General features: G+C 65.9%; 92 protein-coding genes, 1 tRNA gene, 1 pseudogene and 1 riboswitch (1 of these 95 only partly in view). Of the genes and pseudogenes, 38 read left to right on the top strand and 56 right to left on the bottom strand.

Annotated features, from left to right (window positions below; translation table 11 throughout):
* Positions 1–95 precede the first annotated feature (95 nt).
* From fbaA to adhP, 8 genes are all read right to left on the bottom strand, one after another.
* Positions 96–1130: a class II fructose-bisphosphate aldolase gene (gene fbaA / locus HMPREF2791_RS03850; RefSeq protein ID WP_070844441.1), complete on the bottom strand. Its 1035-nt coding sequence runs from the start codon at positions 1128–1130 to the stop codon at positions 96–98.
* Positions 1131–1178: 48 nt separating this feature from the next.
* On the bottom strand, positions 1179–2375 hold the full coding sequence (locus HMPREF2791_RS03845; protein WP_070844439.1) for a glycoside hydrolase family 76 protein: 1197 nt from the start codon (positions 2373–2375) through the stop codon (positions 1179–1181).
* 223 nt (positions 2376–2598) lie between these two features.
* Entirely contained in the window at positions 2599–3261 is a 663-nt protein-coding gene (locus tag HMPREF2791_RS03840; protein ID WP_070844437.1) for a TrmH family RNA methyltransferase, read from the bottom strand.
* Positions 3254–3781 (bottom strand): orotate phosphoribosyltransferase, encoded by a 528-nt coding sequence (gene pyrE / locus HMPREF2791_RS03835; protein WP_070474921.1) that lies wholly within the window; start codon positions 3779–3781, stop codon positions 3254–3256. The genes HMPREF2791_RS03840 and pyrE overlap by 8 nt, the downstream gene beginning before the upstream one ends.
* Before the next feature lie 4 nt (positions 3782–3785).
* Positions 3786–4694: a type III secretion system chaperone family protein gene (locus HMPREF2791_RS03830; RefSeq protein WP_083327879.1), complete on the bottom strand. Its 909-nt coding sequence runs from the start codon at positions 4692–4694 to the stop codon at positions 3786–3788.
* 29 nt (positions 4695–4723) lie between these two features.
* On the bottom strand, positions 4724–5566 hold the full coding sequence (locus tag HMPREF2791_RS03825; protein ID WP_070844436.1) for a sulfurtransferase: 843 nt from the start codon (positions 5564–5566) through the stop codon (positions 4724–4726).
* A gap of 21 nt (positions 5567–5587) precedes the next feature.
* Positions 5588–6010, bottom strand: coding sequence for a DUF4265 domain-containing protein (locus HMPREF2791_RS03820; protein WP_070844435.1), 423 nt, complete (start codon positions 6008–6010; stop codon positions 5588–5590).
* Positions 6011–6020: 10 nt separating this feature from the next.
* Positions 6021–7052, bottom strand: a complete 1032-nt coding sequence (gene adhP, locus HMPREF2791_RS03815; RefSeq protein ID WP_070844433.1) for an alcohol dehydrogenase AdhP — start codon at positions 7050–7052, stop codon at positions 6021–6023.
* A 129-nt stretch (positions 7053–7181) separates the two neighbouring features.
* Between adhP and panB the strand changes: the two genes are divergently transcribed.
* Positions 7182–8000, top strand: a complete 819-nt coding sequence (gene panB / locus HMPREF2791_RS03810) for a 3-methyl-2-oxobutanoate hydroxymethyltransferase (protein ID WP_070844431.1) — start codon at positions 7182–7184, stop codon at positions 7998–8000.
* A 180-nt stretch (positions 8001–8180) separates the two neighbouring features.
* Here panB and panC read toward each other — a convergent pair whose 3' ends face one another.
* Positions 8181–8975: a pantoate--beta-alanine ligase gene (gene panC / locus HMPREF2791_RS03805; protein ID WP_070844430.1), complete on the bottom strand. Its 795-nt coding sequence runs from the start codon at positions 8973–8975 to the stop codon at positions 8181–8183.
* A gap of 11 nt (positions 8976–8986) precedes the next feature.
* Positions 8987–11533 (bottom strand): ATP-dependent chaperone ClpB, encoded by a 2547-nt coding sequence (gene clpB, locus HMPREF2791_RS03800; RefSeq protein WP_070472096.1) that lies wholly within the window; start codon positions 11531–11533, stop codon positions 8987–8989.
* A 230-nt stretch (positions 11534–11763) separates the two neighbouring features.
* Between clpB and HMPREF2791_RS03795 the strand changes: the two genes are divergently transcribed.
* Complete coding sequence (locus HMPREF2791_RS03795) at positions 11764–12219, top strand: hypothetical protein (RefSeq protein WP_070844428.1); 456 nt, start codon at positions 11764–11766, stop codon at positions 12217–12219.
* A 10-nt stretch (positions 12220–12229) separates the two neighbouring features.
* On the opposite strand, the gene HMPREF2791_RS03790 is transcribed toward HMPREF2791_RS03795, so the two are convergent.
* Positions 12230–13558, bottom strand: a complete 1329-nt coding sequence (locus HMPREF2791_RS03790; RefSeq protein ID WP_070472145.1) for a sodium/glutamate symporter — start codon at positions 13556–13558, stop codon at positions 12230–12232.
* A gap of 80 nt (positions 13559–13638) precedes the next feature.
* Between HMPREF2791_RS03790 and HMPREF2791_RS03785 the strand changes: the two genes are divergently transcribed.
* Positions 13639–14661: a ferredoxin reductase domain-containing protein gene (locus HMPREF2791_RS03785; protein WP_070472093.1), complete on the top strand. Its 1023-nt coding sequence runs from the start codon at positions 13639–13641 to the stop codon at positions 14659–14661.
* On the opposite strand, the gene HMPREF2791_RS03780 is transcribed toward HMPREF2791_RS03785, so the two are convergent.
* Positions 14651–15481, bottom strand: coding sequence for a carbon-nitrogen hydrolase family protein (locus HMPREF2791_RS03780; RefSeq protein ID WP_070472090.1), 831 nt, complete (start codon positions 15479–15481; stop codon positions 14651–14653). The two genes, HMPREF2791_RS03785 and HMPREF2791_RS03780, sit on opposite strands and share 11 nt — an antisense overlap.
* Before the next feature lie 91 nt (positions 15482–15572).
* Between HMPREF2791_RS03780 and HMPREF2791_RS11750 the strand changes: the two genes are divergently transcribed.
* From HMPREF2791_RS11750 to HMPREF2791_RS03770, 3 genes are read left to right on the top strand one after another with little or no spacing between them, the layout of a single operon-like run.
* Positions 15573–15824, top strand: coding sequence for a hypothetical protein (locus HMPREF2791_RS11750; RefSeq protein WP_141741245.1), 252 nt, complete (start codon positions 15573–15575; stop codon positions 15822–15824).
* Positions 15821–16966, top strand: a complete 1146-nt coding sequence (locus HMPREF2791_RS03775; protein ID WP_070472088.1) for an alpha/beta hydrolase — start codon at positions 15821–15823, stop codon at positions 16964–16966. Before HMPREF2791_RS11750 ends, HMPREF2791_RS03775 begins: the two co-directional genes overlap by 4 nt.
* A gap of 58 nt (positions 16967–17024) precedes the next feature.
* On the top strand, positions 17025–18791 hold the full coding sequence (locus tag HMPREF2791_RS03770) for a pyruvate dehydrogenase (protein ID WP_070472085.1): 1767 nt from the start codon (positions 17025–17027) through the stop codon (positions 18789–18791).
* Between the two features lie 127 nt (positions 18792–18918).
* On the opposite strand, the gene HMPREF2791_RS03765 is transcribed toward HMPREF2791_RS03770, so the two are convergent.
* From HMPREF2791_RS03765 to HMPREF2791_RS03745, 5 genes are all read right to left on the bottom strand, one after another.
* Positions 18919–19329 (bottom strand): heat shock protein transcriptional repressor HspR, encoded by a 411-nt coding sequence (locus HMPREF2791_RS03765; RefSeq protein WP_070472076.1) that lies wholly within the window; start codon positions 19327–19329, stop codon positions 18919–18921.
* Positions 19330–19350: 21 nt separating this feature from the next.
* Positions 19351–20535 carry a molecular chaperone DnaJ gene (gene dnaJ / locus HMPREF2791_RS03760; RefSeq protein WP_070472074.1) on the bottom strand — a complete coding sequence of 395 codons (1185 nt, stop codon included), beginning with the start codon at positions 20533–20535 and terminating at the stop codon, positions 19351–19353.
* Between the two features lie 145 nt (positions 20536–20680).
* Entirely contained in the window at positions 20681–21376 is a 696-nt protein-coding gene (gene grpE / locus HMPREF2791_RS03755) for a nucleotide exchange factor GrpE (protein WP_070472070.1), read from the bottom strand.
* Between the two features lie 14 nt (positions 21377–21390).
* Positions 21391–23232, bottom strand: coding sequence for a molecular chaperone DnaK (dnaK, locus tag HMPREF2791_RS03750; RefSeq protein WP_070472068.1), 1842 nt, complete (start codon positions 23230–23232; stop codon positions 21391–21393).
* A gap of 244 nt (positions 23233–23476) precedes the next feature.
* Positions 23477–24997: an acetaldehyde dehydrogenase ExaC gene (locus HMPREF2791_RS03745; protein ID WP_070472066.1), complete on the bottom strand. Its 1521-nt coding sequence runs from the start codon at positions 24995–24997 to the stop codon at positions 23477–23479.
* Between the two features lie 142 nt (positions 24998–25139).
* On the opposite strand from HMPREF2791_RS03745, the gene HMPREF2791_RS03740 reads away from it, so the two are divergent.
* Positions 25140–26543 carry an AI-2E family transporter gene (locus tag HMPREF2791_RS03740; RefSeq protein ID WP_070844426.1) on the top strand — a complete coding sequence of 468 codons (1404 nt, stop codon included), beginning with the start codon at positions 25140–25142 and terminating at the stop codon, positions 26541–26543.
* Between the two features lie 45 nt (positions 26544–26588).
* The gene (locus tag HMPREF2791_RS03735; protein ID WP_070472062.1) at positions 26589–27113 is read left to right on the top strand and encodes a type 1 glutamine amidotransferase domain-containing protein; all 525 of its coding nucleotides are present in this window, start codon (positions 26589–26591) and stop codon (positions 27111–27113) included.
* Positions 27114–27421: 308 nt separating this feature from the next.
* Here the strand turns inward: HMPREF2791_RS03735 and HMPREF2791_RS03730 are convergent, their stop codons facing one another.
* From HMPREF2791_RS03730 to HMPREF2791_RS03695, 8 genes are read right to left on the bottom strand one after another with little or no spacing between them, the layout of a single operon-like run.
* On the bottom strand, positions 27422–27988 hold the full coding sequence (locus tag HMPREF2791_RS03730; RefSeq protein WP_070472060.1) for a nucleosidase: 567 nt from the start codon (positions 27986–27988) through the stop codon (positions 27422–27424).
* A gap of 6 nt (positions 27989–27994) precedes the next feature.
* Positions 27995–28918: a sulfite exporter TauE/SafE family protein gene (locus tag HMPREF2791_RS03725; protein ID WP_083290092.1), complete on the bottom strand. Its 924-nt coding sequence runs from the start codon at positions 28916–28918 to the stop codon at positions 27995–27997.
* A 10-nt stretch (positions 28919–28928) separates the two neighbouring features.
* On the bottom strand, positions 28929–29567 hold the full coding sequence (locus HMPREF2791_RS03720) for a sirohydrochlorin chelatase (protein ID WP_070844424.1): 639 nt from the start codon (positions 29565–29567) through the stop codon (positions 28929–28931).
* A gap of 10 nt (positions 29568–29577) precedes the next feature.
* On the bottom strand, positions 29578–30861 hold the full coding sequence (locus tag HMPREF2791_RS03715; RefSeq protein WP_070844423.1) for a sulfate adenylyltransferase subunit 1: 1284 nt from the start codon (positions 30859–30861) through the stop codon (positions 29578–29580).
* The gene (gene cysD, locus HMPREF2791_RS03710) at positions 30861–31775 is read right to left on the bottom strand and encodes a sulfate adenylyltransferase subunit CysD (protein ID WP_070472052.1); all 915 of its coding nucleotides are present in this window, start codon (positions 31773–31775) and stop codon (positions 30861–30863) included. Before cysD ends, HMPREF2791_RS03715 begins: the two co-directional genes overlap by 1 nt.
* A gap of 17 nt (positions 31776–31792) precedes the next feature.
* The gene (locus tag HMPREF2791_RS03705; protein ID WP_070844421.1) at positions 31793–32572 is read right to left on the bottom strand and encodes a phosphoadenylyl-sulfate reductase; all 780 of its coding nucleotides are present in this window, start codon (positions 32570–32572) and stop codon (positions 31793–31795) included.
* Positions 32569–32829 carry a hypothetical protein gene (locus HMPREF2791_RS03700; RefSeq protein ID WP_070472049.1) on the bottom strand — a complete coding sequence of 87 codons (261 nt, stop codon included), beginning with the start codon at positions 32827–32829 and terminating at the stop codon, positions 32569–32571. The genes HMPREF2791_RS03705 and HMPREF2791_RS03700 overlap by 4 nt, the downstream gene beginning before the upstream one ends.
* Positions 32826–34490 carry a nitrite/sulfite reductase gene (locus HMPREF2791_RS03695; RefSeq protein WP_070844419.1) on the bottom strand — a complete coding sequence of 555 codons (1665 nt, stop codon included), beginning with the start codon at positions 34488–34490 and terminating at the stop codon, positions 32826–32828. Before HMPREF2791_RS03695 ends, HMPREF2791_RS03700 begins: the two co-directional genes overlap by 4 nt.
* A gap of 238 nt (positions 34491–34728) precedes the next feature.
* Between HMPREF2791_RS03695 and HMPREF2791_RS03690 the strand changes: the two genes are divergently transcribed.
* The 8 genes from HMPREF2791_RS03690 to HMPREF2791_RS03655 all read left to right on the top strand — a co-directional run bounded on the left by HMPREF2791_RS03690 (position 34729) and on the right by HMPREF2791_RS03655 (position 44589).
* Positions 34729–36096: an FAD-dependent oxidoreductase gene (locus HMPREF2791_RS03690; protein ID WP_070844417.1), complete on the top strand. Its 1368-nt coding sequence runs from the start codon at positions 34729–34731 to the stop codon at positions 36094–36096.
* Positions 36097–36284: 188 nt separating this feature from the next.
* The gene (locus HMPREF2791_RS03685; protein ID WP_070844415.1) at positions 36285–37991 is read left to right on the top strand and encodes an ABC transporter ATP-binding protein; all 1707 of its coding nucleotides are present in this window, start codon (positions 36285–36287) and stop codon (positions 37989–37991) included.
* Complete coding sequence (locus tag HMPREF2791_RS03680) at positions 37988–39940, top strand: ABC transporter ATP-binding protein (RefSeq protein ID WP_070844414.1); 1953 nt, start codon at positions 37988–37990, stop codon at positions 39938–39940. Before HMPREF2791_RS03685 ends, HMPREF2791_RS03680 begins: the two co-directional genes overlap by 4 nt.
* A gap of 112 nt (positions 39941–40052) precedes the next feature.
* Positions 40053–41336, top strand: coding sequence for a Na/Pi symporter (locus HMPREF2791_RS03675; protein ID WP_083290087.1), 1284 nt, complete (start codon positions 40053–40055; stop codon positions 41334–41336).
* An 11-nt stretch (positions 41337–41347) separates the two neighbouring features.
* Entirely contained in the window at positions 41348–41719 is a 372-nt protein-coding gene (locus HMPREF2791_RS03670) for a hypothetical protein (protein WP_070472039.1), read from the top strand.
* Positions 41712–42650 carry a substrate-binding domain-containing protein gene (locus HMPREF2791_RS03665; RefSeq protein WP_070844412.1) on the top strand — a complete coding sequence of 313 codons (939 nt, stop codon included), beginning with the start codon at positions 41712–41714 and terminating at the stop codon, positions 42648–42650. The genes HMPREF2791_RS03670 and HMPREF2791_RS03665 overlap by 8 nt, the downstream gene beginning before the upstream one ends.
* 70 nt (positions 42651–42720) lie before the next feature.
* Positions 42721–43326, top strand: a complete 606-nt coding sequence (locus HMPREF2791_RS03660) for a DUF1707 SHOCT-like domain-containing protein (RefSeq protein ID WP_070472035.1) — start codon at positions 42721–42723, stop codon at positions 43324–43326.
* Between the two features lie 21 nt (positions 43327–43347).
* Positions 43348–44589, top strand: coding sequence for a pyridoxal phosphate-dependent aminotransferase (locus HMPREF2791_RS03655; protein WP_070472034.1), 1242 nt, complete (start codon positions 43348–43350; stop codon positions 44587–44589).
* Between the two features lie 9 nt (positions 44590–44598).
* On the opposite strand, the gene HMPREF2791_RS03650 is transcribed toward HMPREF2791_RS03655, so the two are convergent.
* The 3 genes from HMPREF2791_RS03650 to HMPREF2791_RS03640 all read right to left on the bottom strand — a co-directional run bounded on the left by HMPREF2791_RS03650 (position 44599) and on the right by HMPREF2791_RS03640 (position 49451).
* Positions 44599–46122, bottom strand: coding sequence for an ABC-F family ATP-binding cassette domain-containing protein (locus HMPREF2791_RS03650; RefSeq protein WP_070472139.1), 1524 nt, complete (start codon positions 46120–46122; stop codon positions 44599–44601).
* 364 nt (positions 46123–46486) lie between these two features.
* Positions 46487–48025 carry an FMN-binding glutamate synthase family protein gene (locus HMPREF2791_RS03645; protein WP_246815158.1) on the bottom strand — a complete coding sequence of 513 codons (1539 nt, stop codon included), beginning with the start codon at positions 48023–48025 and terminating at the stop codon, positions 46487–46489.
* Positions 48026–48125: 100 nt separating this feature from the next.
* Positions 48126–49451 carry a UDP-glucose dehydrogenase family protein gene (locus HMPREF2791_RS03640; protein ID WP_070844410.1) on the bottom strand — a complete coding sequence of 442 codons (1326 nt, stop codon included), beginning with the start codon at positions 49449–49451 and terminating at the stop codon, positions 48126–48128.
* Between the two features lie 157 nt (positions 49452–49608).
* Here HMPREF2791_RS03640 and HMPREF2791_RS03635 point away from each other — a divergent pair, with 157 nt between their 5' ends.
* A complete protein-coding gene (locus HMPREF2791_RS03635) occupies positions 49609–50268 on the top strand; it encodes a hypothetical protein (RefSeq protein WP_070472029.1) in 660 nt (219 codons plus the stop codon).
* A 33-nt stretch (positions 50269–50301) separates the two neighbouring features.
* On the opposite strand, the gene dcd is transcribed toward HMPREF2791_RS03635, so the two are convergent.
* The gene (dcd, locus tag HMPREF2791_RS03630; RefSeq protein ID WP_070844407.1) at positions 50302–50865 is read right to left on the bottom strand and encodes a dCTP deaminase; all 564 of its coding nucleotides are present in this window, start codon (positions 50863–50865) and stop codon (positions 50302–50304) included.
* Between the two features lie 62 nt (positions 50866–50927).
* On the opposite strand from dcd, the gene HMPREF2791_RS03625 reads away from it, so the two are divergent.
* A tRNA-Gly gene (locus HMPREF2791_RS03625) sits at positions 50928–50998 on the top strand.
* 32 nt (positions 50999–51030) lie between these two features.
* On the opposite strand, the gene HMPREF2791_RS03620 is transcribed toward HMPREF2791_RS03625, so the two are convergent.
* Positions 51031–51609 (bottom strand): hypothetical protein, encoded by a 579-nt coding sequence (locus tag HMPREF2791_RS03620; protein WP_070472027.1) that lies wholly within the window; start codon positions 51607–51609, stop codon positions 51031–51033.
* Between the two features lie 16 nt (positions 51610–51625).
* A riboswitch (SAM riboswitch) is annotated at positions 51626–51760 on the bottom strand.
* A gap of 79 nt (positions 51761–51839) precedes the next feature.
* On the opposite strand from HMPREF2791_RS03620, the gene HMPREF2791_RS03615 reads away from it, so the two are divergent.
* Positions 51840–52661, top strand: coding sequence for an esterase/lipase family protein (locus HMPREF2791_RS03615; RefSeq protein ID WP_246815157.1), 822 nt, complete (start codon positions 51840–51842; stop codon positions 52659–52661).
* 151 nt (positions 52662–52812) lie between these two features.
* The gene (locus HMPREF2791_RS03610; RefSeq protein WP_070472025.1) at positions 52813–54336 is read left to right on the top strand and encodes an HNH endonuclease signature motif containing protein; all 1524 of its coding nucleotides are present in this window, start codon (positions 52813–52815) and stop codon (positions 54334–54336) included.
* Between the two features lie 66 nt (positions 54337–54402).
* Here the strand turns inward: HMPREF2791_RS03610 and HMPREF2791_RS03605 are convergent, their stop codons facing one another.
* Entirely contained in the window at positions 54403–56058 is a 1656-nt protein-coding gene (locus HMPREF2791_RS03605) for a VanW family protein (RefSeq protein WP_070472024.1), read from the bottom strand.
* A gap of 141 nt (positions 56059–56199) precedes the next feature.
* The gene (locus HMPREF2791_RS03600) at positions 56200–57411 is read right to left on the bottom strand and encodes a glycoside hydrolase family 3 N-terminal domain-containing protein (protein ID WP_070472022.1); all 1212 of its coding nucleotides are present in this window, start codon (positions 57409–57411) and stop codon (positions 56200–56202) included.
* An 80-nt stretch (positions 57412–57491) separates the two neighbouring features.
* On the opposite strand from HMPREF2791_RS03600, the gene HMPREF2791_RS03595 reads away from it, so the two are divergent.
* Positions 57492–57701: a DUF2613 domain-containing protein gene (locus HMPREF2791_RS03595; RefSeq protein WP_070472021.1), complete on the top strand. Its 210-nt coding sequence runs from the start codon at positions 57492–57494 to the stop codon at positions 57699–57701.
* A gap of 15 nt (positions 57702–57716) precedes the next feature.
* Positions 57717–60614, top strand: coding sequence for an alpha-(1->3)-arabinofuranosyltransferase domain-containing protein (locus tag HMPREF2791_RS03590; protein ID WP_070472019.1), 2898 nt, complete (start codon positions 57717–57719; stop codon positions 60612–60614).
* Here the strand turns inward: HMPREF2791_RS03590 and HMPREF2791_RS03585 are convergent.
* Positions 60521–61573, bottom strand: coding sequence for an acyltransferase family protein (locus tag HMPREF2791_RS03585; protein ID WP_305764324.1), 1053 nt, complete (start codon positions 61571–61573; stop codon positions 60521–60523). The two genes, HMPREF2791_RS03590 and HMPREF2791_RS03585, sit on opposite strands and share 94 nt — an antisense overlap.
* Before the next feature lie 37 nt (positions 61574–61610).
* Here HMPREF2791_RS03585 and HMPREF2791_RS03580 point away from each other — a divergent pair, with 37 nt between their 5' ends.
* From HMPREF2791_RS03580 to HMPREF2791_RS03565, 4 genes are all read left to right on the top strand, one after another.
* The gene (locus tag HMPREF2791_RS03580; RefSeq protein WP_070472016.1) at positions 61611–62264 is read left to right on the top strand and encodes a porin PorA family protein; all 654 of its coding nucleotides are present in this window, start codon (positions 61611–61613) and stop codon (positions 62262–62264) included.
* Positions 62248–63672: an MmpA family trehalose lipid delivery protein gene (locus HMPREF2791_RS03575; protein ID WP_070472015.1), complete on the top strand. Its 1425-nt coding sequence runs from the start codon at positions 62248–62250 to the stop codon at positions 63670–63672. The genes HMPREF2791_RS03580 and HMPREF2791_RS03575 overlap by 17 nt, the downstream gene beginning before the upstream one ends.
* 161 nt (positions 63673–63833) lie before the next feature.
* On the top strand, positions 63834–64070 hold the full coding sequence (locus HMPREF2791_RS03570; protein WP_070472013.1) for a three-helix bundle dimerization domain-containing protein: 237 nt from the start codon (positions 63834–63836) through the stop codon (positions 64068–64070).
* 339 nt (positions 64071–64409) lie between these two features.
* Entirely contained in the window at positions 64410–64862 is a 453-nt protein-coding gene (locus tag HMPREF2791_RS03565) for a DIP1984 family protein (protein ID WP_070472011.1), read from the top strand.
* Here the strand turns inward: HMPREF2791_RS03565 and HMPREF2791_RS03560 are convergent.
* The 3 genes from HMPREF2791_RS03560 to HMPREF2791_RS03550 are packed head-to-tail and all read right to left on the bottom strand — an operon-like array spanning position 64854 to position 66584.
* On the bottom strand, positions 64854–65912 hold the full coding sequence (locus HMPREF2791_RS03560; RefSeq protein WP_070472009.1) for a glycosyltransferase family 4 protein: 1059 nt from the start codon (positions 65910–65912) through the stop codon (positions 64854–64856). The two genes, HMPREF2791_RS03565 and HMPREF2791_RS03560, sit on opposite strands and share 9 nt — an antisense overlap.
* A complete protein-coding gene (locus HMPREF2791_RS03555) occupies positions 65909–66292 on the bottom strand; it encodes a type II toxin-antitoxin system VapC family toxin (RefSeq protein WP_070472007.1) in 384 nt (127 codons plus the stop codon). The genes HMPREF2791_RS03560 and HMPREF2791_RS03555 overlap by 4 nt, the downstream gene beginning before the upstream one ends.
* Position 66293: 1 nt before the next feature.
* Complete coding sequence (locus HMPREF2791_RS03550) at positions 66294–66584, bottom strand: type II toxin-antitoxin system Phd/YefM family antitoxin (protein WP_070472005.1); 291 nt, start codon at positions 66582–66584, stop codon at positions 66294–66296.
* Between the two features lie 35 nt (positions 66585–66619).
* Between HMPREF2791_RS03550 and HMPREF2791_RS03545 the strand changes: the two genes are divergently transcribed.
* Positions 66620–67363 (top strand): class I SAM-dependent methyltransferase, encoded by a 744-nt coding sequence (locus HMPREF2791_RS03545; RefSeq protein WP_070472003.1) that lies wholly within the window; start codon positions 66620–66622, stop codon positions 67361–67363.
* On the opposite strand, the gene HMPREF2791_RS11745 is transcribed toward HMPREF2791_RS03545, so the two are convergent.
* On the bottom strand, positions 67360–68100 hold the full coding sequence (locus HMPREF2791_RS11745; protein WP_141764903.1) for a hypothetical protein: 741 nt from the start codon (positions 68098–68100) through the stop codon (positions 67360–67362). The two genes, HMPREF2791_RS03545 and HMPREF2791_RS11745, sit on opposite strands and share 4 nt — an antisense overlap.
* Before the next feature lie 173 nt (positions 68101–68273).
* Positions 68274–70100, bottom strand: a complete 1827-nt coding sequence (locus HMPREF2791_RS03540) for a phosphoenolpyruvate carboxykinase (GTP) (RefSeq protein ID WP_070472000.1) — start codon at positions 70098–70100, stop codon at positions 68274–68276.
* Between the two features lie 274 nt (positions 70101–70374).
* Here HMPREF2791_RS03540 and trmB point away from each other — a divergent pair, with 274 nt between their 5' ends.
* The 7 genes and pseudogenes from trmB to HMPREF2791_RS03505 all read left to right on the top strand — a co-directional run bounded on the left by trmB (position 70375) and on the right by HMPREF2791_RS03505 (position 78303).
* Positions 70375–71145: a tRNA (guanosine(46)-N7)-methyltransferase TrmB gene (trmB, locus tag HMPREF2791_RS03535; protein ID WP_070472133.1), complete on the top strand. Its 771-nt coding sequence runs from the start codon at positions 70375–70377 to the stop codon at positions 71143–71145.
* A 2-nt stretch (positions 71146–71147) separates the two neighbouring features.
* Complete coding sequence (locus HMPREF2791_RS03530) at positions 71148–71822, top strand: NYN domain-containing protein (RefSeq protein WP_070471998.1); 675 nt, start codon at positions 71148–71150, stop codon at positions 71820–71822.
* Positions 71823–71832: 10 nt separating this feature from the next.
* A pseudogene (locus tag HMPREF2791_RS03525) lies at positions 71833–74147 on the top strand (MMPL family transporter).
* Positions 74137–75132, top strand: a complete 996-nt coding sequence (locus HMPREF2791_RS03520) for a lysylphosphatidylglycerol synthase transmembrane domain-containing protein (protein WP_070844405.1) — start codon at positions 74137–74139, stop codon at positions 75130–75132. Before HMPREF2791_RS03525 ends, HMPREF2791_RS03520 begins: the two are co-directional and overlap by 11 nt.
* Before the next feature lie 58 nt (positions 75133–75190).
* Entirely contained in the window at positions 75191–76639 is a 1449-nt protein-coding gene (locus HMPREF2791_RS03515) for an FAD-binding oxidoreductase (RefSeq protein WP_141764902.1), read from the top strand.
* 16 nt (positions 76640–76655) lie between these two features.
* Positions 76656–77942, top strand: a complete 1287-nt coding sequence (locus HMPREF2791_RS03510) for an SAM-dependent methyltransferase (RefSeq protein WP_070844467.1) — start codon at positions 76656–76658, stop codon at positions 77940–77942.
* 10 nt (positions 77943–77952) lie between these two features.
* Positions 77953–78303 (top strand): DUF3054 domain-containing protein, encoded by a 351-nt coding sequence (locus HMPREF2791_RS03505; protein WP_246825410.1) that lies wholly within the window; start codon positions 77953–77955, stop codon positions 78301–78303.
* Positions 78304–78472: 169 nt separating this feature from the next.
* On the opposite strand, the gene HMPREF2791_RS03500 is transcribed toward HMPREF2791_RS03505, so the two are convergent.
* From HMPREF2791_RS03500 to HMPREF2791_RS03445, 12 genes are all read right to left on the bottom strand, one after another.
* Complete coding sequence (locus HMPREF2791_RS03500; RefSeq protein WP_070844402.1) at positions 78473–80014, bottom strand: acyl-CoA carboxylase subunit beta; 1542 nt, start codon at positions 80012–80014, stop codon at positions 78473–78475.
* Entirely contained in the window at positions 80011–84720 is a 4710-nt protein-coding gene (gene pks13, locus HMPREF2791_RS03495) for a polyketide synthase Pks13 (protein WP_070844401.1), read from the bottom strand. The genes HMPREF2791_RS03500 and pks13 overlap by 4 nt, the downstream gene beginning before the upstream one ends.
* 35 nt (positions 84721–84755) lie before the next feature.
* Complete coding sequence (locus HMPREF2791_RS03490; protein WP_070844399.1) at positions 84756–86573, bottom strand: FadD32-like long-chain-fatty-acid--AMP ligase; 1818 nt, start codon at positions 86571–86573, stop codon at positions 84756–84758.
* A 36-nt stretch (positions 86574–86609) separates the two neighbouring features.
* Entirely contained in the window at positions 86610–87566 is a 957-nt protein-coding gene (locus HMPREF2791_RS03485) for a cutinase family protein (protein WP_070471985.1), read from the bottom strand.
* A 24-nt stretch (positions 87567–87590) separates the two neighbouring features.
* Positions 87591–88088, bottom strand: a complete 498-nt coding sequence (locus HMPREF2791_RS03480; RefSeq protein ID WP_070471983.1) for a DUF732 domain-containing protein — start codon at positions 88086–88088, stop codon at positions 87591–87593.
* Positions 88088–90049 carry an alpha/beta hydrolase-fold protein gene (locus HMPREF2791_RS03475; RefSeq protein WP_070471981.1) on the bottom strand — a complete coding sequence of 654 codons (1962 nt, stop codon included), beginning with the start codon at positions 90047–90049 and terminating at the stop codon, positions 88088–88090. Before HMPREF2791_RS03475 ends, HMPREF2791_RS03480 begins: the two co-directional genes overlap by 1 nt.
* 249 nt (positions 90050–90298) lie before the next feature.
* Positions 90299–91312, bottom strand: a complete 1014-nt coding sequence (locus HMPREF2791_RS03470) for an alpha/beta hydrolase (RefSeq protein ID WP_070471980.1) — start codon at positions 91310–91312, stop codon at positions 90299–90301.
* Positions 91313–91378: 66 nt separating this feature from the next.
* A complete protein-coding gene (locus tag HMPREF2791_RS03465; protein ID WP_070844397.1) occupies positions 91379–93190 on the bottom strand; it encodes an arabinofuranosyltransferase AftB family protein in 1812 nt (603 codons plus the stop codon).
* A 25-nt stretch (positions 93191–93215) separates the two neighbouring features.
* The gene (locus HMPREF2791_RS03460) at positions 93216–94211 is read right to left on the bottom strand and encodes a decaprenyl-phosphate phosphoribosyltransferase (protein WP_070844396.1); all 996 of its coding nucleotides are present in this window, start codon (positions 94209–94211) and stop codon (positions 93216–93218) included.
* Positions 94211–94711: a phosphatase PAP2 family protein gene (locus HMPREF2791_RS03455; protein WP_070844395.1), complete on the bottom strand. Its 501-nt coding sequence runs from the start codon at positions 94709–94711 to the stop codon at positions 94211–94213. Before HMPREF2791_RS03455 ends, HMPREF2791_RS03460 begins: the two co-directional genes overlap by 1 nt.
* Entirely contained in the window at positions 94701–96650 is a 1950-nt protein-coding gene (locus HMPREF2791_RS03450) for a glycosyltransferase (protein ID WP_141764901.1), read from the bottom strand. Before HMPREF2791_RS03450 ends, HMPREF2791_RS03455 begins: the two co-directional genes overlap by 11 nt.
* An 88-nt stretch (positions 96651–96738) precedes the next feature.
* A complete protein-coding gene (locus tag HMPREF2791_RS03445; protein ID WP_070844394.1) occupies positions 96739–97311 on the bottom strand; it encodes a TetR/AcrR family transcriptional regulator in 573 nt (190 codons plus the stop codon).
* 73 nt (positions 97312–97384) lie between these two features.
* Between HMPREF2791_RS03445 and HMPREF2791_RS03440 the strand changes: the two genes are divergently transcribed.
* The 4 genes from HMPREF2791_RS03440 to HMPREF2791_RS03425 all read left to right on the top strand — a co-directional run bounded on the left by HMPREF2791_RS03440 (position 97385) and on the right by HMPREF2791_RS03425 (position 101160).
* Entirely contained in the window at positions 97385–98074 is a 690-nt protein-coding gene (locus HMPREF2791_RS03440) for a GAP family protein (protein WP_070844461.1), read from the top strand.
* 124 nt (positions 98075–98198) lie between these two features.
* On the top strand, positions 98199–99737 hold the full coding sequence (locus HMPREF2791_RS03435; RefSeq protein WP_246825409.1) for a SulP family inorganic anion transporter: 1539 nt from the start codon (positions 98199–98201) through the stop codon (positions 99735–99737).
* Between the two features lie 27 nt (positions 99738–99764).
* Entirely contained in the window at positions 99765–100100 is a 336-nt protein-coding gene (locus HMPREF2791_RS03430; RefSeq protein ID WP_070844392.1) for a hypothetical protein, read from the top strand.
* A 112-nt stretch (positions 100101–100212) separates the two neighbouring features.
* Entirely contained in the window at positions 100213–101160 is a 948-nt protein-coding gene (locus HMPREF2791_RS03425) for an ABC transporter substrate-binding protein (protein WP_070471965.1), read from the top strand.
* Positions 101161–101166: 6 nt separating this feature from the next.
* On the opposite strand, the gene HMPREF2791_RS03420 is transcribed toward HMPREF2791_RS03425, so the two are convergent.
* From HMPREF2791_RS03420 to HMPREF2791_RS03395, 6 genes are all read right to left on the bottom strand, one after another.
* Positions 101167–101934 carry an ABC transporter ATP-binding protein gene (locus tag HMPREF2791_RS03420; RefSeq protein ID WP_070471963.1) on the bottom strand — a complete coding sequence of 256 codons (768 nt, stop codon included), beginning with the start codon at positions 101932–101934 and terminating at the stop codon, positions 101167–101169.
* Positions 101934–102932 carry a FecCD family ABC transporter permease gene (locus tag HMPREF2791_RS03415; RefSeq protein ID WP_083290084.1) on the bottom strand — a complete coding sequence of 333 codons (999 nt, stop codon included), beginning with the start codon at positions 102930–102932 and terminating at the stop codon, positions 101934–101936. Before HMPREF2791_RS03415 ends, HMPREF2791_RS03420 begins: the two co-directional genes overlap by 1 nt.
* Positions 102929–103948 carry a FecCD family ABC transporter permease gene (locus HMPREF2791_RS03410; protein WP_070844391.1) on the bottom strand — a complete coding sequence of 340 codons (1020 nt, stop codon included), beginning with the start codon at positions 103946–103948 and terminating at the stop codon, positions 102929–102931. The genes HMPREF2791_RS03415 and HMPREF2791_RS03410 overlap by 4 nt, the downstream gene beginning before the upstream one ends.
* A 6-nt stretch (positions 103949–103954) precedes the next feature.
* Positions 103955–104857, bottom strand: a complete 903-nt coding sequence (locus HMPREF2791_RS03405; RefSeq protein ID WP_070844390.1) for a siderophore-interacting protein — start codon at positions 104855–104857, stop codon at positions 103955–103957.
* Positions 104858–104931: 74 nt separating this feature from the next.
* Positions 104932–106152: an ATP-binding protein gene (locus tag HMPREF2791_RS03400; protein ID WP_070471957.1), complete on the bottom strand. Its 1221-nt coding sequence runs from the start codon at positions 106150–106152 to the stop codon at positions 104932–104934.
* A gap of 154 nt (positions 106153–106306) precedes the next feature.
* A protein-coding gene (locus HMPREF2791_RS03395; protein WP_070844389.1) for a cation:proton antiporter crosses the window boundary here: on the bottom strand, positions 106307–106993 show its 3' portion. It continues 903 nt past the right edge of the window; 687 of the gene's 1590 nt are visible here — the last part of the coding sequence; the start codon falls outside the window, past its right edge; the stop codon is at positions 106307–106309.

Genomic DNA, 106993 nt, shown 5'->3' with positions numbered 1-106993 from the left:
GGCTCGCACCAGGGGGTGGCTCGCACCAGGCCGAAACAAGGCAAAAGGAAAACCTCCGGGGAGGGCCGGAGGTTTCGTCGATAAGCAAGGAGTGCTTACTTGGACACGGACTTCCCCACGGAGTGGAGGTCCTGGCACGCCTCGATGACGCGCTCGGACATGGCCTGCTCAGCCTTCTTCAGGTAGGAGCGCGGGTCGTAGGTCTTCTTGTTGCCCACCTCGCCGTCGATCTTGAGCACACCGTCGTAGTTGGAGAACATGTGGGCCGCGACAGGGCGGGTGAACGCGTACTGGGTGTCGGTGTCCACGTTCATCTTGATCACGCCGTAGCGCAGGGACTCCTCGATCTTCTCCTTCTCGGAGCCGGAGCCGCCGTGGAAGACGAAGTCGAACGGCTGGGCGCCCTCGTCCAGGCCGAGCTTGCGGGCGGCGACCTTCTGGCCCATGTCCAGGACCTCCGGGCGCAGCTTCACGTTGCCCGGCTTGTACACGCCGTGGACGTTGCCGAAGGTGGCGGCCAGCAGGTAGCGGCCGTTTTCGCCGGTGCCCAGGGCGTCGACGGTCTTCTCAAAGTCGGCCTCGTTGGTGTACAGGTTCGCGCCGGCCTTCGCCTCAACGCCGTCCTCCTCGCCGCCGACGACGCCGATTTCCACCTCGAGGATGATGTTCGCCGCGTGGGCCTTGGCCAGAAGCTCCTGGGCGATCTCGAGGTTCTCGTCGATCGGCACCGCGGAGCCGTCCCACATGTGGGACTGGAACAGCGGCAGCTCGCCGCGGTCCACGCGCTCCTGGGAGATGGCGATGAGCGGACGGACGTAGTCGTCCAGCACTTCCTTCTGGCAGTGGTCGGTGTGCAGGGCGATGTTGACGTCGTAGTGCTGCGCCACCTCGTGCGCGAACGCCGCCAGCGCCTTCGCGCCCGCAACCTTGTTCTTCACGCCCAGGCCCGAGCCGAACTCGGCACCGCCGATGGAGAACTGGATGATGCCGTCAGATTCCGCCTCCGCGAAACCCTTGATCGCCGCGTTGATGGTCTCCGACGAGGTGCAGTTAATCGCCGGGAACGCGAAGCCGCCCTTCTTGGCGGTGTCCAGCATCTGGTTGTAAACCTCGGGGGTTGCGATAGGCATGGAAATCCTCCTGCTAGGGGTTGCAGTTACGCCCCTAGTATGCCCGTTTTACGCCTGCGCTGCAGCCACCCTCGCCGCCGCCTCCAGCAGCATCCAGCCGGACAGTTGGACGGACAGGTCGCGCTCGTCGATACGCACGAGCCCCACCGCCTCGCTTATCGACGAAGGCCCGAGCCCGTAGTTGTGCGGCAACTTCGCATCCTGCGTCCACTCCGCGGCGAACACCGGCAGGCCGTCGACCTCCAAGCGGTGCGACCAGAGGGACTCCGCCGACTGCATAACCAGCCGTGCCGCGATCTTGCGGGTGGCGATGTTCTCCTTCGAATCCTCCGGCAACCGCAGCGCAACCTCCGCCAGGTAGCGCGCGAGGATGCCCTTGAACAGGCCGCCGTCGCCTTCGCCCGACTCCTCCGGCGGGCTGAGCAGCACGCCCTGCGGGGTGGCCAGGTGCAGGGCAACCGCTTGCACAATCGCGCGGATGTGGGTGATGTAGAACATCGACGCGTCCGCACGCTCCGAGTAGACGAAGGAATCGATCTGCTCGTCGTGCGCCAGGCCCACGTCCTCGCGCAGCGCGAGTGCGATCTCCAGGCTCGCTCCGAGCGCTGTGCCCTGGTTGTAGGTGTAGATCTTATCGACGACCTCCGGTCCGCTCATGCGCATCCGGATGCCGTCGTCGAGCAGGCCGTCCTCACGCACCAGATTGTCGAAGATCCAGTCCACGATCTCGCGCGCCTTATCCAGGCGGCCCGTGCGGGCGAACAGCAGCGCCGCGGTGGCGTTCGACGGCACGTTGTAGAACGTCTCACCGCCCCGCCAGGGCAGGACACCCGTGACCGGGTCAATGCCCGCGAGCAGGTCGAACTCCAGGTCGTCCAAGTGGCGGTTGCGCTTGATCCCGCCGATGTGGGTCGCACGGTTCCATGCCAATGCCAACCACGCCTTGTCGTCGTAGTGGACGTTGGTGAGCAGCTTGCCCCGGTTGCGGCGCTGCACCCCGCGCAGCGTGTCCGCGATCCGGCGGCGGCGGGCCTTGGTCTCCCGGCGGGTGGCGGCATCAACCTGGCAGTCCAGATACTGCGCCTGCCACCAGTAATGCCAATGCCAAAAGAAGCGGTCCTTGGGGCCCGGCGGCCACGTCACCACGGCAAGGTTGGTTTTGGGCAGGCCCCAGAGTTTGTGAGCGTGGCGCTCATTTACGGCAGATTCAGCCAGGTCGGCGCGGTGCGCCCACGTTTCCGGCACAGGGGGACTCCTCGGGTTCTAACGGTTCGTACCTATATTGCCAGACACGTTGGTTTCGCTTCACCGGTTCTGGCGGGTTTTTGGGGTTGTGGGTGGCGGCGCCTAAACGAAACGTGCAAAAGTTGACAATTGGGACGGTCGTCCACTTTTTAACGTGCAGGTCAAAAGATTATAAGTTTTGACGCATGTAAAGTTTTGCGAAACTCGGGCGGACGGGGCGCGGCTACCAGGCCTGGGAGAGGTCCGCGTGCTGGCGGACCCAGGCGTGCATCGCGATGCCGGCGGCCACGCCCGCGTTGATGGACCGGGTGGAGCCAAACTGGGCAATCGAGCAGGTCATCACCGACGCCTCTTGGGCAGCCTCGGTCACGCCCGGGCCTTCCTGCCCGAACAGCAGGACGCACTCGCGGGGCAGCTCCGCGGTCTCCAGCGGCACGGAGCCGGGGGTGTTGTCGATGGCGACCACCGGGATGCCCTCCGCGGCGGCCCACTCCATGAGGTCCGCGACCGTTTCGTGGTGGCGGATGTGCTGGTAGCGGTCCGTGACCATCGCGCCGCGCCGGTTCCACCGCTTGCGCCCCACAATGTGCACCTCGCGGGCTAAAAACGCGTTGGCGGTGCGCACCACGGTGCCGATGTTCATGTCGTTCTCGAAGTTCTCGATGGCCACGTGGAACGGATGCCGGCGCTGGTCAAGGTCCTCCACCACGGCGTCCAGCGACCAGTAACGGTACGCGTCGACGACGTTGCGGCGGTCGCCGTCGCGGAGAAACTCCGGGTCCAGGCGGGGGTCATCGGGCCACTCCCCTTCCCAGGGGCCGACGCCGTGGCGGCCTTCGTTCCACTCGGTGGGTCCGCGGAGCTCCCCGTCAGACGAGCTAGGCAAGGCCCAGGTCTTCGAGTCCGAGGAGGAAACGGTACTCCAGGCCGGCGTCGCGGAGCACCTGGTCGGCGCCGGTCGCACGGTCGACGACGGTGGCCACGGCGACCACCTCGGCGCCCTCCTCGCGGCAAGCCTCGACGGCGGTTAGCGGCGAGTTGCCGGTGGTGGTGGTGTCCTCGACCACCAGCACACGCTTGCCCTTAATGGACGGGCCTTCGATGCGGCGCTGCATGCCGTGCTTCTTCGCCTCCTTGCGCACCACAAACGAGTCGATCGGGCGGCCGGGGGCGTGCATGACGGCGGTGGCCACCGGGTCGGCGCCCAGGGTGAGGCCGCCGACGGCGTCGAAGTCCAGATCCTCGGTGAGCTCGCGCAGCAGCTGGCCGATCAGCGGGCTGGCCTCATGGTGCAGCGTCGCGCGGCGCAGATCCACGTAGTAGTCCGCCTCCTTGCCCGAAGACAGAGTCACCTTGCCGTGCACCACTGCCAGCTCTTTGACCAGCTCAGCGAGTTTTTCCTTCATCGTTTTACTCCTTGTCGTCGAAAATTGAGCTCGGGCCCTGCATGCGGCGTACCCGGGTCAGGTCCACCACGCGGCGCTCGTCGCCCGCGATGGCTTCCACGTCGTCGCCGCCGATGGTGTGGTCTGCCACCTCACCGCGCTCGCCGCCGGTGGTGCGCGTCGGCAGCTCCACGGGATCCTCCGGGCGCTGCATCACCGGCTCGTCCTCCGCCTCAGGTACTGCCGCGGGGGCGTGTCCTGGGATTTCGCGGGTGGGGAATGGGAGGTTCAGCGGGGTGTCGTCGATAGGCGGCAGCGTCCGGGCCGCGTCCGCGAGCAGCGCCAGGGGCGCGAGGGTGGCGTCCCAATCTTGCGGGGTAGCGTCGCGGCCCAGCTGGGCAATCGCCCACGCGCCCTCGAACCAGACTGCCTGCACGGCGGCGGGAAGTTGTTCGAGGGCGGTGAGCACTCGCTTATCGACGAACCTACGGCCCGCCCCCGCCTGCGTCGCAAAACACGTGAACCCATGGTGCGTGTCCAGCTCCACCAGGTCGTCGGAGCCTTCCGCCGCGAAATCCGTGCGGCGGAAATCCACCACCGCGCTGGTCTCGGCGCCGGTGCCCATGGCGATGACGGTGGCCTCACCCAGGTCCGCCACATGCGCGTCGTGCCCGTAGGCGGCGCCGGTGGCAACGTTTCGGGCGGGCGCTCCCCCGGCGGCGGCGCCGCGCGACCACTCGCTCGCCAACATGTCGTCGCTGGAAGCAAAGGCATAGCCGTGTTCGCGGGCCCAGGCGCGGCGGGCGCGCTTGCTGGGCTTGGCGGGTTTGGCGGGCTTTTCGGAGTGTGTGCTGCGCTCACGGGAGTCCGACGCGAACAGCGCCACGGCGGCGAGCAGCGCCACGAGTGCGAGAACGAACAGCAGGATGACCATCGCGGACTATGCTACCGCGCGGCCCGACACTAAATGTCCGTCGCCACCGGGTTGTCGCGGTTCGCGCTCCACTGGGACCAGCCGCCCACGTAGTGCGTCAAAAGCGGCAGGCCGGCGTGCTCCATCGCGGCCAGCAGCAGCGCGGAGTGGTTACCGGAGCCGGAGTAGGTAATCACGCCGGCCGGGTCCGTGTTCTGGGTGACCCCCAGCTGGGAGAAGCGGTCGCGGATCGTGTCGGTGTCCTTCACCTTGTGGCTCTCCGGATCGAACAGGTCGTTCACCGGCAAGTTCCGCGCACCCGGGATGTGCCCGGCGCGCAGGTCCAGGATTTCGCGGAGGCCTTGGAAACGGCGGGCACCTCTGGCGTCGATAAGCAATCCCTCAAATGCTCTGACGTCTGCCATCGTGGCGGACGGCAGGTTGCCCTCGGTGAGCTCGACGCCGCGCGGGACGACGATGCCTCCCGGGCCCGCGACCGTGGGGAAGCCTTCGCCGTCCCAGGTGGCGAAGCCGCCGTCGAGAATATGCACGTCCTGCACACCCGCCCAGCGCAAAATCCACCATGCGCGGGCGGCGAACAGGCCATTGCCGCCGTCGTAGATGTACACCGGGCGGCCTTCCTCGATGCCCCAGCTCGCGGCTGCTTTCCTGACAACGTCGAGGCCAGGCATCGGGTTACGGCCCACCGCGCGGCCGGGCAAGCCGGCAAGCTGCACCGACGGGTCGCAGTACAGCGCCGTCGGGATGTGCTCAGATTGGAATTTGGACCACGCTTTGCCGTCTTTCGGCTCCCACAGCGCGGCGATAATGGTCTGTTTTTGGCCAGTCTGGATTCGCTCGTTGAGTTCAGCGGCGGAGACAAACACGCTCATGGCCGCAAGTGTAACGGTGTTTTACGCCATGTACCCGGGAGCGAGCTGGATCGTGCCCTGCTCTTCCAGACCGCTGAGCCACTCGGTGATCCCCTCACGCGGACAGTCCGCGCCGATGCTGGCCGCGAGCATGCCGCCCGGGCCGAGCTCCACCCGGCAACCGAACGCCAGCAGGGTGCCGGCGATATCACCCGGGTCCAGTCCCTCCGGATCCTCCGGCAGCACGCGCACCGTCGACGCGCCGCCGCGCACCACCACGCGGTCCACATGGAACGCCCCGCCCACCGTCACGCACTCAACGATGTCGCCCATCGCGAGCGTCGTATCCACGAACGGAACGCTCGCCACCACAAAATGATTCTGCCCAATCTGGTGCGCCTGCAGCTGCTCGCTCTCAACGCCCGGGATTGCAACGCGGGTGAGGATAGTGGTGGATGCCTGCATGCAGGGCAGTCTAGTACTTGATCGACATACGGCCAGCAATCTTGCCGTTGCGCATGTTCTCAAACACCTCGTTGACATCATCCAGCTCACAAGCGGTCACGTGCGGCTTAACCTCGCCGCGCGCGTAGAAGTCCAGCGCTTCCGCCATATCCTGGCGGGTGCCCACCAGGGAGCCGCGGATGGTGATGCCGCGCAGGACAATGTCGAAAATCGGCGCCGGGAACTCCCCCGGCGGCAGGCCGTTGAAGACGATGGCGCCGTTGGAGCGGCACATCGCAATCGCCTGCCCGAACGCGTCCGGGTGCACTGCGGTGACCAGCACGCCGTGAGCGCCACCGTCGGTGTACTCCTGCACCGCCTCGCCTGGATCCGTGGTCTTTGCGTTCACTGTGAACTCGGCGCCCAGCTGCTTGGCCAGCTCAAGCTTGTCGTCCGCAATATCTACAGCGATGACGCGCATGCCCATGGCCACGCCGTACTGCACCGCAACGTGGCCGAGTCCGCCAACACCGGAGATCACCATGAACTGCCCAGGCTTGGTGTCCGCTTCTTTCAAGCCCTTGTACACAGTCACGCCCGCGCACAGGATCGGAGCAACCTCAACCGGGTCCGCCCCTTCAGGGATGCGCGGCGCGTAGCGGGTGTCCACCAGCATGTATTCACCAAACGAGCCGTTCTGGGTGTATCCGCCGTATTCCGCCTGCTTGCAGTACGTTTCACGCCCCGTGCGACAGAACTCGCACTCACCGCACGCGGACCACAGCCAGGCATTGCCAACCATGTCGCCCACCTTCACCGAATGCTCTCCTGGCCCGAGCTCCACAATTTCGCCCACGCCCTCGTGCCCCGGCACGAATGGCGGCTGCGGTTTGACGGGCCAATCCCCTTCAACCGCGTGGAGGTCGGTGTGACAGATCCCGGAAGCGTGAAGCTTCACCAGTGCTTGAAACGGGCCCGGCTTAGGCAAATCGATCTCTTTGACATTGACGCTGGGACCGAACTGTTCGGCCACTGCCGCGCGCATTGCTGTTGGGGTGGACATGGGAACTCCTTTCCGACAAAAATACAGTTACAAATCATATGGTACAGATCACGTCGAACTGCGAATGGAGCCGCAGATAACATTTTGGTATTTGGCCGGGCTATAGCAGTGTCGGCCTAGACTGCATGCGTGACTGGATACCTTGCCCCCACCAAAAAAGTGCGCGTCGCTGATTTCGCGCGCAAGAAAGCCGACGGCGAGAAGTGGGCGATGCTCACCGCGTACGACTACGCCACCGCGAGGGTGCTTTCCCAGGCCGGCATCGAATGCCTCCTGGTCGGCGACTCCGCGGCCAACGTGGTCTACGGCTACAACACCACCAACCAGGTCTCCGTGGACGAGATGGCGTTCCTCGGCGCGGCCGTCGTGCGCGGCGCAGGCAATGCGCTGGTGATCATGGACCTGCCGTTCGGGAGCTACGAGGCTAGCGACGAGCAATGCGTCCGCACCGCCACCGACCTCGTGCGCCGCACCGGCGCCCACATGGTGAAACTGGAGGGTGGCGTGCGGATCGCCCCGCGCATCCGGGCACTGAAAAACGCAGGTCTAGCGGTATGCGCCCACGTGGGCTTCACCCCGCAGTCCGTGGACAACTTGAGCGGGTTCAAGGTCCAGGGCCGCGACGCCGGGGCCGATCAGCTGCGTGACGATGTCAACGCGGTCGTCGAGGCCGGCGCCGACATGGTGGTCTTCGAAATGGTCCCCGCGGACTTAGCGGCGGAACTGACCGCCTCGTGCCCCGTCCCGACCGTCGGCATCGGCGCAGGTGCAGACACCGATGCCCAGGTGCTGGTCTGGCACGACATGGCGGATATCCCCGCCGGCGACCACCGCGCGAAATTCGTCCGGAAGTTCGGCTCGGTGGGCGCGGATCTGGCCGCCGCGGCCGCCGACTACAAGCGCGCCGTGCACACCGGGGAGTTCCCGGGGCCGGAGCACGCGTTCTAGGCGGGTGCGGGGGTGGTCGGCGCTACTTTGCGTAGACCCTGGGAGCCAAACCCTGGGTTCGCGCAAAAATCGGCCATTCCCAGGCTAAAGTTCCCAGGGTTTGCGAATCGGGGCGGGCGGAAGTGGCGTGAGGCATGCAGCGGTGATGCAGCGGTGATGCAGCGGGAACGCGCCGCCGCGCTAGAGCTCGATCGGGGCGTTGTCCAGCAGCCTCGTCGATCCGACCTTCGCCGCCACGAGCAGGCGCGCCGGCCCCGTGTACCCCTCTGGCAGATCTGACATGTCGGGGGCGGTGGCAACGAGGTAGTCGAGGTGGAGTCCTTCGGTGGCGTCGAGAAGCAATTGTGCTTCCGAGAGGCTGCCGGTGGCCAGCGCCCGCGGGATGGCCAGGGCGGTGGCGCGCTCCTCGGCGGAGAGGTAACGGTTGCGCGAAGAAAGCGCGAGGCCGTCGGTGTCGCGCACGATCGGGCAACCGTGGATACGCACGGGAAGGTGCAGGTCATCGACCATCTGCCGAATCAGCGCTAACTGCTGGTAATCCTTCTCGCCGAAAAACGCGTCCGCGGCGCCGGTCAGGGCGAACAGCTTCGCCACCACCGTGAGCACACCCGCGAAATGCGTCGGCCGGGTCGCGCCCTCCAGCACCGTGCCGAGCGGACCGGGCTGGATCGTCGTGCGCGGGCCATGCGGGTACATCGTCTCAGCGGAAGGCGCGAAGACAGCGTCGACGCCTTCCGCTTCAAGCTTTGCGACGTCCTCGGCCAGCGTCCGCGGATACGCCTCCAAATCCTCGCCCGGCGCGAACTGCAGCGGGTTGACAAAGATGCTCACCACCACGGGATTGCCCAGCGCTTTAGCGGCGCGGACGAGGGCGAGGTGGCCGCTATGAAGCGCGCCCATGGTGGGCACGAGGGAGATGGGGCCGGCCGGAAGCGCCGTAACCAGCGCTTCCGGAGTGTGCACGAGTTGGGTCATGCACCCATTATCTACCTCGCGGCAACGTCCAGGCCCTCGCCTCCGTCGGCGACGTCCACGTGGACGGTGTCGCCGTCGACGATCTCACCTGCCAGCAGCTTCTTGGCCAGGCGGTCGCCGATTGCCTGCTGGATCAGGCGGCGCAGCGGGCGGGCACCGTAGGCCGGGTCGTAGCCGCGCTCGGCCAGCCAGGACTTCGCGGAATCCGACACGGCCAGTATCAGGCGGCGGGCAGCGAGGCGCTCGGCCAGACCCTCAAGCTGGATGTCCACGATGCCGACAAGCTGGTCCTGGCTCAGCGGGTCGAAGACCACCACGTCGTCGAGGCGGTTGATGAACTCCGGCTTGAAGTGGTGCTTCACCGCCTCCATGATCTGCTCGCGGTTGCCGCCAGCGCCCAGGTTGGAGGTGAGGATGACCACGGTGTTGCGGAAATCCACCGTCCTGCCCTGGCCGTCGGTGAGGCGCCCTTCGTCCAGGACCTGTAGGAGCACGTCGAAGACGTCCGGGTGCGCTTTCTCGACCTCGTCGAAAAGCACGAGCGAGTACGGGCGACGCCGCACGGCCTCGGTGAGCTGGCCGCCGGCATCGAAGCCGACGTATCCCGGAGGGGCACCGACCAGGCGGGCGACGGAGTGCTTCTCGCCGTACTCGGACATGTCGATGCGGATCATGGCCGCCTCGTCGTCGAAGAGGAACTCCGAGAGCGACTTGGCCAGCTCCGTCTTACCCACGCCGGTGGGGCCGAGGAAGAGGAAGGAGCCGATCGGGCGGTTCGGGTCCGCCACGCCCGCGCGGGAGCGGCGCACCGCGTCGGAGACCGCGACCACGGCTTCTTTCTGGCCCACGACGCGCTCGCCGAGCACGGACTCCATGTTCAGCAGCTTCTCGGTCTCACCCTGCATCATCTTGCCGGCCGGGATGCCGGTCCAGGAGGACACGACGTCCGCGATGATGTCCGGGGTGACCTCCTCTTCCAGCATGGTCTTGTTGCTGGCCTCGGATTCCACCTTGGCTACCTCTGCCTCGAGTTCCGGGATGCGGCCGTAGCGCAGCTCGGAGACCTTGGCGTAGTCGCCCTCGCGCTCCGCGATCTCGGACTCGTTGCGCAGGCGCTCGAGCTCCTCCTTCGCGGACTGGACCTTATTCACCTCCGCCTTCTCGTTCTCCCAGCGCGCCTTCATCTCGCCGAGGCGCTCGCGCTGGTCCGCGAGTTCCTCACGCAGGTGCTCCAGGCGCTGCGCGGAGGCGGCGTCGGATTCCTTCTGCAGGGCAATCTCCTCGATCTCCAGGCGGCGCACGATGCGCTCGAGCTCGTCGATCTCCTGCGGGGAGGAATCGATCTGCATGCGCAGGCGCGAACCAGCCTCGTCGACCAGGTCGATGGCCTTGTCCGGCAGGAACCGGTTGGTGATGTAGCGGTTGGACAGCTCCGACGCCGACACCAGCGCGGAGTCCTGGATGCGCACGCCGTGGTGCACCTCGTAGCGTTCCTTCAACCCGCGCAGGATGCCGATGGTGTCCTCCACCGTCGGCTCGCCCACGTACACCTGTTGGAAGCGGCGCTCCAGGGCGGCGTCCTTCTCGATGTACTGGCGGTACTCGTCCAGCGTGGTCGCGCCGACCAGGCGCAGCTCACCGCGGGCGAGCAGCGGCTTGATCATGTTGCCGGCATCCATCGCGGAATCGCCGGACGCACCGGCACCGACGATGGTGTGCAGCTCGTCGATGAACGTGATGATCTGCCCGTTGGACTCCTTAATCTCATCCAGCACGGCCTTCAGGCGTTCCTCGAACTCGCCACGGAACTTCGCGCCCGCGACCATGGAGCCCAGATCCAGCGAGATCAGCGTCTTGCCCTTGAGTGACTCCGGCACGTCGCCGGCCACGATGCGGCGGGCCAGCCCCTCCACGATCGCGGTCTTGCCCACGCCCGGCTCGCCGATGAGCACCGGGTTATTCTTCGTGCGACGGGAAAGCACTTGCACCACGCGGCGGATCTCCGAATCGCGCCCGATCACCGGGTCGATCTTGCCCTCGCGCGCACGTGCGGTCAGGTCGGTGGAGTACTTCGCCAGCGCCTGGAACTGGTCCTCCGGGTTCTCGGAAGTAACCTTCTTGCCGCCGCGCACGGAGGAGAAGGCCTCCTTCAGCGCCTCGAAGGTGGCGCCACGCTTGGTCAAAAGCTCAGCGGCGTCGTCGTTGCCCTTTGCAATGCCGGCGAGGAGCACGTCGGCGGAAACGAACTCGTCTCCAAGCTCGCCCGCGAGATCCTGCGCCGTGCTCAGCGCGACCTGCAGGTCCCGGTTGATGCCCGGGTTGGCCATGTTTTGTCCCTGCGCGCTGGGGTAGCCGCTAATCAGCTCGCCGGCCTCGCGCGCGACCGTCTCCGGGTCCACGCCGGTGGCCTTGAGCACCGGGGCGGCAATGCCGTCCTCCTGCTTCAAAAGCGCCTCGAGCACGTGTGCCGGGCGCATCTCCGGGTTGCCGGCGGCGGAGGCGCGCATCTGCGCCTGCTGCAGGGCCTCCTGTGTCTTCTGCGTGTACTTGTTCGCCATGATGCCATGGTCCTTTCTTGCCTAATGTTTGTTCTGCACTAGGTGTAACGCACACGAAGTTGAGTCTGTTCCTGTCAACGGCAAAAAAGTTGCGCGGGGTTAGCTCACCTTGAGTAGAATTTTCCGTAGCACAAGCTCAACAAGGGGATGGGGTCCAAAAAGTGAATGTGGCAAATATTTGCCACATTCCAAAAACACCACACCTGCCCCGAAAAACTTCAGGGGGAACCATGCACACGCCACCAGCTCTTCGGGGGTTAAAGCTCATCGAACTCATGCAATGGGGCCAGCGCTTCGCCGGCTGGGAGCTCTCGGAGCTCACCGGCATCAAACCGCGCACCCTCCGCAACTACTTCACCCAGCTCAAATCCGCCGGATACTGCATCGAAAGCACGCCAGGCGCCGACGGTGAATATTGGTTAGACCCCGGGCACTACGTGTACCCGCTGCGCTTCACCAACGAGGAAGCGCGAACCATCGTCATCGCGCTGGACGTTCTCAGAACCGTCGCCCCGCCCGATAGCCCGCTGATGCAAGACGCGAAAATCCTCCACTACCTCATCGGCCGGCTCCTCCCGGGCGCCGCGTTGGACGAAGTGCATCAGATGGGAAAGGAGGTGACGCGGGGGCTCATCAAGATGCGGGCGGTGTATGCGGTTTGGGAGGAAACCGAAGGACGTCGATAAGCATCAAGCTTTACGACGGTCTCTTGACCGGTATCCACTTCATCACGTAAGCCAGCACGACCACCCCGACCGCGATCGCGAACGCGATCCAGCCGAAGATCGCGGTAAAGCCGGCGATCACCGCGATCGGCGCGATGATGGTCGTGCCGATTTCGAACGGGGCGAAGCCGACGTAGGCCACGCCGTACTCGTTGAGCGTGCCGGACTTCAGTTTCGGGTCCACCATCTTCAGCAGCGCGATGCCGGTGGCCACGGCGGCGGTGGCCCAGCCCCAGCCGAACAGGCCGCGCTCGAGCCACTGCTCGCCGAAGAATGTCGGGCCGGCCCAGAACATCCACACCACGCAGAACAGGGTGCCCAGCACGAAGATGAGCACGAGCGCTTGCCAATAGCCCGCCAGTGCTGCGGGCACGATGGAGGCGATGCCGAAGGCGATCATGTAGTCCGTGGCGGCGCCGGAAACGGAGTTGATGGTGGAGCCGTCCAGGTAGTTCGGGCGGCCGACGAGCTTGAGCACCAGGCGGCCGATGAGCCCGATAACGAATGCCATGGCGAACAGCGGGATGGACACGTTGGACCACTGGTCCTTGATCACGCTGTTGACCATGTACGCGATGAGCACGGTGAACGCGATGAAGCCGGCGTGCAGCGCCAGCGGCTCAATAGACGAGGGGTTGGTGGTGGCCTTACCGATGGAGGGGCGCTCCGCTTCGTTGCGGATGTAGCCGGTGCGCAGGTCGTCAGGCAGGGTGCCAGCGAGCTGGGACGACTTGCCCTTGCGGATGCCCCAGTTGGCCATGATCACGCCGCCGACGATGGCCACCAGGGTGCCCACGGTGGCGGAGGTGAACCCGATGGAGGACGCGCCCTCCACGCCGATTTCTTCGAGTGCGGAGCCCACGGCCGCCGCGGTGCCGAAGCCGCCGACGAAGCCGACCGGCAGCATCATGCCGAACCACGGCTCGGTGCCGAACACCGGCGCAAACACGTACAGGCCGAGCAGGATGAACAGACCCCATTGGCCCATGAACATGGCGGTGGAATAGCCCCACATGTTGCGGGCGCCGGAGGCGACGGAGCCGCCGAGCTCCATCGAGTACGCCATGGAGGCGAACACCACCGCGATCAACAGCGTGGTGTACGTGCCCACCTGGTCAGACCAGTGGATCACGCCCAGCACCTCGTCGCCCAGCAGCAGGCCGAGCAGGCCTGCGGTGATCGGGGCAGGCAGCAGCAGCGCCTGCAGCACCTTCAGCCGATTGCGCAGAATGTTGCCGACGATGAGCAGGACCGAGATCCAGCCAATGTCCGTGAGCAGCGTATACGGGGTGAATTCCACCACAGCACCTCTTTTCTATCCACTTATCACATTTCAACCGGGTGCAACTTTAGCCCACAGCCGCTAGGTAACCTGTTTTTATGCCTTCCGTCCCCTTTTCGCAGACGTTGCGCACCCACGGCCCGCAGGTCAGCCGCGCGTGGCGCGCCCGCTTCTCCGAGGCGTACCCGCAGGCGGAAATGATGCTGCCACCTAGCCGCGAGATGCCGCCGCTGCTTTTACGCGCCGCCCTCGCCGTGCTCGAACGCCCCGCCGAGGAAGTCCGCGACGAGCTGAAGGCGCTGGCGCTGGATCTGCGCCGCACGGGGTTTCCGGCTGAGGAGTACCCCAACGCTGTGCAGATGCTTATCGACGAAGGCGCTGACGCCGAAGCCGACCGCACCGCACTATCCGACGCGGCCGAGCTCATGCGCGATACCGCCTCACAGGCCGACTACGCAGGTGTGCCCGCCGCCACCGCCGCCCAGGTGACCAGCGTGGCGCCCCACGGCGAGGTGCAGGTGGTGCGCCTGGAGGCAGGCACGCCGGTTCCGTATTCTCCCGGCCAGGTCATTCCTGTGATGTCGCCGAAGCGTCCGGGCGAGTGGACCGGCTTGGTCCCTGCGATGCCGTCCAACCCGCTCGGGCAGCTGGAGTTCCACGTACCCGGCGACATTCCGTTGGAGCCGGGCGACTGGCTGACGTTGGGGGCGGCGCGCGGTGGGCTGCGCGGGGCCGTCGACAAGCAATTGCTCCTTGTCGCCGCCGAGGGCGGTTTCGCTGCGGCGAAAGCGCTGGTGTTCCACTGCCTGGAGCAGCCCGATCCGCCGGGGGTACACCTGGTCGTCGGCGCGCGCGAGCCCGGCGAGTGGTACGACACCGCTGCGCTGGAGGCGCTGGCCAAGGCCCAAAACTGGCTGGATATTACGTGGGTTGCGCAGTCGCGTGTGGGCGCGTCGCTGGAGCAGGTGGCCTCTGGCGCCGGCATGTGGTGGGGCCGCGAGGTGATCGTGTGCGCGCAGCAGGAGCGGGCGGTGAGCCTGGCCACTGCATTGGAGGTCGCCGGGGCGCAAGACGTGCAGACCGTCGCCCCCGATGCGGCGCCGGAGTGGTTCAGCGAATAACGCTGTGCTCCCGAATCTCCGCCAGCGGCAGCTCCTTGCGCGCCTCGGTGGCGTCCGCCGGGTCGATGTCCACCACTAGTGTCTCTGGCCCGTAGCCGGCCTCCGCAAGCCGCTGGCCCGTCGGCCCCACCACCACAGAGTGGCCCGCGCCAGTGGGCCCTGAAGGCTCCCCGGCCTTGGTCTCGAAGTCCGGGCGGGCCTGGTCAGCGGCCGCGATGAACACCCCGGCGTCCAGCGCACGCGCGACGGTGAGGGTGCGCCACTGCTCCACCTTGCCCGGCCCGTCCGCCCAGCTCGTGGGCACCACAACCACTTTCGCGCCACGTTGAGCGAGCGCCTGGAACTGCTCCGGGAAGCGGATGTCAAAGCAGGTTGCCACCCCCACAGTCACGCCGTCGTGTTCGAACGTGACCAGCTGGTCGCCGGGACGCACCGTGTCCGATTCCTTGTAGTTGAAGGCGTCGTACGTGTGGATCTTGTCGTATCCCTCATGCACCCCGCCGCCGGTGATCAGCGCGGTGTTGTAGACGCGGTTGTACTCCTTGCCGTCCACGGTGTTCGTGTCCGCGGGGCGGAACATGCCGGCGACGATGGTGACGCGGAGCTCGTCGCTGAGCTTTTTGAGCCCTGTGGCGAACGGGCCGTCCAGCTCCTCTGCCTGCGTATCTAGCCGCCCCTGCCCGAACGCCTGGCTGGCGGCCTCTGGCAAAACGATCAGCGTGGCGCCTTTGGCGGCGGCGTCGCGGATCAGCGGTTCGATGGCGGCCAAATTTTCCATCTTGTCGCCGCCGGCGGCAATTTGCAATAGCGCGATCTTCATGTGGATAACTCTAGGTGCGTTTTGGGGGAGTTATCCACAGATTCGGATTGGGGTATTGCGTCGACTGTTGCGTTCGCGGATGGTTCGTTGCATGACATTTCTTCAACTGACCACAGACACCGCACCCGCCGCTCGCAGCTGCATTCGCAGCTTCACCACCCTTCCCACCGCCCATTTGAGCCCCTCGCGCTCCGCGTCCGCGCTCACATCGTTGCAGGAAGTTGAGCATTTGCTTGTCGACGATGTCACGTCCCGCCTGGACACCCACCTCCACGACGTCGCCGCATTTGCGTCCAAAGTGGAGCAGACGGACGCCCGATTCGGCAAGGAGCTCACGCCGTGACGTACAAACCAGCACTGTCCACATCCGAATTGTTCGCCGCGGCAGCCGCCACCAAATCGGCGGCAGCGGGTGCACACGAGCGCGCGGAACACGCGCCGTTTTCAGCCACCGTCATTGCGGATTCCGGGTTCCGCGGACCCGCGTTCGAAGCGTCTGCTGCAAGGCTGGCCAGCTACAACACGGCGCTTGCCGCCAGTGCTGTGCGGCTGGAGCAGGCGTCGGTGGCCTTGCTCGCCGCCGCCGGTTTGCAGCAGCAGTTGGACGAGGCCGCCGAGTTCATCGGTGTCTTCGCCCATTCACGAGTCGTGCTGTGGCTCAACGGAATGTCCATGATGCTGGATCTGAGGCTGTCACGGACCCTGTTGGGCGCAGCCGGCAAGGAGCAGGACTACGACCCGCTGTTCGACCACCCGGACGAGTCCTTCGAATCGCTCCACGCCCGGCACGCACAAACGGTGCCGGCGTCCACGATGGCGGCAGTAGACGACGCAGGCGGCGTGATCCTCGAGGCCGGTCCGACTGCGACCACGGTGCTAGTCGGCGACGCGGCGGACCCCTCGCGAGTGATCACCATGGTCGCGGGCGCGACCACCGGCACACCCTCGAAGCTGCCGGGCGAGCTGGAGAAAGCCCAGATGCTGTCAGAAAAGACCGGGGCCGCGGTGGTGGTATGGCAGGGCTACGCCCCTCCCCCGCTGCTCACGGACGCAGCCTCGCCCCACCGCGCCCACGCCGGTGCGGACGACCTTGCAATGTTCCAGGCCGCGTTGGAGGAGCGTTTCCCCAACGCGCAGAAGACCGTGATCTCCCACAGCTACGGCACGCTCTTGGCCACGAAGGCAGCGCACCAGCACGGGTTGCTTGCAGACGATCTGTGGATCCTGGGCAGCGCAGGTGTTTCGGGCGAACACGTCTCGGAGCTGACCCTGGCTGGGCCCGAAGCGACGGTGCACGTGGTCGATTCCCCCGAAGACCCGATCCTTATGTTGCGCTCCGGACCGACGGCGGCGATCGGCTCGTCGCCGTCGTACATCGGGTGGGGCGGCGAGCGTGTGCTGGGAGTGAAGGGCGGGCACACCGATTACTTCACAGACCCCGCGTTTCTGTCTGCCTTGCAACAGCGCGCCGACCCAACTGCGTAAATGTCGTTACCATGGCGCACGTTGAATGAAACGACTAATCAGGAGATATAGGTAGACAATGCCCAATTTCGCAGAACAAGTAGTCAAGCGCCTAGAGGATCAGGGTATTAAGCGCATTTACGGCCTCGTGGGCGATTCGCTCAACCCGCTTTCCGACGCCGTGCGTCAAAGCGACATCGAGTGGGTGCACGTACGCAATGAGGAGGCCGCCGCGTTCGCCGCCGGTGCCGATTCCCTGGCCGCCGACGAGCTCGCCGTGTGCGGCGCTTCCTGTGGCCCGGGCAACACCCACTTCGTGCAGGGCCTGTACGAGTCCCACCGCAACGGCGCGAAGGTGCTGGCCATTGCGTCGCACATCCCCACCATGGAGATCGGCTCCTCCTTCTTCCAGGAGACCCACCCGGAGCTACTGTTCCAGGAGTGCTCCTCCTACTGCGAGGTAGTCCACGAGGCGGACCAGGGCATGCGCGTGCTCCACAACGCCCTGCAGAACACCCTGGCCGGCAACGGCGTGTCCGTGATGGTCGTGCCTGGCGACGTCTTCGCCGCCGACACCGCCGAGGGCCCGCACACCGCCGATTCCGTGTACGCCACCGGCGCCAACAAGCGCGTCTACCCGGACCCGCACGAGGCTGCCCGCCTGGTGGAGGCGATTAACAAGGCCGACAAGATCACCCTGTTCTGCGGCTACGGCGCACGCGACGCCCGCGACGAGGTCTTCGCCCTGGCGGAGAAGATCAAGTCCCCCATCGGCCACTCCTTCCGCGGCAAGATGTACTTCGAGTACGACAACCCGTACGACGTCGGCATGTCCGGCCTGCTCGGCTACGGCGCTTGCCTGGACGCGATGGAAGAGTCCGACCTGTTCATCATGGTGGGCACCGACTTCCCGTACACCGACTGGCTGCCGGACGAGAACGTCGCGCAGATCGACATCGACGGCACCCACATCGGCCGCCGCACCAAGGTGGACTATCCGGTTGTCGGCGACGTCAAGAGCGTCATCGAGAACATCCTCCCGCACATCGAGGAGAAGTCCGACCGCAAGTTCCTGGACAAGATGCTCAAGCGCCACTACCAGCTGCTGGACCACGTGGTGAAGAGCTACACCTCCAAGGCCTTCGAGTCCAAGAAGCCGATCCACCCGGAGCTCGCCGCATCCGTGCTTGACAAGCTCGCGGACGACGACGCGTACTTCACCGTCGACACCGGCATGTGCAACGTGTGGTCCTCGCGTTACCTCACCCCGAACGGCAAGCGCGACGAGGCCGCATCGTTCCTCCACGGCACCATGGCGAATGCGCTGCCGATGGCAATCGGCGTGCAGGCCGCGTTCCCGGACCGCCAGGTCATCTCCTGGTCCGGCGACGGCGGACTGGGCATGCTCATGGGCGAGCTGCTCACCATCAAGCTGCACCAGCTGCCGGTGAAGGTGATCTGCTTCAACAACTCCTCGCTGGGCATGGTGAAGCTGGAGATGATGGTGGCCGGCATGCCGTACTTCGGCACCGACCACGAGCAGGCCAACTACGCCGAGATTGCCAAGGGCGTGGGCATTAAGTCCTTCCGCATCGAGGACCCGGACGACCTCGAGCCGGTGCTCAAGGAAGCCCTGGCCTACGACGGCCCGGTGCTCGTGGACATCGTCACCGACCCGGAGGCGCTCTCCCTGCCGCCGGGAATCACCTGGGACATGATGAAGGGCTTCACCAAGTCCGGCGCCCGCACCGCGTTCCTTGAAGGTGGCGTCGGCCGTCTGTTCAACCTGGCCAAGTCCAACCTCCGCCACATCGGCGGCGCCGCGGCCATCGAGTTCGGCGGTTAAGTCCGCGCGCTCACCGTGTTCTACGCGCGGGCGTTGTGCGCGTGCACGAGGTTCAAAGGTCGAGTCCGGGAGGTCGAGTTCGCCCCTTAACACGGGCCTACTCGACCTCCCGGACTCGACCTTTGCGTTACCGCGCGCTGCGCCGGCGGCGTCGAGAAGCAGCTGGCTCCCACGTGACCACCGCGGTGGAGCGTGGCACGTGCACGAGCTCGCCACCCCGGCGCCCGCCGGACTGCAGCTTCTGGCGCAGCTCCTCGTTGTGGCCGCGCTGGGTTTCCAGTTCGTCCTGGAGGTCCTCGATCTGCTGGGAGAGCTCGATGATCGTCTTAATGCCGGCGAGGTTGACGCCCTCCTCCTGGGAGAGGTGCTGGATGCGGCGCAGCATGGAGATGTCGCGCCGCGAGTAGCGGCGGCCGCCACCCTTGGTGCGCATCGGCGTGACCAGGCCGAGCCGGTCGTAGGTGCGCAGCGTCTGCGCGTGCATGCCGGTCAGCTCAGCGGCGACGGAGATGACAAAGTACTCCTGTTTTTCATCCATCGTCTACACCTCCTTCCTGGGCTAGAGACCGGCCCACCCGGCGCGCGGGTCGAAGCCGGAGTCTTTCTCAGCCTGGGCGTAGGCGCGCAGCGCGGAGGTGGCGGACGGATCCAGGTCCTTGGGCACCTTCACCTCAACGGTGACCATCAGGTCGCCGGCGGCGCCGGAGCGCTTCGGGATGCCGCGACCCTTCACACGCAGGGTGCGCCCGTTCGGAGTGCCAGCCGGAACCTTCACCTTCACCGGGTTGTCCAGGGTGGGCACCGTGATGGTTGCGCCGAGGGCGACCTCGGAAAACGCGACCGGGACAGTGACCTCAAGGTCGTCTCCTGAGCGGGTGAACACCTCGTCGTTGCGCACGTGCACGGTGACGAACAGGTCGCCGGCGGGCGTGCCGTTCGGCCCCGCCTCGCCCTGGCCCGCCAGGCGCACCTTCTGCCCGTCGATCACGCCGGCGGGGATGCGCACGGTGATCGACCGGGTGCGCCGCACAGTGCCGGTGCCGCCGCAGGTGGTGCAGGGGTCCTCGATGACCTCGCCGGTGCCGCCGCAGTTCGTGCAGGGCCGTGCCATGCCGAACGCGCCGGAGTTCTCGCGGATGTAGCCGGAGCCGGAGCACGTCTGGCAGGTGTGGGTCTTGCCGTCCTTGGAGCCGGAGCCATGGCAGGTGGTGCACGGCGCATCGCCGGTGAGCTCGACCGGGATGGTCGTGCCCTTGGCTGCCTCGCGGAAGTCGAGGGTTATTTCCGTTTCGACGTCGGCCCCCCGCGACGGCCGAGCGTTCCTGCCAGCACCGCCGCGGCCGCCAAAGAAGCCACCGAAGATATCACCAAGGCCGCTGTCTCCAGCTTGTCCACCAGCGGCTGATCCGAAGATGTCGGAGAGGTCGAATTCCGCTTCCGTGCCGCGAAACCCGCCCGGAAAGCCGGACCCTCCTCCCCGCCCGAAGCGGCCGAAGCCGCCCGAGCTGATCATGGATTTCAGCTGGTCGTATTCCTTGCGTTTCTGCTCGTCGCCGACAACGTCGTACGCCTCGGCCACCCGCTTGAACTTCTCCTCCGCTTTCTTGTCGCCGGGGTTCGAGTCGGGGTGGTTTTCGCGTGCGAGCTTGCGGTATGCCTTCTTAATATCGGCAGCGCTTGCCGACGAGCTCACGCCCAAGTCGCCGTAATAGTCCTTATCGGCCCATTCTTGCTGCATGGCCATCTCGCACCCTCCTTTCTCCTACAAAGAGTATTGAGTCTGTCTCGCTAAAGTTTGTTCACTAATGTATCTAAGTACAAGGGCCGGGGACGAGGCCGCGTGGGTCCGCGCTACCTCATTCCCCGGCCCTGACATCCGAGCGTGGTATCTACTCGGCGGTGTCGGCGTCTGGCTCGCCGGCCGACTCGGCGGGATCGGCAGGATCCGCAATGATCACCATGGCGTTTCGCACCAGGCGGTCCCCGATCATGTAGCCCTTGCGCAGCACCGTGCCCACGGCCTTGGTGTCGCCCTGGGACAGGTCCTGCACTGCCTCGTGGATCTCCGGGTTGAACGCGTCGCCCTCGGCACCGAACTCCTTGATGCCCTGGCCGGCAACGATCGTGCGGAACTTGTCGGCGAAAGCCTTCAGTGGGCCCTGCTCCAAGTCGCCGTGCTGCTCGGCCAGATCCAAGTCGTCCAGAAGCGGCAGCAGCTGGGTGGCAAACTTCGCCTTCGCGGTGTTGGCCAGCTCGCCGCGCTCACGCTCGGTGCGGCGGCGGTAGTTCGCGTACTCCGCGCTGACTCGCTGGAGCGACTCGGTGCGCTCCGCTAGCTGCAGCTCGATGTCGCTGACTGCGCCGTCGCCGTCCGCGTCCGGGTCGATCTCGTTCTCCGCGATCTTCGCGGCGTCCTCGAGCTCGGCGTCCGCGGCTAAGAGGGGGTCTTCGTCCGTGGCAAGCGCCTCGGACTCAGCGGCCTCGTCGGCGAGCGTTTCCGCCTGGTCGGGGGACACGTACTCGGGGTCCGTGGCCTCCGGAGCGCCCGGGTTGTCCGGCATCTGCTCGTTCTGCGGATTCGTCATCAGACGTCGCCTCCTTACTTGTTGTCGGAATCGGTTGCGTCGTCGTCCTCGACAACCTCGGCGTCGACCACGTTGTCGTCGCCTGCGGCGGCGTCAGCCTGGGTTGCGCCCTCGTTCGCCTGAGCCTCATAGAGCGCGGTGCCCATTGCCTGGGACTCGGTGTTGAGCTTCTCCACGGCGGACTTGATGGCATCCAGGTCCTCGCCCTTGAGCGCCTCGTCCACAGCGTCAGCAGCCTCGGTCACGCGGCCCTTGATGTCCTCCGGCAGCTTCTCGCCGTTTTCATCCATGAACTTGCGGGTCTGGTAGGCCATGGTCTCCGCGTTGTTGCGGGTCTCCTGCTCCTCGCGGCGCTTCCTGTCCTCGTCGGCGTGAGCCTCGGCGTCCTTGATCATGCGATCGATCTCTTCGTCGGACAGACCGGAGCCGTCCTGGATCTTGATCGTGTTCTCCTTGCCGGTGGCCTTGTCCTTCGCGGACACGGACACGATGCCGTTGGCGTCGATGTCGAAGGTGACCTCGATCTGCGGCACACCGCGCGGAGCCGGTGCGATGCCTGCCAGCTCGAAGGAGCCGAGCAGCTTGTTCGCGGACGCGATCTCGCGCTCACCCTGGAAGACCTGGATCTGCACGGACGGCTGGTTGTCCTCAGCCGTGGTGAAGGTCTCCGAACGCTTCGTCGGGATGGTGGTGTTGCGCTCGATGAGCTTGGTCATCACGCCACCCTTGGTCTCGATACCGAGGGAAAGCGGAGTGACGTCGAGAAGCAGCACGTCCTTGACGTCGCCGCGCAGCACACCAGCCTGCAGAGCAGCACCCAGCGCAACAACCTCGTCCGGGTTGACGGACTTGTTCGGCTCCTTGCCGGTCAGCTCCTTGACCAGCTCGGACACGGCCGGCATACGGGTGGAGCCGCCGACCAGGACCACGTGGTCGATGTCGCCGACGGACATGCCAGCGTCCTTGACCACCTGGTTGAACGGGCTCTTGGTGCGGTCCAGCAGGTCGGAGGTGATCTTCTGGAACTCGGTGCGGGTCAGCGTCTCATCCAGGAACAGCGGGTTCTTCTCGGAGTCAACGGTGATGTACGGCAGGTTGATGGAGGCCTGCTGCGCGGAAGACAGCTCAATCTTGGCCTTCTCCGCAGCCTCGCGCAGACGCTGCATAGCCATCTTGTCCTTGGACAGGTCGACGCCGTTCTGGGACTTGAACTTGTCCACGAGCCACTCGACGATGCGGTTATCCCAGTCGTCGCCGCCGAGCTCGTTGTCGCCGGCGGTGGCCAGCACCTCGACGACGCCGTCGCCGATCTCGAGCAGGGACACGTCGAAGGTGCCGCCGCCAAGGTCGAAGACCAGGATGGTCTCTTCCTTCTCGTTCTTGTCCAGGCCGTACGCCAGGGCAGCCGCGGTCGGCTCGTTCACAATACGAAGCACATCGAGGCCCGCGATCTGGCCGGCCTCCTTGGTGGCCTGACGCTGAGCGTCCTCGAAGTACGCAGGGACGGTAATAACAGCCTCGGTGACTTCCTCACCGAGGTACGCCTCAGCGTCGCGCTTCAGCTTCTGCAGGGTGCGGGCGGAGATCTCCTGCGGGGTGTACTTCTTGTCGTCGATCTCCACGGTCCAGTCCTCGCCCATGTGGCGCTTGACGGAGCGGATGGTGCGGTCGACGTTGGTCACCGCCTGGTTCTTCGCGGACTGGCCAACCAGGACCTCGCCGTTCTTCGCGAAAGCGACGACAGACGGGGTGGTGCGGGAGCCCTCCGCGTTAGCGATCACAACCGGCTCGCCGCCCTCGAGGACGGAGACGACCGAGTTCGTGGTGCCAAGGTCAATACCAACTGCACGTGCCATAAGAGTTATTCCTCCTGTTGAGAAGTGGTTTATCAGTAAGTTGATGTGCTTCGACTCAACTTGACGGCCACCACTATAACACCGGCGGCGACGTTCTTGAGTCTGTCGCACTCATAGGTAACAACGGCACGTGCGGCAAAGTTGTTCCCACTCGACGCAACTTTCTTTGTTTCTGCAGTTCAACGCGAAGAAAAACCTCCGGTTGCGAGGGCAACCGGAGGCGCAATCGTCGACAAGCAACTGCTTAGAACAGGCCCGTCTCCTGCTCCGAGTAGGACACCAGGAGGTTCTTGGTCTGCTGGTAGTGGTCCAGCATCATCAGGTGCGTCTCGCGGCCGATGCCGGACTGCTTGTAGCCGCCGAACGCCGCGTGGGCCGGGTAGGTGTGGTACTGGTTCACCCACACGCGACCAGCCTGAATGGCGCGGCCCGCCTTGTAAGCCGTGGTGCCGGAGCGCGCCCACACACCCGCGCCCAGACCGTAGATGGTGTCGTTGGCGATGGAGATGGCCTCGTCAAAATCCTTGAAGGTGGTCACGGACATCACCGGACCGAAAATCTCCTCCTGGAAGATGCGCATGTCGTTGGTGCCCTTGAACACGGTCGGCTCGATGTAGAGGCCGTTTTCCAGGCCGTCGATCTTGTTCACGCCGCCGCCGGTGAGCACCTCAGCACCCTCCTGCGGGCCGAGCTCCAGGTAGGACTGAATCTTGTTCATCTGCTCGGTGGAGGCCTGCGCACCCATCATGGTCTCGGTGTCCAGCGGATTACCGGTCTTGATCTGCTTGACGCGCTGCACGCCCAGCTCCAGGAACTCGTCCGCGATGGACTCGTGCACCAGCGCACGCGACGGACAGGTGCACACCTCACCCTGGTTCAGCGCGAACATGGCGAAGCCCTCGACGGCCTTCTTCTTGAAGTCGTCGTCCTTTTCAAAGATGTCCTCGAAGAACAGCGCCGGGGACTTGCCGCCGAGCTCGAGGGTGACCGGAATGATCTTGTCCGCAGCAGCCTTGTTGATGATCTTGCCCACCTCGGTGGAGCCGGTGAACGCGATCTTGGCGATGCGGTCGGAGCCCGACAGCGCAGCACCCGCCTCGTCGCCCATGCCGTTGACAATGTTGAGCACGCCCGCGGGAATGAGATCACCGACGAGATCCATCAGGTACAGGATCGACGCCGGAGTCTGCTCCGCCGGTTTGAGCACGATCGCGTTGCCCGCAGCCAGCGCCGGGGCGAGCTTCCACGCGGCCATGAGCAGCGGGAAGTTCCACGGAATGATCTGGCCGACCACGCCAAGCGGCTCGTTGAAGTGGTAGGCGACGGTGTCTTCGTCGATCTGGCTCAGGCGCCCCTCCTGCGCGCGCAGCGCACCCGCGTAGTAGCGGAAGTGGTCGATGGCCAGCGGGATGTCGGCGGCGAGCGTCTCGCGCACAGCTTTGCCATTTTCCCAGGTCTCAGCCACCGCGATCTCTTCGAGGTGCTCTTCCATCCGGTCCGCGATCTTCAACAGCACCATCGCGCGCTCCGCCGGAGAGGTCTTGCCCCAGGCGGGCGCGGCCTTATGCGCGGCGTCGAGAGCGAGGTTGATGTCGGCTTCCTTGCCACGCGCGACCTGGCAGAACACTTCGCCGGTGACGGGGGTGATGTTGTCGAAGTACTCGCCGTCCACCGGGGCGACCCAGTCGCCGCCGATGTAGTTGTCGTAGCGCTCGCGGTACTTGACGTTCGAGCCTTCAGTTCCAGGGTTCGGGTAAACGGTCATGTCTAGGCCTTTCTGACATCAGGATCAGGTTGTGGCCCACGCTACACTCATCTCTGCTTGTGGTCTAGAGCATTTTGCCTTGCGACGCCCCTCCGTCTCCCACGACATATGCATCAACCAGCATCTCTGGCACAATGAGCGCGTGACTAAACACGAAAACAACGACTACGTCGGCGCGCTCGACACCGCCGTCGACGATGTCCGCATGCTGCCCACCCCGGCAGACGCGGCCCAGGAACTCTCCAAGGAACCTGTGGACCGCGGCGACATCATCGCCTCCGACGGCCGCACCGCCGCCGCCTGGGCGCTGCGCTTCATCATCATCGTCGCCGCCACCGCGATCCTGCTCTACCTGCTCAAATGGGTCTGGATGGGTCTACTTCCCATCCTGCTCGCCCTGATCCTGGCCACCGTGCTGTGGCCGCCGGTGCGCTGGATGCGAAACCACAAGGTGCCTGCGGCCCTCGCCGTGTTCATCACCTTGATCGGCACCTTCGGCATCCTCGGCGGCATCATCGCCGCGATGGCGCCGACCGTGAAATCGCAGGGCACCGAGCTCGGCCACCAGGCGGAACAGGGCATCAACCAGATCATCGCCTGGCTGAAAGAACAGAACTTCACCTTCCTCGAGCCGGAACGCATCCAGCAGACGGTGGATCAGGCCACCGCGTTTGTGAAGGGCCAGGCGTCGAACATCGCCTCCGGGGTGTTCTCCGGCATCGGCGCGATTACGTCGATAGGCACGACGCTCGCATTGACGTTCGTGCTGCTGTTCTTCTTCCTCAAAGACGGCGACCGCTTCCTGCCCTGGGTACGCAAGTACACCGGCGTGCGCGCCGGCTGGCACCTCACCGAGGTGTGCATGCGCTCCTGGAACACCCTGTCCGGCTTCATCCGCACCCAGGCCATCGTGTCCATGGTGGACGCGATCTTCATCGGCCTCGGCCTGCTCTTCCTCGGCGTTCCGCTGTGGCCCGTGCTGGCTGTGGTGACCTTCTTCGCCGGCTTCATCCCCATCGTCGGTGCGATCTCCGCAGGTGCGCTGGCCGTGATCATCGCGCTGGTGTCCAACGGGTTCATGAACGCTGTGTTCGTGCTCATCCTCATCATCGCCGTGCAGCAGCTCGAGGGCAACGTCCTCTCCCCGATCCTGCAGTCCCAGGCCATGGGCCTGCACGCCGCGGTGGTCCTGCTCGCTGTTGCGGTGGGCGGCACCCTGTTCGGCATCGTCGGCGCATTCCTCGCCGTGCCGGTCGCCGCCGTCGCCGCGGTGTGGCTGCGCTACTGGGCCGAGATGGTCTCGCTGCGTTCCGGTGAAATCACGGCCGACGAGATAGCCATGGCCACACAACAGACGCAGACCATGGACTCGAAGACGTCCTTCCTCGCCGTGCGCGACCACATGATGAGCATGGCAAAACGCGACAAGTCCAACACCAAGGTCCCCGTCAAGGAAGGCCTCGGTTCCACCCGCGTGCCCCTGGGCGAGGCTAAGGAAGAGCCCGACGTCCCGGGCCGCACCCACGCCATCGAAAACGAAGAATAGGTACGGTGGGCGCCGTACTTACTCATCGACGAAAGGACGTAGACAATGGCCGACCTCAACGGCAAGAACATCGCGATCATCGCCACCGACGGCTTCGAGGATTCGGAGCTGACCTCCCCGAAGGAGGCCGTAGAGACCGCCGGTGCGGCCACCAAGGTCATCTCCACCGAGACCGGTGAGATCGAGGGCAAGAAGGGCGCAAAGGTAGCTGTCGACGCCAAGACGGCCGACGCCTCCGTCGACGAGTTCGACGCGCTTATCCTGCCTGGCGGCACCATTAACGCCGACACCATCCGCACCGACGCCGACGCCGTTGCGCTGGTCAAGGCGTTCAAGGATGCCGGCAAGCCGATCGGTGTGATCTGCCACGGCGGCTGGATCCTCGCCGACGCCGACGTGCTCAAGGGCGTCAAGCTCACCTCCGTGGCCAACGTCAAGACCGACCTGGCCAACGCCGGTGCCAACTGGGTCGACGAGGAAGTTGTGGTCGACTCCGGCTTCATCTCCTCGCGCACCCCGGACGACCTGCCGGCGTTCAACGCCACGATCGTGGAGGAGTTTGCGAAGTAGGGCTCTGCTCCCTCCACCAGACCCCCAGTACGAAACCCCTATTAAGCGCCATTTTCGCGCTTAATAGGGGTTTCGTTCTCTGGGCTTGTGGTGCCTCCGCATCGCCTGCGGGCTGATCTGCTAGTTGTCCAGAAACGCTCCTAGCAGATGAGCTTCTTACTGACACCCACTTCCAACATCACCTGGAACAACAGAAAGTTGGACACTTGATCTGCTAGTTGGGTGTGCGGGACAACTAGCAGATTCGCAAACTGAGGGGGCGGGACGCAGGAGCGGTCGCAGGGAGCGGCCCCCGGGAGCCGCGCGGATTACCGCAGGTGGTCGCGCAGCGCCTGCTCCAGCTCGACGCGGGCGCGCTCGAGTGCGGCCTCCCATACCTCGGAGGCGGACTCGTCGGCAGAATCGGAGACCTGCTTGAGCAGGGTCAGCGGCACGCCGAACGTGGAGCACACCGCGGCCAGTGCGTAGCCCTCCATGTCCACGAGCTGGCACTCGCGGGCGAGCTCATCGCGCAGGTCGGAGCGGTTCACAAATGCGTCGCCGGTGGCGAGCTTGGCCTTGGGCAGCTCGGTAAGCGGGTCGAAGGAGAACCAGCGCGGGTAGACAAAGTCGGTGATCTCGGAGGTGCCGCCGACTTTGAAGTCGTGCTTGACGGCGTCGGAAACTTCGTAGACGCCAGGCTCCAAGTCCACCAGCGCGCCGGCGGTGCCGACGTTGATCACGCGCGACGGCAACGGCCTGGAAGACAAGCGGCGGGTCAGCGCGATCGCGGCGGGCAGGGTGCCAATGCCGGTGATGAGCACCTCGTGGTCGCCGCCGGACATGATGTCCGCGGCCTCTTCCTTCATGGCTGCGACGATAAGCAAGTCAGACATGGTTATTTATCGTAGGCGGGCAGGCTCCGGGTCGACCACCGTCGCGCCCTCGCGCTCCCCCGCCGCCTTGGAATTCTCGCGCGCCTTGAGCACGCCGCGCACAGACAGCGCCGCGCCGAGGATCAGGACCGCAACGCGCACGACCCACAGGCCGGAGTCCATGCCGAGGAATTTCAACACCACCGGCAGGTTCAAGAACACGATCAGGGTGCCCACCACCCCGCCGAGGGCGATGGGGTTCATGCGGGTGACCACCCATGCGCCGATCGGTGCTGCCACCACCCCGCCCAGCAGCAGCGCGAGCACACCGGCGAGGTTGGCCATCAGGTCGTTCCACATCCCCACCGCAAACCCCAGGGTGGCCGCCAGGGTGACCAGGAACTCTGCGGTGTTGACGGTGCCGACGATGCGGCGCGGCTCGGCACGTCCGGCGGACAGCAGCGTCGAGGTGGTCACGGGCCCCCATCCCCCGCCGCCGGTGGCGTCCACGAACCCGCCGAACAGGCCCAGCCCGGCCAAGAACCCGCGCGAGTGCGGCTTCTCTGCCAGCTTGCGCTGGGTCAGCCCGCGGGCGAAGCGCAGCATGAGGTTCAGCCCGATCAGCGCCAGGATCAGCGACATCACCGGCCGCGCCGCTTCAGTGGACAGGCGCACCAACACGGTCGCACCGAGGAATGCGCCGATTGCGCCGGGGATGCCGATGGCGAACGCGGTGCGCCAGTCCACGTTGCCGAAGCGGGTGTGCGCCACGCCGGAGGCCAGCGTTGTGCCCAGCTCGGCGGTGTGCACGACGGCGGACGCGGCCGCCGGGGTGAGGCCTGCCAGCGCGATGAGCATGGTGGATGAGGTGGCGCCGAAGCCCATGCCGAGGCCGCCGTCGACAAGTTGGGCGGCCAGGCCGGCCACGGCGATGAGCAGCAGCGTCTCAATCTTGTACATTTCAGGCGTCCTTTTCGGCGGCGCGGTACCGGTTGGCAACAACGTCCGCGAGGTCTGTGGTTAACGGCCCGGAGGCCGACAGGTGCTCCGGGATCCGGTCCAGAAGTGTTCCGTGGGTGACAAACAGCGGCAGCACATGCGTGTGCTTATCGACGAACCCCCGGTCGCCCCTCGTCGCCTGCACCACCGACACCTCAATCCCGGCCAAACGTGCCAGGTCATCCGCCAGGCGGGTGTAGTTTGCCGCCTGCTCGGGGTCCGATGTGCCGACGGGGAAAAGGGTGGCGTGGGGGGCCGAAGGTGCGTCGATAAGCAAGCGCTCGTGCAGGACGGCTGCGATGTCGGCGCCGGTGCCCAGTGGCTCGGCGAGGGTGAGGTCGCAGTGGCGGCGCGCCTCGGCCAGGTGCGCCGGCACGTCCACCTTCGCGTGGAACGCGCGGGTGAACAGCAGCGGAACGACGATGGCGCGCGGTGAAGACAGCGCGGCGGCCGCCTCGGCGAGGGTGGGGCGGTCGAAGTCGAGGTGAGCATCGGCCCACTCCACGCCCAGTTTTTCCGCCGCTGCCTGCGTGAGCGCGCGGATGCCCTCTTTGGCGCGCGGGTGGCGCGAGCCGTGGGAGAGGGTGATCAGCGCGGTCATGGTGGTGCTCCTAGCGCAGGCGCTTTCCGACGAGGCCCGCGGCCAGCGTGTTGCCGGAAGACTGGTCCACGAGCAGGAAGTTGCCCACCGCGCCGCGGGCGGCGTAGGGCTCGACCGGCAGCTCGTCGGCGGTCTGGATGGTCACGTGCGCGATTTCGTTGAGCGCGACGGCCTCGGGCGAGGTGTTGTCGCCCGCGGCGCCGTCAATGTCCAGGACGCGGTCCACGCTGGCCACGCGGGCGCGCACGAACGCGGTGCCGATGCGCAGCTTGACGGCCTGCCCGGCGCGCAGCTCCTTTTCGGTGAGCCCCACGACGGTGGCGGCGAACTCGCGCACGTCCTCCGGTCGAGATTGCGAGGCCAGAAGGTCGCCGCGGGTCAGGTCGATCTCGTCCGCCAAACGCAGGGCGACCGAGTCGCCGGCGTGGGCGGTGTCCACCGGGCCGTCGGTGGAGTCGATGCCGGCCACGGTGGTTTTCCGGCCGTAGGGGGCGAGGATCTCGTCGCCGACGGCAACGGAACCGGCATTGACGCGGCCGGCGTAGGCGCGGTAGTCGCTGGCGTGCTCGCGCAGCACGTACTGGATGTTGAAGCGGAAGTCCAGGTCGTCGGCGCGGCCGTGGTGGACCGGGATGGTCTCCAGCAGCTCCAGCACTGTCGGACCGGTGTACCACGGGGTCTCCGCGGACAGCTCCGCAACGTTGTCGCCCTTGAGCGCGGAGATCGGAACCACGTGCGGGTCCTCGATGCCCAGCTCGGCGGCCTTGGCGTCGAAGTCGGCCTTGATCTCGTTGAAGGTCTCTTCCGAGTAGCCGACCAGGTCGATCTTGTTCACCGCCAGGATCACGGTGCGCACGCCCAGCAGCTTGGCCACGGTGAGGTGGCGGATGGTCTGCTCCACCACGCCGTTGCGGGCGTCCACCAGCAGCACGACCACCTGGGAGGTGGACATGCCGGTCACGGTGTTGCGCGTGTACTGCACGTGGCCCGGAGTGTCGGCGAGGATGAAGGTGCGCTTGTCGGTGGCGAAGTAACGGTATGCCACGTCGATGGTGATGCCCTGCTCGCGTTCGGCGCGAAGCCCGTCGACAAGCAAGGAAAGGTCGAGCCCTTCGAAGCCGCGGTCGGCGGAGGTGCGCTCCACGGAGGCAAGCTGGTCGGCGAGGACGGACTTGGTGTCGTGCAGGAGGCGGCCGACGAAGGTGGACTTGCCGTCGTCGACGGAGCCGGCGGTGCACAGGCGCAGCGTTTCGCGGTCTGCCAAAGCGGCCGCGGCGGAGGTGGGAGTAGTCATCAGAAGTAGCCTTCCTTCTTGCGGTCTTCCATGGCGGATTCGCTCAGGCGGTCGTCGGCGCGCGTCGCGCCGCGCTCGGTCAGGGTGGAGTTGGCGATCTCGACGAGCACCTCGTCGATCGTGGACGCGTCCGAATCAACCGCGCCCGTGCAGGACATGTCGCCCACAGTGCGGTAACGCACGCGGCGGGTCTCAAGCTGCTCACCCTCGCGCGGGCCGCCCCACTCGCCCGGGGTCAGCCACATGCCGTCGCGGCCGAACACCTCGCGGTCGTGCGCGAAGTAGATCGACGGCAGAGCGATCCCGCGCGCGCCGATGTACTCCCACACGTCCGCCTCGGTCCAGTTGGAGATGGGGAACACGCGCACGTTCTCGCCCGGCAGCGTCGCGCCGTTGTACAGGTCCCACAGCTCCGGGCGCTGGCGGCGCGGGTCCCAGCCGCCGAAGGAGTCGCGCACGGAAAACACGCGCTCCTTGGCGCGGGCGCGCTCCTCGTCGCGGCGCGCGCCGCCAAGCACTGCGTTGTAGCCGACCTCCGCGATGGTCTCCACCAGCGGCACGGTCTGCAGCGGGTTTCGGGTGCCGTCGGGGCGTTCCTGCAGGTCGCCGCGGTCAATCCAGTCCTGCACCTCGGCCACGCGCAGGCGCAGGCCATGCTTTTCCACGAGCTCGTCGCGGAACTGGATCACCTCCGGGAAGTTGTGCCCGGTGTCCACGTGCAGCAGCTCAATCGGCATCGCCGCCGGTGCGAAGGCCCGGCGCGCCAGCTCGAGCACCACGCACGAGTCCTTGCCGCCGGAAAACAGCAGGCCGATCTTGTCGAATTGCCCGGCCACCTCGCGGATGATGTGGATGGACTCGTTTTCCAAGTCCTTCAGGTGCGGCGACAGCTCAGTTGTCGTTGCTTGCGTCATCTTCTCTCATGCTCCTTTTATTCGTGCAGGCCGCACTCGGTCTTGGATGCGAACGCCCAGCGCCCGGCGCGCGGGTCCTCCCCCTCGGCCACCGGCATGGTGCAGGTGGCGCAGCCGATGGAGGGGTAGCCCTGGCGGGTCAGCGGGTGGATGATCAGGTCGTTGTCTTCCTCGAAGGCCTCCGTGTCCTCCAGCGACCAGGTCACCAGCGGGGAGATCTTCAGCCGGCCGGTGTTGTCCAGGCTCAGCGCGGGCGCTTCGGCGCGGGTGGGTCCATCGGCGCGGCGCAGGCCGGTGATCCAGCCGGCGTACGGGCTCATGTGCACCGCCAGCGGCTCCACCTTGCGCATGCGGCAGCACGCGCCGGGGTTGCGCAGGTACAGGTTCGGTCCGTAGACCTTGTCCTGCTCCGGGCGGGAAAGCTGCGCCTTCGCGCGCACGAGCGTGTGCGAGGGGTAGCGGGCCTCTACCGCGTCGCCCACCTCGAGGGTCTCCGGGAAGTGGTACTCAGTGTCCAAGAAGAGGAAGTCCGCCTCCGGCAGGTGGCGCTCGGCCAGCTCTGCCAGCACGGTGTTTTCCATGGACAGTGTCACCACCAGCTTGCCGGGCGCATGCTCGTGGGCCCAGCCGAGGATGTCGGCGGCGGATGCGTCGTAAAGCTTGGGTGCCCACTCCTCGACTAACTGGGCGTTTTGCCTCGCGACGTCCTCCGGCAACGCCGCCGTCTCCTTCGGCCCCTCCGGGCTGATCTCGGGGTCGCGGAAGTTTCCTCCCGGCTGGTTGAGCAGGTTGGTCATCGCTTCTCTTCCTTCACTACTGCGGTGTGCCCGTGCCGTGCCAGGGAGGCCTGCAGCGCCTCCTCCGTCGACGGCGCGGGGGCGTGCGGGGTGTCCGGATCGTCCTGGCCGTGGTACTTCACCTCGAAGATGCGCAGGCATTCCCCGCACTTCCAGGCAAAGTCCGTCTCCTCGTTCGGCCAGAGGTCCTCGCCGCCACAATAGGGGCAAAACGAGGGGAAATTACGGTTCGGATTCGGGGCCCGGCGAAAGCTCATCGCAGGTCGTCCTCGTCCGCGCGGGCGACCCATTGACGGAATGTTTCGCCGTCCTCGCGCTTGTCCACGTAATGCTGCACCACGCGCGTGACGTAATCCGTCAGCTCAGTGGACAGCACCTTGTGCCCGCGCAGCTTGCGGCCGAAGTTCGCGCCCTCGCCGATGGTGCCGCCGAGGTGCACCTGGAAGCCCTCGACCTTCTCACCGGCATCGTTGGCCACCATCTGCCCCTTCAGGCCGATGTCGGAGACCTGGTGGCGCGCGCACGCGTTCGGGCAGCCGTTGAGCGAGATCGTGATCGAGGAATCCAGGTCGCCGAAGCGCTCCTCCAGCTCATCCGCCAGCTCAATCGCGCGGGACTTGGTGGTCACGTGCGCGAGCTTGCAGTACTCCAAGCCGGTGCAGCTAAGCAGGCCGCGGCGGAACTCGGAGGGCTTCGAGTACAGCCCCATTTCATCCAAATCAGCCTGCAGCTTCTCGACGTCCTCCGGTGCGACCCCGAGCAGCAGCACCTCCTTAAACGGAGTGAAGCGCAGGTCGGTCACGCCGTATTTCTCCGCCAGGTCCGCGAGCGCAATGAGCTGCTCGCCGGACATGTGGCCCAGCGTGGGCTTCACGCCGATGTAGACGTTGCCGTCCTTCTGCTCGTGCACGCCGATGTGGTCGCGGTCGACCAGGTTGTTGGGGGCCTTTGGTCCGTCCGCAAGCGCATAGCCCAAGTAATCCTCTTCGAGGATCTGGCGGAACTTCTCCACGCCCCACTCCTTGACCAGGAACTTCAGGCGCGCGCGGTTGCGCAGGCGGCGGTAGCCGTAGTCGCGGAAGATGCGCACCACGTTCGCCCACACGTCGGGGACCTGCTCGAGGGTGACGAAGGCGCCGATCGACTGCGCGAGCATCGGGTTGGTGGACAGGCCGCCGCCGACATAGCACTCGAAACCGGGGCCGAGCTCGGGGTGTGTGATGCCGATGAAGGCGAGGTCGTTGATCTCGTGGACGACGTCCTGGCGGGCGTTGCCGGAGATCGCGGACTTGAACTTGCGCGGGAGGTTCTGGAACTCCTCGTCGGTGACAATCTGCTGGATCTTGCGGATCGCAGGGGTGGCGTCGATGATCTCGTCCTTGGCGATACCGGCCACCGGGGAGCCCAAGATCACGCGCGGCACGTCGCCGCAGGCGTCCCAGGTATTCAGACCGTTGGCCTCGAGCTTCTCCCAGATCGCGGGGACGTCCTCGATGCGCACCCAGTGGAACTGGATATTCTGGCGGTCCGTGAGATCCACGGTGGAGCGGGCGTAGTCGCGGGAGAGCTCGCCGACGGCGCGGGCCTGCGCGGTGGAGCAGATGCCGCCGTCGAAGCGGATGCGCATCATGAAGTACTTGTCTTCCAGCACGCTGTTGTCCTCGCCGGTGAACTCGCCGCCCAGGTTCTGCTTGCGCTGGGTGTACAGGCCGAGCCACTTGAAGCGCGGGTAGAGGTCCTCGCGGTCGATGGAGTCGAAGCCGCCCTTGGAGTAGACGTCGATCACGCGCTGCTTGACGTCCAGGACCGGGGACTCCTGCTTGATCTCCTCGTCGTGGTTCAGCGGCGCGGAGCCGTCGATAAGCCACTGCCCCTCCGGTTTTTTGGCGCGTGTCCTGGGCTTCGTGGGTGCGCTCATCTGCTCTCCCTAACTAGACAACTCTGTACGCATCCGGGTGGACCGGAGCTGTTGCTGGCCAATAGTGCCGGACTACTCGGTCTAAGACAACCAGACCGATGAAAGTGCCGGTTAACACAGTGAATGTAAAGAGTTTGCCAGTGCCGAGAATGAAATTACGGATAGGTTTAAGACCACTCGGTCTATACGCTATAGTGTCCAACATCAACAGACCCTTTTGCGAAAGGACTATGAACTTATGAGCCTGCGCGTCGCCGTAGTTGGAGCCGGCCCAGCCGGCATTTACGCCTCCGACCTGCTAATCCGCAACGAAGAGCACGACATCCACGTCGACCTCTTCGAGCAGATGCCCGCCCCCTTCGGCCTGATCCGTTACGGCGTGGCACCCGACCACCCGCGAATCAAAGGCATTGTGAAGTCCCTGCACAACGTGCTGGACAAGGACAACCTGCGCCTGATCGCCAACGTCACCGTCGGCCGCGACATCACCATCGACGACCTGCGCGACTACTACGACGCCGTCGTTATCTCCACCGGCGCCGTGCGCGACCGTGAGCTGCTCATCCCGGGCGGCGACAAGTCCATCGGCGCCGGCGAGTTCGTCGGCTTCTACGACGGCAACCCCCGCTTCGAGCGCAACTGGAACCTCGAAGCCAAGGAAGTCGCCGTCGTCGGCGTGGGCAACGTCGCCCTCGACGTCTCCCGCATCCTGGCCAAGACCGGCGACGAGCTCACCGTCACCGAAATCCCGGACAACGTCTACGAATCCCTGAAGAACAACAAGGCCGAAACCGTGCACATGTTCGGCCGCCGCGGCCCCGCCCAGGCGAAGTTCACGCCGAAGGAGCTGCGCGAGCTCGACGAGTCCGACACTATCCAGGTGCTCGTAGACCCGGAGGACATCGACTACGACGAACTGTCCGAGCAGGTCCGCCGCTCCGACAAGTCCATCGACCTGAACTGCCAGGTGCTGGAGCAGTACGCCATGCGCGAGCCGGACGACGCGCCGCACAAGATCCACATCCACTTCTTCGAGGAGCCGGTGGAGGTGCTCACCGAAGGTGACGCGATTGTGGGCATCCGCACCGAGCGCCAGGAACTCGACGGCAACGGCGGCATCCGCGGCACCGGCAAGTTCACCGACTGGCCGGTCCAGCAGGTCTACCACGCCGTGGGCTACCGCTCCGAGCCGGTCGAGGGCGTGCCGTTCGACCTCGAGCGCCACGTCATCCCCAACGACGGCGGCCGCGTCCTGGTCACCGCCGAGGAAGGCGCCGCGCCGGAGGACAAGCTCTACGTCACCGGCTGGATCAAGCGCGGACCCGTGGGCCTGATCGGCAACACCAAGTCCGACGCCAAGGAAACCACCGACATGCTCATCGCCGACGCGGACGCCGGCAAACTCGCCGCGCCAACCCACACCGGCGCCGACGACATCTTCGACCTGCTCCGCGAGCGCGGCGTGGACTACGCCACCTGGGAAGGCTGGTACAAGCTCGACGAGGCCGAGCGCGCGCTCGGGGCCGCCGACGCCAACTTCCCGCGCGAGCGCAAGAAGATCGTGGAGTGGGAGGACATGCTCGGCCACTCCCGCTTCCAGGGCTAGGCGCTGGCGTCCGCTGCGCGGCCTGCCCGTAAACGCCGATATCGGCATCTAGCCTGACCGCCTATCCGCGACCTGGGCTTTTGCAGCGGCGCGCCCTGTAAACGCCGATATCGGCGTTTAGGCAGCAGCGGTATCGCAGCTGAGGCCCCACAGGTCTAAGATTGCCCCGATAAAAGAGAGGGGCACTCATGGATCTCATCCGCCTCACCGCGCACTTTGGCAAGCGGTACAGCGGCAAGATCGCGCTAGTTGTCGTGCTGCAGCTGATCACCACCCTGGCCACGCTGTATCTACCGGACTTGAACGCGGATATCATCAACAACGGCGTCGCCAACGCCGACGTGCCGTATATCTGGCGCGTCGGCGGGATCATGCTCGTCGTCGCGCTTGTGCAGCTTGCGGCGGCTGTATGCGCGTTCTGGTTCGCCTCGCAGGTGGCCATGAACACGGGCCGCGACATCCGCAAGGCGGTCTACGACCGGGTCTCCAGCTTCGACAGCGAGGACATGGGCCACTTCGGCACCGCCACCCTGATCACGCGCGGGACGAACGACGTCCAGCAGGTGCAGATGACGTTCCTGCTGTTCCTCAACTTCATGGTCGCAGCACCGATTATGGCCATCGGCGGCATCATCATGGCGCTGCGCCAGGACGCGGGCATGTCGTGGCTGGTGGTCACGGCGGTGCTGGTCCTCACCATCGTCGTGGGCATCATCGCCGCCATCCTGATGCCGCTGTTCAAGCAGATGCAGGCGAAGCTGGACGCGATCAACGGCTTACTGCGTGAGCAGATCGCCGGCATCCGCGTGGTCCGCGCGTTCGGCCGCGAGGGCTACGAGGCGGACCGTTTCCACGGCGCAAACACGGACTTGAGCAAGCTCAGCCTGAACATCGGCCGCGTGTTCGTGACCATGTTCCCGGTGATCATGCTCATCATGAACCTCGCCACCGCCGCGGTGCTGTGGTTCGGCGGCCACCGAGTGGACGAGGGCCTGGTGGAGGTCGGTTCGCTCACCGCGTTCATGCAGTACCTGATGCAGATTCTCATGGCGGTGATGATGGGTGTGTTCATGCTCATGATGCTGCCGCGCGCGATCGTCTGTGCGGACCGCGTGGACGAGGTGCTCGGGTATGAGGCGGGTGCGGGGGCGACCGGAGGGGCGTCGATAGGCGAAGGTGTCGTGCGCTTCGAAAATGTCTCCTACACGTACCCCGGTGCGGAGCAGCCGGTGCTGGAAGAGATCTCGTTTGAAGCGCGCCCGGGAACCACGACCGCGATCATTGGCTCAACGGGCGCCGGCAAGACCACGCTGGTGGGGCTGCTGCCAAGGCTGTACTCCCCCACGTCGGGGCGCGTGCTTATCGACGGCCATCCGGTCACCGACCTCGACCGCGCGAGCCTGGTCACGGCTGCCGGCATGGTCCCGCAGAAACCGTGGCTGTTCTCGGGCACCGTGGCGACGAACCTGCGGATGGGCAACCCCGACGCGACCGACGATGAGCTGTGGGCGGCGCTGCGAGTCGCGCAGGCCGGGTTCGTTGACGACCTGGATATGCCGATCGCCCAGGGAGGCACCAACGTCTCCGGTGGGCAGCGCCAGCGCCTGTGCATCGCGCGCATGCTGGTGGCGGACCCGAAGGTGTACATCTTCGACGACTCGTTCAGCGCACTCGACGCGACCACCGAGGCGAACCTCAACGCCGCGATGCGCGATGTGGTGAAGAACCGCACCGTAATCGTGGTGGCGCAGAAGGTGTCCTCGATCCGGCACGCGGACCAGATTCTGGTGATGGAGGCCGGGCGCATCGTCGCGCGCGGCACGCACGACGAGCTGCTGGAAACCAGCAACACCTACCGGGAAATTGAACGCAGCCAGGCAGAGGTCGACGCATGAGCAACCAGCACGGAGCCGAGCTGACAGACGACCAGCTCGCCGAATACGAAGAGAAGATGGCCGGCGACGACTACTCCAACAAGGCACCGCGCAAGGCCAAACAGTTTTGGCCGTCCGCGAAGCGCCTGCTGGGGTTGCTCGCGCCGTACAAGATGGCGCTCACGGCGGTGTTTGTCATGAACGCCGTCTCCGTGGTGCTAGCCGTGTACGCCCCGCGCGTGATGGGCCGGGCCATGGACGTGATCTTCTCCGGCGTGATGTCCAGGCACATGCCCGCCGGGATGAGCAAGGAGCAGGCGATCGAGGGCATGCGCGCCGCCGGCCAGGACCGGTTCGCGGACATGGCCTCGGCGATGGACCTGACCCCCGGCAGCGGCATCGACTTCGACCGCCTGCGCGAACTGATCGTCGCAGTGCTTGCGCTGTACGTGGTGTCGGCGCTGCTCATGTGGGCCCAGGGCGCCATCTTGAACAAGCTGTCCATCCGGGCGGTGTTCGACCTGCGCGAGCGGGTGGAGGCGAAGCTCAACCGCCTGCCGCTGAGCTACTTCGACACCCGGCAGCGCGGCGACGTGATGAGCCGCACCACCAACGACGTGGACAACGTGCAGCAGGCCCTGCAGCAGTCCCTGTCCTCGCTGTTCAACGCGGTGATCACCATCGTGGGCATCCTGGTGATGATGTTCGCCATCTCCTGGCAGCTGGCACTGGTCGCGCTGCTGGCCCTGCCGCTGACCGGCCTGGTCATGGGCCTGGTGGGCACGCGCAGCCAAAAGCAGTTCATCACCCAGTGGAAGGCTACCGGCGACGTCAACGGGCACGTGGAGGAATCCTTCTCCGGCCACGACGTCGCGGTCATCTTCGGCCGCACCGAGGCGTTGCGCCGCACCTTCGACGAGCGCAACGAGGAGCTTGCGGGTGCGGCGCAGAAGGCGCAGTTCTTGGCCAACTCGATGCACCCGATCATGCAGTTCATCTCCTACCTGTCCTACGTGGCCATCGCGGTCCTCGGCGGGGTGAAGGTGGCCTCGGGCAGGCTCACGCTCGGCGACGCCACCGCGTTTATCCAGTACTCCCGCCAGTTCAACCAGCCGCTGGGCGAGATCGCCGGCATGATGCAGATGCTGCAGTCCGGCGTGGCGTCCGCGGAGCGCGTCTTCGAGCTTCTCGACGCTGAAGAGGAACCCGAATACCAGCCCCAAGCCCGCATGGACGGCCGTGCCGAAGGCCTGGTGGAGTTCCGCGATGTGTCCTTCTCCTACACCGACGAGCCTTTGATTCAGGACCTGAACCTGCGGGTGGAGCCGGGCCAGACCGCCGCGATCGTCGGCCCCACCGGCGCCGGCAAGACCACGCTGGTGAACCTGATCATGCGCTTCTACGACGTCGAATCCGGCGCGATCACCCTCGACGGCACGGACATCCGGGATCTTTCCCGCGAGGACCTGCGCAGCCAGATCGGCATGGTGCTGCAAGACGCAGTGCTGTTCAAGGGCACGATCATGGACAACATCCGCTACGGCCGCCTGGACGCCACCGACGAGGAGGTCATTGAGGCGGCGAAGGCCACCTACGTGGACCGCTTCGTGCGCTCGCTGCCGGACGGCTACGACACGGAAGTCGACCAGGACGGCGGATCCGTATCCGCGGGCGAGCGCCAGCTAATCACCATAGCGCGCGCGTTCCTGTCGCAGCCGTCGCTGTTGATCCTGGACGAGGCGACCTCGTCTGTGGACACCCGCACCGAGGTGCTGGTCCAAGACGCGATGAACGCGCTGCGGTCCAACCGCACCTCTTTTGTCATCGCGCACCGCCTGTCCACCATCCGGGACGCGGACGTGATTGTGGTGATGGAAGACGGCAGAATTGTGGAGCAAGGTTCGCATGCGGAGCTCGTCGCAAAGCAAGGTGCGTACTGGCGCCTGCACCAATCCCAATTCAGCGACTAGCTGACAGTAAATTCACACGTTTCCCAAATGTTCACCTCGTGGACACCGTTCCATTAACGCGGTGTCCATACGGTGTCGGGCACACCTGTGTCAGCTACCTGATTGGGAAACGATGAAACGCGAAGAAACCGGCGGATCTTCCGTCGCCGTGGCCGACAACACCGGCCGCACCGCAGAAGACGAGAACACGAACCTCGACGACCTCGATGTGGACGACGACAACGAGCGCAAGGACCCGCTCGGCTTCCTCCCCCTCGACGGCAAGGCCAAGCAGATTGCCAACTGGATCGCCGTGATCATCGGCGTCTGGGTCCTGCTCAACGGCGTGGGCATGATCGGCGACGGCTTCAAAGGCATCGCCGGCGACCGCGCCGAGGAACTGTTCTCCTTCGCCGAGAACCCGTTCGTGGGCCTGGCCATCGGCATCGTCGCCACCGCGATCATCCAGTCCTCCTCCACCACCACCTCGATCGTGGTTGGCATGATCGCCGGCGGCCTGCCGCTGAACATCGCGATCCCGATGCTCTTCGGCGCCAACATGGGCACCTCCGTGACCTCCACACTGGTCGCCCTTGGCTTGGCCGGCAACAAGAAGCAGTTCCAGCAGGGTTTCTCGATGGCCACCGTGCACGACTTCTTCAACCTCATCGCCATCCTGATCTTCTTCCCGCTGGAAATGTTCACCGGCTTTTTGGGCAAGACTGCGACCGCGATTGCGCCGTCGCTGTCCGGCTCCGGAGAGGGCGTGCTGGCCGGCATCTTCGAGTCCATCGGCGACTTCATCGACGCCATCACCGAGCCGCTGGTCGGTCTGGCAGGCAGCCTGGTCGAGCCGCTCGGCGACGTCTGGGGCGGCGTAGTCCTGGCCGTGCTGGGCATTGCGCTGATCCTGTTTTCCATCCAGTTCATCGGCAACATCCTCAACGCGCTTCTGGTGGGCAAGGCCCAGAACATCCTCTACGCAGCGCTGGGCAAGAACGCGTTCATGGGCGTGCTCTCCGGTGCCGCCATCACCACCCTGGTGCAGTCCTCCTCCACCACCACCGCGCTGACGGTGCCGCTGGCCGCCTCCGGCAAGTTCAAGGTGCGCACCCTGTTCCCGTTCGTGGTCGGCGCCAACATCGGCACCACCGTCACCGGCCTGATCGCCGCGTTCTCCGCCTCCGGCGCCGAAGCCGAAGCCGCGATGGCCGGTGCCCTGGTGCACACGCTTTTCAACACCTTCGCCGCGATCCTGATCCTGGGTGTGCCGTTCCTGCGCAAGCTCCCGCCGGCAGGCTCCGACTGGCTCGCAGCCCTGGCGACGAAGAACAAGCTCTACGTCTTCGCGTGGATCGGCGGCGTGTTCTTCATCATCCCGATCCTGGCCGTGTTCATCTCCAACGCACTCTCCTAAGGAGCCCCTCAATGACCACTCCCGAGAACCCGACCAACGCTGAAAACACCCCTGGCGAGACCCCCGACCTGTCCCCACTGGCGAAGGACCTGATTAACCGCGAAGCCCCCGACGCCGAGCTGTACGCGCTGCTGCACGAGCTGGAAGAAACCGCAGATGAGCTGCGCAGCGAGCTGCAGGCACGCCTGGGCAACCGCGCCAAGCTGGAAGGCGAGCAGGCCCGCGCCCACCGCAAGATCAACCCGAACGTCACCCCGGAGCAGGAGGAAGAGCTGAAGCACTTCCCCGAGTACTGGGCAAACTCCAAGGGCTCCTGGAGCAACCTGTTCAAACTGCTGCGCGAACTGCGCATCGAGATGCGGGAGGGCAAGGGTAATGCGTAAACGACTCACCGCCACCGTCGCTTTGGCCGCCGTCGCCGCACTGGCCGTCGGCTGCGGCAACGACACCACCCCGGGCGATAACGCCATCAAGGTCACCGGCTCCTCCACCGTCGAGCCGATCACCAACTACATGGCCAACCGCTACGACTTCGACGTGGACATCGACGCAGTCGGCTCCACCGACGGCTTCGAAGCGTTCTGCGCGGGCGAGGCCGACATCAACGACGCCTCCGTGGCCATTCCCGGCGACGGCGCTGACGTGGACTACCAGAAACAGTGCGCCGACGCCGGCGTGAACTTCATCGAGCTGCCCATCGCGCTCGACGCCATCACGCTGGTCAAGCACCGCGACAACGACTGGGCCGAGGACCTGACCATCCAGCAGCTGCACGACATCTGGGCGAAAGACTCCGCGGTGACCAAGTGGTCGGATATCGACCCGTCCTGGCCCGACGAGGAAATCACCCTTTACGGCCGCCCGGACGGCTCCGGCACCCTGGGCGTGTTCGAGCAGCTCGTGCTGGATGGCGACGAGATCCGCGAGGACTACCAGGCCATCGACGACATCCAGGAGCTGTCTAAGTGGGTCTCCGAGGACGTCAACGGCTTGAGCTTCATGGGCATCGGCAACTACCTGGCCACCGAGGACCCGACGCGCAACCGCATCGATAACGTGCTTGTCGACGGCGTCGCCCCGACCGCCGATGAGGCAAAGAGCGGTAACTACCCGCTGGCGCGCCCGCTGTTCATCTACGTCAACGAGGACTCCGCCAAGCGCGACGACGTCAACGAGTTCGTCACCACTTACCTGGACAAGGTCGAAGCCGTGCTGCCGCGCGTGTACTTCTACCAGCTGCAGGAAGACGAGTACGACAAGTCGAAGCAGCGCTACGAGGACCGCGAAACCGGCGCTGACGAGCGCTGGCAGTAAGCCACCTTCACTGCTTTCCACCGCGCCCCGGACATGCACGACAGCCGTCCGGGGCGTTACTATATGCGGCGTGAGCACCCCCTACGGCAACTTCAGAATCGGTGACCAGGAGCGCATGGACGCCATGGACACCCTCGGCCGCGCACTCGGCGAGGGCCGGCTCAATATGGGCGAGTTCGACGACCGCTGCCGCCGCGTCGCCGAGGCACAGGTCCACTCAGATCTCGAGCCGATTTTGGGGGATCTGCCGCCGCAGCCGACCGGAGGTGCCGTCGAGAGGCAAGAAGTGCACTCGGGCGATGTGTTTTACAGCGGCCGCGAAATCATGCAGGCGCGCCGCTCCGGCAAGCGCATGCGCGCAGGCACCTTCTGGCTGGGCACCGTGGGCGCGTTCGGGCTGACCGCTGTGCACCCGGTCTTCCTGCTGATCATCCCCACCCTGTTCATCCTGCTGTACATCATGAAAGTCGGCCCCGACTCCTGGTACACCCCCAGCCTGCGGCAGCTGGAGCAGCAGCGCCGCCAAGAGATCAAGCGCCGCCAGCTGGAGATCGAATCCGCCAAGGCACACCAGCAGGCCATGATGCGGGTGCAGCGCAAGGATCAGTTCAACCAGCTGACCTCCGATGCGCTCGATGTCGCGCAAAACACGATAAACCGCTTCCGCAAGAACTAAAGAGGCCTACAGTGGAGTGGCATGAGTGAGCCACTGCAAAAGCACCGCCATTTCGACCAAGCGGACAAGCTGAAAAACGTCTTCTACGACATCCGCGGGCCCGTGACCGCCACCGCGGAGAAGATGGAGCGCGACGGCCACACCATCTTGAAGCTCAACACGGGCAACCCGGCCGTCTTCGGCTTTGAGGCGCCGGACGTGATCATGCGCGACATGATTGCCAACCTGCCCACCTCCCAGGGCTACACCACCTCCAAGGGCATCACCTCGGCACGCCGCGCGGTGGTCACGCGCTACGAGATGATCGACGGCTTCCCGCCCTTCGACATCGACGATGTCTACCTGGGCAACGGCGTGTCCGAGCTGATCAGCATGACCACCCAGGCGCTGCTCAACGACGGCGACGAAATCCTCATCCCCGCCCCCGACTATCCGCTGTGGACCGCCGCGTCCACGCTCGCAGGCGGCAAAGTCGTGCACTACATGTGCGACGAGGAGGACGACTGGAACCCGTCGCTCGAGGACATCCGGGAGAAAGTCACCGACCGCACCAAGGCGATCGTGGTGATCAACCCCAACAATCCCACCGGCGCCGTGTACTCGCGCGAAGTGCTCGAAGGCATCGCCGACATCGCCCGCGAGCACGAGCTCATGGTGCTCTCCGACGAGATCTACGATCGCGTACTTTACGACGGAGCTTCGCACATCTCCATGGCAGAAGTCGCCCCCGACCTTTTGTGCATCACCTTCAACGGGCTGTCCAAGGCCTACCGGGTGTGCGGCTACCGCGCCGGCTGGATGGTTGTCACCGGTCCCCGTCGCAGAGCTCAAGGCTTCATCGAAGGCCTGGACCTTTTGAGCGGCACGCGGTTGTGCGCGAACGTGCCTGGCCAGCACGCCATCCAGGTGGCCCTTGGCGGGCGGCAGTCCATCTACGAGCTCACCGCCGAGGGCGGACGCCTGCACAAGCAGCGCAACGTGGCAGTGCGGAAGCTCCGCGAGATCCCCGGTGTGTCCGTGGTGGAGCCAAAGGGTGCGCTGTACTGCTTCCCCAAGATCGACGCGGAGATGTACAACATCCACGACGACGAGAAGTTCATGCTGGACCTGCTCAAATCCGAGAAGATCCTGATGGTCCAGGGCACCGGCTTCAACTACCCCACCCCGGACCACTTCCGCGTGGTCACCCTGCCGTGGGCATCGCAGCTGGAAAACGCCATCGAGCGCCTGGGCAACTTCCTGGCGGACTACCACCAGCACTAGGGGTTCGTCCTACGGCAAGGTCTCGATGGCGACTTCGCGGGTGAGACCTATTCGCGCACAGAAATCCTCGTCATGGCTGACCAGGACGATCGCACCGGCGTAGCTGTCCAGTGCGGAGACGAGCCAGTCCACTGTGGAAATGTCGATATTGTTGGTGGGCTCGTCGAGAAGCAATAGCTTCGGGGCTGGGTGAGAAAGCAGGATACGGGCGAGCTCAACGCGGAATCGCTCCCCGCCGGACAGCGTGCCAACGGGGGCGTGCACGGTGTCGTTCTGAAACAGCAGCTGCGCAAGTTGGTCGCGGATATACTGCGGCTCTGCCTCGAGGTTGGTTTGCGTCACCAGCTCCAGCACCGTCAGCTCTGGGTTGAGCGTAATGCGCTGGCGAAGGTAACCCACGTCGTCAATGACGTAGCCTGCCTGCCCACTCGCGATGGAGTTGAGCAGCGTAGTCTTGCCGCTTCCGTTAGGACCGGTAATGCGCACCCGCTCGGAACCTACGACTGTCAGTCCGGGAATGTCCAAGACCCGGGTACCATTGGGCAGCTCGGTGCCGGGCAAATCGATAAAGACAGCTTGATCATCGCGGACTTTTTCCTGGGCTTTGTTGTAGGCGGCGAGCGCGCCCTCCACCGCCCCTGCGTGGGCCGACCCCCGTCTCGCCGCAGTCTTTTCAGACCTGTCCTTGTCCAATCCCATCGCCATGCCGGGCTTGCGCTTCGAGGCGGCGAACTTCTTTCCACGGCGCGCATCCCGATCGATGCGTGTCTGCATCGCTTCCCGCTCCTTGACCTGCTTGCGGTGGTTCGCTTTTGCGTCCCTCACCCCGCGTATCGCTGATTCCTGCTCCTGTGCGAGCGTCTCCTTGTATGCGGAAAAGTTGCCGGAGAACATTCGCAGCCGGCCGTCGTGCAGCTCAGCAATTTCGGTGGCGCTCTGCAGCAAGTCGCGGTCATGACTAGCGACGAGCACAGGTACCGACGCCGCCTCCAGCTCCCGTATGAGCTGCTCTTTCGCGTGGTGGTCGAGGTTGTTGGTTGGCTCATCCAAGACGACGAAGTCGGGGTTGCCGGAGAACAACGCGGCCAACGCTACCCGGACTGTTTCACCGCCGGAAAGCGTATCCAGGGTTCTATCCAAAGGTAGGTCGAGTCCGTGCGCGGACAGGGTGGCGGTGATCTCTGCGGCGATATCCCACCGGTCACCGATGGTTTCAAACAGCTGGGGATCGAACTCCCCGGCCTCCACCGATGCAATTGCGTTGAGGATTTCAGTGGCCTCAAAAACATCAGCCACGGTGTCGTCCGCCCGCAGCGTGAGGTCCTGCGGTAAGTACGCGATGTTCGCGGGGCGTTCCACCGAACCGCCCGTCGGTTCGAGCTGACCGAGGATGACCTTGATCAGAGAGGATTTACCGGATCCATTATCACCGATTAACCCGGTAAGCCGACTATCAAATACGGCGTTCAGGCCTTCAAGGCACGTGGTTCCATTGGGCCACTCGAGGGAAATGTTGTTCAGGGAAATAGGCATGCTCATCTGTCTTTCTGGTTCGTGTTATGCGGAAACACGGAACGTGAGCACTGCCTACTCCTTCCCTCGGGGACGCGGTCTGTTCAGAAACTACGGTGAACCAGTGTGCGTGTCAAGCACTTTGCGTCCAATAAGTGACCAGACATGACGCTGATCTGCTAGTTCGACTGCGAATGCCTCGCGAGCGAACTAGCAGATCAAGTGTCCAACTTTATGTTTTCCCAGGTGATATTGAAACACAGTGTCAATAGCAGGGCGATCTGCTAACTACCCTGCGAACCCTTAAATGGCCAACTAGCAGATCCGCGGGCCGGGAGAGCCGACTGGGTACGGGTGGGCCGCCGCGAGAGCAGCCCCATACGCACTACGCCACGGGGCGGAACGTATCCGGGGAGGCGGCTTTCCAGTCGGGGGCCCAGGCCGAGGGGGCGTCTTCAAGCAATTGCCCCGGGCGGAGCCACTCGTAGATGGAGGCGTAGGAGCGCGACTCCGTCGGCGAGACGCTGCGGCGCAGCATGTCGGGGCGCAGCTCCGACGGATCCGAGACGCCCATGGAGGCCATGAGGCGCACGGCGGTGCTGACGGTGGTCTTGTGGAAGTTGTAGACCGCCTTCGATTTGTCCTCCACCACGATGGCGCGGTTGCGTCGCGGGTCCTGGGTGGCCACGCCCGTCGGGCATTCGCCGGTGTGGCAGCGCTGCGCCTGGATGCAGCCGGTGGCCATCATCATGGCGCGGGCGGAGTTGGTGTAGTCCGCGCCCTGAATCATGCGCATGACAATGTCGGAGCCACCGGCGACTTTGCCGGAGGCGCCGATCTTGATCTGGTCGCGCAATCCGGTGCCCACAAGCGCGTTGTGCATCAGCATCAGGCCGTGGGTCAGGGGCATGCCCATGTGGTCCTCGAAGTCGATGGGTGCGGCACCGGTGCCGCCCTCGGAGCCGTCCACGACGATGAAGTCGGGTGCGGTGCCGACCTCGCGGATGGCCTTGCAGATGGCGAGCACTTCTCTGCGGCTGCTGACGCACATCTTGAACCCCGCCGGCTTGCCGCCGGAAAGCTCGCGCATCTGCGCGATGAACTCGATGAGCTCGACCGGGGTGCTGAACACGCGGTGGCCGGCCGGGCTGATGCAGTCCACGCCCATGGGCACGCCGCGGATCTCCGAGACTTCCTTGGTGATCTTGTCCGCCGGCAGCACGCCGCCGATGCCCGGCTTGGCGCCCTGGCTGAGCTTCAGCTCCACCATCTTGACCTGGTCGTCCTGGGCCTTGTCGCGGAACTTGGCGGGGTCGAAGCCGCCGTCTTCGGTGCGGGCGCCGAAGTAGCCGGTGCCCATCTGCCAGATCAGGTCACCGCCGTTTTCCTTGTGGTACGGAGAGATACCGCCCTCGCCGGTGTTGTGGGCGAACCCGCCCATGGCCGCGCCCTTGTTCAGGGAGCGCACCGCGTTTTTGGACAGCGAGCCGAAACTCATCGAGGACACGTTCAGCATGGAGATGGAGTACGGCTGGGTGCAGTCCTTGCCGCCGACGAGTGCGCGCGGCGGCTCGGCCGGCTCCTCCACCGGCGCGATGGAGTGCACGAGGTGCTCGTGGTTGGCGTCGTAGACATCCTGGACGGTGCCGAACGACGTCTCGCTCTGCTTGCCCTTCGCGCGCTCGTAGATGGCGTTGCGCTGGTCGCGGTTGAAGGGGCGGCCGTCCCAGTCACGTTCGATGAAGTACTGGCGCAGCTCCGGACCGATGTCCGTGAGCAGGTAGCGCATGTGTCCCAACACTGGGTAGTTGCGCAGGATCGGGTATCTGGTTTGCGTGAGGTCGTGAATGGCGACGCCACCCAGCGCCGCCGCGGCAGCGCCCAGGGCGCCCTTGGCAAATGTTCCTCGCTTCTCCTTGGACATGCGGACCATCATGCCCTACCCGACCAGAAATACTAAGACGGGCACACCCTGCAGGTATGCCCGAATTAGGTACTACGAAACTACTGCTTGGAGCTGCCCCTTACAGGCTCCGACCGAGGGCACGGATCTGCCAGCCGGCGTTCTGCCAGTCGGTGACGTTGAGGACGTTTCGCCCGTCGATGAGCAGTTGCTTGTCGACGTGCTCCGCCGCCCACCGCGGGTCCATCTCCTTGAACTCCTGCCACTCGGTGGCGAGGATGACCAGCTCCGCACCGCGAAGTGCGTCCTCGAGGCTGGTGGCGTAGTCGAGGGTGGGGAACACCTTGCGGGCGTTGTCCATGCCCTGCGGGTCGTAGACACGCACGGACGCGCCGGCGAGCGAAAGCTGGCCCGCCACAGCAAGTGCGGGCGAGTCGCGCACGTCGTCCGAGTTCGGCTTGAACGCCGCGCCGAGCACGGTGATGTTGCGGCCGATGACGCTGCCGAGCTCCTCGCGCGCTAAGTCGATCACGCGCTGGCGGCGGCGCATGTTGATCGCGTCGACCTCGCGCAGGAAGGTCAGGGCCTGATCCGCGCCGACCTCGCCGGCGCGCGCCATGAACGCGCGGATGTCCTTGGGCAGGCACCCTCCGCCGAAACCGAGACCTGCGCCGAGGAACTTCCGCCCGATGCGGTCGTCGTAGCCGATCGCATCGGCCAGCTGGGTCACGTCCGCGCCGACGTTCTCGCAGACCTCGGACACGGCGTTGATAAACGAGATCTTCGTGGCGAGGAACGCGTTGGCGGAGACTTTCACCAGCTCCGCGGTCTGCAAATCCGTCACGATGAACGGGGTGTCATTTTCCAGCGGGGTGGCGTAGACCTCGCGGGCGATCTCCTCCGCGCGGGAGTTCTCGGCGCGGTGGCCCAACACGATGCGGTCCGGCTCGATGGTGTCTTTGACTGCGTAACCCTCGCGGAGGAACTCCGGGTTCCAGGCGATCTCCACGGTCGCTTTGTTGCCGTTGGCGGCGAGAGCGTCGGCGCGCTCCTGCAGCGCGGCGGCGGTGCCGACCGGCACGGTGGACTTGCCCAAAATCAGGTGCTCGCCTTCCAGCTGGGGCACCAGGTCGTCGATCACGGCCTCGACGTAGCGGGTATCGGCAGCGTAGGAGCCGCGCTGCTGCGGGGTGCCAACCCCGATGAAGTGCACGCGGCCGAAGGCGGCGGCTTCGGCGTAGTCCGTCGTAAAGCTCAGGCGCCCCGCCTCGATGTTGCGCTCCAGAACCTCGGGCAGGCCCGGCTCGTAAAACGGCACCTTGGAGTTCTTCAGCGCCTCGATCTTGGTTTCGTCAACGTCTACGCCCAGCACCTCGTGGCCGAGTTCAGCCATGCACGCCGCATGCGTCGCGCCAAGGTAACCAGTGCCAATCACAGTCATCCGCATAAGTGGCCATTATGCCGTGGAGCGGCGAGGTCGGCAGGGTGAAGAACGGGAAGGCAAGCACACAGCTTATTCCCATTTATTTGCCAGGCGATAACACGGTGTCGAGCGTGACAACGGTAACTTAGTCACGTCCCTACAACAGGTTCAAGGAGTCTCTATGAGGAAGCTAGCTTCTGCGGTTCTTGTAACCGCACTCGGTTTCACCCAACTGATCGCACCAGCCCACGGACAAGAAAACGCCGTGACGGTCGCAGAGGCCAGTCCGACAGCGGAATTCGTGGCTGCCCCAACTAACACCCCGGACCCCAGTTTCACCGAAACGGTTGTCGGACCGTCACGGAAACCTGTGAAGGCAAGCGACGTGAAGTACAAACCCTCCGATATCAATCTCGTAATCAAGGGTGATACGTGCTTTATCGACACCCACAAAGTGGAGAGCTTCTTCGAAGACGTATACGGCCGGACATACCACAACGAGTTCTGGTCACCCCTGGAAGCAGAACACATGATCCCATACTTCGAAGAATTCCGGAAGGAGCAGGAGCAGGAGGGCATTTGGAGCAACTGGGAGCAGAAACGCACCCCGTTTAAGGAATACTTCTCGGACTTTGAAATCCAGATGGCAGAAGCCGAGATGAAGGCGCTTAAGGAGTGCGCGGCTTACACGGCACCAACCCCCACAACGACCGTGCTTAAGCCCGAGCCCGCGAAACAGAACAACACGCTTGCCATCATCGCGATCATCGTGTCTGCAATTAGCGCCGCCCTATCCGCGGTCAGCCTGGCCTTGCCCTTTTTCCCACAGTTGAAGCGCTAAACGCCTGGAAGGCTCGTCGATAGGCAAAAGCCCCTACTGGAAGTTCAGGTACGCCTTCGACGGGGTGGGGCCGCGCTGGCCCTGGTACTTCGAGCCGAGCTTGCCGGAGCCGTACGGGGTGTCCGCGGGCGAGGTCATGTTAAACAGCGCAAGCTGGCCGACCTTCATGCCCGGCCACAACACGATGGGCAGGTTGGCCACGTTAGACAGCTCCAAGGTGATGTGGCCGGAAAAGCCCGGGTCAATGAAACCCGCGGTGGAGTGCGTGAGCAGGCCCAAGCGGCCCAACGAGGACTTGCCCTCGAGGCGGCCGGCCAAGTCCGCGGGAAGAGTGAAGCACTCCAGGGTGGAGGCGAGCACGAACTCGCCGGGGTGCAGGACAAACGCGTCGCCGTCCGGCACCTCAACAAGCGTGGTCAGATTCGGCATCTCCTGCTTCGGGTCGATGTGCGTGTACTTCGAGTTGTTGAAAACGCGGAAGAACTTGTCAATGCGCACATCGATCGAACTCGGCTGGATGAGCTCGGCATCGAACGGGTCGATACCGAGGTGGCCGGAGTTAATGGCATCGCGGATGTCGTGATCTGAAAGCAACACGAATCTAGAGTGTACTTCCCTGTTTTGGGCCGCGAATCCGTGGTGCTAAAGTTGGCAGAGCTGCCGGCGTAGTTTAGTGGTAGAACATCAGCTTCCCAAGCTGAGAGTGCGAGTTCGATTCTCGTCGCCGGCTCTCTTTTCTTTTTTTGGGGGGCTTCCTCGGATCTAGCTTTCTGTGGTGCACGGTGTCAGCGGCTTCTTGCTCAGCAATACCGCGCGGTACCTCCCATTCTCTGTTTTGAAGCGGAGGATGTTCCAATCCGGGTTGTACTCCTCCGCCAGCGCAAGTTCCTCGGGGTCGTGGTTGTAGCCGGTGACGTTCTCCTCCCCCACTGCACTGCGGAAACGGAAGGTGAGCTTCGTGCCGTCCTGCTCCGCCGCCTCGACGGGGAACCAGGAGTGCTTCAGGTTCATGGCGCGAAGCACCGGGATGTAGTGGTTTTTGTGGCCTTCGGCCTGCCTGTCGCACTCTTTGTAAGTGCATTCACGGCGTGCGGCCGGCTGCTTGGGCAGCGGGACAACGGCATCACCGACGCGGATCGCGCCCGCTTTTGGCGAGTAGTCGAACTTCGGGCCAGTGTTACCCACGAAACGGGCCGCTTCCATCGGGCTGTCGAACTTTGCGACGACACTTTCGCCCGTCTCATCGAGCGTGAACGCGAACGCAGTTCCGCTCATGTGGGCCAGGGTGGCAGGGGTCCAGTCGGTGGGCATGTTGGACATGTCGTTCAAGTCGGAAGACATGGTTAATCTCCTTTGAGAATCGCACTTCCGGCGCGGCGGTTGCACGTGCCGGCGGATCTTCCCCCGGGGGCACCGTGCGCGATATGCGCGGTTGCCAGCCGACGAGCCGGGAGGCTTTTCCCTTGTGCAGGGTGCGTCGGACTTCGTGATCCAAACCAGGACAATAACAGACCGCTTGGTCTACTGCAAGTGGGGGCCGGAGGGCGTCGATAAGCAATATGCTCAAAGGGATGAAACTCAGCAGCGCGATGATGACACTGGCGGTCGGCTACGGGGCGGTGCGCGGGCTGCAAAACCGCCCGCCGATGCCGTTCAACGACCGAAATTTTAAGCCCACACACCCCACGCCGGTGATGTACGTGCACGGGATCAACTCGCGCACCGCGGCGTTTGAGTCGAACGCCCAAAGGCTGAAAGAACAGGGGTTTTGGGTCTGGGGCTACGACTACGGCGACATGATCGCGCCCGGATTCTTCGGCGCGGGCGACCTGAATTCGATCGTGGGCGACGTGGAGGAGCACGTGGACCGTGTGCTGCGAAAAACCGGCGCGGAGCAGGTGGACATTGTGGCGCACTCGCAGGGCGCGCTGATGACCAAGCTGTTCATTTCGCGCGGGGGCGCGGAGAAGGTGCGGCGCGTGGTGGCGATGGGCGGCAACTTCCACGGCACCGACTTCCGGGGGCTGGCCGGACAGATGGGCGCGTTCGCCGCAAACCACCCGCACTTCACCGCCCTATTCGCCCCGGGGGCAGCACAGCAGCTCGCCGGTTCCGCCTGGTTACGCGAGTTTTTGAGCGGCCCGGACACCGTGCCGGGAATCACGTACACCTCCATCTACTCACCGGCAGACACGGTGGTTACGCCCGCCTCCGCGTCGATGCTGGAGGCGGTCCCGGGCGCGGACGTGGCGAACATCGACTCCGGGCAGTGGTACGACGGCTACGCGCCCTACCACGCGCTCATGCCACGCGACCCGCTGTACGCGGACCTCACCGTGTGGGGGTTGCTGCGCGAGATGGGCGACCATGTGCCACCTTCACAATTTGAGTGAGCACCTTTTGCTTATCGACGTGCTAAAGTCGCTGGCCGTTTAGGGATACTCGAACATGTGTTTGGCTTTGCGGCGGTCGTGTCGGAGGCGTGTCGTAGCGTATGCATTGTTCATTCGTTGACAGCGCGTACCTGAAGGGAGGGATCCGCCCATGACCACGGTAATTGACCACCACGTGGACCAGCTCGTCGATAGTCTGAAGGCGCTCGAGGCGCTCATGATGCAGCCCGAATCCCTCCACCTTTTATCCACGCACCAGGCCATGGAGCGGCTGCACGCGGCGCTGCCGCTGCTGTCCAACGCGAACATCGCGTTTGCTCACCTGTGCGAGCGCGACGGGGCGGGCCGGCTGGTCGGCGCGAACCACCCGGTGGAGTACCTGACCAAGCAGCTCGGGCTCCCACGCGCCGACGCCTTTAGCCTGCTCAACCAGGCGAAGACGATGTTCGGCGAGGTCGAGGTGCCCACCCCACCCTCGGACCCGCTGATGGACGAAGAAGAGCGCGAGAAGCAGGCCGAGGAAGAAGAGCGCCGCAAAGAGGAAGCGCGCAAGGCCAAGGAGCGCGCGCGGAAGGCGGCGGCGAAGGCCAACGCGGAGAAGAAGCGCATCATTGAGCGGGCACTAATGCAGCTCAACGAACACTCGGACCCGGGCCGCGACGAGATCTACGCGCAGGCGCTCGAGGCGGCGGAGACGATGTCCGCGGAAGAGCTGCGGAAGCACGTGAACACACTGGTCAAACGCGCCAACCGCAAGGGCAGGGACTACGAGGGCAACAAGGACCCGCTCGCCGCGTTTAAGAAGCGCACCATGATCTTCGGCGAGGAGGACAGCGACGGCGGTTCCTGGGGACAGATCTACTTCGACAAAGCCAGCCGCGCCGCGTTCGAGGCCGCGCTGGCCGCCGGCGAGTCGCCCGGGGCGAACCTGCCGCCCGGCGCCGAGGACAAGCGCACCCGCGGGCAGCGGCGGTTCGACCAACTCATGGACATTGTCGGCAACCACGCGAACTCCTCCACCGCGGCGCGCAAGGGCATCGGAACCGTGGTGATGACGCTGACGCTGGAAGACCTCATGGGGGCGGACGCGTACACCGAGTTCGCCACCAACACCTCGGTGTCGTTGACCGCGTTGGACATAGTCCGGCTCGGGCTGGCAGGAGACTCCTTCGCCCTGCAGCTGGACTCGTGCACCGGGGTCCCGCTATCCCTCGGGCGGGCGCGGTTGGCCAGCGTGGAGCAGAAGCTGGTGCTTTTGGCCATGCAGCAGGTGTGCGCCTGGACCGGGTGCACCAAGCCAGGCGTGGAACTGGAAGCCCACCACATCCAGTCGTACCTGCACGGTGGGCTCACAGACCTGGAAAACCTCGTCCTCCTGTGCCGCGAGCACCACATGTGCAACAACGACAACAGGGACGGCGCCGGTGGCAAGGGTCACTTCGAGAAAGATCCCACCACCTGGGACGTCACCCACCACCCCGCCGACGGCGGGCCACCAACACCAACCACGACACGTCAGTACCAAGACTCTCCTGGTCAGAGGACTATCAGGCGGGTGCGGAAGAAATACCCCGCGTTCGACGACCCACCGAACCAGACAACCACCGACCCGCCGTTATTCGACATCGGCGATGGGTCCAGGGCCGGCCCCGACCGGGGCGGCAACATAGCGTGAGAGTTGGACGCGCGGCGGTTTGGTGCCGCGCGGGTGTGGGGTGCGTGACGGTTCGTACGCTAACCGCTAACCGCAGCGCACGATCGGCTGCGGGTCGTACACCGTGGTCTGGGTTTCCCGGCTGAGCTCGTTTCCGGCGAGGTCGTAGATGATGCGGGTGTCGGAGGTAGTGAAACCAGGCGCGCCCGAAGACGGCGCACAGTTCGAGCCGGAGACGTTCACCGGCTGCGGCTGCGTCTGCGCCCACCGGCCACCGTTGACAGACTCGACGGTCACGGTCTTGACGCCCATCAGGCTCACCGTGACCTCCCCGCCGCCGACGCTGGTGGAGATGCGCACCGGGTGCGGACTGTCGTTGCGGAACTGCAGGTCGATAGCGCCCTCATACACGGTCGCCTCGCGGCCGGCTGGGTAGCGGGAGATGTAATAGGAGTGCGGCATGTGCGCCACATCCGTCATGCCGGCGAAGTAGGAGGCGTTGTACAAGGTGGTGGCGAACTGGGAGATGCCGCCGCCGACCGCGGTGTCCGCGCGCCCGTTGAGGATGATGCCGGACTCCACGTACCCCTGAGCGGGGCCGCGCGGGCCGGTGTAGCCGTTCAGGGAGAAGGTCTCGCCCGGGTTCACGATCGCACCGTTGACGGTCTGGGCCACCAGCGCAATGTTGGTGCCGGACGCACCCGAGTAGCCACTGGTGGTGAACGAGCCGACCACGTCGTTGAAGGTCGCGTTTTGCGCCTGTTCAGTGGTGAACTGCGCGGGCACGTCCTTGTACACCGCGTCCCAGGCGCGGGGCTCGTCGCCGGTCAAGCGTTTTTCAAAGCCCGCCAGGGTGGCGTCCCAGTCCACCACGGAGCCGTCGACGGACGGTTCGACGCCGCCTCCGGCCAGGACGCGGGCGTTTTTGCCCTCCACCTCGGTCTCCGCGAGCTGGTCACCCAGGATGGTGCGCGTGGCATCCAGGTTCACGTCGGGTGTGATGCGGCCTTCCACCGCGGGGAACTGCACGATTTCGCCGATACGGTCCTGCGGCACGGCGGCGGCGACGCCGTCCTTGCCGGTGACCGTGACCGGGCCGTCCAGGGCGGCGCGCACGGGGCCGCCGAGCGCGGCCTTCATGGCGTCGTCGTTGATGGCGGGCTGCGTCTGCGACGGCTCCACTTCGACACCGTCCGGGTTGAGCCAGCCGGTGGTCACCTCGTCGCGCAGCGTGGCGCGGTCCACGTCCTGGCCGAGCTTCGGGTCGGTGGTTTCGGCCTTGCCGCCCTGCACACGGATAGTGCCGTCGACGGGGTCCACGTGCAGCTCGTCGGTCATGCGGTCGAGCTGGCTCCCCAGCGTTTTGTCGTCGACGGTCGGCACGACGTCCACCTCGCGGGTGGTGAACAGCCCGCGGAGGCGCTCGACGGGGTTCGCGGTCTCGATGCCGGCGTTGTCCACCGTGGCGTCGAAATCGATGCCCAGTCCGGCCTTGGCGGGGATGAACTCGGTTGCCTTCTCCCCCGCCTTGACTGGAACAGCCTTGGCTGCGACGCCGCCGAGTTCCGCCTGGAGCTTTTCGCGCGCCTCGTCCGGCGCCATCGCACCGATGTCCACGCCGCCAACCTGGGTGCCCCGTGGGACGTTGCCCCGGTGGGTGGCCAAGTCCGCCAGGTAGATCGCGAGCGCCACGGCGAGGATGCCCAAGAGCACGCCTAGCGTGATTTTGGCGCCGCGGCCCATCACTCCCTGCCCGCCCTTGGCGGTGCCTGCGCGTCCTTTCCTGTGCGAGGTCGCCTTTACCGTAGTCACGCGCCCCACAATAATGCAGATCTTTGATCTCTCATAGCCGGGGAAGCGCTACAAACCCACCTACAAGCCCGCCTACAACCCCACGTCGATGAGCTGCTGCTGCACCCTGGTTGCGGCCTCGTCCACTCGAGTTTCAGGGATATAGCCGTTGTGCACACACCACACGATGTGGTCGACGATGCCGGGCAGGTCCGCGCCGGAGGACCACAGCGCTTGGTCCGCCCCGGAGCCGATTGCCCTGGCCACGGCATCGCGGGTGGGAGCGTAGTCCAGGATGCCGCGCATGCCGGACAGGTCGTCGGTGACCACCGCACCTTCGAAGGGCACCCCACCTGGGTAGTCGCCGGTGCGCAGCAGCCGGTAGGTGTCCGGGTTCATGGAGCTGGGCACGCCGTCGGGGCCTAGGCCCGGCACGATCATGTGGCCCATCATCACGCTGGCGCGGGGGAACTGTTCCAGCAGCGGACCGTAGGGGCGCAGGTCAAGCTCGCGCATCTGGTCCAGCGGCGGGGTGACGGCCAGGTGGTGGTGCGTGTCCCCGGAGGCGCGCCCGTGGCCGGGAAAATGTTTGAACGTCGGGGTCACCCCGGCGTCGATAAGCCCCTGCGAGAACAGCCCGGCTACGCGCACGACCTCGTCGGGGTTGCCGTGGAAGGAACGGTCCCCCACGATGTCCAGGTTGGTCACGTCCAAGTCCAGCAGCGGTGCGTAGTCCACGTTGATGCCGTGGGCCCGCAGGGAGCGGCCGATGTCGTAGCCGGTGCCTCGGATCACCTCGGGCGGCTGCCCGGCGAGCGCGCGCGGCGGCATGAACTCGCCGAGCACCTGCGTGTGGCGCTGCACGCGGCCGCCCTCGAAGTCGATGGCCACGCTGAACGGGCGGTGATACTCGGCGCGCAGGGCGTTGATGTCGCGGCCCGCCTCAGTGAGCAGCGCCGGATCCGCCCAGCTGGGGATAATCAGCCCGCCGACACCCTGGTCCAGCGCGAACCGCGCCTGGTCGTAGTTGGCCACGCCGACCACCATGAGCGAGGCGACCTTTTGCCGCAGGTCGTCCGGCACGCGCTGCTGCGCCGGCGACAAGGGCGCGGGCGCGGCCGGGGGTGCGGAAGGCGGCGCCACCTCAGGGGCTTCTTGCTTGTCGACGTCCTCCCGGCCCGCCTCCGCAGTCTCCAAAACGGCCGACTCAGCAGCGTTGTCTTCGGGCTGTTCGGCGCATCCGGCGAAGCTGAACGCCGATAGGCACGCAAGTGCGAGCAACGCCGCACCTGTCCGAGCCCGCATGTACCTGTCCCCTTGTCAGCTGTTTCAAACCCTGTTTCAAACCACAGCCACTGTACCCGCTGCTGGTAGGCTTCTCCGACATGTCCCATCGCGTATTTGCCCTGCCGGCGTCGCTTGCCCGGCGCGCCACCGCGCCCGTTTTGGCCAGCACTGTCGTTGGTGTGGTGCTCGGTGCGGTGGGGGTGCTTGGCATCGCGTCCGTGTCCGGGCAATCGACGGTGCCGCAGGGTACTGCGGTGCCGGCGGATGAGGCGGTGCTGGGCGGGCCGGAGTACGGCTCGAGGAAGTAGGCGCTGGTGCGGGGGATGCGCGCGCACCTCGCAGGTTGGCTGGTCCTGCTTGCTGTTGTGCTTGCACAGCCGCCGGGGCAGGTCGCGGCGGACACCAAGTTCGACCTGGTTGCCGCCCCGGGGCGGTTTTTGCGCCGCGCTACCCACGCGTACACCGACGAGTTTCCGCTGGGCCAGGTGCAGAACCAGGCGTACGGCTACCTGTTCCCGCAGGGGCCGTTCTTCTTGGCGGGGGATCTGCTACATGTGCCGGATTGGTTGATCCAGCGCGCGTGGTGGTGGCTGTTGTTGTGCTTGGCATACTCCGGCACGCTCACGCTGGCGCGAAGAATAGGCGTCAAGGGCACCCTCCCGCAGGTCCTCGCGGCGGGGCTCTACGCGCTGAGCCCGCGCATCCTGACCACGCTCACCGCGATTTCTTCGGAGGCGTGGCCGGTGGCGCTCGTGCCGTGGACGCTGATCCCGCTGACGCGGCGCACCCCGCGGGTGGCGCCGGCGGTAGTGGCGGTTGCGTGCATGGGCGCGGTCAACGCCACCGCCACCATCGCCGCGTGCCTGCCAGCGTTCGTGCTGCTTATCGCGCGGCGCGCCTACGCAGCGGCCAGCAAGTTCGCCCTCGGGGCGGCGGCGGTGTCCGCGTGGTGGGTCGGGCCGCTTTTGGTGCTGGGCCGCTACTCCCCGCCGTTCACGGACTTCATCGAGTCCGCCGGTGTGACCACCGCGTGGCTCAATCCGGTGGAGATCCTGCGAGGCACCACGAGCTGGACGCCGTTCGTGGACACGGAGCGCGCCGCCGGTCACCTCTTGGTGGCGGAGCCGACGTTCGTCATCGCCACCTGCCTCGTCGCCGCGTTCGGGCTCGCGGGCTTGGCGCGCCGCGACATGCCGTGGCGCGGGCCGCTGCTTGCGGTGTTCGCGGTGGGGTTCTGGGTGCTCGGCTCGGCGCACATGAGCACCTCGCTTTACGACGGTGCTCTCGCCCCCTTCCGCAACCTGCACAAATTCGACCCGCTGGTCCACCTGCCGCTCGCGCTGGGCGCCGGGCATCTGGCCGCGAAGGTGAACCGTCCCAAGGCTGTCGGCATCACCCTTGCCGCCGTAGTGGCTGTGGCGCCGGCCTGGTCGTTGCGCCTGCTGCCGGAGGGCACCTGGAACGAGGTGTCGGAGGACTGGGTTGCCGCGGGCCAGTGGCTGGACGAGCACGCCGCGGGTACCCGCACGCTTGTGGTCCCGGCGGCGTCGTTTGCTCGCCAGACGTGGGGGTGGACGCGCGACGAGCCGATTCAGGCGCTGACCCAGGCGCGTTTCGCGTTCCGCGACGCGGTGCCGCTGGTGGACCCGGAGGCGATTCGGGGGTTGGAGGGGCAGGCGGAGCTCGTCGATAGGCAGGCGCTGCGTTCTGTAGGCGTGGGTGCCGTGGTGGTGCGCCGCGACCTGGAGCGGCAGCCGCGCACGCCGAATTTGGGTGAGCCGGACGCAAGCTTCGGCGAGGTGGATATCTTCCTGCTGGACCCGCACGCGGACGTGATGGCCACGGACCGCGAGCCGGTTGCTGTGGACGGCGGCGGCGAGGTGTTGCCGCTTATATGGCGCGAGCTCGGCTATTTCCCGGCGCGCCTGACCAGCGGGGACGCCGATGTGGTCACCGATACCCCGGCGCTTGCGGTGCGCAACTACGGCACAATCGACGGTCAGTCCGGCCGCCTCGCCGCCGAGTGGGAGGACGCCACGGTGCGCAACCGGGTGAAGGACTACCCGTCTGCCGGCACCCGCACCGCGGTGGCGGCCGACGGCTTCGCCCGAGCATCGTCCTCGGCCGCGGACGCCGGCGCGTTCGGCGGGCCCGACGCGTCGAAGTCGCTCACCTCCGCCTTCGACGGCCTCAACGAAACTGCCTGGTGGCCCGCCCCCGGCGACCGCGACGCCTGGATCGAGTTCCAAACCCAGCAGGAGCACGTCACGGTTACCGCCACCGCGGACACCACCGTCCAGCTGTGCGACGGGCACAGCAACTGCCGCAACGTCACCCTGGTCAAAGACCAGCCGCGCAGGCTCACCCGCGGCGACGCGACAATCCTGCGGCTGGCCGAACCCGTGGGCATCCGCGAGCTCGACGTGGGCGTCACGCGCATCGTCGAAGTGGAGGGCACCGCGGACCGCTACTTCTTCCAGCGCCACTTCCCCGAGCACAAGGTGATCCAGCGCCGCTTCACCACCGCTGAGGACGCCACGTGGCAGCTCAGCAAACCCGCCACCATCGACGGCGAGCGCCGCGTGGGCAGCGTGTTCCTCAAAGCCGGCTCCCACGAGCTGTTCACCCGCGCCGACACGGTCATGCTCTCCCGCGCGCCGCTGCCCGACCAGACCGGCGACCGGTTGATCCTGACCACCCGCGCGTTCAACGACGGGCTCCGCGCCGCCCTCGGCGGCACCGAGCTGGAGCCTATGCGTATCGACGCCGGCGCCCAAGCCTTCCGCATCCCTCCAGGAGCCGACGGCGAGTTCGAGATGCACTTCGCTGGCGAAGGTGCCTACCGCTACTCGCTGCTCTTCGGCGGCACGTTCAGCCTGCTCGTACTCGCCTACTGCCTGTGGGTGCCGTGGCGCCGCGAGGACGACACCCCGTACGGGCCGGACACCAACGCCAACTGGGCGCCGACCGTGGCCGTGATCGCCGCGTTCCCGTTCCAGGGCCTGGCAGCGACGGCACTCGCGTGGGTGGTGCGCCGCTTCACTGTCCTGCCGATGCACCGCGTCACGGCCGCCGCCATGGCCATCTGCGGGTTGGTGCTGGCGCGCGCCCCATGGCCGGCCGCCAACTACGCCGGTTCGTCCACTTTCTTGGTCGTGGCCGGCCTGTTCGCCGTGGCGTGTCTGACCAACCGCGCGCCGGGCACCTCCACCAACTCGTAGGAGATGTAAGCCACCGCGGTACTCGCCAGCGCGGTGGCCGCGTAGACCAGAACAAACCCGCCGGAGAACATCGGCACCCCGAGCACGGGGAAGACGAAGTACAACACCGCCATGTGCCACAAAAACACCGAGTAGGACCAGTGGCCCAAGGTGCGCATGACTTTCGACGACAGCACCGTGCCGCGCTGCCGCTGCCCCAGCGCGAACGGCGCCACGATAAGCGCCGCAAACACCGCACCGAGCAGCACCCGCACGTTGAACTCAGCCGGCGTCGGGTGCTCCAGCCCCCGCGGGCCAACCACCCCGCCGACCCAGGCCACCGGCAGCGCCAGCGCCGCCACCGGCCAGCGCGGCCCGGCGTAGCGCACGCCGGCGCGCTCCAGCTCCGCCAGCACGAGGCCCACCGCGAACCAGGGGGCGTACGACGGCGGCCAGATTTGCATGTTCACCACCGCCGGATCCGTCACCCCGGCCACTGCCCACGGCCACACCAGGCCCAGCACCACCGACCCCGCCAACGCCGCGTACCTTCCCCGCGATCCGAGGCGCAAATACAACGGCAGGACCAGGTAGAAGGCGGCTTCGACGCAGAGCGACCACATCTGGGTCAACCCGTCGATAAGCGAATGCGGGACGTAAATCTGCGCAAGCAGCACATTCGCCGCGACCTGGCTGGCAGTGACCCCTGCAAGCGGCGGTAGGGCGAGCAGCACCACGCCCACGCACACGAGGTACGCGGGCACAAGGCGCGCCACCCGCCGCGAGTAGTAGCCCTCGCGGGCCCCGCCGCGCGCCAGCAGGAACGCCGAAAGCGCGAAGAACACGGCCACGAAGTAGTCGAAGCGCTCCAGCACCGCAGATCCGGTGGCGGTTTGGAATGCGACGTGCGTGGCCACGATGCCGTAGGCGGCCACGGCGCGCAGGCCGTCGAGCTCGGGCAAAATGGCGGGTCTGTTCACGATGGCGCAAGTCTAGCCACCCGGTAGGGTGACACGGGTGAACCTGCGACGCCGACTTGCCGCCTGCCTAGGCATCATCGTCGCCTGCGGCGCGCTCAACCTCGCCTCCCCCGTCGTGATCGCGCAACAGCGCACCCTTGATCCGGGCGTGTACACCATGCTTTTCGACGGCACTTCGCCCCGCACCCGCACCATCGAGCTTTCCAAAGCCCCGAAACGCCTGGACGCGGTGGTCACGCTGGACGGTGAAGAGGTGGACGCGTTTCCCATCGATCCCTCCACCGCCTTTCCCGCGAAGGGGCGCGCCGGGCTGGGGCCGCTGTTGCCGTACCGCCCGGAGCGGCGCACCTACCCGCTGTTCGACTCCACCTCCGGGGAGGATGTCGGTCTGGACTATTTGGGCCCCGGTTCGGTGCGGGGGTTGGACACGTACAAGTACTCGGCTGCGCTGTCGGATGGCTGCGTGCGCACCGTTGATGCGGAGCGGCGCACCGGCCGCATCCTCGACGAGGTGTGGGACTGTGGGCCCGACCAGTGGGTGCTGGCCGAAGAGACGAAGGCGGCGCAGGTGGACGCTGCGGCGCGCGACGTGGCGTGGCTGCGCGGGTTGCAGGTGATGGCGGTGATCACCCGTGTGGTCGCCGCCGCGGCGTTTGTGGCGGGCCTGGTGCTGTATGCGCGCCGCCGTTAGCCGCTGGTGGGCGCCGGTGTACGGCGCGCTACTGGTGTTGGGGTTGACCTGGCCGTTTTTGGTGCCCGGCGAGGCGTTCGCGCTGCGCGACATGATGGTGTTTGACCAGATGGCGCTCACCAGGGCTTCGCTGGGCTGGGGCGATCTGGCCGCGCGCAACGTGCCACAGGACGCGCTGTTGGGGATCTTGCCGTGGCCGGTGGCGTTCGTGCGGGTGTTCATGGTCGCCGCCGCCGGGTGCGCAGCGTGGGCGGGGTACCGGTTCGGGCGCACCCCGTTCGGGCAGGCGGCGGCGATGACGGTGGCGGTGTGGAATCCGTTTGTGGTGGAGCGGCTGCTGCAGGGGCAGTGGTCGCTGGCCGCGGCGGCGTGGCTGCTGCCGCTGGTGGCGTTGGGGCTTGTGCCGGCATCAGGGCTGGCGCACTGGTTGGCGTCGTTGACCCCCACAGGTGCCCTGGCGGCGGCGTGTTTTGCCCGCGGCTGGCGCGGGGTGGCGGTCAGCGTGTGCACCTGTCTGCCGTGGGTGGCGGCGGGCGTGTTCGCCGGGGTGCCCGGCACGTCTTCGGCCGCGTCCGCTGCGGCGTTTGCCCCGCGGGCGGAAGCGCACGCGGGCACCCTCGGATCTTTGCTGGGCTTGGGCGGGATCTGGAACGGCCAGGCGGTGCCGGCCTCGCGCGAGCTCGGGTTCGCGCTTTTCGGGGTGGCGCTGTGTGCCCTGCTCGCGCTGTCCTGGCGGGCGGTGCCCCGCCGTTTCCTCCTGCTGGCAGCGCTGGGGTTCGCGGTTGCGCTGGCCTCCTGGGCGGGGCTCACTGCACCACTGGTCCAGCATCTGCCCGGCGGCGGCCTGCTCCGCGACGGCCAAAAGTGGCTCATCCTCGCCATCCCCGCCTTCGTCGCCGCTGCCGGCGCGCTTGATCCCCGGCGCGCGCTCGCCGCCGCAGCGTTCGCACTGCTGCAGGTCCCGGACGCGCCAGTCGCCCTCGCCGCGCTCACCCCCACCACCGTCGAGGTCCCCGCCGTCGACCACCGCGGCCGCGACGTCCTCTTCGAGTCCCGCCCGGCGCTTGTGCCTATCGACGGCCACCCGGCCGTCGACCCCGCCCCCAAAGCCATGAACGTTGTCGAATCCGGCGCGCTGACGGTGGACGGGGTGGCGGTGGACCCGCCGTCGCTGCGGTGGACGGCGGCGCAGGCTGCCTTAGACGACCAGGAACGCCTGCGCGAGCTGGGCGTCGGTGTGGTGGTGCGCGCCGACGGTTCCGTGGCCGAGACTGGTGAGCCCGCGCGCCCTCTGCCGCCTGCCGGTGTGGCGTTGTTTGTCTTGTGGTGCATGGTGCCATTGCTACAGTGTGTCCAAAATCACACATCCCCTCAAAAGAACCCCTACCAGCGCTTTTCTAAGAATTAGTTGGCTTAGACCAATTAATGTGGACTTCCAATCATTGATCCTCTTGCACTGTTCGCCCCGCCCGTCCTAAAGTGAACTCAAAGTTAACAACAGGTTACGTACATGCGTAACCCTGAGCCTAGAGAAGGAGCAGATACCGCTTCTGCAAGGAGGAACACACCATGGCTAACACAATTGACTTCAGCATCATCCGCGAGCGCGCGCTGCGCAACATCCGCGAGGACCTGCTCGCCGAGTTCGCCGGCCAGTTCGACACACTCGAGATCAACGACGCATTCGATGCTGTCCTGCGCACCCATCGCAACTCCGCCGTGATCGAGGACTTTATCCCTGTCCTCGTCGAGGCCGAGATGCGCGACCGTCTCCGCGACGGCGAGCTGTTCCCCTCCGCGGCATAACACCGCATAACCCTCAACGCCCAGCCCTTCCCAGCGGCTGGGCGTTTTGCTATGTTCGAACGAAACTGTCGGTAGCGGAAAAGCTCGCCGGCACCCAGCGAACGTCAACCCTCCGTGCCCGGGGTAAGGGGCACCTTGCATGGCGCCTTGTGGCCGTATCAGGGCTGAAGCGGTTCGATTCCGCTCACACGCACATCGCATGCGGCCTGCACGACGCACACGGGCACGACCCCCACCACAGGGTTGCACCGAGCACTGTTTACTACCGCGACGTTGGGGGTGCCTCGGACGCATCCGCGAGGGTTGGGAACGGGGACAGAAACGTACAAGGAGGCACACATGCTGCTCGCAGAGGCACTGGCGCGCCGCGCCGAGGCGCAGGACCGTCTAAACAAGCTGCAGGAACGCCTGGTGCAGGGCGCGATGATCCAGGAGGGCGACGCGCCCGTCGAGGACCCGGCGGCCATGCTCGAGGAAGCCGCCGCCCTCCTCCAGGAAATTGAGACACTGGTGCGCCGCATCAACCACACCAATGCGCAGACAGCGTTCGAGGGCGCCACACTCACCGACGCCATCGCACGCCGCGACGCGCTGCTGCGCTCCCGCCGCCTCTACGCCGCCGTCGCCGACGCAGGCACCATGACCGGCTCCCGCTACTCGCGCTCCGAGGTCCGCTTCGTCCCCGCCGTGGACGTGAAATCCCTGCGTGACATGGCCGACAGCGCCGCGAAGGCCTACCGCGAGCTGGACACGAAGATCCAGCAGCTCAACTGGACAACTGAGCTAATTTAGAGCTCCAATAATCTTCGCGAACCTTCGGCCGGTCTCCTCCCAGGAGAACCGCGCCGCCCACTCGCGCGCCGCGGGAGCCATTGCTTCTCGACGCCCAAGGGTCTCCCCCACAACCTGCTCAAACTCCTCGCCGGGCTGCACCAGCCGACCAGTCTCGCCGTCGCGGATAGAGTCCGCCACCCCGCCGGCAGACGCGTACGCCACGGTGGGCACCCCGTGCTGCGCCGCCTCAATCACCGCGATCCCCCAACCCTCTTTCCGCGAAGGCAGCAGGTGCAGCTCCGCCCGCTCAAGCAGCGCATGCTTGTACGGCTCGGACACGTGCCCGTGGAAGACCACCTTGTCGCCGTAGGGGGCGGCGTACTCGCGCAGCTGGTCCTCCCACCAGCCGGAACCGATCACATCCAGCACGGCGCCATGCATACCCGCCACCGCGTCGATCGCCTCCTCGATGCGCTTGTGCGGAACCAGGCGCGAAAGGGTGACCAGGTGCAACCTTTGGTCGTCGTGAAGCACAGGCGTGTGCGCCGGCACCGGGTCCACGCCGTTTTCCACGATCTCAATGTCGCCCTCACGCACCCCGAGCGCCACCAAGTCGTGCTTCGAAGCTTGCGACACCGTCACGTACTGCGCGCCCCTGTACACGCGAGGCGCGACGCGCGACTCCAAAAACCACCCCAAGCGGCGGATCAGCGGGCCCGCCACCGGCCACTGCTCCTTGTGGCAGTGGTGCGTCAGCAGCACCACGGGCTTTCTCGTGAACAGCCGCGCGAAAAACGGGATGCCGTTTTGCGTGTCCACCACCACGTCCGGACGGTTGCGCCAGATAGATAGCGGCGCCGCAAGGTACACGCCGAACTTTCCCCCGGCGCGCTCGTAGCGCACCCCGTTGCGCCGCGAGCGCCTTGGTGCGTCCGTGTGCGTCGCGCTGCGGTAAATCACCTCGTGGCCCTGCGCCGCGAGGTACTCGCCAACGCGCTCGAGGTAGCGCTCCGACCCGCCGCCTTGCGGGTGGGTGGAGTCGCGCCAGCACAGAAGCAGAATCTTCATGGTGCGATGACCTCGAGTCCAACTTCACGCGAGGCATCCGCGAGGCGGTCGTCGTAGGTGAGCATCGCATCGGCCTCCAAATCCAGCGCGGCCTGCAGGTGGATCGCATCCAGCGTTCGCAGGTACGGCATGGGCAGCATGCTCGCGCTTCGCAGCGTCGCCCGGTTGAGTTCCGCAAGCGAAATTCCGCGCAAGATGAGCGTGACTTCCCCCTGGGGCCTGCCCAAACGCACCGCTAGCCGCCGCATCTCAATTTCGAGCAGGTCCGACGACACCACCTCACACTCCCCTGCCTCGAGCCAGAGCCGCATCGCGTGCGTGTGCGGCTCCGCTTTCAGCAGGCAGGCGATAGCCGATGTATCCGCATACACCCGCCGCATCCTAGAAGCGGTCCTCGCGCATATCATCGAGCATCTCGGCCAACGGTTCGCCTTCCGTCGGCTCCACCGGAAGGTCCAGCCAGCCGCCGACACGGGTGGCGGGGCGTGTGATGGCCAGCCGCGGTTTCGGCTCGTCAAGAGGCACAAGTCGCCCCACTGGTTCGCCGTTGTTGGTGACCACGAAGCTGTGCCCCGCCCGCACCGCGCGCAGGATCCGCGCGGAATCGTTGCGTAGTTCGCGCTGCGATATCCTGCGTTCAACCAGCGATTCGTCGTATTCCGGCGTGGCCATGCACTGCACTGTAGCACGGTTGCTACGGTATGCCTATGCACCGTACCCGCCGGATGGCCACACTTTCCCGCTCGCTCCGGCTGTTGCGCGCGTTTTCCTACGAGCAGTTCCGCCCGCGCATCTTCTACTCCATGCTCGCCCGCGACACGCGTTCGCTTCTCGACGCCCTCTCGCACGACCTCCTTGACACCCCCGTCACCGGCGCATCCGTGTTAGACGTCGGCGGCGGGCCCGGCTACTTCGCCGACGCCTTCTCGGACTGCTTCTACGTGGGCCTAGAGCCGGACGCCTCTGAAATGTCCGCCGCAGGGATCTCCGGCTTCGGTTCCGTGCGCGGCGACGGTGCGGCCCTACCCTTCGCCGACGACTCCTTCGACGTGGTGTACGCCTCCAACGTCGCCGAGCACATCCCGAACTGGCAAGCCATGGGCGACGAGATGCTGCGCGTGGCCAAACCCGGCGGGCTGGTGGTGCTCAGCTACACGGTGTGGCTCGGGCCGTTCGGCGGGCACGAGACAGGCCTGTGGCAGCACTACGTAGGCGGGGAGTACGCGCGCCGTCGATACGCAAAGGTGCACGGCCGCGACCCGAAGAACATCTTCGGCGAGTCCCTGTTTGCCGTCTCCGCGCGCGAGGGCCTCGCCTGGGCGGAGGCCACCGGCCAGCTCGCGGCCACATTCCCCCGTTACCACCCGTGGTGGGCGTGGTGGGTCACCCGCGTGCCCGTGCTGCGCGAGTTCGCGGTGTCGAACCTCGTGCTCGTGCTGCGCAAGGGTTAAAAACGCGGCCGCAGCAGCAAATTACGTTGCACCCGATCCATTTTCTTCATCACCCCGAGTGTCTGGGGAGACATCGCATGAACCAACGCGTACATATCAGCCAATCGTTCTTGATGGTCAACGTTGAGTATTTGTTCCTGATGGCTCACACGGTTTCTCAACCGACGTAGCTGCTCGAGCGCTACCGCGACGGCGTACCCGCTCTCCACCTGAACTGGAACAAGAGGATGAATGCTTGATCGGTGCGCGCTTACGAATTTTTCAGTCAATCCCGGAAACCCACCGGAGAGAGCATGTATCCACAGGTTCTCCTTCGCTGAGAACCCACTGGCGAAATTCGAGCGGCTACGCGGGGCCTGCAAGGGGAATAGTGAGCTGATATTGCCGAATGAAAGCTGCGAAATTCGGTCATCCAAGGTTATCGGAGCACTAAACCGCGGATGATTTCGCGGTCTGCGACGCGCGCTGCTCTCTGCGGCGTTCCTCGCGTCTGAAGCCATTCGGCTGACCGCTTTCTTTAGCGGCTGAGCTGGATCCTCCAACCAGTCCTCGCTATTGCCTTGAGCTTGATTCCATTTTCTGAGTTCGCAATCAATACGGTTGCGCAGTACGGGCTCAAAAATCGAGAGAGCCTCGTACCAAGCCGATGCCACCGCGCTTTGCCACAGGTACAAGGACTGAACGGAGCGGTCAGAAACAGAGTTCGCGCTACGGCCTGTCTCCCCCACAATGGCCATGCGGTATGAGTGCACCCGTGCACTGCTAAGCCCCCGAAGCATCCCACCATTCATGCAGGTAACGGTAACAAAAAACCCGCCTTTCGGCGGGTTTTCTGCAAAATTAACAACAGATCCTGTCTGAAGTTTTCCAACAGCAATGATACAACATCACTGCTGTGCTACTCAAGCGCTTACTTCGCTGCAGCCTGGATGCGCTCGTCCAGCTTCTTCAGCTGGTCGAAGATCTCCTGCGGCACGCGGGAACCGAGGCCCTCGAGGTAGCGACGGGAGTCCGCGACGTCTTCCTTCCACAGCTCCGGGTCTGCGGTGAGCGCCTCGCGCACGTCCTCGATCGGGGTGTCCAGGCCGGTCAGGTCCAGGTCTTCAGCGCGGGCGGTGTAGCCGACCACGGTCTCGTCGGCGTCGACCTTGCCCTCGATGCGATCGATGACCCACTTGAGCACGCGGGAGTTGTCGCCGAAGCCCGGCCACAGGAAGCGGTCGTCGTCGCCGCGGCGGAACCAGTTGACCAGGAAGATCTCTGGCATGCGGTCGCCGCCCTTTTCGCCCATGTCCAGCCAGTGCTGGAAGTAGTCGCCCACGTTGTAGCCCATGAACGGCAGCATGGCCATCGGGTCGTGGCGCAGGGATCCGACCTTCGCTTCCGCGGAGGCGGCGGTCTGGCCAGAGGAGAGCATCGCGCCGATCATGGTGCCGTGCTCCCAGTTGTGGGCCTGGGTGACCAGCGGCACGGTGTCCGGGCGACGACCGCCGAAGAGGATGGCGTCGATCTTCACACCCTGCCAGTCGTTGAACTCCGGTGCGGCGGCCGGGCACTGCTCGATGGCCACGCAGTAGCGAGAGTTCGGGTGGGCGGCCTTGGAGGAGGACTCCGGTGTCCAGTCCTCGCCGCGCCAGTCGATGAGGTGGGCGGGCGCCTCGCCGTCCATGCCTTCCCACCAGACGTCGCCGTCGTCGGTGAGCGCGACGTTGGTGAACAGGATGTTGCCCGGCTCCATGCTCTTCATAGCAATCGGGTTGGAGGCGTAGTTGGTGCCCGGCGCGACGCCGAAGAAGCCGTTCTCCGGGTTCACGGCATACAGGCCGTCCTCGCGCAGGTGCATCCAGGCGATGTCGTCGCCGACCACCTCGGCCTTCCAGCCGTCCAGCGTCGGGGTGATCATGGCCAGGTTGGTCTTGCCGCACGCAGACGGGAAGGCGGCGGCGACGTGGTAGGCCTTGCCCTCAGGCGAGGTGAGCTTGAGAATGAGCATGTGCTCGGCCATCCAGCCCTCTTCCTTCGCCATCACGGATGCGATGCGCAGTGCGTAGCACTTCTTGGCCAGGATGGCGTTGCCGCCGTAGCCGGAGCCGTAGGACCAGATCTCCTTGGTCTCCGGGAACTGGGAGATGTACTTGGTGTCGTTGCACGGCCACGCCACGTCCTCCTGGCCCGGCTCAAGCGGGGCGCCGACGGAGTGGAGGCAGTGCACGAAGTTCTCACCCTGGATCTTCTCCAGCGCTTGGGCGCCCATGCGGGTCATGATGCGCATGGAGAGCACGACGTAGGCCGAGTCGGTCAGCTGCACGCCGAGCTTCGGGTCCGGGTCGGAGATGGGGCCCATGCAGAACGGCACGACGTACATGGTGCGGCCGCGCATGGAGCCTGTGAAGTGCTCCAGCATCTCTTCCTTGAGTGCTGCCGGCTTCATCCAGTTGTTGGTCGGGCCTGCGTCTTCCTCGTTCTCGGTGGAGATGAAGGTGCGGGATTCCACGCGTGCGACGTCGGACGGGTTGGAGCGGGCGAGGAAGGAGTTGGGGCGCTTTTCCTCGTTGAGCTTGATCAGGGTGCCTGCGTCGACGAGTTCGGCGGTGAGGCGGTCCCATTCTTCCTGGGAGCCGTCGACGAAGACGACCTTGTCAGGTTGGAAAAGTTCGACCGCCTCGTTGATCCAAGCGATAAGCTTTTCGTTGTCGGTGGGGTTGTTCCCCTCCAGGCGCTTGATTTCGGCGGTCATTTAGGTACTCCTTGTGTAACTGGTTATGGCCAGTGCGCGTGCGAAATTCATCGTTGTTGCGCCCCAAGAGTATCGAAACGGGCGTTCATCTGGCCAAAAGTTCCGACCAATTTGCGCACGCTGGATATAACCAGCTTGCCCGAGCACGACCTTTGCAAGAAACGGGGGTGGCACCCTACCCCCCGTCGCCCGTTCTTGAGCCTTTGCTTTACGACGCCTCCGGGGGTGCCTCACGGAGCTTGCGTTTGCCCTGTTCATGTGGACAATAAACGTGATGAATAATACTGAAAATTTCCGCCCCGGAACGGGCGAATTGCCAGCGGGCCGCCCGCTGCAAACCGAGTTCGACACCGGCCTGGATTACCCGCGCCTGGGTTCCGTGACCTTCCGCCGCGGCACCCTCACCGAGAATCAGGAGGCCCTGTTCGACGAACACTGGCCGCGCCTGGGCCGCGTGCTGGCGGAAGGGTCGGACGAACGCATCGACGTCGACGAGTGGTTCGGCCGCTCCGGCCACCCCACGATCCTGGAGATCGGCTCCGGGACCGGCACCTCCACCGCCGCGATGGCGCCGCTGGAGGCGGACACGAACGTCATCGCCGTGGAGCTGTACAAGCCGGGCCTGGCCAAGTTGCTCGGCTCGGTGGTGCGCGGCGGCATCGACAACATCCGCATGGTGCGCGGCGACGGCGTGGAGGTGCTGGCCCGCATGTTCGGCGAGGAGTCCCTCGACGGCGTGCGCATCTTCTTCCCGGACCCGTGGCCGAAGGCGCGCCACCACAAACGCCGCATCATCCAGTCCGGCACCCTGAACCTGATCGCCACGCGCTTGAAGCCGGGCGGCGTGCTGCACGTGGCCACGGACCACGCAGATTACGCCGAGTGGATCGACGAGCTGGTGAACGTGGAACCGATGCTGGAGTACAAGGGCTGGCCATGGGCGGAAGCGCCGCTGCTCACGGACCGGCAGGTGATCACTAAGTTCGAAGGCAAAGGTCTGGACAAGGATCACGTGATCCGCGAGTACCTGTGGGAGAAGAAGTAGCCATGGATCTGCAAGCGCTGTCGCACCCGTACACCCCTGGCGCGCCCGCCGGCCCGGAGAGTCTGCTGCTGGTGTGGGACGCGCCGAACCTGGACATGGGCCTCGGCGCGATCTTAGGCGGGCGCCCGACTGCGGCGCACCGTCCCCGCTTCGACGCGATTGGGCGCTGGCTTATCAGCGAAGCCGAAGCCCGCGCCGACGACCTCGGCCGCGACATTGAGCCGGAGGCGACGGTGTTCACCAATGTCTCGGCCGGCGGCGCGGATTCCATCCGCCCGTGGGTGGAAGCGCTGCGCAACGTCGGTTTCGCGGTGTTTGCCAAGCCGAAGAGCGACGAGGATTCGGACGTGGACCAGGACATGCTGGCCCACATCGACCGCCGCCGCGACGAGGGCGTGCTGCAGGGCGTCGTGGTTGCCTCGGCGGACGGACAGAATTTCCAGGAGCCGCTGCTCGAGCTCGTCGACGCCGACATCCCCGTGACCGTCCTCGGCTTCCACGAGCACGCCTCCTGGGCGGTGAACTCCCCGGATGTGGATTTCGTGGACCTGGAGGACATCCCGGGCGTGTTCCAGAACCCGCTGCCGCGGGTGAACCTGGACCGGCTGCCGGACGGCGGCGCGTGGCTGCAGCCGTTCCGCCCGCTGCGCTCCCTGCTGCACAACACCCGCGACTAGGAGGCCGGAGATGTTTTACAAGTGGGGCCGTTTCGCGTTCCGCCACCGCCGGATCATCCCGCTGGTGGTCATCGTGCTCATCCTGGCCATGCAGGTGCTGTTCGGCTCGAAGCTGGGCGAGCGCCTGTCCCAGGAGGGCTGGGAGGACCCGGGCGCGGACTCGACCACCGCCGCCGCGATCGAGCAGGAGACGTTCGGCCGCGACAACTCGGGCGATGTGATTGTGCTGGTGAGCTCTCCGGAGGGCGTCGACAGGCAAGAGCTTCTCGGCGAAGCCAACGCCCAGCTGAACTCCCTGCGCGAGCAACATCCCGACGAAATCGCCCACGTCACCAGCTATTTCGAGCGCCCCAACCCGCAGCTGGTCAACGCCGAGCACACGAAGGCGTTCGCGGCGATCGGGCTCAAGGGCGACGGCGAGCAGACGCTGAAGGACTTCCGCACCATCAAGCCCGCGCTCGAGGCGATGGAGCTGCCGGGCGCGACCGTGCAGGTCGCCGGCGCGACCGCGGTGGCCGACGCGCTGGACGAGGGCATGGCCGCCGACATCGCCCGCGCTGAGAAGATCGGCCTGGTGTTCGTGGCCGTCATCCTGCTGTTCGTTTTCGGCGGCGTGGTCGCTGCGGCGATGCCGCTGATCGTGGGCATATTGTCCATCATCGGCTCACTGTCGCTGCTGTCGGTGCTGGCGCAGTACCAGCAGGTGAACATCTTCTCGCAGTCCATCATCACGCTGCTGGGCCTGGGCCTGGCCATCGACTACGGCCTGTTCATGGTTTCGCGCTTCCGCGAGGAGCTGGACCGCGGCGCGGACGTGAGGAGGCGGTGGCGGTGACCACAAACACCGCCGGCAAGACGGTGTTCTTCTCCGCGCTGATGGTGGGCGTGGCCCTGTCCGGGCTGCTGATGTTCCCGCAGGCCTTCCTCAAATCCGTGGCCTACGGCGCGATGAGCGCGGTGCTGCTCGCCGCCGTGATCTCCGTGGCGGTGCTGCCGGCGCTGTTCGGCATGCTTGGCCCCAAGATCGACATGTGGTCGGTGCGTCGTCGCTCTTCCCGCAGCGGCGACGAAGGAGCCGTTGCGGACACCGTGTGGTACAAGATTCCGGCGTGGGCGATGCGCCACGCCAAGGCCGTCGTGGTCGGCTGTGCGGCCCTGTTGCTCCTGCTCACCGTGCCGATCGTGGGCATCACCTTCGGCGGCATCAACGAGACGTACCTGCCGCCGAGCCAGGCCACCCGCCAGGCCCAGGACGAGTTCAACGAGGAGTTCCCCGCCTTCCGCACCGACCCGGTCAAGCTCGTGGTCACCGGCGCGGACAACCAGCAGCTCGTGGACATCGTGATGCAGACCCGCCAGGTCGAGGGCCTGGCCGCGCCGCTCAAACCCGCGCACGCCACGCAGGACGGCACCACGGTGCTTTCCGCCCCGTTGGCGGATAGGGCCGGGGGCGCGAACGTCGTGAAGCAATTGCGAAACATCGACACCCCCGAGGGCGTCGAGACCTACGTCGCAGGCACCCCGGCGATGGAAACCGAGTCCATCGAGGCGCTGCTGAAACGCCTGCCGTGGATGGCGCTGTACATGGTCATCGCCACGTTCCTGCTGATGGCGCTAGTGTTCGGCTCCGTGATCCTGCCGGCGAAGGCCGTGATCATGAACGTGCTCGGTATCGGCGCCACGCTCGGCTTCCTCACCGCCGTGTTCGTCGACGGCCTCGGCGCCGGCGCGCTGAACTTCACCCCGGGTCCGCTAATGAGCCCGATCCTGGTGCTGATCATCTCCATCCTCTACGGCCTGTCCACGGACTACGAGGTCTTCCTGGTCTCGCGCATGGTCGAGGCGCGCCAGGACGGCGAAAGCACCGACGAGGCGATCAAGCGCGGCACCGCGCACACCGGCGGCATCATCACCGCCGCGGCGCTCATCATGATCGTCGTCGCCGCCGCCTTCGCGCTCAGCGAGATTGTGATGATGAAGTACATCGCCTACGGCATGATCTTCTCGCTCGCGCTCGACGCCACCCTGATCCGCCTGCTGTTCGTGCCCGCGGTGATGCACTTGCTGCGCGAGGACAGCTGGTGGGCGCCGCGCTGGGTCAAGCGCCTGGCCGGCGCGTTCGGGGAGGGCTCAAGCCTATCGACGCCACCGCGCACCGAAACCCCCATCACCGAAATGGTGCCCGACACTCAACCCGGCCGCGCGGGAGTGTCGGTGTCCGAGGACGCAAACCTTGTGCCGTTTACCCAGCTCATGCGCGACCTGGAGGAGCGCCGCGCACGCCAGGCGCTGGAGCAGCTGAAGAAGAAGGAACTTGAGCGCTAACACATGGCGGCAGTGGCTGCGCTGGCTCGCGCCCGTGGCCATCTTGGTGGTCGTGCTGGTGGTGCTGCGCGACCAGATGCCGTTTTTCGGGGAGGCGTGGCGGGCCGTCGGCGCGGCGTCGGCAGGCCCGCTGCTGGCTGCCGTGGCCACGGCGGTGCTGTCGCTGGCGGCGATGTCCGGGGTGATGCAGATCCTGCTCAACGTGGAAGGCCGCATCACGGGGGTGGCGCGCACGAACGCGATCGTGTTCGCCTCCAACGCCTGGTCCACCACGGTGCCGGGCGGGCCGGCACTGTCGGCGTGGCTGACGTTCCGGGTGCACCGGTCCTGGGGCGCGTCGGTGGGGCTGTGCAGCTGGTTCTTCGTGGTCTCAGGCGCGCTGTCGACGGTGTGGATGGTGCTCATCGGCGTCGTCGCCGTGGCGCTTTTGGGCGCGGAGCTGTCCGTGTGGTCGCTGGTGGCGTCGCTGGCAGTGGCGCTGGCGACGATCGGCACGGTGTTCTGGGCGACCCTCCACCCTGCAGTGCTGAAGCGCTGGGTGCGGTTTCTGCCGGAGAAGGTGCGCGGGCGGGTCGTGGACGTGATCGACCAGGTCTCCGCGATCCGCATTTCCGCACCGGCGTTTTTCGCAGCGGCGGGGCTCTCGCTCGCGAACCGGCTTTTGGACCTGGCCACGATGGTCTTCGCCGTGTGGGCCGTGGCCGGCCGGGGCGCGCCACTTGCCGGGGTGTGCCTGGCGTTCATCATGACCAAACTCGCCGGCTCCGCCCAGGTCACCCCCGGCGGACTCGGAACGGTCGAGCCCGTGGCGGTGGGCATGCTCGTTGCCGGCGGGCTTCCGCTCGCAACCGCCACCGCGGCGACAGTGGCGTACCGCGCGGTGTCGTTTGCGCTCATCACCGCAATCGGGTGGGTCATCTACGCCGCGGTGTACGCCGGGCGCGGGTTCATGGCCGGGCGCCCAGCCGCTGGCGAAGCCGTTTGAGCTTGCGTTACGTTTTATCTTGCGCACGGCGCGCAACTTGGGTCTATGGTGGCACTACATGAGCGTTTCCAGGATGTTTTACGGACGCAGCGTGGATTTTGAACGCGTCGTGCCCATCGGCTGGCACGCGCACGAGGAGGGGGTTGCTGCACTCCTGGATAGCTTCCGGCGGGTGCCAGACAACCAGCGGGTGCGCCTGGCCAAGAAGACGTCGAACCTTTTCCGTTCCCGCGACGCGGGGAGCGCCGGACTCAACGTGGAGGGCCTGCGCGGCGTCATCGCCGTCGACCCGGTGACGAAAACCGCCGACGTGCAGGGCATGTGCACCTACGAAGACCTAGTCGACGCGACCCTGCCATACGGCCTCGCGCCACTTGTGGTGCCGCAGCTGAAAACCATCACGCTCGGCGGCGCCGTCTCCGGCATGGGCGTGGAGTCCACCTCCTTCCGCAACGGCCTGCCGCACGAATCCGTGCTCGAGATGGACGTGCTGGTGGGCACCGGCGAAATCGTCACCTGCTCGCGCGAGAACAACGTTGCACTCTTCCGCGCGTTCCCGAACTCGTACGGCTCACTCGGCTACGCGGTACGCCTCACCATCGAGCTCGAGGAGGTCGCGCCGTTCATCGAGCTCCAGCATGTGCGTTACAACGACCTGACGGCCTTCCAGGACGCTCTGGCCGACGCCGCCGCAGGTGAGTGGGGCGGGCGCGCCCTGCACGGCCTCGACGCCGTCGCGTTCTCTCCCACCGAGCAGTACCTCGTCTGCGCGTTCCAGGCGGGCGAGGCGCCAGAGACCTCCGACTACACGCGCGACGCCGTGTACTACCGCTCGCTGCAGCACCCGTCGGGCGTGCACCACGACTTCCTCGCTATCCGCGATTACATCTGGCGTTGGGACACCGACTGGTTCTGGTGCTCCCGCGCCTTCGGCACCCAGAACCCCAAGGTGCGCAAGTTCTGGCCGCGCGAACTGCGTCGCAGCGCGTTCTATTGGAAGCTCGTGGGCCTGGATAAGAAGTACGACCTGGAGTACCGGTTCCTAAAGAAGCCGAAGGGCCTGCCGCGCACCGAGCGCGTCGTGCAAGACATCGAGGTGCGCGACACGCAGGTCGCCGAGTTCCTCGACTGGTTCTTCAAGGCCAGCGATATCCAGCCGGTTTGGCTGTGTCCGATCCGGCTGCGGGACGGCGTCGATACGCTCGCTGGCGTCGGACTCGACGATGAGGCGCCGTGGCCGCTCTACCCCCTCGAGCCTGCGGCGACGTGGGTGAACGTCGGCTTCTGGTCCGGTGTCCCGGAGGTGGAGCCGGGGGCCTTCAACAAGGTCATCGAGCGGAAGGTCTCAGACCTCGGCGGGCACAAGTCGCTGTACTCCGAGGCGTTCTACGACCGCACCGAGTTCGAGCGCCTCTACGGCGGGGACCTGCCGGAGCGGATGAAAGCCCAGTACGACCCGGACCGGCGCTTCCCGGGCCTCTACGAAAAGACAGTGGAAAACGCGTAGGAGAACGACAATGCAGATGACCGTGGCGGATATCGTCGACACCCTCTTCCCCTCTGGCACCCCGTTCAGGTGGGAAGCTTTCGACGGCTCATCAACGGGACCGGCGGACGCCAAGCACACCGTGAAGGTGAACAGCCCCGGGGGCCTGTCCTACATAGTCACCCACCCCGGCGACGTCGGCCTCGCCCGCGCCTGGGTCACCGATGGCCTGGCGGTTGAAGGCGCGCACCTCGCGCACCCCTACGACGTCTTTGATGACATGCGCACCCTCTACAACAACTACAAGCGCCCAAACCCGCGCGAGTTCGTCCGCATCGCACGCTCCCTGCGCACCATGGGCGCACTGCAGATCCAGCCAATCCCGGAGGCGGAGCAAGCGTCCTGGCTCGAGCGCACCATCCGCCAGGGCCTCGCCCCGCACTCGAAGGAACGCGACGCCCAGGTTATTTCGACCCACTACGACGTGGGCAACGACTTCTACGAACTGTTCCTCGGCGACTCCATGGCCTACACCTGCGCTTACTACCCCACCCCGGACGCCACGCTCGACGAGGCGCAGGAAAACAAGTTCCGCCTCGTCTTTGAGAAGATGAACCTTAAACCCGGCGACAAGCACCTCGACGTCGGCTGCGGCTGGGGCTCCATGGTGCGTTACGCAGCCCGCCAGGGCGTGAAGTCCCTCGGCGTCACCCTCTCGAAGGAGCAGGCCGAGTGGGCGCAGGCGAAGATCATAGAGGAGGGCCTCGAGGACCTCGCGGAGGTGCGCTTCCTGGACTACCGCGACGTCACCGAGACCGGCTTCGACGGCATCTCCTCGATCGGTCTGCTGGAACACATCGGGGTGAAGAATTTCGCCTCGTACTTTGAATTTCTCGCCGACAAGCTGCGCCCGGGTGGCGTGATGGTCAACCACTGCATCACCTACCCGGACAACCACAAGACGCCGCAGGGCGACTTCATCAACCGCTACATCTTCCCGGACGGCGAGCTCACCGGCTCCGGCACGATCATCTACGAGATGCAGGACCACGGCTTCGAAGTCTTCCACGAGGAGAACATCCGCTTCGACTACATGCGCACGCTGCACGACTGGTGTGAGAACCTCAAGGCCAATTGGGACGAGGCAGTCGCGCTCGTCGGCGAGAACACCGCCAAGCTGTGGGGCATGTACATGGCGGGCTCCGAATGGGGTTTCGAGCACGACGTCGTGGAGCTGCACCAGGTCGTGGGCATCAAGCTTGCTAGCGACGGCTCCCGCGCCGGCGCACCTGAGCGCCGGTGGTGGAACGACTCGGTGTTCTAGAGTGGCTGGCATGAGCAACACCATCTCCAAGCCCTACGCCATCGCCGCCGACTATGTCGCCATCGCCGCCTTCGCCCTCTTGGCGCGCGCGGCGCACCAGTCCGACGACATGCCCTTCAACTTCTCCGGCTGGCTGTCCACCCTGTGGCCGTTCGCCCTCGGCGTGACGCTCGGCTGGCTGATCGCCCGTGAGAACAAGGGTGGGCTCATCTGGATCATCACCGTGGTCACCGGGCTCGTGATCTGGGGCATCCGCAACGGCGACGTCCCCCATTGGTCTTTCATCGTCGTCGCCACCACCATGAGTGCGCTGCTCATGCTCGGCTGGCGCGGTATAGCCAAGCTCGTGCGCAAAAACTAAAACGCACCCGCCGGAAAGGCGGGTGCGCGGGGCTTCGGCGCGGATTAGAAGCCGATGCCGAAGTTCCAGGCCGGGTTTCCGGTCTGGATGCCATTGATAAACCAGATCAGCATGCTGATCAGGTCGCCGAAGATGTCAAGAGTAGAAGAAAGCATGGGGTGAAACCTTACTAGAGGGGACTAATGGTGTGTTTCTTAGGCAGGTCGAATTCCTGCTTGGAGGCTAGCTGCCGCAGGGCTCGTCGTAAAGCGATGCGGGTCTGCGAAGGCTCAATCATCTGGTCAATGTAGCCGCGCTCCGCAGCGACGTACGGCGAAGTCATTTCCTGGTCGTAGAATTCCATGAACATTTTCTTCATGGCCTCGCGCTGCGCCGGATCCTCGATGGCGGCGAGCTGCTTGCCCTGCAGCATCACCACCGCCGCCGCGGAACCCATCACCGCGATCTGGGCGGTGGGCCACGCCAGGTTGATGTCGCCGTTGAGGTTCTTCGACCCCATCACCGCGTACGCGCCGCCGTAGGCCTTGCGCACGACCAGGGTGACCTTCGGCACGGTGGCCTCCACGCCGGCGAACGCGAACTTCGCGCCGCGGTGGATCAGGCCCTCGCGCTCCTGCTCCACGCCGGGCAGGTAGCCGGGGGTGTCCACGACGTAGACGATGGGGATGTTGTACGCGTCGCAGGTGCGGATGAAGCGCGCGCCCTTGTCGGCGGCGTCCGCGTCGATGCAGCCGGCGGCGTACATGGGGTTGTTGGCGACGAAGCCGACGGCGCGGCCGTCGATACGCCCGAATGCGCAGATGAGGTTCTCGGCGTACCCGGACTGGACCTCGACGAGGTCCTCGTCGTCGCCGAGTTGCACGAGCAGATCCATCATGTCGTAGCCGGCGTTGGTATCGTCGGGCATGAAGGTGTCTAGCGCGGTGTCGTCGAGCTCCTCGTCGGGCTGCGCGGCGACGACGGGCGCGGCGTCGAACGTGGACGTCGGCAGGTGCGCGAGCAGGTCCTTGACGTAGTCGAAGGCGTCCTCCTCCGTCGCCACAACCGCCTGGATGTTGCCGGCGGCCTCCTGCACGCGCGCCCCGCCGAGCTCGGCGGAGGTGATGTCCTCCCCGGTGACCTCGCGGATCACGTTCGGGCCGGTGACGTACATCTCGGACTCGCCGTCCACCGCCACCACGAAGTCCGTGGTCACAGGCGCGTACACGGCGCCGCCGGCGGACTTGCCCAACATGATGGAGATCTGCGGCACGCGCCCGCTCAGAGGCAGCTGGCGCTTGGCAATCTCGGAGTACATGGCCAGGGATGTCACCGCATCCTGGATGCGCGCGCCGCCGGAGTCCTGGATGCCGATCACCGGGCAGGAGATCTTGATGGCGAACTCCATGACCTCGGTGACCTTGCGCCCGAACGTCACGCCGACGGACCCGCCGTAGACGGTCTTGTCGTGGGCGTACACGGCGACGGGGCGGCCGTCGATGCGCCCGTAGCCGGTGACCACGCCGTCGGAGTAGACGGCGTCCGGGTCGCCGGGGGTGCGGGCGAGTGCGCCGATTTCGACGAAGGAGCCTTCGTCCAGCAGTGCGTCGATGCGCTGGCGCGGGGTGGTGCGCCCGGCGTCGTCGCGGCGCTTCCGGGAACGCTCGGAGCCCGGGTCCTGCGCCTTGTCCAGGCGCTCGCGCAGGTCGGCGAGTTTGTCTGCAGTACTCATCGCTTCCCCTCAATCCATGCGTTCATATGCTTGCCGACGATCCCCACCGCCGGCTCGTCCACCACCGCGAGGTGGTCGCCGGGCAGGTGGACGATGGTCAGGTCGTCCACGATAGCGCCCCAGCCGCCGTCCTCGTCGATGTGCGCGTAGTTCGGCTCGAGCTGGATCGCGCCGTCGTGCATGCGCTCGGCGCGGAACAGCAGCACCGGCACCTGCACATCCGCCCAGCGGGTGAAGTCGAGGTGGTTGAGAATCTGGTTGTCCACGAAGCTCGCTCGCTGGTGCTCGAGCACACCGGCGGCCAGGCCGTGCTCGGAGGCGTCGGTGGTGGCCAGGAACTCGGTGAGCATCTGCAGCAGCGCGTCCTCGCCGGCGGTCTCCAGCAGCTCGTACGGCACGTCGAATTCGAGGCCGTACGTTTCCTTGGCAAACGCGGCGTAGCGGCCCCAGCGCGCCTTCGTCTCCTCCAGCGTGTCGGGGATCGGCTCGGACGGCTGGGTGGTGTCCAAAAGCGCGATGTAGTCGATCTTGTCGTTGCCCAGCTGGTGCGCAACCTCATAGGCCAGCGCGCCGCCGAACGACCAGCCGGCGAGCACGACCTTGCGCCCGTCGGCGATGCGCTCGATGTCCTTGACGTACTCCGCCGCGCGCTCCTCCAGGGAGCCTTCCAGGCGCTCGACGCCGTAGACGGGCACGTCGTCGCCAAGCCTCCGCGCGAGCGGCGCGTACACCGACGACGACCCGCCCGCCGGGTGGAACACGAACACCGGGGAAACCTCGGCGTCGCCGTCGCGGAAGACGCGGATGTTGCCGTCCACAGGTGTTTCCAGCCCCTCGCGCACGAGGTTCGCCAGCGGCTCGAGCGTCTCGGCGCCGAGCACGTCGTCCGCGGTGACGTCGATGCCGGAGCGCTCGGTCAGGTGCGCGGCGATCTCGGCCGCCTGCTCCTTGCTAATCGACGGCAACTCCGACGTCACACCGGCCGCCGCCGCACCCGCGTACTTGGCCCAGGCGCCGAAGACCATGCGCTCGGAGGCGTCACGCGGGGCCACGCCCACACCCTGGGTCTTCTCGGCCGCCGCGGCCGGGTCGCGCGCCTCGTCGTTGTAGGCCATCGGCTGCGGCGCGTCCGTCTTGCCGGCGACGGCGTCTTCGACGATGCGGATCACGTCGGCGACGGAGGCGTCGCGAAGCGTCTGCACCTGCAGCGGCGGGATCTGGAAGTCGTTCTCCACGCGGTTTTTGATGCGCATGCCCATCAGGGAGTCGAGGCCGAGATCGATCAGCGGCAGCTCGTCGGGCAGGTCCGCAGCGTCGTAGCCCATGGACTCGGAGACGATGTCGCGCAGGCGGTCCGCCACCGACTCGCCGGAGTTGGGGTCCCAACGCACGGCATCTGTCTCGGTTTCTTCCTCGGGGGCGTTGTCCACCGAAGGCCCGTCGTCAAGCGGTTGCTCCATGACACCTTGCACCGGCGCGCGGTCGATGGTGGAGGCGAAGCCCTCCGCGAGCAGTGTCGCGCCGTCGAAGACCTTGATGGACACCCCGCCGAGCGAGGAGGCGACGATGGTGGTCACCTCGCCGTCCGCGGGCAGGTAGCCGTGCTCCTCGGTGGCCACCACGCGGGCCTCGGGCGAGACCTCGGCGGCGGCGGACTCGATGAGCTGGTGCGGGCTGAAGATCTGGTCGGCGGCGGTGGAAAACGCCACTTCGCCGCCCGGCAGGCGCACCCGTGAGCCCAGCAGCGACGCACGCGAGGACGACGGGCGCGCCGGCGTCCAGTGGTCCACCTGCTTGAACACGGTCTTCGGCGCCTGCACCACGTCGCCCGCACCGTAGAAGGCGCCGAAGTCCACGCCCATGCCGTTCACGTACAGCTTCGCGGCCAAATCCAGCAGCGATTCCAGCTCGTCCACCTTGCGCTTGGTGGTGTAGAGCAGCTGCGCGTCGGGCTTGCCAGCGGCGAACGCGGTGTTCATCATGCCCATCAGCGCCACCGGATTCGGGGTGATTTCCACGAGCGTGGTGTGGCCGGCGGTAAACGCGGCTTCGGTGGCGTCCTGGAAGTACACCGGCTGGCGGGTCATGCGCAGGAAGTACTTATCGTCATGGACGGTCTGGCCGGGCTGGTACACCTCGCCGCGGTCCACGGAGGAAAACAGCGGCACCCGCAACGGGCGCGCGTCCAAGCCTGCGATTTCGCCGGCGAGGTCGCCCATGATCGGGTCGAGTGCGCTGGTGTGGCCGGCGCCGCGCACGTTGAGCTTGCGCGCGAACTTCTCCTCGGCTTCGAGCGCAACCACGACGTAGTCGACGGCCTTGCCCGGCCCGCCGACGGTGGTCATGCCGGGCCCCGCGTACACGGCGGGTTCCACGCCACGAGCCTGCTCATGCTTCTCGACGAACTCCGCCAACTCCTCGCGCGAGAGCTCCACCACCGCCATCGCACCTTCCTGCTCGGTGCCGGCGATCATGGCCTCGCCCTCGCCCATGAGGCGGGCACGCGCAGTGGCGACGAGGATGCACTCCTCGGCGCTCAAGCCACCTGCGCCGTAGGCCGCGGCGATTTCGCCCATGGACATGCCCATCGTGGCGGCCGGGGTGATGCCGGCGGCGGCCAGCAGGTCGGTCTGGGCGATCTGGATGGCGGTGATGGTGACCTGGCCGTTTTCGGTGTCGTAGGTCAGCTCGTCGTTTTCGATGATCTCGAGCATGGACCAGCCGGCTTGGAACTGCACCATCTCGTCCAGCTCGCGCATGCGGCGCGCGAACAGCGGGGAGCGGCTGATCAGCTCTTTGGCCATCTTGCGGTGCTGGGAGCCGAAGCCGGAGTAGACGAAGACCGGGCCCATCGGGGTGGGTGCGTCGGCGGCGGCGATGCCGGGGCCGATCTTGCCGTCGGCGACCTGGCGCAGGCGGCGCGCGGCCTCCTCGACGCCGGTCGCCTGCACGACGGCGGCGGAACGGCCGTGGTTGCGCTTGGCCAGCGAGCGCGCGACCGGTATCAGGTCGGCGTCGGCGCGGCCCTCGAGGAAGTCCGCGAGCACACCGGCGGCTTCCTTGCGTCGCGACGGCAACAGCCCCGACACCGGCAGCGCCGCCACGGAAACGCCCTCGAACGCGGGCTCATCCTCAACCACGTCGAAGTCGTAGTCGGCCGGGTCGAAGTCGGCCACGACCACGTGCGCGTTGGTGCCGCCGAAGCCGAAGCCGGAGACGCCGGCGACGCGGCGGCCGGAGTAGCGCGGCCACTCGCGCGGGTCCTGCACGACCTCGATGCGCTCGGCGTCGAAGTCCACGTAGTGGTTCGGGCCGGCGAAGTTGATGGACTCCGGGATGGTGTCGTGCTTGAGCGCCTCGAGCACCTTGATCAGCGCCACCACGCCGGCGGCGGATTCGGAGTGGCCGATGTTGGACTTCGCCGAGCCCAGCAGCAGCGGCTGGGAAGCCTCGCGCCCGCGGCCGAGCACCTCGCCGAGGGCGGTGGCCTCGATCGGGTCGCCGAGGATGGTGCCGGTGCCGTGGGCCTCCACCAGGTCCACCTGGTGCGGGTCCACGCCGGCGTCGGTATAGGCGCGGCGCAGCACGTCCACTTGCGCCTCCGGGTTCGGGGCGGTCAGGCCGTTGGAGTGGCCGTCGGAGTTCGTCGCGGAGCCCTTAATCACGGCTAACACGTTGTCGCCGTCGCGCACGGCGTCCTCGACGCGCTTGAGCACCACGAAGCCCGCGGCGTCGGCGCGCACGATGCCGTCGGCGTCGTCTGAGAACGCGTGGATGCGTCCGGTCGGCGAGATCACGCCGAGCTCCGAAAACGCCAGTGACGCGAAGGGGTTGGCCAGGATGTTCACACCGCCGGCCAGGGCGACGTCGGCCTCGCCGTCGCGAAGCGCGCGCACCGCGTGGTGCACCGACACGAGCGACGACGAGCACGCGGTGTCCACGTTCATCGACGGGCCCCGGAAGTCGAACGCGTACGAGATGCGGTTCGGGATCACGGCGGAGGACGCGCCGGTCAGCGCGTACGGGTGCGCCTCGTTCGGGTCGGCGGCGATGAGCATGCCGTAGTCGTTGTTGGACGAGCCCACGAACACGCCCACGGGCTCGCCGCGCAGCTCGCTGGGCGCCAGGCCGGCGTCCTCGAGCGCTTCCCACGCCACCTCGAGCATGATGCGCTGCTGCGGGTCCATGTTCTGCGCCTCGAGCGGGGAGATGCCGAAGAACTCGTGGTCGAAGGACGCGATGCCGTCCATGTACCCGCCGTCGGTGTTCTCCTCGGCCATCTTGGTGCGCACCACCGGGTCGCCCAGGTACTCGTCCCAGCGGAGCGGGGGAAGCGGGCCGGTGGCGGAGCGGCCGTCGATAAGCATCTGCCAGAACTCGTCGTTGTTCTTCGCGCCCGGGAAGCGGCCGGCGGAACCCACAATCGCGATGTCGTGGGAGCTCGTTGCTTCTCGACGTTCAACCTTCGGCGCTTCCTGCCTCTGCGCGAGAAGCGCCTGTGCCAGCGCCGTGATGGTCGGGTACTGGTAGGCGACGGTGGGGTCGACCCGGCGGCCGAGCAGCTTTTCCAGCTCGCCGGAGAGGATCACCGCATCGCGGGATGCGAGGCCGTAGGTTTCGAGCGGCGTGGTCGGGTCCACCGAGTCGACGCCGGTGGCGCCCTCGACCCAACTGGTGAGCCACTGGATCAGTTGATGCTCGTTCATAACAGTTCAGAGTATCGGCCCGTCCGGGCTTTTCGTTACTCCGCTGCAGCGTGTTCGCGCTCGGTGAACTGCTTCGCGTTGACGCGGCGGGCGATCTTGCCTGCGGTGGAGCGGGCCACACCGCCCGGCGCGCGGAACTCCACAACCTCCGGCGAGATGCCGTGATTGGTGGTGATGGCGGAACGGATGGCGTCCTCGGCTGCGGCGTCGCCTTCCTCGGTTGCGCCGTCTGCGCGCTCGGCGAGGATGATCAGGCGCTCCACGTCGTCGCCCGGCACGGCGAACGCGGCGACGGAGTCCTTGCGCACGTGGTCGGAGGCCTCCATCGCGGTGGCCTCGATGTCCTGCGGGTAGTGGTTGCGGCCCGCCACGACGACGAGGTCTTTCACGCGGCCGGTGATGTAGAGGTGGTTGTCCAGCACGGTGCCCAAATCGCCGGTGGCGCACCAGTTGTCCTTGGGCAGGCCGTCCTGGAGCGTGGCGCCGATGGTGTTGCGGAAGGTCGCCTCGGTTTCCTCCGGGCGGTCCAGGTAGCCGGCGGCGACGTTGTTGCCGTTGACCCAGATCTCGCCGATCTCGCCTTCGGGCAGCTCGTTTTTGGTCTCGGTGTCCACGATGGCGAAGTGCATCCACTTCACCGGCTGGCCGTTGGACGCCATGGGCACGCCGCCCTCGGCGGGTACGGCCTTGCCCTCGGCAAGTGCTTCGCGGTCGAACTCCACGAACTTCGGGCGCTCCTCTGTGCGGTCCGTGGACACCAGCAGGGTGGTCTCCGCCAGGCCGTAGGAGGGGCGCAGCACGGTGCGGTCCAGGCCAGACTCGCCGAACGCGCCGACGAAGGCCTCAACGCCCGGCTTGGTCACGGACTCGGAGCCGATGATGATGCAGTGCACGGCGGTAAAGTCGTACTGGTCCGGACTTTCCGGTGCCGCGTAGCGGGCCGCGAGGTCGAGCGCAAAGTTGGGGATGCAGGAGTAGATGTGCACGTCGGCCGGGTCGTCGTCGCGCCGCGAAAGCATGTCCACCCAGCGCTTCGGGTTCTGCAGGAAGTCGCGCGGGCTCATGATCTCCAGCACCTGGCCCAGCACGAGGCTGACCACGGCGACGATGACGCCCATGTCGTGGTGCTGCGGCAGCCAGGTGGGCACGCGCATGGGGGCTTCGAAGCGCAGCGCCTCGTTGATCTGGAGTACGTCGGTGACCAGCGCTTCGTTGGTGATCATCACGCCGGCCGGATTGCGGGTGGAGCCGGAGGTGTACTGCAAAAAGCAGATGGCGTCCGCGGTGTTCTCGTCCTCAACGGGGGCGACGGGCTGCCAGGAATCGGCGAGCGTGTCGGGCAGGGAGTCCGCGGCGATAATGCGGGGGCGCTCCGCGGCCGGACGGTCGGCGAAGTAGGCGCGCACGGCAGGGGCGCCGGCGGAGTTGGTCACCACGAGCCGCGCGTTGGCGTCGTCGAGCACGGCGCGCAGGTGGGCCTCATGGCCGGGCTCGTTCGGGTCGTACAGCGGCACCGGAGCCAGGCCTGCGTACAGCGCGCCCATGAAGGCGAAGAGGTACTCGGCGGAGTTCGGGGCCATAATCGCCACGCGTTCCCCCGGCTCGCCTACCTGGGCGAGGCGCGCGGCGACGGCCTTGATGCGTGTGTTGACCTGCGTGCGGGTGAACTCGCGCGCCTCGCCTTCCGGGTTGGAGGTGAAGTCCCAGTCACGGATGTTCACCGCGTCGCCGCCGCCGGTGGCCAGGTGGGCCTGGTAGATCGTCTCGCTCAGGCTCGGGAGGGTGAAGTGCTCCGGGAGCGCGATTTGGCCGTCATCGTCGAAAAATTGCGCGATGAGCTGCTGAAGATCCATACCCGTAACTCCTTTTCAGGACAAAATGATTTTGGACTACAAACTGTCTACCACGTTCTGGACCCAACCTACAGTCCATTCCGGCGTGGTGGTCCCGGGGATGACGGCCGGATTGGTCGCGTACATGGCGTGATTGCCGTTCGCTGCGATCAGCGCGTGGGCCCGGTCGATGGCGTTGCCCACGCCCTTGGGCGCGTCGCAGACCGTGTCGTCCGGCGCGCAGATCTCAAAGGCGCGGTCCTCAACCAGGCCGAAGCCGCCAGGGCGCGGACCGGTCATGGTCGCGCCCGGGGTGACCCGGTCCACCAGCCCCTGCAGCGGCTGCATGACAATCTCCGCGCCCACGCCGCCGACCTCCGCGCCGGGGTTGACGCCCACGCCGTTTTCGCGCCGGCCGTCCGCGATCATCACCGCACCCAGCAGCCGCTCCGGGTCGATCGGGCCCGCGCTGTTGCCGATCTTCGACGCCACGTCGCCCACGATCACCGCTCCCTGGGAGAACCCGGCGATGATGAACTTCGTCGACGGGCACGTCTCCGCCACAAACCGCAGCTCGCCGGACAGCTTGGCGGTGCCCTCGGCGCGCGAGTCGTCGTAGGTCATCTCGGCGCGCCCGTGCGCCGTCTGGATGTTCCGGAACTGCGCGGTATACGGCACCGTGAACACGCGCACGTGGTTGATGTCGTACATCTGCTGCAGCGGCTGGGTGATCGAGAGCATGAAGCTCGCCGGGTTGGCCGCAGGGGCGAACGGGTCGTCGTCCGCCGCGGACTCCCAGGTGCCGGGCACGGAAACGAATTCGACCGCGGGACACCAGTCGGGCTCCGCCGCCTGCGGCTCCGAGGGCTCCTCTGGAGCCTCGGAGGTTGCCAGCGGCCCGTCCGCCGACGGCAGCCCGGTCTCGCCCGAGCGCCACTGGTAGATCCCCAGCCCAATCAAGGACAGCACCACAATCACTGCGGCGACGACAAATACGTTGCGCGATCTGCGCATGAGCCCAGGCTCCCTTCTGTACTGCTAGGAGCAGAGGTTGGCGCGTGCGGAGTCGCTGATCAGCGCCGCCACGCCCGCCGCATCCATGTCGGTGCGGCGTTGCTCCACAAGCTGGCCTGCCACCGCGTCGCGGGTGATCAGGTTGTCCGCGCACACGGTAGCGCCGGTGGCTGTGAGCTGGTCTTCAATCCCGTCGACGTTGACTCCGCTTTCCCTTAAGGTGGCCAGGTAGGCCTCCTCCTGCGGAGAGAAGGCGCTGGCCTGCTGCGGCACGTCGGTCACCTCGCGGGCCGGCTGGTCGTCGGCGCGTTTGCCTTGCGACGGCGCTGCCGACGACGACGGCGCAGCCGACGATGATGCAGTTTCAGACGCTTCCGTGGTCGCGGACTCGGATTCGGTTTCAGCCTCGGAGGCAACCGTCGGGGTGTCCGTCACGTCATCGGAGTCCACGGTGGCGCCTCCGCAGGCGGCCACGGCGACGGCGGTAGCGGCCGTCGCAAAGCAGAATGCAACCTTGCGCACTACTTCTTCCTCACGTTGACGTTGCCGTTGACCTGCTCAATGGTGCCGTGCTGGAAGTCGATGGTCAGGCCGCCGGCCTGGATCTTCTCCATGTCCTTGACCGGCCAGCCCAGCTCGCCCTGCTCGTAGCCGCGCTTGCCCCACTCGTCGAAGATGTCGCCGGTGAGGATGGTGTGCGCGCCCGTGGCCGCGGACCAGTAGATGTTGCCGTGCTCGAACGGCTGGAAGAACCCGCCCTTGACCGCAATCTCGTTGCCGGTCGGGTACCCCAACTCAGAGGTGGCGGTGCCGATCTCGCCGTACTTCTCCGCGATCGCGCCGTGGACGACGAAGTGCTTGCCGTCCGGGTTGCGGGTGAGGAAGCCGCCCTGGAACTTCTGCACGTAACCCTCGCCCACCTGGTTCGCCTCGGCCACCGGGTACTTCAGGTCGCCGCCCTCGTAGCCGTTTTCGCCCCATGCCCGGAACATGTCGCCCGGGATGGCGTACGCGCCGGTCTGCGGGGTCCAGTAGACGGAGCCGTGCTGGAAGTGCACGAAGCGGCCCACGCCGTCCGGCGCCGGCGTCTCGCCCGTGACCGGGAAGCCCAACCAGCCGGCAGGGCCGCCGAGCGCGTTGTACTTGGCCAGGATCGCGCCGAACAGCGCGTGCGCGCCGGTGTCCGGGGACCAGAAGGCGGTGCCGCCGCGGAAGTCCTGGGCCTTGCCCTTGGTGTCCTTGCCCGCGTCGTACTCGTCGTTGACGCAGGAGCCGATCGTGCCGGACTTGGTGGCCTCCGCAATCGCGCCGACCGGGGTGCACTTGGAGCCGCGATCCGCCTCCGGCACCTCCAGCGCGTTGGCCATGTACGGCCAGGCCTGCGCCATCTCAAACTGCCAGTACTCCCAGGAGTGCACACCCGACGGGCGGAAGCGCACGATCGGCTTGACCGGGGTGCGCGACGCGTAGTCCACGAACGTCTGGGTGGACAGGCGCGAGAGCACCTCCAGGCCAATGCCGGCCGGGTTGGCCTGGCCCTTGGCCACTGACTCCGGGTTGCCAAAGTCGTCGCGGCCCGAACCGGCGGAGACGTAGACCGTCATGTCCTTCAGGTTCTCGATGCCCAGCTTCGGGTCGTGGTCGATCCAGTCCTGCGAGCCCAGCGGGCCCCACATCGCCTCGGCGTTGTAGCCGCCGGCGTCCATCTGCGCCGCCTTGATGGCGGTGGGCATTCCGGTGGTGGTGGTGTCCAGGTAGCCGGAGAAGGAGCCGACGAACTTGAACAGGTGCGGGTTGCGCTCAGCCAGGTTGACGGCGGCGGTGCCGCCCATGGACAGGCCCACCACGGCGCGGGAGCCGTTGGAACGGAACTCGTTGTTCAGCACCGGGATGAGCTCCTTGGTCAGGAACGTCTCCCACATGTAGTGCTTGCCGTTGTTCTCGCGCTGCCAGTCGGAGTAGAAGGAGGACTCGCCGCCGACCGGCAGGATCACGTTGACGTTCTTGTCGGCGTAGAACTGCTCGATGTTCGTCTCGATGGTCCAGCCGTTCTCGTCGTCACGCGCGCGCAGGCCGTCGAGCGCCCACACCTCGGGGAACTTCGCGGTCGGGTTGGAGTGCCAGTCGCGCGCCAGCAGGATCTGCACCTGGATCGGGTGGTCCGGCATAGACGGTGAGTTGATGAACACCGCCACGCGACGGTTGGTGATCCACTCGATGCGGTCCACCTTCACGCCGTCCGGCAGGCCCGGGATCTGCGGGTCCTTCTCCACCTCGATCGGGGTGCGCTTCGGCGGGTCGTGCGGGCGCAGGCCGTCGGAGATGCCGCGGTTGGAGGACATCTGCGAGGACAGGTCGCCCGGCAGGCTCGACTGCGCGCTGGCGGCGGGCGCGGTGGCCACTGCGGGTGCCAGCGAAAGCGCAAGAGCGGCGGGCAGCAGCGCGGCGGCGATCCGCGTTGGGGTGGTTCGGTTGTCTCGCATGAGTCTCCTACCTCGTCTGGCTACTGGTGTCACAAGAGTATCGACCAAAAGCTTAAGTTTCACTTGAAGGTTTAGTCGTGTACGACACGCGCAGCGTTACGGCGAGCCCCTCCCCCGCCCCAGCCCCTGATCCACACAGACGACGAAAACCGGCTACCTACATCCGGCTATGTGCTGGAAAATCAGCGGGTAGCCGTTTGTAGGTAGCCGGTTTCGGCAGGATATGCCCGGCGGTCCGGGCTAGACCCCCTACCAGGCGTTCATCACGTTCAGGATGCGCGGCTTGGTGGCCTCGAGCTGGCTACCAAACTGGTCCCAGTTGTGCAGGCCAGTCGGGGTGAACACGGCGGTGTGCTTCACGCCGGTCGCGGTCGCCTTCGCAGACCAGGCGCGGGTGGTCACGCTGGCCACCTGCTCCAACGCGATGCCGGCGGCGCGGTGCTGCGGCAGGTACTTCTGGTCGGCCGGGCCCGGCACGCCGGAACCGGCGGAGACGTAGACGTCGCGGCCGCGGAGGTTGCCCATGTTCAAGAACGGGTCGTTCTCAAAACGGCGGGGATTCAGCGAGGAGCCCCACATGGCGTTGACGTTGTACAGGCCGCCGTCGAGAAGCGCGGCTCGCAGTGCGGTCTGGCCGCCCGGCACCGTGGTGGTCAGGTATCCGGAGTAGGACAACACCTGGCGGAACTGGTTCGGGTGCAGCGCGGCGAGGTTGATCGCGGCGGTGCCGCCCATGGACAGGCCGAGGATGGAGTTGTTCGTCGGCGAAACACCGAAGTGGCGCTGCAGGTAGGGCGGCAGCTCCTTGGTCAGGAAGGTGTCCCACTTGTACGTCACCGGGTGGTTGAAGTCGTAGGTCGCCGGTGCGTTCCAGTCGGTGTAGAAGGAGGACTGGCCGCCGACGGGCATCACCAGGGTGATGTTGTTGTCCTTGAACGTTCGGGCGGCGTTGACGTCGTTGACCCAAGCATTGGTGATCTCGGTGGCACGCAGGCCGTCGAGCATGTACAAGCCAGCGTTGCCGCCGCGCTGCGCGGGCTGAATCTGGACAGTGATGTGGCGGTTCATCGCGGGGGACCACACCGTGCAGCGCTGCACCCAGAACCCGACGCGGTCCCACTCGCAGTGGCCGGTGGAATCGGGTCGCAGCCAGTCACGGTGCGCCGCCGACGCCTGCGGGGCGCCGATCACCGCTGCCAGGCCGGTAACCAGGGCCATCAGCAGCGCAGTGAGCTTGCGGCGCACGGAATTTTTGGAGTTCATAGATCCCCTCAAAACGTGTTTTCAGGCAAAAGACACGTTTACGTTACCAATTCGAAACGTGCCCCGCTATTCCCCGGTGTGCGCCTGCACTGGCCAGGCAATCTGTGTGCCGTCCATTCCGGGGTTCGCCCCATGGCGGATTGCGCGGCGGGTATCGGCGTCGAGGTAGAGGCCCGGGTCGCTGGAAAGCTGCAGCGTGCGGCCGTCGGTAAGCGAATAGCGCACGTTTTTCCAGAACCGCTCCCAGCTCATGGGTTCGCGCGAGGTGGCCAGCAGTTCGGCGATTTCGGGGCTACGCAGCGCCGCCCGCGCCTGCTTCGCGCGCATGGAGCTGATGAACGGCGGCAGCCCGTCCAGGTAGGTGTCGGTGTCGGCGGCTTGCCAGGCGGGGTCGAGGAATTTGTCGTGGCCGACGCGGCCTTCCGGGTCGCGCGGCATGCGCGCGGCGATGGGGGTTGCCAGGCCGACGGTGTCCAGGATGCGCACGTCGAGCGGCGCGTTCATGCTGGTCATGCCCAGGTTGATCAGGTACGCGGTCAGCGGCACGTTGCTCAGGTCCGACTCCGTGTCTTCGCGGTCGCGGTAGTACCAGCTGTAGATCTCCGGGTCGGCGGAGACGTATGCGAGGTTGAGCTGCGCGGCGTCGGCGGCGATGCCCTTGTCCAGCGCCTCTTCCCAGTTCTGCATGAGCTTGGAGCCGAGGAAGTCCTCGGCGTAGCGCGGCGGGTCGGTCAGTTCGCGGCCGACGGCAAGGGTCCAGAACTCGCGCTCGTCCACGATGCCGAGTTCTTTTTCTCCGGTCTGGTAGGCCTCCCAGTCGATGGGGTGGGCGCGCACGATGGTCACGCCGGCCCACACCGCCACAGCGGTGGCGAGTGCGACGCTGACGCGCGTGAGCGGCACCGCCATCGCGGGCAGGAGCAGCGCGAACAGCGGCAGCAGCCACATGCGCCCGTGCATGAAGTCGCCGCCGACGCGCAGCACGTAGAGGATGTGGACGAACGCGCAGCCGGTGACAAGAAGCACAATTGCTAATCGACGTCCTCCGGTCCCCCGCATCATCCACCCCACCAACGCGGCCGTTGCCAGCACGGGCAGCCAGAGCCAGTAGTAGCCCACGAAGTCGGCAAAGTACTCGAATCCGCGCGCCCATTCGGAGTCGGAGGCGGACTTGGCCACGGCGGTGTGCGGGGTAAGCAGGCCGTAGTAGCCCATGCGGAAGATTTGGTAGGCGGCCGGCACGGGCAGCGCCGCGGCGAGGATGCCGGGGGTCTTGCGCGGGGAAAACGCGATGAGAAGGATGCCGGTCACACCGCCGTAGAGCGCGAGCTCGGGGCGCACCAGCCAGGACATACCGCACCAGAAAGCCAGGAAGTACCCTGCCTCCGGCGCGCGGCGGCGCAGTGGCTCGGCCCACGCGACCAGCGCGGCCCACCACCCGGCGATCCACAGCAGCGACAGGCCCCACTCCAACCCGGAGGTGGCGAAGTCGCGCGCTGGCGGCAGCGCCAGGTAGATCACGATGCCAAGGGGCACGACGGGGCCCACTTTGCTCCAGAACCGGCCCGCGGCGAAGGTGGCCAGCGCGGCCGCCGCCACGGTGCACAGGAGCGCGAGCCACATGGCGACGTCCTCAAGCCGGGCGCCGGTGACCCAGCCGACTGCAGTGATCAGGTACTGCCACAGGGTTGAGGTGTTTGCCTCCACGCGCTCGCCGGCGTTGAACACGGGCCCGTTGCCGGCGAGCAAGTTGCGCACGGTGCGCAGGACAATCAGGCCGTCGTCGGACATCCAGCGGCGGGTCCATCCGCCCCAGAACGCGAAGATGCCCGCGACTGCGGCTGCGGCGAGCGCGGAGAGGCGGGCATGTTTGGTCATTGCGACGATGTTAGTGGGTGAAGCGCTACCAGCCTAAGTTCGGCACAACGTAGACGGCCATGGCGATGCAGAACAGCCACGCCGCGGCGAGCAGCTGCAAGACACGGTCCTCCAGCGCGATCTCGTCGGGCGCGCCGCCCTGACCGCCGTCCACCACGGACGCGTAGCGCAGGATCGCGATGACGAACGGCACCATGGACACCTGGTACCAGATGGCGGCGGTGCCCTCGACGGAGTTGGAGAGCTGGAAGCCCCACAGCGCGTAGGACATGACCACCGCGGTGGCGGACAGGGTCCACACGAACCGCAGGTAGGTCTCGGTGTAGCCCTGGAGCGAGCGGCGGATCTCCGCGCCGGTTTCCTTGACCAGCAGCAGCTCGGCGTAGCGTTTGCCGGACGCCATGAACAGGGAGCCGAAGGCGGCCACCAGCAGGAACCACTGGGACAGGTCGATGCCCGCGGCCACGCCGCCGGCCATGGTGCGCAGCATGAAGCCGGAGGACACCAGTGCGATGTCGATCACCGGGATGTGCTTCCAGCCGAAGCAGTAGCCCAGCTGCAGCGCGATGTAGATGCCGATGACCCAGGCCAGCGACGTGCCGTCGGTAGCCAGCAGCGACAGCCCGAGTGAAAGCGCCACCAGCACCGCAGCCATGACGTACGCCAGGCGGATCGGCAGCATGCCGGAGGCGATCGGGCGGAACCGCTTGGTGGGGTGGCGGCGGTCGGATTCGACGTCGCGCGCGTCGTTGATCAGGTAGATCGAGGACGCGCCGAAGCAGAACACCACAAACGCCAGGAGGATGTCCACGGCGGTGCGGGAGTTAAATGCGTCCGCGCCGGCGGCCAGGGGCGCGGCCAGCACGAGGACGTTTTTCACCCACTGCTTCGGCCGCAGGCCCTTGAGCATCGCGTCCGCGAGGTTCTTCGGCGGCGTTTTCTTCATCACCTGGTCAACGCCGGAGGTGTGCGGCTCCGACTTGATCAGGGGCTCGTCCACGGGTTCACGGGTGTTTGCCACTAGATCCTCTTCTCAGCCTCGATTGCCACCTTCGCCGTCGCCGCGCCCAAGGCGGCACCTGCGAGGGTGTCGGTTGGGTAATGCACGCCGAGCACGTTACGCGACAGCATCATCACCGGCACGAGCAGCCACGGCCACTTCCTTCCGGTGATGTCCGCCAGGTGCACGGCCGCGGCGCCGGTGTTCGCGGCGTGCGAGGAGGGAAACGACAGCTGCGAGGGCGTTTTCACGCCGATTTTCACGCGCGGGTCGTTCGGCCGCGGGCGGCGCACGATGCGCTTGAGCACTACGGTCGCGGCGTGCGCGGCGAAGGTGCCGACGCCGAGCGCGAGCCATTTGGAGCGATTTTGCTTATCGACGGCTCCGCCAAGCCCCGCCACCGCCAGCCAACCGAGGTCGTGCTCGCCGAAGTGGCTGAGCGCGCGGGCGGCTTTCGCGGTTTCCGGGGTGTACAGCTCGTCCTGGATGGCGACGAGCAGGTCTACCTCGTTATTGCGCATCGAAGATCTTCCCCCAGTTCTCGTGGCTGGTCAGCTCGCCACGCGCGTCGCGGTAAGTGCGCTTGAGCTCCGGCCAGCGTTCCTTAATCTGGGCGCGCAGTTCTTTCTGCTCTGCCACGAGGTCGTCGGCAAGCTTCTTGTCGCGCTTGCGGAAGGCCACGCCGGTGCCGCCGGCGGTGGACACGGTCGCCGAATCCACACGGGCGAGCGTGTACCAGCGCGCCTCGTCGGCGGTGAGATTGAGCTGCGGCGCGTCCCAGTGCGCGCGGTCTTCGTCCTTGCGCAGGTGCATCAGCGCCTTGACGGCCCACGGGATTTTCTTGATCTTGGCCAGACGCCCGCCGACCTTGTTGGTGGGCACGCCCGGCGCGCCGGTGGGCGCGGGCAGGTCGGTCGCGGACGGCAGCACCTGCGCGTCCGAGTACTCCTTGCGGATACCCTGAATCCGCGGCAGCGAGGACTCGAGGATGCCGAAGAGCTGGTCCGGGCCCGCGAGGAAGTCGCGCATCGCCTCGTTCTGGATGGCGATGGTGGAGTACTCCATGCAGAAGTAGTGCTTCGCGGTGGATTTCTGCATGTTCTTCAGCATCGCCTCCGGGTTGTCCGGGCCGTAGATGCTGGCCACGATGAGGCGGTTGCGCATGTGGAAGTACGCCTGCCAGTCAATCGCGTCGTCCTTGTCCGCCCACGCCATGTGCCAGATGGCCACGCCGGGCCAGGTGACTGTGGGGAAGCCCGCTTCTTTGGCACGCAGCGCGTACTCGTTGTCGTCCCACTTGATAAACAGCGGCAGCGGCAGGCCCATCTTCTCCGCCACTACGCGCGGGAAGAGGTTCATCCACCAGCCGTTGTAGTCCACGTCGATGCGGCGGTGCAGCGGGCGCGAGGTGGTCTTTTTCGGATCCAGGTCCTCCTCGTCCGTGCCCACGTAGCCGAGCGGGTACTTGGCAAAGTCGTGGTCGTAGACGGCGTGCTTGGCGGCGGAGAACATGAAGATCTCCGGGTCCACCGTTTCACCCGTGGTGCGCAGCTGGCTCCGGTCCTGCAGGTTGAGCATCTGCCCGCCCACCAGGATCGGCTGTGCCGCGTAGCGCGCGGCCTGCACGGCGCGGACGATGGAGTCCGGCTCGATGGCGATGTCGTCGTCCATGTACAGGATGAACGGCGCGTCGGTGCGGTTCAGCGCCTCGTACATGATGCGGGAGTAGCCGCCGGAGCCGCCTAGGTTGCCCTGCTGGAAAATTTCCAGCTTCCCGTTCAGGTTCTTCTCGGCCTCGGCGAAATCCGGCTCGTCCGCCGGGTGCTGGTCGCCCTGGTCCGGCATGAGCACGTTGCTGATGCAGGCCTCCACGTACGGGTCCTCCGCCAGCGCGTGCAGCGCGTTGACGGCGTCGCGGGGGCGGTTGAACGTGGGGATGCCCACGGCCACCTGTTTGGGCTGGGGCGGGACCACGGTGCCGTCGTCAAGCACCTGCTCCTTGGGCTCCTGCGGGGAGCACCACGCGGCGTCCGCGATGCGCGTGTCGTCCTCGGCGGTGATGTCGAACCACAGCCAGCCGCCGTCCTCGAAGTTGCTCAAGCGCAGCGGGATTTCAGTGCGGCCGGTGGCCTCGACGTTGGTGACGCTCACGCGCGTGCCGTCGTGCTTGGACCGGTAGACGGAGATGGTTGCGCGGCCTTCGACCTCCATGGCCAGGACCACGGTGTCCAGCTGCGACCAGCGGCGCCAGTAGCTCGCCGGGAACGCGTTGAAATACGTCTCGAAGCTGACCTCGTTGCCCGCGGGGACCTCGAAGCTCGTACGGTCGGACCAGCGCAGACGCTGCTTGTTGTGATCCTGCTCGATCAGGTACAGCATGCGCACGTCGTGCGGCTCGCCCTTCTTCGGCATCAGGACGCGCTGCAGCGTGTCCACGGCGAGGGTCTTGCTCGTCTCCACAGCTCTCACTTTCTGTTGTGGGCAGTTGGAGCCAAGCGTAATCGCTCCAATGGTGATTCCTTGGTGTGGCTCGCGGTTCGGTGCGGTGCTAGCTGGAGAAGAGGAGGCGCAGACCTTCGCGGAGGTCTGACACGATGCGGTCGGCCTCCGATTCGGGAACCCGCAGGTTATCCAGAGCGAGACCGTTGATTAGCGCGGTAACTAGGCGCGCTTTGGGCTTTGCACCCTCCCCACCGCCGAGCGCAGCGACAACGCTGCCCTGAAAGTCTTCAAGCACCTCGGTGTAGAGCTTCGCAATCCAGCCCCGGGTTGCAGAGGCGGAGCCGTACGTGACCCAGATCGCGGCATCTTCCGAACGCACCCCTCCGGTCGGGAGGAGCTCGGCAAGCCTCGCCACCCAGGTTTCGAGCTCGCCTTCCCTTTCAGGCACCGCCGCCACCCGCTCGCTCTGGCGCTGGATGGAGCGGATGAACGCGTGCGCTAGCAGGGCGTCCCTGTTCGGAGCGTGGTACTGCACCGAGCCGGCGGCGAACCCGGATTCCTTCGCCACCTCCCTCACGCTCACGGCATCAAGGCCGCGCGTCGCAATGATGCGGATGGTCGCGTCGGCAATGGTCGCGGCCGATTCTGAAAACTGATGGTCCAGGGAAAAGTCATTCATGGTTGCGCACCAGCCTACTTTCTCGTACGTTTGTAAGACAAAATACGTTCGTACGAGAGAATCGGAGCGTCGCATGGGTTCAGTCATCGCCGTTGTTGGCTTGGCGCTGCTCGACAGCCTGAGCTTGGGCACCCTTGTCATCCCCCTTGCGCTGATAGTCCACTGGCGCGCCGTCCGCGTTCCAGCGCTGACCGCGTACTTGATCACCGTCGCGGCGGTCTACTTCCTCCTCGGGCTCGGGATACTCCTCGGATTCGCAGGACTGGGGTCGGTCGCCGAACGGGTCATGCAGACCGATGTCTTCCCCTGGATCACGTTGACGCTGGGCGCGGCCCTCGCGCTTTTCGGCATCTTCGGCCCCAACCCCAAGAAGCCCGAACCCGGGCAGCTGCCGAAACGCGCAGCCGGAGCCACAAGCAGCGTGCCGAGCATGGTCGCCCTCGGCCTCGGCGCATCTCTCACCGAGGCGGCGACGATGCTGCCGTACATCGCAGCGATGGGCATCATCGGCAGCTGGGGAATCCCGTCCGTGGCCAAGGCCGGGGCCGTGGGTGTCTACTGTCTCGTCATGATTGTGCCGACAGTCATCCTCGCCACCTTGGCGCTGCTCTTCGGCCAGAAGTTCTTCCCGCGGCTCGAACGCCTCATCCCCCGCCTCGAGTACGAGGCGAAAGTGACGCTTCTCTGGATCGCCGCCATCGTCGGCATCTACATGGTGGCGTACAGCTTTGCGACGATCCGCGGCGACCTCCCCGCCTCGTGACCAAGACCGTTTTCGCGCGGCGGCTGCATTGGCGCTCACAGCGCGGGACCGATACGGTAGCTACGATTTCGTACCCTCACCTGCCCGAGGGGACATCATCTTACGCATTGAAAACGGTATGACTATGGCTGCCCCTCACACCGAGACCACTCGCGAACCGCTCGCCCCGACGGGCGTTGTGGAATCCTTCCGCTACGCATTTTCGTCCCCCGCCCGCCTGCGCAAGGAGGTGCTGGCGGGCCTGACCGTCGGGCTGGCGCTCATCCCCGAAGCCCTCGCCTTTTCCATCCTCGCCGGGGTTGATCCGTCGCTCGGGTTGTTCGCCTCCGTGGTCATGGCCATCACCATCGCGTTCACCGGCGGGCGCCCCGCGATGATCTCGGCCGCCACGGGTGCGGTCGCCCTGGTCATCGCCCCGGTGGCCCGCGAGTACGGGGTGGACTACTTCATCGCAACCGTCTTGCTGGCGGGCGTGCTGCAGATCGTGCTCGCGGCGCTCGGGGTGGCCAAGCTGCAGCGCTTCATCCCCCGGTCGGTGATGACCGGGTTCGTCAACGCGCTGGGCATTTTGATCTTCACCGCGCAGCTGGAGCATCTTATCGACGTACCAAAGGTCGTCTACGTCCTCGTCGCAGCTGGCATCGCGATCATGATCGGGTGGCCGAAACTTACGGGCGCCATCCCCGCCCCGTTGATCACCATCATCGTCATCAGCGCCGTTGTGGGGTTTGCCGGATTCCGCGTCCCCACTGTGTCGGATATGGGGCAGCTGCCGGATTCCCTGCCGCGCCTGTTCGTCCCGGATGTGCCGATGACGCTAGAGACGCTGCAGATTATTGCGCCGTATTCCCTGGCTATGGCAATCGTGGGCCTGCTGGAGTCGTTGATGACGGCCAAGCTTGTAGACGACATCACCGACACCCACTCCGACAAAACCCGCGAATCCTGGGGCCAAGGCGTGGCGAACATCGCCTCCGGCATCTTCGGCGGCATGGGCGGCTGCGCCATGATCGGGCAGACCATGATCAACGTCCGCGAATCTGGGGCGCGCACCCGCCTGTCTACGCTGCTGGCCGGCGTATTCCTCCTCGCCTTCATCCTGCTGCTCGGCGACGTGGTGGGCCAGATCCCGATGGCGGCACTCGTGGCCATCATGATCATGGTGTCTGTGGGCACCATCGACTGGCACTCGGTGCACCCGCGCACCCTGAAATTCATGCCGCTGTCGGAGACCGTGGTGATGCTGGTGACCGTCGTAGCAACGCTTGCCACCAGCAACCTCGCCGTCGGCGTCGTGCTCGGCGTGATCACCGCGATGATCACTTTCGCCCGCCGCGTCGCACACCTTGCCTCCGTCGAGCAGGTTTCCGCCGAGGACACCACCAACGATGGGCAGGTGGACACCCGCACCTACCGCATCCACGGCCAGCTGTTCTGGGCCTCCAGCAACGACCTGGTCTACGCGTTCGACTACACCGACCCGGCAGAAAACATCGTCCTCGACTTGAGCGCAGCCGAGGTGTGGGACGCCTCCACCGTGGCCACGTTGGACTCCGTCACCCGCAAGTTCGAGGAACGAGGCAAGACCGTCACCATCGTCGGCCTCGACGGGCCGAGCAAGGACCGCCTGGACCGCCTGTCCGGAAAACTCAACAGCCAATAACAGCATGTCTCCCGTAGGCTGCGAATCATGCAGTTCAAGGGATACAACGACGACGGGCTCCCCCACGACCCCGCAGGTGGACAACGCAACAGCTCCGGTTCGCCGGCGCGCAACTACGCCATCGGCGCAGCCTGCATCGTGGTGGCCGTGCTCTCGTTCGCGTTCCTCACCGGCTCCACCGCCGTGTTCATCGGCATCGCGGGCGCGGTGACCGGTGCGGTGTTTCTGGTGATGGGGATCCAGGGCAGCGGCGACCAGCAGCCGGACACCTTTGAGCAGGGAAACTTCGGCACCCAGGACCCGGGCGCGGACTACGACTGGGACGGCAACTTCCGCCGCGAGTTCGGCGACGGTCACCGCTAAAGCCCGGGCCACCTAGGTGTTGCCCGGTGGCGACGGCATACCCTAAAATAATCACGTTAGCTTAGGCACACCTAACCCAGGGTGCTTTTGTTCCCGACCGAAAGGGCGAACCTTGAAACGCACTTCCCCACTGTCACTTCAGCGGCTGACCGCTACCTTCGCTACAGCTGCGCTGCTGCTCACCGGCTGTTCCAGCGAGTCCGCCGACTCCGGCCAGCACACCGACGCGGCTGGGTCGAACGACCGCATTGTCACGCTGGGGCTTGGCGACGTGGACACCGTCCTCGCATTAGGGGAGCAACCGGTCGGCTACGCCACGTGGGAGGCAGAGGGCACGGGCGATCCGTCCGGCCTCGGACCGTGGGCGAAAGACAAGCTCACCGCCGAGGCGAACCCGATCCGCAACACCACCACCGAATTCAGCACCGACACCGCTGAGCAGGTCGCAGCGCTCGACCCGACCAAGATCATCGCCGTTAACAGCGGTTTCGACAGCGACAAGCAGGCACTGTTGCAGCAGATTGCGCCGGCGACCTTCCATTCCGACCAACACGAAGACTGGCAGGTGCCGTGGGACGAGCAGATTAAGGAGATCGCGGCGGCGTTGGGGCAGGAAGCGGAGGGCGACAAGCTCATCGCGGAATCCGAGCAGGCTTTCGCGGACTTCCGGCAGGCGCATCCGGAGCTGCAGGGCAAGACCGCGGTCATCGGGATGCCTTACGACGGCAAGCTCGGCGTGTACACGGCAAGCGACGGCCGCGGCTCCTTCATTGAAAAGCTCGGGTTCACCATTCCGGACAAGTTCAACGGTGACGGATCCAGCTTCTTCATCGATTGGTCCCCAGAGAACTACTCCGATCTCAACGACGTGGACTACGTGTTCATCCTGGACTACTACGGCGCGATCGACGCGCTGAAAAACGATGCCTCGTTTGCGAACCTCGACGTCAACACGCGCGGGGGCGTGCACTGGCTCGACACCGACACCGCCAACGCGATGAGCATGCCCAACCCGCTGACCATCCCGTACGCGATCACACAGATTGGCCAGGAGCTCTAGAGCGCGCTAGCGGGGCACGATCAGCGGCCCTCCTGCCACCGGGTCCTCGGCAACCACGGCGGGCAGCGAGAATACGTCTGCAAGCAACTGTTCCGACACCACCTCGGCGGGCGTGCCCGCCGCTTGGACCTCGCCGCTTTTCATCACGACCAACTGGTCGGAAAAACGCGCCGCGAGGTTCAAATCGTGCAGCACCATGACCACGGTGCGCCCCATGTCATCGGCGAGACGGCGAATAAGCGCAAGTAACTCGACGGAGTGGGAAAGGTCTAGATACGTGGTCGGCTCGTCCAAAAGCACGAGCGGGGTGTCTTGGGCGAGCACCATCGCGATCCACGCGCGCTGCCGCTGCCCGCCCGAGAGCCGCTCGAGCGGGCGCTCCGCGAACTCGGACACCTGAGTCAGCTCCATCACCTCGTCCACCATCGCGCTGTCTTTCTCCGAGGCCTGGCGCAGCCACGTCTGATGCGGGTGGCGCCCGCGCCCGACCAGGTCACGCACCGTCAGCCCGTCCGGCGCTACGGGGGTTTGCGGCAGCACAGCGAGCGTGCGGGCGATCTCTCGGCGTTTCATCTCCGCGGTGTTTCGGCCGTCCAGGACAACCTCGCCGCGCTCACGCGGAATCAGGCCAGCAACCGCGCGCAATAACGTTGATTTACCGCAGCCGTTCGGCCCGACGATGGTTGTGACGCCGCCGCGTGGGACATCGAGGGCGAGCCCGTCGATAATCGTTGCCGCACCGTAGCTGACGGTGAGATCACGCACGTGAAGCATTACAAGGTCACCTTTCTGGTCGCGCGCATCAGCGCGTAGAGCAAAGCCGCCCCGCCGAACGCTGACGTGGCCACGCCTACCGGCAAGTCTCCCGGCACGACGGTGCGCACCGCGAGGTCCGCACCGGCGACGATCAGCGCGCCGGCAATCATCGCGGTGCCGAGTGGGGGCGTGGGGGCATGCGCTAATCGACGGCCCACGTGCGGCGCCACAAACGCCACAAAAGCAATCGGGCCTGAAGCCGCCACCGCCGTCGATGTCAACGCCACGGCAAGCACCATGAGCGCAAGCTGGGTGCGCCGCGGGTCGACGCCCAGCCCCGCAGCCGTGTCGTCCCCGAGAGAGAGGGCTTCGAGCTGGAACGCCGCCCAGCGCAGCAGCGGCACAACCAGCGCAAGCGCCACCAACACAGCTGCGGCGTCACCCCAACCTGAGGATCCGACAGAGCCGGTCACCCACGCCTGGGCTTTGCCCACATCGCGGTAGTCGGCGCGGACGAGGAGGAAGGAGTTGTACGCCACCGCCAGGGCGTTGAGGATAATGCCGGCGAAGATGAGCTGGAACGATCCCAGACCGCCCCCGCGGCTGAGCCACCACATCGCCAAGGAGACCGCTATCCCGCCGACAAACGCGCTCAGCGGCACTCCGAGCGCGCTGAGCAGCGCCCCGGTACCGCCACCCGCGAGGAGCGCCGTGAGTGCGAACGACGACGCACCTGAAACAACGCCCAGGATGTCTGGGCTGGCCAGCGGGTTACGAGTGATCGTCTGAAAGATCGCGCCCGCAAATCCGAGCGCGGCCCCCACCGCCAGTGCCGTGGCAACACGCGGCAGGCGCCACTCAACGACCACGGTGCGGGCCATGCCGGTGGACTGTCCGGTAAGGGCGGCGAGGACGTCGTGAAGCCCAAGCCCGAATTCCCCCACCATGATGCCTCCGAGCGCGACGACGAGCCCGCACACCGCGAGCACGACATTGACTGCAAATGTGCGGGTCACAGCTTCGCCCCCTTCCGCAGCAGGTACAGGGCGAACGGGGCGCCGACGAATGCGAGGGTGATGCCAACTTGCAGCTCACCGGGGCGGGCGATGACTCGGCCGGCGACATCCGCGAGGAGCAGCAGCGTCGCACCGGCGAGCGCGGAGCACGGCAGCACCAGACGGTAATCCGGCCCGGTCAGGGAGCGGACGATATGCGGCACGACCAAGCCGACAAACCCGATCGGGCCCGCCCCCGCCACAGCTGCACCGGCAAGAAGGGCGACCAGCAGGATCCCCACCGCGCGTGCAGCTGCGACGTTGACGCCGAGCGAGTGCGCGACGTCATCGCCCAGGTTCACCATGTTCACCCGGTTCGCCGTGGCGAACGCGGCGACTAAGCCGACCAGTATGACCGGGGCGACGGCGGCGACAATGTGCATGTCCCGGCCCGCGACAGAGCCCGCCGTCCAAAACCGCATGTCATTGAGGCTTTGCGTGCTGGTGAGCACGATGCCGCTGGTCAGCGCGGAACACACCGCCCCAAGCGCGGACCCGCCGAGTACCACCGTGATCGGAGTGGTCCCGCGGCTTCGGGCGCTCAGTGCGAAGACGAGCGCTACCGCCATGGTCGCGCCGAGGAAACCTACCCCCACCGCGACCAACACCGGTAGCGAGCCGAACACGGCGGTTGCCGCAGCCACCGCAAGCGCCGCCCCAGGGGCGATGCCCAGCAGGTTTGTGTCAGCCAGCGGGTTGCGTGTGTGCCCCTGAAGCAGAGCTCCCGCTGTGCCTAATGCCGAGCCGGCGAGCAGTCCGAGCAACGTGCGCGGTACCCGCAGTTGGGCAACCACTTGCGCTTCCTCGCTGACCTGCCCAGATTCGGTGTGGAACGCGAGGGCAAGCCCGTCACGCACAGCGCTGACACTTTCTGCCACGCTCATCTGCCGCGCGCCGACGGCGAGCGAGAGCAACACCGCGGCGACAGCCGAAATCCCGAGCGCAATGGCGAATCCCGCGTGTCTAGTCGCACTCATGGCCTGTCACCGCCAATACCCCATGAACGAGATGTGCTCGCGCGGCAATCCCGCCTCCTTAACCAACAGGCGGCGCATCGCTTTCACCGAAGTGTTCTTGCCGGCGATCCAGTAGTAGGTATGTCCGGACGCGCCCGCCCCACTGTTGATGGATTCCCCGCTTCCCGAATACGTCGGGGTTTCCCAGACATTGTCTCGCTGGAGGCCACCGTCGTTATCGGGCTCATCGGTGGTGGGAGCTGCTCGGCCCCGCAGCGGCTCAATGTCCTGTTTAAGCTGCGCGTAGAGCTTGTCCCCATGCCCGACTTCGGGCTCGGTGCGGAAGTGCCAGCGGACATCAACGTGGGCAGGCGCATCGATTTGAAGTCTGTTGCCCACCGGCACCTCAATATCGGCGGAACCGGCGAGGTCTTCAGGCCAGTCCTCCAGCACTCGGGAGATCGCGGGAAGGGCAGTTTCATCGCCGTACAGTCGAGCTGCCGCGGCAGCGCCGGGAGCGAATTCGATGCCGACGCCAGACGCGTCATCGCGGGTCGGCCCAATGATCCACAGCGCCTGCCCAGGCAGCGCGCTTTCTGCCCACGCGGAGGCCGGCCCAGCGTTGTGGCTGTGCAGCACGAAATCCACATCGAGTTCGTCCGGGTCACCGTCGTTGCGCCGGAGGTCGCGAATGGAGTAGGTGCGGAGATGCCCGCGCGTGTGTTCCGGCATGGCGCGCCAGAGGTCCCACCACCCCTCGGCCGGCAAATCAACAAGCCCTGCCTCCGACGGGATGATGAGCTTGATCCGCAGATCCATGATGGGCACAGCGGGACCCATTGCGTCGACACCAGTGAACGTCACACGTTGAAAATTCGGTGCGATGCGCTCGCTGCGAACGACTGTTGCAAGGAAGGGCCGGAAACTCACCGCACGGACTATATAGGATTGCCTAACTTAACAAAAGTGCGGGGCTTGTCGATCAGCAAAAGCGCCAACTTTAACTACGGCCCCAGAGCCCCAATAGGAATTACTGCAACCCCGTCGTTCCGGCGGAGTGCGGGTCCTCCCGAGGTGATCACCACCAAGGCTGGGTCGTCATCAAGGTGCCCTGCGAACCTCTTGAGCGTGTCGGCCGCATGCTCAATCACCTCTGGGGTGTAGCCCAGTTTTACCTCGACCAGCACATCCCGGCCGCCGACGTTCGCGACCGCGTCGACCTCCAGCTTCGTATTAAGCCGGGCGTGATACACCGTTCTGCCCGTGAACGCACGTAGTTCGTGAACCACAAGTGACTCAAAAAGTTGGCCGAAGTACGCCGGATCTCGAAGGAGATGCTCCGGCCCACGATCCAGCGCCGCCATAGCAAAGGAGGGGTCAGCGAGATGGCGCTTCGGCGCTTTCCTCAACGTCGCTTTAGAGCGCAGGTGCGTGAACCACGCAGGCTGGTCCACAGAGACGAAGATGCTCGCCAGGGCATCGAGATAGTCCCGGGTTGTTTCCCGCGAGGTATCGGCATCGGTCGCGATGGTTTGCAGCTCCAGCTCGGTGCCCACACCACGAGCTAACGAACGGATCATCCGCCTCACCCGCTCTGAATCACGGTTCACTCTGCCAGGGGCGTGGACATCCACGGCCGCAACGGTTTGTACGTAGTCTCGGACGTTTTCAAGCGCATCCTCAAATGGGAGACCAACGTTGTAAGGAAGGCCACCCCGACACACTCGTTCCGCCAGCTGCGGCAGTGTTAACGCTGGTGCCGAAAACGGCAACGGGTCCCCTGCAACTGCCGCAGCAAGCGAAACCGACCCATCCGATTCTCCGGTTTCAAAAAGGGTCATCGTCGACATCGTCATTCGTGCGAACCGGCCGGCACCCGAGTGGCTCGTTGCGTTCGCCCCGGGGGCCGTGGAACCGGTGAAGATGAACTGCCCCTTCGCCTGACGCTCGTCAATGGCGTGCCGTGCGAAATCCCACAACCTCGGCTGCAGCTGCCATTCGTCGATAAGCCGCGGTGTGGCTCCTTCGAGCAGCAGCCGCGGGTCATTATCCATAGCGAGGGTGACGCCAGGATCGGTCTCAACGTTCAGAAAACTTGCGGCTTGCTGTTTCGCTGTCTCTGTCTTTCCACAACCTTTTGGTCCCTGAATAAGGACACCGCCCTGCCTGCGGAGCGACCGCACCAATTCAGCATCCGCCAGTCGTGGAATATATCCGTTCGCCATACAGCCGCATATTAGCAGCTAAACGATCCAGGTTGGCATTTTGAAAACGGTTTGCTTGGCATTCTGAAAACAGATTGCTTGGCGTTTTGAAAGCGATCCGCTTGGCATTTTGAAAACGGGGCGGGCCGGGGGCTCTTCGATAGGCAAAAGCCCCTTACTTCGGCTCCCACAAGCTGCTCGGCCCAGTGAGAGCCTTGCGGTCGCGCGCGAGAATGAGGCGGTCCAAGTCAGCGAGCACCGCGTCGACATCGGACGGGTTATAGCGGCGCTCGCGCCGCGCCCGCTGCAGCTCGCGGCTGGCGGCGCGCAACGCCACATCTTGCATCTGCACCGCACCAGCGCGGGCGCGCTTGAAGGCTTCCTTGCGCTCCTCGGAGCCTTCCGGATCCTGCAAGCGCTTCTCCGCAAACGAATTCAGCCACTCCTGCACCATCGCGTAGGCCTCGGGCTGGTGCTCCTCGCCGTGCTCGCGCACCGCCTTACGCGCAGCCGCGTACGCCCGCTGGTTCAGCTCCTCGAGCGCCTTGTCGGCGCCAGGCCCGTTTTGCAGATCAAGCTTGTCGACGAGCCAAGGGAGCAACAACCCCGGCACCACCATCGTGCAAGTGAGCACGGTCAGCGCGATGACCGACAGTTCGTGGTGGTAGCTCGTCGCCGACGCCGGGATTGCCAGCACGAGCGCCAGCGTGACCAGCCCGCGCATGCCTGCCCACGCCATGAGCAGGACCTCCTGCAGCCGCAGCGGGGAGACGTTCGTGCGGCGCTTTTTCTCGTTGAGCTTGTACAGCACCCACATCCACACGAAGCGCACCGCGAACGCGACGACGGACAGCACAACGCC

The organism is Corynebacterium sp. HMSC034A01 (genome assembly GCF_001838175.1).
Classification (GTDB): Bacteria; Actinomycetota; Actinomycetes; order Mycobacteriales; family Mycobacteriaceae; genus Corynebacterium.
The sequence above is the reverse complement of the archived record's forward strand: the minus strand, read 5'-3'. Positions and strand labels throughout refer to the sequence as shown.

Bases quoted from the DNA above. Each gene is read 5' to 3' on its own strand.
- HMPREF2791_RS03565 (WP_070472011.1), top strand. From the start codon at position 64,410: ATGCTGCTCGCAGAGGCACTGGCGCGCCGCGCCGAGGCGCAGGACCGT.
- HMPREF2791_RS03510 (WP_070844467.1), top strand. From the start codon at position 76,656: ATGACCGTGGCGGATATCGTCGACACCCTCTTCCCCTCTGGCACCCCG.
- HMPREF2791_RS03600 (WP_070472022.1), bottom strand. From the start codon at position 57,411: ATGCGGGCTCGGACAGGTGCGGCGTTGCTCGCACTTGCGTGCCTATCG.
- HMPREF2791_RS03550 (WP_070472005.1), bottom strand. From the start codon at position 66,584: ATGGCCACGCCGGAATACGACGAATCGCTGGTTGAACGCAGGATATCG.
- HMPREF2791_RS03475 (WP_070471981.1), bottom strand. From the start codon at position 90,049: ATGCGAGACAACCGAACCACCCCAACGCGGATCGCCGCCGCGCTGCTG.
- fbaA (WP_070844441.1), bottom strand. From the start codon at position 1,130: ATGCCTATCGCAACCCCCGAGGTTTACAACCAGATGCTGGACACCGCC.
- HMPREF2791_RS03540 (WP_070472000.1), bottom strand. From the start codon at position 70,100: ATGACCGCCGAAATCAAGCGCCTGGAGGGGAACAACCCCACCGACAAC.
- HMPREF2791_RS03605 (WP_070472024.1), bottom strand. From the start codon at position 56,058: ATGGGCCGCGGCGCCAAAATCACGCTAGGCGTGCTCTTGGGCATCCTC.
- HMPREF2791_RS03785 (WP_070472093.1), top strand. From the start codon at position 13,639: ATGCCTTCCGTCCCCTTTTCGCAGACGTTGCGCACCCACGGCCCGCAG.
- HMPREF2791_RS03560 (WP_070472009.1), bottom strand. From the start codon at position 65,912: ATGAAGATTCTGCTTCTGTGCTGGCGCGACTCCACCCACCCGCAAGGC.
- HMPREF2791_RS03670 (WP_070472039.1), top strand. From the start codon at position 41,348: ATGACCACTCCCGAGAACCCGACCAACGCTGAAAACACCCCTGGCGAG.
- panC (WP_070844430.1), bottom strand. From the start codon at position 8,975: ATGACCCAACTCGTGCACACTCCGGAAGCGCTGGTTACGGCGCTTCCG.
- HMPREF2791_RS03615 (WP_246815157.1), top strand. From the start codon at position 51,840: ATGAAACTCAGCAGCGCGATGATGACACTGGCGGTCGGCTACGGGGCG.
- HMPREF2791_RS03485 (WP_070471985.1), bottom strand. From the start codon at position 87,566: ATGCGCAGATCGCGCAACGTATTTGTCGTCGCCGCAGTGATTGTGGTG.
- HMPREF2791_RS03530 (WP_070471998.1), top strand. From the start codon at position 71,148: ATGGATCTGCAAGCGCTGTCGCACCCGTACACCCCTGGCGCGCCCGCC.
- HMPREF2791_RS03620 (WP_070472027.1), bottom strand. From the start codon at position 51,609: ATGTCTTCCGACTTGAACGACATGTCCAACATGCCCACCGACTGGACC.
- pks13 (WP_070844401.1), bottom strand. From the start codon at position 84,720: ATGAACGAGCATCAACTGATCCAGTGGCTCACCAGTTGGGTCGAGGGC.
- HMPREF2791_RS03830 (WP_083327879.1), bottom strand. From the start codon at position 4,694: ATGGTCATCCTGCTGTTCGTTCTCGCACTCGTGGCGCTGCTCGCCGCC.
- HMPREF2791_RS03470 (WP_070471980.1), bottom strand. From the start codon at position 91,312: ATGAACTCCAAAAATTCCGTGCGCCGCAAGCTCACTGCGCTGCTGATG.
- HMPREF2791_RS03545 (WP_070472003.1), top strand. From the start codon at position 66,620: ATGCACCGTACCCGCCGGATGGCCACACTTTCCCGCTCGCTCCGGCTG.
- HMPREF2791_RS03715 (WP_070844423.1), bottom strand. From the start codon at position 30,861: ATGACTACTCCCACCTCCGCCGCGGCCGCTTTGGCAGACCGCGAAACG.
- HMPREF2791_RS03655 (WP_070472034.1), top strand. From the start codon at position 43,348: ATGAGTGAGCCACTGCAAAAGCACCGCCATTTCGACCAAGCGGACAAG.
- HMPREF2791_RS03420 (WP_070471963.1), bottom strand. From the start codon at position 101,934: ATGCTTCACGTGCGTGATCTCACCGTCAGCTACGGTGCGGCAACGATT.
- cysD (WP_070472052.1), bottom strand. From the start codon at position 31,775: ATGACGCAAGCAACGACAACTGAGCTGTCGCCGCACCTGAAGGACTTG.
- HMPREF2791_RS03490 (WP_070844399.1), bottom strand. From the start codon at position 86,573: ATGGATCTTCAGCAGCTCATCGCGCAATTTTTCGACGATGACGGCCAA.
- dnaJ (WP_070472074.1), bottom strand. From the start codon at position 20,535: ATGGCCATGCAGCAAGAATGGGCCGATAAGGACTATTACGGCGACTTG.
- HMPREF2791_RS03440 (WP_070844461.1), top strand. From the start codon at position 97,385: ATGGGTTCAGTCATCGCCGTTGTTGGCTTGGCGCTGCTCGACAGCCTG.
- HMPREF2791_RS03685 (WP_070844415.1), top strand. From the start codon at position 36,285: ATGGATCTCATCCGCCTCACCGCGCACTTTGGCAAGCGGTACAGCGGC.
- HMPREF2791_RS03720 (WP_070844424.1), bottom strand. From the start codon at position 29,567: ATGACCGCGCTGATCACCCTCTCCCACGGCTCGCGCCACCCGCGCGCC.
- HMPREF2791_RS03770 (WP_070472085.1), top strand. From the start codon at position 17,025: ATGCCCAATTTCGCAGAACAAGTAGTCAAGCGCCTAGAGGATCAGGGT.
- HMPREF2791_RS03690 (WP_070844417.1), top strand. From the start codon at position 34,729: ATGAGCCTGCGCGTCGCCGTAGTTGGAGCCGGCCCAGCCGGCATTTAC.
- HMPREF2791_RS03610 (WP_070472025.1), top strand. From the start codon at position 52,813: ATGACCACGGTAATTGACCACCACGTGGACCAGCTCGTCGATAGTCTG.
- pyrE (WP_070474921.1), bottom strand. From the start codon at position 3,781: ATGAAGGAAAAACTCGCTGAGCTGGTCAAAGAGCTGGCAGTGGTGCAC.
- HMPREF2791_RS11750 (WP_141741245.1), top strand. From the start codon at position 15,573: ATGACATTTCTTCAACTGACCACAGACACCGCACCCGCCGCTCGCAGC.
- HMPREF2791_RS03650 (WP_070472139.1), bottom strand. From the start codon at position 46,122: ATGCCTATTTCCCTGAACAACATTTCCCTCGAGTGGCCCAATGGAACC.
- HMPREF2791_RS03575 (WP_070472015.1), top strand. From the start codon at position 62,248: ATGCGCGCCGCCGTTAGCCGCTGGTGGGCGCCGGTGTACGGCGCGCTA.
- HMPREF2791_RS03665 (WP_070844412.1), top strand. From the start codon at position 41,712: ATGCGTAAACGACTCACCGCCACCGTCGCTTTGGCCGCCGTCGCCGCA.
- HMPREF2791_RS03435 (WP_246825409.1), top strand. From the start codon at position 98,199: ATGGCTGCCCCTCACACCGAGACCACTCGCGAACCGCTCGCCCCGACG.
- HMPREF2791_RS03445 (WP_070844394.1), bottom strand. From the start codon at position 97,311: ATGAATGACTTTTCCCTGGACCATCAGTTTTCAGAATCGGCCGCGACC.
- dnaK (WP_070472068.1), bottom strand. From the start codon at position 23,232: ATGGCACGTGCAGTTGGTATTGACCTTGGCACCACGAACTCGGTCGTC.
- HMPREF2791_RS03700 (WP_070472049.1), bottom strand. From the start codon at position 32,829: ATGAGCTTTCGCCGGGCCCCGAATCCGAACCGTAATTTCCCCTCGTTT.
- HMPREF2791_RS03765 (WP_070472076.1), bottom strand. From the start codon at position 19,329: ATGGATGAAAAACAGGAGTACTTTGTCATCTCCGTCGCCGCTGAGCTG.
- HMPREF2791_RS03820 (WP_070844435.1), bottom strand. From the start codon at position 6,010: ATGCAGGCATCCACCACTATCCTCACCCGCGTTGCAATCCCGGGCGTT.
- HMPREF2791_RS03555 (WP_070472007.1), bottom strand. From the start codon at position 66,292: ATGCGGCGGGTGTATGCGGATACATCGGCTATCGCCTGCCTGCTGAAA.
- HMPREF2791_RS03730 (WP_070472060.1), bottom strand. From the start codon at position 27,988: ATGTCTGACTTGCTTATCGTCGCAGCCATGAAGGAAGAGGCCGCGGAC.
- HMPREF2791_RS03465 (WP_070844397.1), bottom strand. From the start codon at position 93,190: ATGACCAAACATGCCCGCCTCTCCGCGCTCGCCGCAGCCGCAGTCGCG.
- clpB (WP_070472096.1), bottom strand. From the start codon at position 11,533: ATGGCGAACAAGTACACGCAGAAGACACAGGAGGCCCTGCAGCAGGCG.
- HMPREF2791_RS03675 (WP_083290087.1), top strand. From the start codon at position 40,053: ATGAAACGCGAAGAAACCGGCGGATCTTCCGTCGCCGTGGCCGACAAC.
- adhP (WP_070844433.1), bottom strand. From the start codon at position 7,052: ATGTCCACCCCAACAGCAATGCGCGCGGCAGTGGCCGAACAGTTCGGT.
- HMPREF2791_RS03455 (WP_070844395.1), bottom strand. From the start codon at position 94,711: ATGCGCAATAACGAGGTAGACCTGCTCGTCGCCATCCAGGACGAGCTG.
- HMPREF2791_RS03635 (WP_070472029.1), top strand. From the start codon at position 49,609: ATGAGGAAGCTAGCTTCTGCGGTTCTTGTAACCGCACTCGGTTTCACC.
- HMPREF2791_RS03515 (WP_141764902.1), top strand. From the start codon at position 75,191: ATGAGCGTTTCCAGGATGTTTTACGGACGCAGCGTGGATTTTGAACGC.
- HMPREF2791_RS03570 (WP_070472013.1), top strand. From the start codon at position 63,834: ATGGCTAACACAATTGACTTCAGCATCATCCGCGAGCGCGCGCTGCGC.
- HMPREF2791_RS03745 (WP_070472066.1), bottom strand. From the start codon at position 24,997: ATGACCGTTTACCCGAACCCTGGAACTGAAGGCTCGAACGTCAAGTAC.
- HMPREF2791_RS03735 (WP_070472062.1), top strand. From the start codon at position 26,589: ATGGCCGACCTCAACGGCAAGAACATCGCGATCATCGCCACCGACGGC.
- HMPREF2791_RS03595 (WP_070472021.1), top strand. From the start codon at position 57,492: ATGTCCCATCGCGTATTTGCCCTGCCGGCGTCGCTTGCCCGGCGCGCC.
- HMPREF2791_RS03430 (WP_070844392.1), top strand. From the start codon at position 99,765: ATGCAGTTCAAGGGATACAACGACGACGGGCTCCCCCACGACCCCGCA.
- HMPREF2791_RS03640 (WP_070844410.1), bottom strand. From the start codon at position 49,451: ATGCGGATGACTGTGATTGGCACTGGTTACCTTGGCGCGACGCATGCG.
- HMPREF2791_RS03680 (WP_070844414.1), top strand. From the start codon at position 37,988: ATGAGCAACCAGCACGGAGCCGAGCTGACAGACGACCAGCTCGCCGAA.
- HMPREF2791_RS03410 (WP_070844391.1), bottom strand. From the start codon at position 103,948: ATGAGTGCGACTAGACACGCGGGATTCGCCATTGCGCTCGGGATTTCG.
- HMPREF2791_RS03505 (WP_246825410.1), top strand. From the start codon at position 77,953: ATGAGCAACACCATCTCCAAGCCCTACGCCATCGCCGCCGACTATGTC.
- HMPREF2791_RS03795 (WP_070844428.1), top strand. From the start codon at position 11,764: ATGCACACGCCACCAGCTCTTCGGGGGTTAAAGCTCATCGAACTCATG.
- HMPREF2791_RS03590 (WP_070472019.1), top strand. From the start codon at position 57,717: ATGCGCGCGCACCTCGCAGGTTGGCTGGTCCTGCTTGCTGTTGTGCTT.
- grpE (WP_070472070.1), bottom strand. From the start codon at position 21,376: ATGACGAATCCGCAGAACGAGCAGATGCCGGACAACCCGGGCGCTCCG.
- HMPREF2791_RS03825 (WP_070844436.1), bottom strand. From the start codon at position 5,566: ATGAGCGTGTTTGTCTCCGCCGCTGAACTCAACGAGCGAATCCAGACT.
- HMPREF2791_RS11745 (WP_141764903.1), bottom strand. From the start codon at position 68,100: ATGGCCATTGTGGGGGAGACAGGCCGTAGCGCGAACTCTGTTTCTGAC.
- trmB (WP_070472133.1), top strand. From the start codon at position 70,375: ATGAATAATACTGAAAATTTCCGCCCCGGAACGGGCGAATTGCCAGCG.
- HMPREF2791_RS03500 (WP_070844402.1), bottom strand. From the start codon at position 80,014: ATGAGTACTGCAGACAAACTCGCCGACCTGCGCGAGCGCCTGGACAAG.
- HMPREF2791_RS03705 (WP_070844421.1), bottom strand. From the start codon at position 32,572: ATGACCAACCTGCTCAACCAGCCGGGAGGAAACTTCCGCGACCCCGAG.
- HMPREF2791_RS03780 (WP_070472090.1), bottom strand. From the start codon at position 15,481: ATGAAGATCGCGCTATTGCAAATTGCCGCCGGCGGCGACAAGATGGAA.
- HMPREF2791_RS03645 (WP_246815158.1), bottom strand. From the start codon at position 48,025: ATGTCCAAGGAGAAGCGAGGAACATTTGCCAAGGGCGCCCTGGGCGCT.
- HMPREF2791_RS03400 (WP_070471957.1), bottom strand. From the start codon at position 106,152: ATGGCGAACGGATATATTCCACGACTGGCGGATGCTGAATTGGTGCGG.
- HMPREF2791_RS03695 (WP_070844419.1), bottom strand. From the start codon at position 34,490: ATGAGCGCACCCACGAAGCCCAGGACACGCGCCAAAAAACCGGAGGGG.